Raw genomic sequence first — 81,711 nt, 5'->3', positions numbered from 1 at the left:
CTTCGACGCTCCCCCACCCCCCTCACGGGTGACCGAGATATCCACAATCACGGTGCTGTACACAGATCCAGCTCGCACCCTTCCGCCCCAACCAGCCAGCGCCGTAACGTAATTGAGGCGAGGCACCGCTCGTTCTCGCGACGGGTCGTGTCGGCGTGGATCGGGGGATTCAGATGTCGGGGGTAACCAATCCAGGACTGCGTCGCGGAGCCATCGGGTTACGTGAGGTCCTGTTCCAGAGCATTACGGCGATGGCGCCGGCCGCCGCGGTCGCGGCTTCCATTCCGGCGGGCACCGCGTTCGCGGGTGGCAGCCTGCCGCTGTCCGTTCTCATCGCGCTGGTGGCGTGCCTGTTCACGGCGTCCTGCGTCGCCGAACTGGCCCGGCAGTTGCCGGCCGCGGGCTCGATGGCCACCTATACGGCGCAGGGGCTGCACCCTGCGGTCGGGTTCCTGGTCGGCTGGGGATACGTCTTCGTGGAAGCGCTGGTGCCCGCCCTGCTGCTGCTTCAGCTGGGTTTCACCACGGCGGGCACGCTGCACCACGAGTGGTCCTCCTATCCGGCGGACCTGTGGTGGCCCTGGTCCCTCGCGGGGGCGGCGATCATTGGGATCGCCGGGTATCTGGGCGTGCGTGCGTCGGCCCGGTTCGGCACGGTCCTCGGAGCCTTCGAGGTGCTGGTGTTCCTGGCCTTCGCGGTGCTATTGATCGCCCAGGCGGGCAGCGACAACACCTTGTCGGTGTTCGGCACTTCGCACACGGCCGAGGGATACGAGGGACTCAGCGGGGTGTTCGCCGGCTCCGTCTACACGGTGCTCGCCTTCGCCGGCTTCGAGGCCGCGGCGCCCCTGGCCGAGGAGACCAAGGATCCACGGCGCACGATGCACCGCGCGGTGCTCGGTGCCGCGCTCACCATCGGCCTCGTCTACGTGATCACGACGTACGCGATGTCCGTGTACTTCGGCCCGGACCGCTTCACGGAGTTCGGGGCGTCCGGCGCGGCGTCCTGGGAGGGCGTGGCACGTGCCTCGTTCGGTCTGTTCTGGGTGCTCGTCTTCCTGGCCGTCGTCAACTCCACGATCGCCAACGCCAATGCCTGCGCGAACGTGTCGACGCGTACGGCGTTCGCGTTCGGCCGCATCGGGGTCTTCCCACGCGCCTTCGCGCGGATTCACCCCACGCACCGCTCCCCCGTCGCCGGGGTGGCCGCGCAGTTCGCGATCGCGGTCGCGGCGGTGCTCGGGCTCGGCTTCGCCTATGACCCGGTGACCGCGTTCCTCCTGCTCGCCACGGTGATCGTCACCGTCATCATCGGCGTCTACATCCTGGCGAACCTCGCCTGTGCCGGGTATTTCCTGCGGCGAAGGCGTGAATTGTTCCGTCCGGTGCGGCATCTGCTCTTCCCGCTGCTCGGCATCGTCGCCTTCGTGCCCGCGCTGCTGACGGCGGTCGGCCTGCCGGTCTTCGACTTCGTGTCCGAGCTGACCGCGCCGGTCTCGTACGCGGGGCCCGTCGTCGGCGTCTGGATGCTCATAGGAGTCGTCGTCCTCGCCGTGCTCCTGCGACGGCATCCGGAGCGCATAGCCGAGACGGCACGGGTCCATCTCGACGACGACACCACACCCGATCCCTCACAGAGCGGAGCAGCCCTGCGATGAGCGAGCCTCGGATCCTGACCGTGCGGCCCCAACCGGGCGAGTACGCCTGGACGTTCGGCGGTGCTCCACCCGTGGCGCGGATCGCTCCGGGTACGGTCCTCGACCTGTTCACGGAGGACTGCTTCGCGGGGAAGGTCCGCTCCGAGAAGGACCTGGTCTCCGAGGTCTGCGAGTTCCCGTTCCTGAACCCGCAGACCGGCCCCTTCCACGTGGAGGGCGCGGAGCCCGGTGACACCGTCGCCGTGCACTTCGTGTCCATCGAGCCTGCCCGCGACTGGGCGGCGTCCACGACGGTGCCGCTCTTCGGGGCGCTCACCTCCACCCACACGACGGCCTCGCTGCAGCCGCCGCTGCCCGAGACCGTATGGATCTGGCAGCTGGACCGGGACCGTCGTACGGCGCACTTCAGCGCGCGTGACGGCGACTTCGAGATCGCGCTGCCGATGGATCCGATGCACGGCACGGTCGGCGTCGCGCCCGCCAACCTCGAGGTGCGATCGGCGCTCGTGCCCGACGCGCACGGCGGCAACATGGACACTCCCGAGATGCGGGCCGGGGTCACCTGCTACCTCGGGGTGAATGTCGAGGGCGCGCTGCTGAGCCTGGGCGACGGGCATGCCCGTCAGGGCGAGGGAGAGACCTGTGGTGTCGCCGTCGAGTGCGCCATGAACACCGTCGTGATCGTCGAACTCCTGAAGGGGATCACGACACCCTGGCCGCGCCTGGAGTCCGACACCCACATCGTCTCGACCGGCTCGGCACGACCGCTCGAGGACGCCTTCCGAATATCCCAACTCGACCTGGTGCAGTGGCTGGTGCGCGACTACGGCTTCAGCGAGCTCGACGCCTACCAGTTCGCGACGCAGACCGTCGAATCACCACTCGCCAACGTCTGCGACACCAACTACACGTGCGTGGCCAAGATCCGCAAGGAGTGGCTGCCCGCACGCGAGACTCACCGGGGGCTGCACGCGCGGCTGCGTGAGAGGGCCGCGTCGCTGCCCCGCTGATGAGTCCAGAGAGTCCAGCTGTTCCCCCACCGAGAGGTAGGTCAGCAATGGATCGAGCAAGACGCCTTCCCAGCCGGCGCCGACTGCTGCAGGGCGCGGCCCTCGCCGCCGTCCCCTCCGCGCTCCTCCCCGCCACCCGAGCGACAGCCCGCCCCCGCGCGGTCGACTACCCCCTCGCCGAATGGGTCCCGGCCAGTACCTCCAACTACACGGCGGCCAACCGCCCGAGCACGTACCCGGTGGACTTCGTGATCGTCCACGTCACTCAGGAGACCTACGCCGACACGCTGGCCATCTTCCAGAACCCGGCAAAGAAGGTGTCCGCTCACTATGTGGTGCGCTCCGAGGACGGCCACATCGCCCAGTGCGTGCGCGAACGCAATGTCGCCTGGCACGCCGGCAACTGGAACTACAACACCCGCAGCATCGGCATCGAACACGAAGGGTGGGTGGACCAGCCCGAGTACTTCACCGACGCGATGTACGAGCAGTCCGCGCTGCTGACCTCGGACATCTGCGACACGTACGGCATTCCCAAGGACCGCGACCACATCATCGGGCACGTCGAGGTGCCCGGCACCGACCACACCGATCCGGGCCCGTACTGGGACTGGCCGCGCTATATGGACCTGGTGAACTCCGCCTGACGCACGTCGGCTCATGTTCCGGTGCTTGTCGGCGCGGGCTCGTGGAGCGACGATGGCTGCACCGCATCGCCGTCCCGGGAGGCCGACTTGACCGATCCATGGGTGGCTCTGGAGGCCGGCGCCGATCCCGCGGAGAGGGTGCGGGTGCTGCGCCGCGCCCATGAGAGGTTCACCGAGGCGGGGACCGTCGCACGGCCGGTCCGTTCCGTGGTGGCCGACTCGTGGCGGCGTTCGGCGCGGGCGCGGGTCAGCCCGGAGGGCACGGGCGCGGCGGTGGAACTCACCGACGGGGACCTCGGCTCATATCGGGCGGAACATCCGCTGGCCGGTGTGATGCCGCTGTTCCGCGAGCTGATGGGCACCTTCGCGATGGACGGTGAGCATCTGCTCGCCGTGTGCGACGCGCACGGCAGGCTGCTCTGGGTCGAGGGGCACTCCGCGACCCGGCAGAAGGCCGGGCGGATGAACTTCGTGCCCGGTGCGCGGTGGGCCGAGTCGGCCATGGGGACGAACGCGCCGGGTACGGCGGTGGCCGTGGACCGGCCGGTGCAGGTGTTCGCCGCCGAGCACTTCATCCGGCGGGTCCAGCCGTGGACGTGCGCGGCGGCTCCGGTGCACGATCCGCGCACCGGGCGGCTGCTCGGGGCGGTCGACATCACCGGGGGTGACGGCCTCGCGCATCCGCACAGCCTCGCCTTCGTCCAGGCCGTCGCGCGCGCCGCGGAATCCCAACTGGCGCTGCTCGCACCGCCGCTGGGGACGAACGACTCCGTGGGGCTCACCGCGCTCGGCCGCGATGAGGCCCTGCTCCTGACCGAGGGCCGCAAGGTGCGGCTGAGCCGCAGGCACAGCGAGATCCTCGTCCTGCTCGCCCGCCATCCGGAGGGTCTCACCGGTGACGAGCTGCTGTGCGGGCTGTACGAGGACGAGTCGGTTACGCCGGTGACGCTGCGGGCCGAACTGGCCCGGCTGCGCCGGCTCCTCGGGCCGGATCTGCTGAGGTCCCGCCCGTACCGGCTCGCGGTGCCGGTCGAGTCCGACGTCGATGCGGTCGAGCGTCGGCTCGGCACGGGGGCGGTCACCGCGGCCGCCGCAGCGTACGCGGGGCCGCTGTTGCCCGGCTCGCAGGCGCCTGCCGTGGCCAGGCTTCGGCGCAGGCTCGCCGACCAGCTGCGGGCGGCGCTCATCGCGCGCCGCGACCCCGACCTGCTGTCCGACTGGGCGCACGCACCGTGGGGCGAGGACGACCTGGCGGTGTGGCGCGCGCTGGCGCAGGTGCGGGCGACCCCGCCGGTGCTCGCCCGTCTCGACGAACTGAACGCGGAACTGACGGCCGCCGGGACGTAGCCGAGGCCAGCGGTACGCAACAGAGATACGCGCCAGGGGTACGCAACGTAGATGCAACGTCCGCGCTCCTAGCCTGCGGGCGAGAGCTGCCCAACGGCGGGCAGCCTTCCCCGGGAGGCCAGCCAAGATGACCCGTTACGCAGCGCCCGGCACCGAGGGCGCAGTCGTCTCCTACCAGGCGCGCTACGACCACTTCATCGGCGGTGAGTACGTACCGCCCGCCCGCGGCCAGTATTTCGAGAACCCGAGCCCGGTCAACGGAAAGACCTTCACCGAGGTCGCCCGCGGTACGGCCGAGGACGTGGAACGCGCCCTGGACGCGGCACACGCCGCCGCCCCCGCCTGGGGCCGCGTCTCCGCGACCGAACGCGCGGACGTCCTGCGGAGGATCGCCGACCGCATGGAAGCCAACCTCGAGCGGCTCGCGGTGGCCGAGAGCTGGGAGAACGGCAAGCCGATCCGCGAGACCCTGGCCGCCGACATCCCGCTCGCCATCGACCACTTCCGCTACTTCGCCGGCGTCCTGCGCGCGCAGGAGGGGTCGCTGAGCGAGATCGACGACGACACCGTCGCGTACCACTTCCACGAGCCGCTCGGCGTCGTCGCGCAGATCATCCCGTGGAACTTCCCCATCCTGATGGCGACATGGAAGCTCGCTCCCGCACTCGCCGCGGGCAACGCGGTCGTGCTCAAGCCCGCCGAGCAGACCCCCGCCTCCATCCACTACTGGCTGAGCCTGGTCGCCGACCTGCTCCCGCCGGGCGTCGTCAACATCGTCAACGGCTTCGGCGTCGAGGCGGGCAAGCCCCTGGCGTCCAGCCCGCGCGTCGCGAAGGTCGCCTTCACCGGTGAGACCACGACGGGCCGGCTGATCATGCAGTACGCCTCGGAGAACATCAAGCCGGTGACGCTGGAGCTCGGCGGGAAGTCGCCGAACATCTTCTTCGACGACGTATGGGCGGCCAACGACGAGTTCCGCGACAAGGCGCTCGAGGGCTTCACGATGTTCGCCCTCAACAACGGAGAGGTCTGCACCTGCCCGTCACGCGCGCTCGTCCAGCGCGGTCACTACAGCGAGTTCATGGAAGCCGCGATCGCCCGCACGGAACAGATCGTGGCGGGCCACCCGCTGGACACCGACACGATGATCGGCGCCCAGGCCTCCAACGACCAGCTGGAGAAGATCCTCTCCTACCTGGACATCGGCCAGCAGGAAGGCGCCAAGGTCCTGACGGGCGGTCAGCGCATCACGTACGACGGCGAGTTGGCCGGTGGCTACTACGTCCAGCCGACCATCTTCGAGGGCGACAACCGGATGCGGATCTTCCAGGAGGAGATCTTCGGCCCTGTCGTCTCGGTCGCGTCGTTCAACGACTTCGACGACGCGATCAAGACCGCCAACGACACGCTGTACGGCCTTGGCGCGGGCGTGTGGACCCGCGACATGAACACCGCCTACCGCGCGGGCCGCGCGATCCAGGCCGGCCGGGTCTGGACGAACTGCTACCACGCGTATCCCGCACACGCGGCGTTCGGCGGCTACAAGCAGTCCGGGATCGGGCGCGAGACGCACAAGATGATGCTGGAGCACTATCAGCAGACGAAGAACCTCCTGGTGTCGTACTCGCCGAAGAAGCTCGGCTTCTTCTAAGGGCATGAAAAAAGGCGCCTGACCTGGTCTTTTGCCCGTCAGGCGCCTTCCGCTCGGTCCGCTCGGCGCCGGGACCGGTTTACGCGGTAACTCCTGCCTCCCCACAGCGCATCGGCGCCGAAGTCGTGCTTGTCGTAGTGGAACTGGAGCTGCCAGTAGTCCGTCAGCCGCTTCCACCACAGCCGCTCGACCGCATCCGTCAGGTCCGCGTCGGCCAGGTCGCGCTGCGACCGGTACCCGGTGACGAAGGCGGACACGACAGCGCCCTGGCGCCACAGCACGTTCAAGGGCTGGAAGTCGCCGTGGGTCCAGCCCCACCGCCCGCGGGGAGCCTCGTCCACCGGGCCCTGGTCGGCGTTCTCGGCGATGAGCTTCTTGCGCTGGTGCAATGCGGGCTCCGTCGCCTGGTCGAACGCATCAGGCGCTTCCCATTGCGCGATGCCCCCGAGAAAACGGTCGGCCTCGGCGAGCGCGGCCTTGGGCGCCGTGACCTTGGCCCTGGGCCGTTCGCCCACCGGCCCGAGCGGGACGGCAGGGTTGCCTTCTACCAACGGAAGCAGGCAGTAACTGCGGTCTCCGACGGTCACCAGTGGTTCGGACGCTGGGCTCAGGTGTGGTGCGCACACCGGGAGACCGGCAGCTTCCAGCGCAGAGAGCACCGTGAGACTGCGGAGCAGTTTGTCCACCGGGGTGTTGACGACTTCCTTGAGGGCGAAGGTGCCCTGGTCGGTGGTGATCTTCCAGTTCCGGTTCAGCAAGCCCTCGGCGAGATACCGCACCGAGGGGACCTCGCCGAGCGCGTAGGCGTCCGCCACGGCCGGCAGATTTGTCCGTCGGGGGCAGCTCGCTTCCTTCAACAGTCACGCCACGTGGCTACCGGCCCATCAGAGCCACCGCGGGTTCTTCCGGCGAGGCGGCCTGGGCGCCCACCTTGATCCGCTTCGCCGTCATCGTGCCGTTGTCCGGGACGGTCCAAATCCCGGTCCAAATCCTCGTCCGCCACTCCCGTATCAAGCTCGGCGTTTCGGCCACCAGCGGGTCAAGGGCGGCCGCCGTAACGCAGGGATACGTGCACTCGGCACGCCGCACGCACCGGGTTCTCGGCCCGTCTGAAACACGTGTGTTCGAAAACGGCGCCGGGGTCGTTACTCCGACATCGACAGCCTGTTCGCCAACTCAGCCTAGGAGACATGCAGTTGAACTCTTCTGACGCCGCATGCGAGCACACGGCTCCCCCTTCATCTCGACTCACTGCCAGAGCTGACGCGCCCAAGGAACGGGCCGTGAGCAACTCCGCAGCAGCCGCCCTGATCCAGCGCGAGGACGGCCCGTATGGAGGAGAGAGCCCGCGTGCGTGCTGCGCGCGGGAGGGGCTTGCGGAAGTCGGAGTTCCCGTCCAGGTCAGCCGGCTCCTCGCCGTGCAGTGGCTGCCCGGCCCACTGGACGGGCTCGGCTGCCACCTGTATGTGTTCGCCGGGCGCATCGAGCCCGCTGCGTATGACCACATCACGGTGCCCGCGGGCGAACTGCTCGGGTGGGACTGGTGGCAGCCGACATCAGCCCTCGCCGTCATGGACGAGACGAATGCAGGGTTGCTCACGGCGGCCGTGCGCGCCGCCGCCGATCCCGCGCGAGGGCCGGGCCACCTCGAAGGTACGGAGGAGGTCGGCCGATGAGCCACGACACGAAGGAGACAGCAACGCCACCGCCTCCACCCCCAGCAGAGATCCACTACAGCGGCGAGTACTCCATCAACCCGCTCGGCGACGTGTCCTTCCAGCACATGTGCGCCCGCCTGCCGTCCGTGCTCCGACGCATCTGGCACATGGCATGGAAACTCGACCGCCAGGCCGTTCTCCTCCTCATGGCCTGCCAGGTGATCACAGGTGCGGCTGCCGCGGTCGGGCTCACCGCGACCGCCCGCGCCATGCAGCCGATCCTCTCCGGCGACACCGCATCCGACCGCCTCCACCAGGCCCTGCCCGCCCTCCTCGTCGTTGCCGGGATGGCGGCCCTGGGCCGCCTGTCCAGCGCCCTCTCCTCCTACGCAGACCGCCGGTTGACTCCGCCGCTGACCACGTACGCCGACACCGGGCTCGTCGAGGCCGTGTGCCGGGTCGAAGCCACCGCCTACGCGCAGGACGGGTTCACCGACCGGCAAGAGGCCGCCGAGATGGGCGTCATCCGCACCCACGTGATGGTCAACGACGCCCAGAGGTTCATGTCCGCACTGATCAGGATGATCGCGGCCAGCGGTGTGCTGTCCGCCCTTCACTGGTCGATGCTGCCTCTGCTGTTGCTCGCCGTACTGCCCGCCGGCATCGGTGCGGTCCTGTCCGCGCGCGTGGACTACGAGATGCACTACGCGAATATCTCCGACCGTAACGTGCGCCACATGATGCGCTGGTGGGCCACTACCCCCAAGCACGGCGACGAAGTCCGCGCCAACGGCATGACCGACTATCTCCTGTTCTGGTACCAGTACCTGTCCGATCGCATCGACCGCCGACTCCTCTCTGTCGCACCGCGCACCCTGCGCATTGCCCTCGGCTCCTCCCTCGCCGGCGGCGTCTTCCTCGTCCTGACGTGGGCCGCACTCGCCTGGCTGGCCATCACCGGCCGAGTCGCCGAAGCGGTCGCGGCTACTGCCGTCGTCGCCGTGCAGACCACGCTCGCCGCGCTCGCCCAGGTCGTCGTCAACGGCGCCGCCCTCTTCCACACGAGCCTGTACCTCACCGACATGCAGACCTTCCTCGACGAAGCCGCCAAACGCGCCCCGAACCGTGGCGAGTCGACCATCCAGGCACCAGTGGAGGAGATCCGCCTCGACGACGTCGTCTACCAGTACCCCGGCAAGGATGCGCCCGCCGTCAACGGGGTCTCCCTCACCCTGCGCCGCGGCGAGATCCTCGCCATCGTGGGTGAGAACGGTAGCGGCAAGTCGACACTGCTCCGCCTGATCACCGGCATCTACCTGTCAGACAAGGGAAGCGTCGCGTGGAACGGCACCGACCTGGCCGGCCTCGACCAGAACACCGTCTGGCAGCGGACCGGACTCGTGCCCCAACTCTTCGCTCAGTGGCCCCTACGCATCCGCGAGAACGTGACGCTCGGCCAGCCCCGCACCTTCGACGACGGCCCCGTATGGGACGCGATCGATTCCGTCGGCATGCGCGAAGCAGTGGAGGAACTTCCCGACGGCCTCGACACCCTGCTGGCACGCGAGGTCTTCGGCGGCGCCGAACTGTCCGGCGGCCAGTGGCAGAGGCTGGCCTGCTCCCGCGCGATCTATCGCCGGCCGGACTTGTTGATCCTGGACGAGCCGACCTCGCAGATGGACGCGCGCGGTGAGCACCAGATCTTCGAGGAGATCAAGAGGGTTGCCGGCGATCGGATCACGATCGTCGTCACTCACCAGCTGGAGAACACCAAGATCGCCGACCGGGTGGTGGTGATGGAGCGCGGACGCGTCACTGAGCAGGGTTCGTACGACCAACTAGGCAACGCCGGCGGTCTGTTCGCGGAACTCCTCTCCTTGGCCAAGGACCGGTGAGGCTGCATCGCCGACTTCTGTTGCCCTTCCAAAGCCGCCGCCGGGCAGCGCGTAGGCGCGTTGGAGGTGTACTGCACGGGGCGCAGGGTCCCGGCTGGCACGCCCCGTGCCATGCCAGTTCAGAAAGGTAGGTGTCCCTCGTGTTCAGCACGCAGGACGAATGGAACACCGGCTACGCCGACGGCCGCCGGTACCGCCAACTCGCCGACGATGAGCGGTCACTGCTTGCCCAGCGCCTGCCGGCCCCGGCTCAAGGCCGGGCCCTCGACGTCGGATGCGGCGTCGGGGACCTCGCCGCATACCTGTCCTCGCTCGGCTACTCCGTCGACGCCGTCGACTGGTCCGACAACGCCCTGGCCGAAGCAGCCGCCACCCATACGACAGCCGCCGCCCGATGGATGCACCTGGACATCGAGAACGACGACTGGGCCTCTCTCCACGCCGACGGATACGACGTCATCACTCTCCGGTTCGTATATCCGTTCCTGACCCACCGCGACCGCACCCTGCACGCCCTCGGCCGCCGTCTGCGCCCCGGCGGCGCGCTCGTGGTCATCGCGCCACTCGCCGCGGACACCCCCGCGGAGCGGCGTGACATCGCGCTCGACGAAGACGACCTCACCCACCTGCAGACAGCCTGGCCTACCACCGAGCGCCACGACAGCGAGGGCCTCGCCTTCGTGATCCTGCGCGGCCCGGACACGGCGAGCAGTCTTCCAGCACAGCACTCCACGCACTCCGCACCGCCGCCATCGGCCCGCACGCCCGGCCCGGCGGTGAAGGGCGGGGCTCGAGAGCACCACATGCATCTGCTGCCTCGCCACTACGGCCAAGTGGAGGCAGGTCGAAAGACGATCGAGGTGCGCGTGAGCACCCCCGCGAAGCGGTCAGTCGAAGAGGGCGACACGATCGTCTTCCACGACCGAGACAGCGGCCGGTACCTCGATGTCATCGCACGGCGGATCACGGCGTACACGTCCTTCGACGAGCTGCTCGACGCGCACGATCCCCGCCGCATCGACCCCGACGCCTCACGCGAGGAACTACGCGAAGCTCTCCGCACCGTCTACCCTCCGGCCAAAGAGCAACTGAGCGTTCTGGCCTTTGAGTTCGATCACCGTCACGGACGTGCGGGCCATCCGCTGCCCATGACACCGGCCGCGTACGTGAAGACGGTGCCCCACCACACGGTGTACGGCTGCTTGTACGTCCGCGACGAAGACGATCGGCCCGTTCAGCTGCGCTCGGTGTACGGCAACCGGCTCTGGCAGTTTCCCGGCGGCAACGCCGACGCCGGCGAAGACCCCCTGGAGACGGCGCGTCGAGAGGCGGCCGAGGAGACCGGACTCGAACTCGGCCAGGGCACGCCCCGCCTGCTGCTGACGCACTACCTCCACCCGGGACCCCGCTGGCCGTTGGGCAAGATCGGCTTCATCTTCGACGGCGGGAACATCACCACCGAGCAACTCCGTCAGATCCGCCTCGACCCTGCCGAGCATGACCTGTGGGCCATCCACGATCTCGACGAGTGGCGGCGCCTGATGGGCGACGTACCCTTCGCCCGCCTTGAAGCCGTCGAGCGTGCCCGCACCGGTCACGGTCCGCAGTACCTCGTCACCGGCCCCGCGGCTCAGCGGGTCCGGTAGCGCGCGTAGATCAGTCCGCTGTCGAAGGCACGCTCCTCGACCAGCGCGAGATCGAGGCGCACGCCGTCGGGGAAGAACCGCTTGCCGCCGCCGACCACGCTCGTGGCGTCGTGATCAGCCTCGGCCTTGAGCTTGCGCACCGTGGTGCGCGGTCTCCCAGTAGACCATCAAGATGACCGTGCCCCTGCCATGCCCGGTCGACCGGAAGCTGACGGGGAACCACGGTGGTTGACGGACAACGCACATGAGAACGGCCTCCGATCGATTCACCTGGTCAGGGGCCGTTCATCTGCTGTGGGTGCGGGATTTGAACCCACGGAGACATCGCTGCCACGACGGTTTTCAAGATCGTCGTGCCGTAAGCCTCCGCCGGGGCCGGAGCCCTGCGGCTCTAGTTGGCCAGCCAGTCCGTGAGGGTCACGGGACGGTCGGTGAGCACGCGGAGGTTCCCTCCGTCGGCGGCATCGACGACGTAGGCGCCGCTTGTGCCGGCGGAGTCGTCGACGGCGGTGAAGGCGATCCGGCTGCCGTCGGGGGAGAAGACCGGATTCTGGATGCTGGAGAGGGGCGACGGCCACTGCGGCTCGGTGGCGGCGGCGGTCGCCACGTCCGTGATGCGCAGGCCGTGCCCGGCGGAGTGGACGACGCGCTGCCCGTCGGGGGACCGATCAGCGGCCGTCGACCACGCCTGGTGATCGGTTGTGACGGCGCGGACCTCGCGGGTGGCCAGGTCCAGGGTGTAGACGTCGGAGCCGTACTCCACGCCGTCAGGCGTGTCGTACGAGGTGGCCTTCAGGAAGGCGATGCTCCGGCCGTCCGGCGAGAACGTGCCGCGGCTGCCGGAGGTGAGCACCTCGGCACCGGTGCCGTCCGTGGCGATCCACTCCAGGCCGCGTGGGCTGTCGTAGACGATCCGCTTACCGCTCGGAGACCAGTCAGGGTGTCCGACGTACGGCGCGGTGGCGTCTTCGGGCTGGACGCCCTCGGCCAGGACGCGCCGGTCGCTGCCGTCGGCGTCGGCGATCACCAGGTCGCGGGCGTACATGCACCCTTCGGTCTGCGGTATGCACGTATCCCGGCGTTGGATGTACGCCACCCGGGGGCCCTTGGCCGCGAGGACCCCGTCTTCCGCGGCCTGGGCGAACGTGGTGGTGACGGAGCCGGTCGCCGGGTCCAGCGCGACGGTGGCGGGGGACCCCGCGGAGTAGTCCGTGGCGGTGATCCGGCCCGCCCCTACCGTTCCCTCCGCGCCGGCGGTCCCCGCCAGCGACAGGCTCGTCGTAACCGCGAGCCCGACTGTCAACGCAGCGTGTGTGAAGCGCACATGCGCTCCTTCCCTGCATCTGCGGACCGGCCATACCGGCCCTGCTGAACACAGCGCATGTCGATCAAGAAACGTCACCCCACAGATATCGACGCTGTACCGCAGACAACCGGGCGCTTCACACACCATCCGGACCACGTCTCGACAGGTAACGCACCATCTGAGGCACGGTGTTCACAGAGCGAACAAGGTCAGGATCTGACGCCGATGTTCCTCGCCCCCCGAGCAGGATTACCGGGATCGGACCGGCCCGTATGCGCCGGACGACCAGCCTGCGTGCCCGCAGGAGGCATTCTGAGTGATCACGTCGGCAGCTGCTGGGCCGCGTGGTGGTCGTGCGTCGGGATGATCGCGACTCGGTCCTTGACGGCGTACAGGCGGTGCAGCGTCCGGAAGGTCTCGTCGCGGTCTTCGTCGGCGAGCTCACCGGGGTAGCCGGCCTTTTGACGGATGAGGTCGATTTGGTCGGTGTGCCAGGCGGCGTCGCCGGCGAGCAGCACCCAGCCCGTTGCCGTGTGCGCCAGAACTCCGACGCTGCCAGGGGTGTGTCCGGCGAGGTCGACGAGCACGACGGAGCCATCGCCGAAGAGGTCATGGCTGGCGGCAAACGTGAGGATCGGCGGGCCGTCCAGTTCGTACTGGACGATGCCGCGGCCGCGCAGGGCCTCGCGGACGCCACCCACGGGTGCGACAGGGCCTGGCATGACCCAGTTGTGTTCGCGGCGGTGCAGATGTACCGGCAGTTCGGGGAGATCGAGCAGCCCGCTCACGTGGTCCCAGTGCGCGTGCGTCGGCAGCGCGAAATCCAGGTCGGAGCTCGGCCGCTCACGCAGCGCGGTAACGGTGGCGACGGTGTCGGCCGGGGGACGCACCGCGACCCGCAGGAATGCCGGCAGCTCGGCAATGGCGCGGCTGCGGGCATCCAGGCAGACACTCGGATCCACGATGAACGTCGCTTCCGGGTGGGTGATCACGAACGACAGCAGCGCATTCATGATGCGCCGTGGCTGCCGCCGCCCCTCCACGACCATCGCGGTGGGCACCGGCCGTGGCACCTGTCGCAGTGCGGACACGGTGACCGATACCGCCGTGTCCGGCAACCCCGCGTCGGTCAAGCCGCGTAGAAACCGCTGGTCGGGGCGTCGGGGACGGACAAGACCCGTTGCCAGGCTTGCGACCGCGCCGCAGCACGCGGCCAGCGTCGGTGATCTCACAGCTTCAGACATGGCGATGTTGCCCCTCTCTCGATCGGCTGGCGCCTTCGATGACCGGACGGTATAACTTCAGGCCGACCTGAAGTAAAGGAGTGTGATGTCCGCACCGGAAATGAAGATCGGCGATGCGGCCGCCCTGCTCGGGGTGGCCACCCATGTCCTCCGGCACTGGGAAGACATCGGACTGCTCAGCCCGCGCCGGCTGCCCTCCGGGCATCGCGTCTACGACGACCAGATCATCGGCCAGGCCCGGCTCATCCAAATCGGCCGGCGGGCCGGGCTGTCACTTGCCGAAATCGGCGAACTTGCCACGGGGGAACGGGGCGACCGCATCGGCCTGGTCAACGCGAAGCGCACCCGGATCGCCGAACACATCGCGAACCTCGAACTGGCTGACCGGTTCCTGGCCCACCTGGTGCGCTGCGTGCACCCGGTCATCTCCGACTGTCCGGAGTGCTCCTCCCTTGCGGAGCGGGGCGCGCGGTCAGCGGAGCGGGGCGCGCGGTCAGCGGTCACCCGGTGATTCAGCGTGAGAACGTGTGCAGCTCGGCCGTGATGAACGCGTGCTTCTTCGCGTCCGCCGCGTTGTCTCCTGGACGTGCGCCGTGGTGTTCCACGCCTCCATGACGACCGCAGAACCCTGTGCGTATCCAGCCCTCCACGGTGGTGCGTGTACGAGATCACAAGAGGTCAGGGATGGGTCCTCATCGCCGCCGAGTCCTGTCCGCACGGCTCTGTCTGACCCCCGCCTCGAGTAGCGGTCTAGCATGAAAGCAACGCTTTTCTCCGGGCCCGGGCCCGGGCCGCAGCGGCAGGGAGGCCGTTATGGCGTTCGACACGACTGGTTTCGAGCAGGCCGACAGCTCCCGCTACATACCGATCTCCGAGCACGGCCTGATCGGCGATCTTCGTACGACCGCCCTGGTCGGTACGGACGGGACCATCGACTGGTACTGCTGCCCGCGCTTCGACGCGCCCAGCGTGTTCGGGTCCATCCTCGACGCCGACCGGGGCGGGTCGTTCGAGCTGGCCGCCGAGGTCCCGACACGCACCAGGCAGTTCTACTTCCCCGACACGAACGTGCTGATCACGCGGTTCTTCGCCGCGGACGGGGTAGCGGAGATACAGGACTTCATGCCCGTGGTCGACGAGTCGCGGGAGGCGGCCCGGCACCGGCTGATCCGGCGGGTGATCTGCGTCCGCGGAACCCTCCCCTTCAAGGCGCGGGTCGCCCCGCGATTCGGCTACGGCGCCGAAGCGCACACCACGCACCTTGAAGGCCACACGGCGGTGTTCCGCTCACCGTCACTGACGCTCGCGCTGACCGCCACCGCACCCCTGGAAAGCGACGGCCTGGACGTGTGGTCGCACTTCAAGCTCCTCGAGGGCGAGTCCAACGTGTTCGCCCTCGACCAGATCGGCGACGACGTCCCGGCCCGGTCGTGCCCGCGCGCCGAGGCGCAGGAGCAGGCCGAGGCGACCGTCCGGTTCTGGCGCCACTGGCTGGCCGGTTCGCGCTACCACGGGAGGTGGCGGGAGATGGTGAACCGCTCCGCGCTGGTGCTGAAGCTGCTCACCTACGCGCCGACCGGTGCGATCGTCGCCGCACCGACCACCAGCCTGCCCGAGCAGATCGGCGGCGAGCGCAACTGGGACTACCGCTATGTCTGGGTCCGCGACGCCGCCTTCTGCGTCTACGCGATGCTGCGCCTGGGGTTCACCTCGGAGGCCGAGGCGTTCATGGGGTTCATCTCCGAGCGGGGCATCCTGCGGGGCACGGGGGAGAGCGGTCCGTTGCAGATCATGTACGGCATCGACGGGCGCAGCGAGCTGCCCGAGTACGAGCTGCCGCACCTGGAGGGCTACCGCGGCTCCGCACCGGTCCGGGTGGGCAACGCCGCCACCGGCCAGCTCCAGCTGGACATCTACGGTGCGCTGATCGACTCGATCTACCTCTACGACAAGTGGGGGCAGCCGATCAGCAGTGACCGCTGGGACGAGGTCGGTGCCGTGGTGGACTGGCTGTGCGAGCACTGGGACCAGCCCGACGAGGGGGTGTGGGAGACGAGGGCGGGCCGGCGGAACTTCGTGTACTCGCGGCTGATGTGCTGGGTGGCGCTGGAGCGCGCGATGCGCATGGCGAACCACCGCGGTCTGCCGGCGGACCTGCCCCGCTGGCGGGAGTCCCGGGACGCGATCTACCGGCAAATCATGCGGCGCGGCTGGTCGGCCGAGCGAGGGGCGTTCGTCCAGGGGCTGGACGACAACGTGCTGGACGCCTCGCTGCTGATGATGCCGATGGCCAAGTTCGTCTCGCCCACCGACCCCAAGTGGCTCTCCACCCTGGACGCGCTCACCACGGACCTGGTCTCCGACTCGCTGGTGTACCGCTACGACCCGACCGCCAGCCCGGACGGCCTGCACGGCCCCGAGGGCACCTTCTCGATCTGCTCCTTCTGGTACGTGGAGGCGCTGGCCCGCGCAGGCCGGCTGGAGGAGGCCAGGCTCGCCTTCGAGAAGATGCTCACCTACGCCAACCACCTCGGTCTGTTCGCAGAGGAGATCGGCCCGACCGGAGAACAGCTGGGCAACTTCCCCCAGGCATTCACCCACCTCTCGCTGATCAGCGCCGCTTTCAACCTCGACCGCGCGCTGGGCTGACGCAGCATCACCGCCGGGACGGCGGTGTGATGGAGACCGCGCTCCGCGCGATCTCTGTCGAGCCCACCATCGCCTCGCAGCCCACGAGCATCGGCGGCCGTCGTCCGCTGCAGGCACAACGAGCCCTCGTCGTCCACCTTCACGGCGACCGTCTCAACCCCACCAGCATGCGCAACACCCCCGAGGAACTCGCCAGTTACGCCCCTGAGGCCGACCCGACCCCCGTGTCCCAACTCGCCTCCGACCTCCTCAAACAACGCGGAGCCACCTACGTGCAGGCCGCCAGGTCAGAGCACACATACGCACGCCCGGACCCAGCCTTCTGCAACAAGGGTTAGGACCCGGGTTCGGCGACGTCGCACGGGTCGGGGGTGACGTCGCAGGGGGCAGTGGCCAAGTCCATGTCCCGGACGTCGCAGGCGATCCGGCTGAGCAGGGTCCGGAACGCTTGGCGCTCATTCGAATCGAGCGTCTCAAGGAGCCGGTCTTCGGCTTCCCGTACCTGCCGCCGCAGGTCCTGGAGGGTGTTGACGCCCCGGGCGGTGGCGACGATCTTGCGCTGGCGCCGATCGGCGGGGTTGAGCCGGCGCTCGACCAAGCCGGCCGCGACGAGGTCGTCGATCAGGTACGTCATCACCGTGCGGTCGATCCCCAGGTAGGTGGCCAGGGCGACCTGATTTTGCTGGTCACCTCGGGTGACGACGGCGAGCGTCTGGTAGCCGCGGGCGCCCTGCGGAACGTCAGCGAGGGCCGACGCGACGACGGTCCGGTACGCGCGCGTCAGGACGAGGAGGGAGAAACCGAAGTCCCCCGCGCCGTCCACACCGTCGGCGACCGGCGTGATCGGTGTCTCGGCACTCATAACAGGAATGATACCCGCCTATTCATTGTTGGACAGATCATCTGCACGGCATGCGATCTATCAGGCAACGCACTTCAGCGACGAAGCGCCGCAGATGAGAAGGCAACCGTCATGCTCAAGATCGGAATCATCCTCGGCAGCACCCGCCCCAACCGCAACGGCGAACAGGTCGCCCGCTGGGTGCTCGACATCGCATCACGCCGCACCGACGCCGAGTTCGAACTCCTCGACCTCCGCGACCACCCGCTGCCGCACCTCGACGAGCCCATGCCGCCGTCGCTCGGCCAGTACCAGAACGAGCACACCCGGCAGTGGGCGGACAAGATCGCATCGTTCGACGGGTTCGTCATCGTGACACCCGAGTACAACCACGGCATCCCGGGCGTGCTGAAGAACGCCCTCGACTTCCTCTACGCCGAATGGAACAACAAGGCGGTCGGCTTCGTGTCCTACGGCGGGGTCGGCGGCGTCCGGGCCGTCGAGCACCTACGCGCCGTCGCCGCCGAGCTCCAGATGGCCGACGTACGCCAGCAGGTCGCACTGTCGATGATCACCGAATTCGAGAACTTCAGCGTCTTCAAGCCCGGCGAGTACAACCTGCCCGCCCTGGACACGATGCTCGACCAAGTCATCGCCTGGAGCGCCGCGCTCGCACCGCTGCGCATGGCCTCGGCCGCCGCAGCCTGAGCCGCCCGCCGGGCTCTGTTCACCCCTGTGCGACGTACGAGAAGTCCCGCCATGTCCTACTGAGCCGAGACGCCCCATGGCACCGAGAAGGCACCTGTCCGTGGAAGGGATCACAGTGGGGAAGGGATCACAGTGGCCCGCCTCCCGGCAGGAAGTCGCCGGCCGAAGCGAGATCCTCCGTCAGCACCGAACAGCGAGAGAGCCTCGAGGCAATCGTGCGGCAGTCGGCCTTCCCCGCCGCCAGCGGCGTCGATGAGCAGCGGCGTTCGCGTCACCGCCTGGCGCAAGGCAGAGCCCGCTCTTGTCCCTACAGCTCGTCCTCCCAGCGCATGACCCGGATCGTGAACGACAGGAGTTCGACATGAGCGAAGCAGTGGACCGGAACGCGAAGACCATCGCAGAGTTCCGAGCGAACGAGGGCAGGGTCGGCGGGGTCTTCGAGGGCGCTCCGCTGGTCCTCGTCCATCACCGCGGCCGCAAGAGCGGGCAGGAGCACGTCAGCCCGATGATGTACCTCCCGCACGACACCGCGCCGGACATCGTCTACGTCTTCGCAACCAAGGGCGGAGCACCCACCAACCCGGATTGGTACCGCAACCTGACCGCCGCCGGTGAGGGCACCATCGAACGCGGCACCGCGACCTACCAGGTGACCGTCCGCGAACTGACCGGCGCCGAACGCGACCGCATCTACGCCGAGCAAGCGCGGCGTTACCCCGGCTTCGCCGAGTACGAGCGCAAGACTGCCGGGATCCGCATCATTCCCGTGCTCGAACTCCGGCGGGCGTAGCCCACACCCCTGTCAGCTTCAGCGAGTCGAAGGAGAGACATCATGCCCAGGCGGTCAGGTACGCCGAGTTCGGCGGGATCGACCTGTTGCGGGTCGACGAGGTGGAACGCCCGGTGCCCGGGGACGGACAGGTCCTCGTACGCGTGAAAGCGGCCGGCATCAACCCCAGTGAGGCGGTCATCCGCACGGGGGCGTTGGCGGATATGTTCCCGTCGACGTTCCCGTCCGGGCAGGGCAGCGACCTCGCCGGGGTCATCGAGGAGGTCGGCACCGGGCTTGCCGGGTTCTCGCCCGGCGCCGAGGTGATCGGATTCACCCAGAAGCGGGCCTCCCAGGCCGAACTGGTCCTGGTCGAGGCCGGTGACCTCACACGCAAGCTGGAGAAGGTCTCATGGGAGGTGGCCGGCAGCCTGTACGTCGTCGGAGCAACCGCATGGGGGCGGTACACGCCGTCCAGCCCGAGGAGGGCGAGACCGTCGTCATCTCCGGAGCCGCGGGGGGCGTCGGCTCGCTCGCCGTCCAGCTCGCGCGCCGTACCGGGGCCACATGCTCGCACTCGCCGCCGAACGGACCTGGGGCGCAAACCTGTTGGGCATGCCGGTCGAACACACCCGCAACGCCAGAGCAGCTCGGACCCACCGCGCTGCTGGCCGTCACCCAGCTGTGCGTGCTGGGTCCGGACCGCTCGCACACCGCCGCGCCGGCTCGCACCACAGCAGCGGCTGCCCTGCCCAACCGCCGCGCTCTGCTGCGCGACCTGGGGTACGAGGACGTGGACTCGCTCGGCGCCCAGATCGTCGACGCGATCGTGGCCCACGGCACCGCCGAGGACATCGCCCACCGCGTCCATGAGCAGCTTGACGCCGGGGCCGACCACGTCAGCCTCCACCTCCTCACGACCACACCCCACACCCCGCCCACAGAGCAATGGCGTGAGCTCGCAGCACCCTTGCGTTCGACGAGCACAGGAACGAAATCGCGGACGGGCCGGTTACTGAAACCGGCATGAGCCGCGGCTACAGCGGCTTCGATCTCTTCAGACGTACGCGACGTGCCATAGGTGTGCGCGAGGCGTTCGACGACCCCCTGGATGGCCTCTTCCTCCCGCGTGTCGATCGCCACAATTCCCCCTGCCCTGGGTGAAGTTGCTTCATCCTTGGTGTGCATTCTCGCGCGGAAGCACCGCGCCGCGATGCTCGTTGCACCCCACCGGCAGCCCGTCGGCCGGAACTGGCCACGCGTGGTGAGCCAGGAGGGCCATACTCACCAAGGTCATGAGCAGACCAGTTGAAGGTCTCGACTGCGGTCCGGCTGGCGCCAGGCTCGCCTTGGGTGGAAATGGACGATCTCACCCCGGTCCGAGTAAAGAGCCCGACCGGTGCCGCATCGGGGCGGGGCCTCGGAAAGGTCCGGCCAACTCGCCCATTGCCATGTGCGCCTCGGCGCGGCGACCTCGCCCGGTGACATGCCGTGCAGGTAGTCCGCCTCGATCAGACTGACCCCGCCGAGCTCCCCCGCCTCAACCGCCCGCGTCGCCTTCAAACGGGTCCGAGGAACCAGCCCGCGCGCCCGGCGCGAAGATGGCGCGGCGACCACCAGCGCCCGTACGCCTCAAACCCCCGAGACCCCAAACCCCTGACACCTCAAGCCCCATCCCCCGCCACCGCCGTCCGCTCGTCGAACAGGACCCGCACCGCGACCTCGCGGTAGTGGCGTACGTGTCGCAGGGCACGGTCGGCGGCCAGGTCGATGTCCCGGGCCGCGATGGCTTCGTAGAGGGCCTGGTGTTCCTCCCACACCGTGGCCGGGTCGTCGACCTGCTGGAAGAGCCAGCGCATCCGGCCTTCCAGGGGTTGCAGGGTGTCGGCGAGGATGGCGTTGCCGGCGATCTCCACGATGTGGTGGTGGAAGGACGTGTTGGCGCGGGAGATGCGATCGGGCCTGCCGGTCCGGGTCGCCTTCTCGGCACTGTCCAACAAGCGCCGCAGGGCATCGAGTTGGGGCTTCTCCGCGCGTTCCGTGGCCCGGCGCACGGCCAGCACCTCCAGCGCTTCGCGGAGGTCGAAGAGGTCCAGTACGTCCTGGAACGAGAGCTGCTTGACCACGATCTTGCGGGGCGAGGCGGCCTCCAGGAAGCCCTCGCTGAGCAGGACGCGGATCGCCTCGCGGACCGGGATGCGCGAGACGTTGAACTCCTCGGCGACATCCCGTTCCAACAGCCGGTCACCCGGGCGTAGTTGCCCGGAGATGATCCGGTCGCGGATGCCCTCGCAGACCTGGTCACGGAGCCAGCCGCCCGTCTCTCCGGAGCCTGTCTGTGCCATGTTCCCTCCCCGTCAATTCCACTTACGGTATACCAACGCCTTGACGCGAGGCAGCCGCATCCGCATTCTTTGGTATGCCATAGCGCCGAACGCGCAGGCCACTCGCTTGTCCATCTGTCCGCCGGGCCGCCACCGCGGCCTTGCGCAGCATGCCCTTCCGCAGCTCGTCCCCCTGCCGAACAAAGGGTCTGACATGTCGCCGACCAACCCGGCCAGCGTCTCCGACGCGGCCACCGATCCCCCCAGAACCACCGAGGCCGCTCCCACCCGCACCCGCTGGAAGGTGTTCCTGCTCCTGCTCGGCGTGGTCGCGCTCAACTACATCGACCGCGGCTCCGTCTCCGTCGCGCTGCCGCTGATCACCGAGGATCTGAACCTGTCCAAGGAGGTCACCGGCTTTGTCCTCAGCGCGTTCTTCTGGACGTACGCGCTGATGCAGATCCCCAGCGGGTGGCTCATCGACCGGTTCGGGCCGCGCCGGATGGCCGGCGGCGCCTGTATCGGCTGGGGCGTCGCGACCGGACTCACCGCGGGAGCCACGGGTGTCGGTTCGCTGCTCGCGGCGCGGCTCGCGCTCGGCACGGTCGAGGCGCCGGTGATGCCGGCCGGTGGCAAGCTCAACGCGAACTGGCTGCCGGCGAAGGAACGGGGGCGCGGCGCGGTCCTGATGGACGGCGGTGCCCCGCTCGGCTCGGCGCTCGGCGGCGTCGCCATCTCCGGGCTCATCGCCTGGACCGGGAGCTGGCGGATCAGCTTCATCGTGGCCGGTGCGGTGACCGTTGCCGTCGGCGTCTTCGCCCTGCGGTTCCTGCGTGACACACCGCGCGAGCACCCGGGTGTCAATGACGCGGAGGCCACGCACATCGAGCAGGCGCACGCGGCCGAGGATGCCGAGGTGCCCGGCGGGGACCGGCCCGCCAAGCTCCGCTCGTACCTCCGGTACCGCTCGTTCTGGGGCATGTGCCTGGGCTGGATGGGCTTCAACGGTGTCTTCTACGGCCTGCTCACCTGGGGCCCGTTGTACCTCTCGGAGACCAAGGGCTTCGACATCAAGTCGATCGGCTGGTCCACGCTCGTCATCTTCGGTGCCGGGTTCGTCGGTGAGCTGATCGGCGGCTGGCTCGCCGACCACTGGCGGGCCCGGGGCGCCGGTGCCAACAAGGTGCTGCGAACCATGATGGGGATCGCGGGTGCGGCCGTGATGGCGGGTCTGCTGGGTGTGGTCCTGGTGCCGGACGCGATGACCGCGGTCGCCCTGCTCTCCGGCGTCCTGTTCTTCCTGCGGTGGGCGGGCCTGTTCTGGGCGTTGCCGTCCACGCTCGGCGGCCGGGCCAACGCCGGCGTCGTCGGCGCCGCCATGAACCTGTCCGGGAACATCGCCGGGATCGTCACGCCCATCGCGGTCGGATTCATCGTCGGCGGCACCGGTTCGTACACCTGGGCGCTGCTCTACTTCGTCGGCGCGGGTGCCCTGTTCACCGTTTCGTCCCTGGTCATCGACTATTCGAGGAGGCTCGTCGTCCGATGAGCGATCACCGTCCGCTGAGCGATCACCGACCGCTGCGCGTGGGGATGCTCACGCCGTCGTCCAACACCTGTCTGGAGCCCGTCACGTACGGGTTGCTCCGGGGCGCGGCCGGATCGGTCACCGCGCATTTCGCTCGGGTGCCGGTCACCCGGATCGGCCTGGACGCGGGCAGCGACGCCCAGTTCGACCGGGAGCCGATGCTGGCGGCGGCCCGGCAGCTCGCCGACGCCAAGGTCGACGTACTCGTCTGGAACGGCACCTCGGGCTCCTGGCTCGGCGTGGAGCGTGACCGGGAGCTGGCCGCGGCGCTGACCGAGGCGACCGGCATCCCGGCGACGACGTCCACGCTCGCGCTGCTCGACGCCTGCGCCGCGTACGGGGTGCGACGGCTCGGGCTCGCGCTGCCGTACACCCGCGATGTCGGCGAGGCGATCGTGGCGACGTACGCGAAGGAAGGTCTGGAGTGTGTGCTCGCCGAGCCGTTCGGCGAGGACGACAACGAGGCGTTCGCGCGGATCCCGGCCGCGGACGTGGCCCGCCAGATCGAGGCTGCCGCGACGGACGGGGCACAGGCCGTCGCCGTCGTATGCACCAATGTGTACGGTGCGTTCGAGGCCGAGCGGCTCGAACAGGCCCTGGACATCCCGGTGTTCGACTCCGTGACGGCCACGCTGTGGCGGGCGCTCGATCTGTCGGGTGCCGCTCCCTCGCGGGACAGGTACGGCACGCTGTTGCGTGACGGCAGCCTGCGCGCGCACATCCAGTCCGTGCTCGCCGATGTGCTCGAGGCGACCGGCGCGGACCGTACGACGTTCCGCGTCGACCTGCCCGCGCACGGCCTGCACGTCGATCTGACCGCGGGCGAGGCGCTGCGCGAGGGCGTGCGGTCGATCCGCAGGGACGCCTCGCTCGACCAGCGCCGCCTGAACACCGTCGAGTGGCTGGAGGCAGAGCGCCGGCCCCTGGTCCAGCCCCACTTCCACGCCGCCCCGCACCCGCCGCAGGCGCTGATGGACGTGTACGGCGTGCAGGCCCAGATGCTGTCGCCCGTGGTGACAGGCGGCGCGCTCACGGGGTGGATCTCGGTGCACAGCATGCGGGAGCGCGAGTGGACGGCCGCGGACCAGTGGGCGCTGTCCGTCGCGACGGCAGACCTCACGGCCCGCATCTCGCGGCCCTAGACCTAGATCCCCCTAGAGCCCTCTCGAGCCCCCCTTTCAACTCCCGTCCCTCCTCTTCTTTCTTCAAGGAGCACTTCACTCATGCCCAAAGACATTCAGATAGCACTCGGTGTCGATGTGGACGCGGTCGCCGGCTGGCTCGGCAGTTACGGCGGAGAGGACTCCCCCAACGACATCCAGCGCGGTGTCTTCGCGGGCGAGATCGGCACCCCGCGCCTGCTCAAGCTGTTCGAGCGGTACGGGATCCGTACGAGCTGGTTCATTCCCGGCCACTCCATCGAGACGTTCCCCGAGCAGACCAGCATGGTCGTCGAGGCGGGCCACGAGGTCGGCGCGCACGGCTACTCGCACGAGAACCCGATCGCGATGACGCCGCAGCAGGAGGAGGACGTACTCGCCAAGTCGGTAGAGCTGATCGAGGAGTTCACCGGCCGCAAGCCCAAGGGGTACGTCGCCCCGTGGTGGGAGATGTCGGAGTCGACGGCGGCACTGCTGCACAAGTACGGCTTCTCCTACGACCACTCGCAGAACTACCGGGACTTCACCCCGTTCTACGCCCGCGTCGGCGACTCCTGGACAAAGATCGACTACTCGGCCGAAGCCAAGGACTGGATGAAGCCGCTGATCCACGGCAACGAAGTGGACCTGGTGGAGTTCTGCGGCAACTGGTACGTCGACGACCTGCCGCCCATGATGTTCAACAAGCACAGCCACAACAGCCACGGCTATGTCTCGCCGCGCGCCCTCGAACAGGACTGGAAGGACCAATTCGACTGGGTGCACAGGGAGTTGGACTACGCCGTCATCCCGGTGACGCTGCACCCGGACGTGTCGGGGCGCCCCCAGGTGCTGCTGATGCTGGAGCGCTTCATCGAGTACGTCTCCGGGCACGAGGGCGTATCGTTCGTAACCCTGGAGGACGCGGCCGACGACTTCCGTCGACGCTTCCCCTTCGATGGCCCCGAGCGCCCTGCCGATATGCGGTGACCCAGGCCGGCCGGCGCGCCGCATGAAGGAGATGGCGTGATCACCCGCGGGCGATCACGCCATCGCTTTGCGGGCGCGGGTATTCAGCGAGGGCCTCAGCGGGCCGGGTGTCGCGCTCGTCTTCGGCGTACAGGGTGGAGCCGAAGTTGTCGTCGATCTCGATGGACGCGGCGGCAGGCGGGCGTCCACGCGTTCGAGCGGTTGATCGGCGAGCTCACCGGCGACGAGGTCGAGGCGCTGGTGGCGGCCCTTCCGGCGCTGAAGCATCTGGCAGAGATCGAAAGCCAGGACCGCGAAGGGCCGAAGCAGTGACCGGGCAGCCGGTCGGCGGGGTCGCGGTGAAGGCGTTCCCGGTGGCGCGTCCCGAGGCGCGGCTGCTGGTCCCCGCCCTGATGTTCATCGCTCTGGTCGTGGCGGCGGTCGCCAGCCTCGGGACGCCGCTCATCACCAGCGTGGCGACCTCGTTCCACGTCTCGCTCGGCAGCGCGCAGTGGACGCTGACCGTCGCGCTGCTCAGCGGCGCCGTCGCCACGCCGGTCCTGGGCCGGCTCGGAGCCGGCCCGCACCGGCGGGCCACGATCCTCGCCACGCTGGCGGTCGTCGTCGCCGGCAGCGCGCTCACCGTGCTGCCGCTGCCGTTCGCGTGGCTGCTGGCCGGCAGGGCGGCCCAGGGCGTCGGGCTCGGGCTGACGGCGCTGATGATGGGCGTGGCCCGGGACCACCTCCCCGAGGAGCGCGGCGCGGCCGTGATCGCCCTGATCTCGGTGGTCTCGATCATCGGGGCCGGCGTCGGCTACCCGCTGGCCGCACTGCTCGCCGAGCTCGGCGGGGTACGGGCCGCCTACGGCCTCGGCCTGGTCGTCACCGCCGCCGCCCTCCTGACCGCGTGGCGCTCCATGCCCGAAGCCCCCGAAGGCCGCTCCGCCCACGTGGACGTGGCAGGCGCGGTCGTCCTGGCCGCTGCGCTGCTCCTGGTGCTGTTCCTCGCCGGCGAACGGAATCTGTGGAGCCGGCACCTCGCCGTGGCGGCGGGCCTCGCCGTCGTCGCGGTGGTGCTGCTCTGCGTCTGGGCCGTCATCGAGCTGCGCGGCACGACGCCCCTGGTCGATGTGCGGGCGGTGCGGCACCCGGCGGTCGCCGGGGCGAACCTCGCCATGTTCGTCGGCGGGATCGGCATGTACCTCCTGCTCACGCTCATCACCCGGTACGCGCAGACGCCGCACGGCGCCGGCTACGGCTTCGGGCTGACGACCTTCGTCGCCGGGCTGGTCCTCATCCCGTTCTCGGTGCTGGGGTTCGTCGCCGGCAAGCTCACGCCGCGGGTCCGGACGCGGATCGCCGACCCCCTGCTCCTGGCCGGCAGCGCCGTCGTGGTCGGCGGCGGGTTCGCCCTGTTCGCGGCGGCCCGGTCGGACCTGGCCGAACTGTTCGCGGCGATGGGCGTGCTCGGCTTCGGCGTCGGCGGCTTCTCGGCCGCGATGCCCGGCGTCATCCTGGCCGTCACCCCCAAGAGCGAGACGTCGAGCGCCATGAGCTTCAACTACGTCGTCCGCAGCGTCGGATACTCCCTGGGCAGCGCCATCGGCGGCCTGATCCTCGCCGCGGGCACCGGCCCCGGCCACCTCTTCCCCGACGACAGCGCCTACACCACCGCGGCGCTGGTCGGCATCGGCGCCATGGCGATCACGACGCTGACGAGCCTCGCTCTCGCCCGCCGACGCTCGTCCGAGACCAACCCGTACGTCAGATGCACTCATCCCAACACTGGAGATTCCATGCCCAAGGGCTACTGGGTCAGCGTCTACCGCACCATTTCAGACCCCGAGAAGCTGGCTGCTTACAACAAGCTGGCCGCTCCGGCCGTCCAGGCCGGGGGCGGTCGAACCTTCGTCCGTGGCGGTCGGGTCGTGGCGCATGACGCCGGAATCGCCGAGCGCACCGTCCTGGTCGAGTTCGACAGCTTCGAGCAGGCCGTCGCGGCGCACGAGAGTGCGGCCTACCAGGAGGCGCTGGTCGCCCTCTCCGACGGCGTCGAGCGCGACTTCCGCATCGTCGAAGGCATCGACTGACCGAGGTCCAGTCGGATCTTCACCGAAGATCCACCAGCTTGGTTTTCGCTGGTGCGGCTGCTGGTGTGGCGGGGTTCGTGGGTGCGCGTGCTGGTCGTGGGCGGCTGTCTTCGGTCTTGATCGTCTGTCAGCGGTCGAGTTCGAGGTTCGTCAGGACGAGCAGGGTGCGGAGCAGGTCGGTGGCGCGGGCGGGGCTCGTGCGGAGTTTGGTGAGGATGCGCCAGGTCTTCAGGTGCGCGAAGCCGTGCTCGACGGGGGCGCGGCCGGCGGCGATGATCCGGGTGGCGGTCTTCTGGCCGGTGGTGAGCTTGCGGGCGCGGGTGGCCTTGTAGCCGGTGGCGACGACTTGGTTGTCGCAGTCCTTGTCGAGGCCGAGGAAGCCCAGGTCGGCCAGGGCGCCGAGGCCGGCGGCTTTCAGGTGCTCGACGATGTGGTCGTGGCGGGCGGCTGTGATGTCGTGGGTGCGCCCGGGCCTCGGTCCGGGCATCGAGGTGCCGGTGCTGATCGGGCTCGTCCATGTCGCCCTTGCCGCACGCCGCTTCTTCTCTCAAACCGCCCCGGTGACCGGCCAGTCGGCTGCCCTCGAAGAAGGAACCGCTCGTGTGTGAAACCGTCTCCGGCAAGCCGTCCGTGCTGTTCGTGTGCGTGCACAACGCCGGACGCTCCCAGATGGCCGCCGCCTTCCTCACGCACCTGTCCGCCGGCCGGGTGGAGGTCCGTTCGGCCGGGTCCGCCCCGGCCGAGACCGTGAACCCGGCGGTCATCAAGGCGATGGCCGAGGCCGGGATCGATCTGTCCGCCGAGGTGCCCAAGGTGCTGACCATCGAGGCGGTCCAGGCGTCCGACGTGGTGATCACGATGGGGTGCGGGGATGCCTGCCCGGTCTTCCCGGGCAAGCAGTATCGGGACTGGAAGCTCGACGACCCGGCTGGTCAGGGCGTCCAGGCGGTCCGCTCGATCCGGGACGAGATCGAGGCGCGCGTCCGCACTCTGCTCGCCGATCTCCTTCCCGTGCAGTGACGCCTCGCCGGTACGTCAGCTGCAGGAGCCGATGCTCTGGCCGCCGCGGGGAACAGCAGCGAGGCGGGCCCCAGTTGGCGTGCCGCTAGCGGCCTGAGGACTGCGCTGCCGGATGATCTCTTCGTGCTGGGACGGCGATGCGGGACAGCGCGAGGATCTCGAACTCGCTCAGTTTCTCGATCGCCTCGCTCTGACGAGCCGCACGTTCCCGCAGGGCGTCGATCTCGGCTTTCAGACGGGCGATCTGGGCATCCCGGGGGTCCGGGATGATGCCCGCCTCGTGCAGTGCCGTCAGGCGGCGTACGAAGTCCTCGGCAAGATGCCGGTACGGGCCCTCCCGCACAGTGCCGTTGGGGTTCTTCTTCGAGTAGAACCCGGTGCGGTTGATCCCGGCCTCCGCGGCCAGCGTCTTGAGGTCGCAGCGTCCGCCGGGCGGAAGCGCGCCGCGCAGGAGGCGGTCCATGGCGGCCCGGATCGCTTCCTCGTTGCGCCGGCGTTCGCTGCTACTGATCTGTCCCCTGCATCTCTCCGTGGTCCGCGGCGTCGATCCCGGCGACGATGCGTTCGGCGCGCTCGGCCTCGACGACCAGCCGGCCTCGCTCGGTCTTCTGGCCGCGTCCGATCTTGCTGATGAAGGCCCGGCTGGTGGCTGCCGAGCTCGCCCATACCTCGCGGTGGCAGGAGTGATGGGTGGCCTGCGGGCAGCGGGCCGAGTCGCACATCCCGGCCAGCGGCCGGTCTCGCTCGGCGCCGCGGGCGAGGGTGAGACACAGGGCCTTGCCCGGGTCGAGGAACCAGACCCCTGATCTCCTGGAACATCCAGGGGTAGATCATTTCGCCGGTGAGGAGGAGAGGGTCCGCGTCCTCGGCGAACTCGGGAAAGCCGGCGAGCGAGCGGGACGCCGCCCAGGCGCTCGGGGAGGCCCCTTGCCCGTACAGCGACTCCTGCATGACGGCGAACAGCGGGTTGTCGGCGAAGCCGGTCAGGGCCTCGACCTGGTGGAGGAAGGTGTCCGTCAACTCGCCGTCCGCGTCCAGGGATTCGTCGAGCAGCCAGTGGATCCGCTCGAACCCGTCGCCCATGCCGAGCGCGAGGCCGAGGGCACGCAGACGGCCGATCGTGAGGCGGTCCCCGCCGGGCAGCCGGATGTCGTCGGCCGCGAGGAGGTCGGCGATCTCGCGGAGGCGTGGGGCGTCGTGCGGGTAGCGGGCGTAGAAGTCGAGGACCCGCTCCCGCACCCGCGGGTAGGTGCGGGCGTACAAGTCGTCGGCGGTCGCGGTGAGACCGGGCAGGCCGCCGGTGACGTAGCAGGCCCGCAGGCCCTCCGGGGCGTGCGAGAGGTAGGTCAGGGTGATGAAGCCGCCATAGCTCTGGCCGAGCGTCTCCCAGGGTTCCCCGCCGCACAGTTGACGGCGTATCAGTTCCGCGTCGGCCACGATCGCGTCGGCGCGGAAGTGGGTGAGATGCTCGGCCAGTTGGGCGGCGGAGGCGAACCGGGCGGCCGTGCGCGCGGTGACCGGCGTGGAGCGGCCGGTGCCGCGCTGGTCGAGGAGCAACACCCGGTGTGTCTTGAGCGCCTGGGGCAGCCAGCCCGGTGAACCGGCCGAAGGGCGTGGCGCCTTGCCGCCGGGACCGCCCTGCAGATAGAGCAGCCAGGGCAGTTGTTCACCGCCGCGGGCCGGGTCGACGACCTCGCGCGCAAACACCTCGATGGTCGGGCCGTGCGGGACCGAGTGGTCCAGTGGGACGGTGAAGCGGTGGTCGGTGGTGGCGTACGCCGGGTTCATCGGTCCCTTTCACAGCGGGGCACGTAATGGTGTGTGACATTGCATACGCCAGCGTGGCTGGGCCACCCTCTTCCGGGGAGCCCCCACCTGGGCATAGCACCAAGTAATGGGGGGTCCGTCCCCCTTCAGGGCCTCAGGGCCTCAGGCGGAACGCTTCCGGGTGCGCCCCGCCGCCGAGTTGGCCTCAGCCGAGGAGGAACTGGCGCTGCTGGCCCACAGGGAGCGGACATGGCCCAGGTGCTTGGACATGCACTTCTCCGCCGCCTTCGCGTCGCCCGCGAGCATCAGGTCGAGGAGCTCCAGGTGCTCCTCGGCCGAGGGGATCAGCTCGCCGCTCTCGTCCAGGGTGGAGAGCCCGTACAGGCGGGAGCGCTTGCGCAGGTCGCCGACCGTCTCGACCAGGCGGTCGTTGCCCGAGAGGGCGAGGAGCGAGAGGTGGAACTGCCGGTCGGCGTCCAGGTAACCGATGAGGTCGTGGTCCCGCGCCGCCCGGACGATTTCCTCGGCGACCGGGCGCAGCGCCTCCAGCTCCTCGCGCGCGGCACTGCGGGTGATCCGGCCGATCATGGGGACCTCGATCAAGGCACGGATCTCCGTGTACTGGTCGAGGTCACGCTCATTGACCTCGGTGACCCGAAATCCCTTGTTGCGGACGGGCTCGACCAGTCCCTCGCGGGCCAGGTCGAGCATCGCCTCGCGTACGGGCGTCGCCGAGATGCCGAAGTCCTCTGCGAGCGTGGGCGCCGAGTACACCACGCCCGGACGCAGCTCACCGGAGATCAGAGCGGCCCGCAGCGCGTGGGCCACCTGGTCACGCAGCCGCTCCCGGGTGGCGTTGAGGTCGTGGTGCTTCAGGTGCCTCATGCGGCGACGGTCCCTTCGATCTGGTACAGACCACCACCATACAATGTCACGTTGCTCCCGCCGGCGACAGGGTGTAGGTCCGGCTCGAGGTGTAGAACTCCAGCGCGGCCCGGCCCTGTTCGCGCGGCCCGTGGCTGGACGCCTTGGCTCCGCCGAACGGCAAGTGGAAGTCGACACCGGTGGATGGGGCGTTGACCCGGATCATTCCGGTGTCGAGCCGATCGAGTCCGCTCAGTGCCGTGTTCAGGTCGGCGGTGTGGACAGAGGTGACCAGTCCGTACGGCACGAAGTTGGTGATCCGCACCGCGTGGGCCAGGTCGTCGGCGGGCAGCAGGGCCGCGATGGGGCCGAAGACCTCTTCGCGCAGCAGCCGGTGGCCCGCCGGGACCTTCTCGACCAGGGTCGGGGCCGCGTACCAGCCGGGTCTGTCGGGCACGGTGCCGCCCGCCAGCGCGCACAGGCCGTGCCCGGCGTCGCCCACCTGGCCTCGGGCGTGCTCGTTGATGAGCGGCCCGCACACGGTCGCCGCGTCGGTCGGGTCGCCCACCGTAACGGCCCGCAGCGCTTCGGCGAGTGCTTCACGCAGCGGCTCAAGGGCCGCGCCGACCGCGATGACGCGGCTGGTGGCGGTGCACTTCTGGCCCGCGTACCCGGCGATGGAGGCGGCGATGTGGGCCGCGGCCTGCCCGATGTCGGCGTCCGCGAGGACGATCGCCGCGTTCAGGCCGCCCATCTCGGCCTGGACCGGCACGCCGCGGGCCGTTGCGGCGCGGGCGACGGCCTGGCCGACGGTGGTCGAGCCCGTGAAGGAGACCACGTCGGCGGCGGAGACGAGCGCGTTGCCCTCCGTCGCCCCGCCCGGCAGGACGGTGAACACCCCTGCGGGGATGGCCTGTTGGACGATCTCGGCCAGGCGCTGCGCACACGCCGTGGCCTCGGGTGCGGGCTTGAGGACGACCGTGTTGCCCGCCGCGAGCGCCGGGGCGGCCTTCCAGCTCGGAATGGCGAAGGGGAAGTTCCAGGGCGTGATCAGACCGGCCACGCCGTGCGGGCGGCGGCGGGAGAACAGCAGTCCGGGTCCCGCGGCGGTCTCGTGGACCGCACCGACGGGTTCGTACGGGGCCTGGGCGTAGTACCGCCAGATCGCGGCGGTGCGCGCGACTTCGGCGCGGGCTTCGGTGAGCGGCTTGCCCACCTCGCGGACGGCGAGAGCGGCCAGCTCGGTGCGTGCGGCGTCGATGCCATCGGCGACCGCGCCGAGAGCGGCCGAGCGGGCTGCGGCCCCGCCGAGCAGCCAGCCCGGCTGAGCGGCGCGGGCCCGCTCCACGGTGTCGACCGTCTCGAAGGCGCCGGGCGCCGGGATCCGCAGAAGTACGTCGGACGGATCGGCCGGGTTGTGTGAGGTGATGACAGGTCCGACGGCGGTCACAGGAGAAATCCTCCGGGGAAGGGGTCGTCCGGGTCCAGGAAGTACTGGGCGGTGCCGGTGATCCAGGCACGTCCGGTGACGGTCGGCACGACGGCGGGCACGCCGCGGTCCACGGTGGTCTCGTCGGTCAGCCGGCCGATGAAGCGGGTGCCGATGAAGGACTCGTTGACGAAGTCCTGGTTCAGGGGCAGTTGGCCGCGGGCGTGCAGCTGCGCCATCCGGGCCGAGGTGCCCGTGCCGCACGGGGAGCGGTCGAACCAGCCGGGGTGGACCACCATCGCGTGGCGTGAGCGGTTCGCGTCGGAGCCGGGGGCGGCCAGGTAGACGTGCTTGACTCCGGCGATCTCAGAACGCTCGGGGTGTACGGGCCGCTGCGTCGAGGCGTTGATCGCGTCCATGACGGCAAGCCCGGCGGCCCGCAGGTCGTCCTTGCGCTCGCGGTCGAACGGCAGCCCCAGGGCGTCGAGTTCGACGAAGGCGATGAAGTTCCCGCCGAACGCGAGGTCGTAGGTGACCGTGCCGTACCCGGGCACCGCGATCTTGCTGTCCAGGGCGGCACAGAACGCCGGTACGTTGGTGAACGTGACCGCCGTGGCCGCGCCGTCCGACACCTGGACCTCGACGGTCACGAGTCCGGCCGGGGTGTCGAGCCGGACCGTGGTGACCGGTTCCGTGACAGGCACCATGCCCGTCTCGACCAGGACGGTGGCGACCCCGATGGTGCCGTGCCCGCACATCGGGAGCAGTCCGGAGACCTCGATGTAGAGGACTCCGTAGTCGGCGTCGGGACGAGTGGGCGGTTGGAGGATCGCGCCGCTCATCGCGGCGTGGCCGCGCGGCTCGTACATCAGGAGCGTCCGGAGGCCGTCCATGTGCTCGATGAAGTGCAGCCGCCGCTCGGCCATGGTGGCACCGGGGATGACCCCGACACCACCGGTGATCACGCGCGTGGGCATGCCCTCGGTGTGCGAGTCGACTGCGTGGAAGACGTGGCGGGTACGCACGGGCTTCCTTTCGGTCAGTGGGTGGTGTGGTCGGTGGGCGTGTGGTCAGCGGGCGTGTGGTCAGTGGGCGTGTGGTCAGCGGTGGCCGTCGGCGACGGCCTTCTCGGTGGCGGCGCGCACCCCCTCTTCGATCTCCCCGGTGAGCGGGAAGCGCGGCGGCCGTGTGGGGCCGCCCCGCCGCCCGACGATGTCCATGGACAGCTTGATCGACTGCACGAACTCCGTCTTGGAGTCCCAGCGCAGCAAGGAGTGCAGGGACTTGTAGAGCGGGACGGCCGTGGCCAGGTCTCCGGAGACGGCGCAGTGGTACAGCTCCGCGCAGCTGGCGGGGAACGCGTTGGGGTAGCCGGCGATCCAGCCGACTGCACCGGCGACGGCCAGTTCGAGCAGGACATCGTCGGCGCCGATCAACAGGTCGAGCTCCGGGGCGAGTTCGGCGAGCTCGTACGCCCTGCGGACGTCACCGGTGAACTCCTTCACCGCCACGACGCTGCCGTCCTGGTGCAGCCGGGCAAGGAGGTCCGGCGTGAGGTCCACCTTGGTGTCAATGGGGTTGTTGTACGCGACGACCGGCACCCCGGCGCGGGCGACCTCGGCGTAGTGGGCGCGTACGGCCGGCTCGTCGGCGCGGTAGGCGTTCGGGGGCAACAGGAGCACCGAGCCGCAGCCCGCCTCGCCCGCGTGTTCCGCCCAGCGCCGGGCCTCGCCGCTGCCGTAGGCGGCGACGCCGGGCATGACCCGCGCCCCGTCGCCCGCGGCCTCGACGGCGGTCCGCACCACGCGGGCCCGTTCCTCGTCGGTGAGGGTCTGATACTCGCCGAGCGAGCCGTTCGGCACGACACCGTCGCAGCCGTTGTCGAGCAGCCAGCGGACGTGCTCGGCATAGGCGTCGTGGTCGACGGACAGGTCGTCGCGCAGGGGCAGCGTGGTGGCGACCATGATGCCGCGCCAAGGACGGGTGCTGTTCCAGGTGTTGGTGGTCATGTCAGAGAGACCTCTCTTGAGAATGTGACATTTCACTTACGTTGTGGGGGGGGGCCGGGGACCTAGCCGACTTAGACGAGACCTAGGCGACCTAAGCGACCTAAGCGACCTAAGAAAGGTCCCGTGGCTCGTCCACGACAGGGGCGTCGAGCGCGGCGAGTGCCGCCAGCGGGACAGGCGTGGCGAACGGGCGGCGCTCCAGCGGGGGTTCGGCGGTCCCGCCGCGGGACGCCAGGCACGCCACTGCCGCACCGCACATCCTCCCCTGGCACCAGCCCATACCGGCGCGGGTGAGCAGTTTGACGGTGCGGGCGTCCCGAGCCCCGAGGTCCTCGACCGCTTCGTGGATCCGGCCGGCGGTGACCTCCTCGCAGCGGCACACGTCGGTGTCGTCCGTGAGCCACTGTGGCCAGCCGGAACCGGGCGCGTGAACGGTGGCCATCGCGTCGGCGAAGGCGCGCATCCGCCCCCTGCGGCGCTTCAGTTCCCGCACCCGGCCGCCGTGGACGGGGCGGCCGAGGACCTGGGCGGCGATTGCGATGCCAGCCAACTCACCTTCCGTACGGGCTAGTTGAGCTCCCCCCACTCCCCCGGTCTCGCCCGCCGCCCACAGACCGGGCACCGAAGTCCCCTGAAGGCCGTCGAGAGCCAGGGTTCTGGTGCCGTCGGGCAGGGGGCGGGTGGCGCAGCCGAGCGTCGTCGCCAGTTCGATCTGGGGGACGAGGCCGTGTCCGACGGCCAGCGCGTCGCACTCGATCCGGCGCCCCGTCCCCCGTACGGGGCGCCAGTCGCGGTCGAGGCGGGTGACGGTGACGGCCTCCACGCGGTCGGTGCCGTGCACCTCGGTGACGGCACTGCGCAGCCTCACCGGAACCCGGCGCCGCAGCAGCGCGGCGCCGTGGGTCAGGGCCTCAACTGCCTTGTGCGGGTTGGTGAACAGCGCCCGGGGGTGCCTGGCGTACCGCAGATAGCCAGACGCCTCGACGACGGCGGGCACCTTCGCGCCCGCGGCCAGCGAGGAGGCGACCGCGAGCAGCAGGGGGCCGCTGCCCGCCACGACGACCTGCCGTCCGGGCAGCACCAGGCCGGACTTGAGCATGGCCTGCGCTCCCCCGGCACCGACGACGCCGGGCAACGTCCACCCTGGGAAGGGGAGTTGACGCTCATAAGCGCCGGTCGCCAGGAGGACGGCTCGGGCCCGTACACGTACGGGACGCTCGCCGTCGCCGTCAGCCCCGGTGACAGCATGCGCCGCCCAGACACCGCCCGCCCCTTCGTCCTTGGTCACGCCCCACACGTGATGTCCGGGAAGGTGCCTCACCTCGCTCTCCGCAAGCCGTCGGCGCAGATCGGTGTAGGCGGACCAGTCGTGGTGCAGGGCCTCGGGGCGGACGGCACCCACCGTCGGTGCCGGATGCCGGTAGAACTGCCCGCCGGTGTGCGTGGAGGTGTCCAACAGAGATACCGACAGGCCGAGTTCAGCGGCAGCAACGGCTCCGGCGAGACCGGCAGAGCCCGCGCCGATCACCGCGAGGTCGTACGGTTCAAACGCTTCGTACGACTCGTACGACTCGTACGATTCAGACGGCGTTACCGGCACGGCCGTGTCCTTCCTGAGTGGTGATGGCGTCCCCCGGCCGGGCCGGAACGAGGCAGGCCCGCCGGTTGGGCTCTCCATTGATGGTGGCGAGGCAGTCGTAGCACTGCCCGATCCCGCAGAACGCGCCCCGCGGGCGCCCGCCGTTCCGCGTGGTGCGCCAGGCCAGGATTCCGGCCCCCCACAACGCGGCGGCGACGGACTGACCAGGCAGGGCGGTCACGGCACGGCCGTCGAAGGTGATGGGGAGCGGTGGTTCGGGCGATGCGCCGACCAGGTCGGCGGGGGTACGGGCCATGGGCCCCTCTCCTCTCATGGCGGGTGGACTCTCGTCGCGGGTGGACTGTCGTCGCCGGTGGACTGTCGTCGCGGGTGGACTCAGGCGGTCGACGCGAAGCGTTCCGGCCTGAACGGGGTGATGTCGAGCGGCGGTTCGCCGCCGGCCAGGGACCGTGCGACGGCAAGGCCGGTGGCAGGAGCGAGCCCGATCCCCGCGCCCTCGTGGCCGCAGGCGTGCAGCAGGCCGGGGACGCGCGGGTCGGGGCCGATGGCGGGCAGGTGGTCCGGCAGGTACGGACGGAAGCCTGCGTACGTGCGCATCGCCCGCACCCCGGAAAGGACCGGGAACAGGGTGGTGGCCTGGGCCGCCAGACGACGCAGCACCTCGACCGAGAGCGTCCGGTCGAAGCCGACCCGTTCCCGGCTGGCGCCGATGAGGACGGGACCCGCCCCAGTGCCCTCCACCACGGCCGAACTCTGCAGCGCGGCGGAGCCGCTGGCCACATCGGCGACGTAGTCGGCCGCGTACACCTTGCGGCGCACCACGCGCGGCAGCGGCTCGGTGACCAGGACAAAGCCCCGCCGTGGCCGCACCGGCAGTTCCACCCCCGCAAGGCGGGCGACCTCGCCGCCCCAGGTCCCGGCGGCGTTGACCACGTACGGAGCGTGGTGTTCCGCGGCCGCCGTCCGCACTCCCCTGATCTCACCGGCCGCCCCCGTGAGCAGGCCGGTGACCTCCTCGCCCAGGCGCAGACGGATCCGGTCGCCACCCGCGCGCAGCAGATGCGCGGCGGCGAGCGCGGGCATGACCTGCGCGTCCTGGGGGTAGTGGAAGCCGCCCGCCAGGCCGTCGGCGAGGTGAGGCTCCAGGTCGTGCAGGTGGTCGGCCCCGACCTCGTCCGCCGTCACGCCCGCCTTCCGCTGCCGGGCCGCGAAGTCCCGCAGCGCGCCCATCCCCACCTCGTCGGAGGCGACGACAAGGCCGCCCTTGGACTCGTACTCGATCTCCGGCGGGAGCTCGTCGGCGAGCTCCCGCCACAACTGGGCGGAGAGCAAGGCCAGTTCGAGCTCGGGTCCCGGCTCCTTGTCGGAGAGCAGGAGGTTGCCCTCGCCGGCCCCCGTCGTACCGCCCGCCACGGGGCCGCGGTCGAGCACGGTGACGCGGAGGCCGGACCGGGCGGCGTAATAGGCGCAGGCCGCGCCCATCACGCCCGCCCCGACGACGATGACGTCTGCGGTGTTCCTTGTCAGCACGTCAGTAATATTTCACATTGCACTGTATCTGCCAAGGGTGGCGATCAACGAGCCCCATCGATCCCGCAGTTGAAGGATCAAACGCAGCAGCCCACTTGGGAACGGGTGGGTAACGAAGTAGCTCACACCTTGTCAGTGCAATTTCACATTACTATGTTACGGGTCACATTCCAGCCAGCTCTCCAACTCTGGCTGCTCGACTCCTCCGGAGTGACCACTCATGGACAAGCGCACCTGTACCGCCCTCGCCGTCACACTGGCGGCGGCCCTCATCCTCGGCACGGCCGGCTGCTCCGGCGGAGAGAAGACGGGCGGCGCCCGCGGCAAGAACCTCGCAACGGCCAACAACGGCAAGGTGATCGGGGGGACTCCGCAGAAGGGCGGCACCCTCACCGTCCTGTCGAACACGGACTTCACGCACCTCGACCCGGCCCGCAACTGGGTCATGAGCGACATGAACTTCGGGACCCGGCTGCTCTACCGCACCCTGGTGTCGTACAAGGCAGCCCCCGGAACCGCGGGCGGCGAGCTCACCCCCGACCTCGCGACCGACCTCGGCACCTCCTCCAACGGCGCCAAGACCTGGACCTTCCACCTCAAGGCAGGGGTCAAGTACGAGGACGGAACGCCGATCACCGCGCAGGACGTCAAGTACAACGTCGAGCGGTCCTTCTCCCCCGACCTGCCCGGCGGCGCCGACTACGCCGCCCGCTACCTCAAGGGCGCCAAGGGCTACCAGGGCCCCGCCGACGGCAAGCACCTGGACTCCATCAGGACGCCGGACGACAGGACGATCGTCTTCGAACTGCGCAAGCCCTTCGCCGAGTTCCCCAACGTGACGGTGATGCCCACCTTCGCTCCGGTACCGAAGGCGAAGGACAACGGGCCTCGCTACGACAACCGCCCTTTCTCCTCGGGCCCGTACAAGATCCAGACGTATCAGCGCAACAAGAAGATCGTCCTGGTCCGCAACCCGCACTGGGACCCCAAGACCGACCCGATACGCAAGGCGTACCCGGACAAGCTGGTCATGGTGATGGGGCTGCGTCCCAATCAGATCGACGACCGGATGATCGCCAGCCAGGGCGCGGACGCCTCCACCGTCCCGTGGTACGCGCTGCGGCCGGAGAGCGGGGTGAAGGTGCTGCCCAAGGCCGATGTCCGCAAGCGGCTGCTCGCCGAGTCGACCAACTGCACCGACATGGTGCAGATGCACACCGGACGGGCACCGTTCACCGACGTGAAGGTCCGTCAGGCCGTTCAGTACGCCCTCGACAGGGACGCCGTGACCACCTCATCCGGCGGCCCCGCCTTCAATGCCCCCTCCACCGCCTACATGCCCGCCGCCCTCTTCGACGGCAAGCAGCCCGACACCCTGAAGATCCCCGTCAGCGGCAATGTGGACAAGGCGAAGCAGCTGCTCAAGGAGGCCGGAAAGCCTGATGGCTTCAGCACCAAGATGACGGTCTCCAACGGCGACAAGGGACGGGCGGAGGCGATCCAGCAGTCGCTCGCCAAGGCCGGCATCAAGGTCACCATCGAGACGGTCGACCCGTCCGCGTTCTACGCCACCATCGGCGACACCAAGAACCGCACGGACCTCGTCTACACCGGCTGGTGCCCCGACTACCCGTCCGGCTCCACCTTCCTGCCCTTCGTCTTCGACGGCCGCTTCATCAAGGAGAAGGGGAACACCGGCAACCACTCCCTCTTCCGCGACAAGGCGACCATGAAGCGGATGGACGAGATCGCCGCCATGACCGATTCCAGGAAGACCGTCAAGGCCTGGCAGGCGCTGGACGGCGAGATCCTCGCCAAGGCTCCGACCGTGCCCGTACTGGTCCGGCGCTGGCCGCTGGTGGTGGGGACCAACATCGCGGGCGCGTACGGGCAGACCTCCTTCGGCGGTCAGCTCGACTACGCCTCGGTCGGTCTCAAGGACCCCGCCAAGAGCGAAGGTTGAGGAACGCCGCCCCCATGACCACTACCTCCGCATCCGCCGCATCCGCACCGGCCGCCGAGGCCGCTTCGGCGGGCAGCGGCCCCTGGCGGATCGCCCGCCGGGAGCTCGGCCGCCGTGTCTCCGTGCGCGTCTCCCTCGTCGTGATTGCGCTCTTCGCGATCATGGCGGTGGCCGCACCACTGCTCAGCGAGCTGGCCGGCTGGTCCCCCGAGGAGTTCGACAAGGACGCCGTCGACCCCTATCTCGGCGGGCAGCCGATCGGCTCGCTCGGCGGCATCTCCGCCGAGCACTGGCTCGGCGTCGAACCCGTCACAGGGCGCGACCTGTTCGCCCGGGTCGTGCACGGCGGCCAGGTGTCCCTGCTCATCGCCGTCACTGCCACCGCCATCGTCGTGGTCGCCGGCACGGCGGCCGGGATCGCCGCCGGCTACTTCGGCGGGCGCACCGACACGGTGCTCTCCCGCCTGATGGACCTGACGATGTCCTTCCCCTCCCTCATCTTCATGATCGCGATGATGTCCGTGGCCCGGGATGTGAACCGGGTCGTGCTGATGATCACCGTCATCGGGGTCTTCGGCTGGCCCGGCATCGCCCGTGTGGTGCGCGGTCAGACGCTCTCGCTCAAGCACCGCGAGTACGTCGACGCCGCCCGCGTCGGCGGTTCAGGATCCTGGCGCATCCTCACCCGTGACATCCTCCCGGGCGTCGCCGGGCCGGTCATCGCGTACACCACCCTCATCATCCCCGGCATGATCGCCACCGAGGCGGCCCTGAGCTATCTGGGCGTCGGCGTCCGCCCGCCCACCCCCTCCTGGGGCCAGATGATCGCCGAGAGCGTCGCCTTCTACGACACCGACCCCATGTACTTCGTCATCCCCAGCATCTGTCTCTTCCTCACCGTGCTCGCCTTCACGCTGCTCGGCGACGCGCTGCGGGACGTGCTCGACCCGAGGGGGAGCCGCACATGACCGTCTACATCGGGCGACGACTGCTCGCGGTGATCGGTGTGCTGATCGCCGTCGCCGCCGTCACCTTCACGATCTTCTACGTCCTGCCGTCCGACCCGGCGGCCGCCGCCTGCGGCAAGTCGTGCAGCACCGAACGCCTGGCGGCGATCCGCGAGCACATGGGCCTTGACCAGCCCCTGTGGCGGCAGTTCGCGGACTTCGTCACCGGCATCTTCACGGGCCGCACCATGGGCACAGGACAGTACGCACTGCACTGCGACTTCCCGTGCCTGGGCTACTCGTACGAGAACAGCGAAGGTGTGTGGGACCTGCTGATGGACCGGCTTCCGGTCTCCGCATCACTCGCGCTCGGCGCCGCAGTGCTGTGGCTGTGCATCGGGCTGACCGCGGGCGTCACCGCCGCCCTGCACAAGGACACCCTCACCGACCGCGCCCTGATGGTCGGCGCGGTCGCCGCCGCGTCCCTGCCCGTCTACTTCACCTCGATGATGCTCATCTACGGGCTGATCCGCACGGCCGGGCTCCTGCCCTACCCGAAGTACGTGGAGCTGACCTCCGACCCGCTCCACTGGGCCTCGAACCTACTGCTCCCCTGGCTGGCCCTGGCCATCCTGTACGCGGCCATGTACGCGCGCCAGAGCCGCAGTTCGATGATCGAGACGATGGCGGAGCCGTACATCCGCACCGCCCGCGCCAAGGGTCTTCCGCGCCGCAAGGTCGTGGTCAAGCACGGGCTGAGGGCCGGGATGACGCCCATCCTCACCCTCTTCGGGATGGACCTGGGCGGGCTACTCGCGGGCGCGGTGATCACCGAGTCCATCTTCGGGCTTCCCGGCATCGGGCGGCTCTTCTACGGTGCGCTGTCCAGCGGCGACCAGCCGGTCATCCTCGGCGTCACCCTGCTCGCCGCCACCTTCATCGTCGTCGCCAACCTGGCGGTCGATCTGCTGTACGCCGTCGTCGATCCGCGAGTGAGGTACTGATGAGCGCTTCCCGAGCCGCGCCTTCCGCGTCGGACCAACCCATGCTCTCCGTACGGGACTTGACGGTCACCTTCCGCACCCCGCGCGGTGTGGTTCGGGCCGTGGACAGCCTCGGTTTCGAGGTGCGGCGAGGCGAGACCCTCGGCATCGTCGGCGAGTCGGGATCGGGCAAGTCCGTCACTTCCATGGCGGTGATGGGCCTGCACACCGGCGCCGAAGTCACCGGCTCGGTCGCACTCGACGGCCAGGAGCTGGTCGGCCGGTCCGAGCGCGAACTGAACCGGCTGCGCGGCCGGCGGATGGCCATGGTCTTCCAGGACCCGCTCTCCAGCCTGCACCCCTTCTACACGGTGGGCGAGCAGATCGCCGAACACCACCGGGTGCACTTCGGCAGTCGGCGAAAGACCGCACGGGAGCGGGCCGTTGACGCCCTGGCCGAGGTCGGCATCCCCGAGCCGCGCCGCCGCGCGGGCGAGTACCCGCACCAGTTCTCCGGCGGCATGCGGCAGCGCGTGATGATCGCCATGGCGCTGGTCTGCGAGCCGGAGCTGCTCATCGCCGACGAGCCGACCACAGCCCTCGACGTCACGGTCCAGGCCCAGATCCTGGAGCTGATCGCCCGGCTGCAGCAGGAACGGGGGCTCGCGGTCGTCTTGATCACGCACGATCTCGGCGTGGTGGCCCGGGTCGCCCACGAGGTCCTGGTGATGTATGGCGGCCGGGCCGTCGAACAGGCCGACGCGGACACCCTGTTCGCGACACCGGCCCACCCCTACACCCGCGGACTGCTCGACTCCCTGCCCCGCCTCGACGACAGCGACGAAGCGCCGCTGCGGACGATTCCCGGCAGCCCGCCGTCCCTGCTCACCCCGGCCGTCGGATGCGCGTTCGCGCCCCGCTGCCCCCAGCTCGTCGGCGTCCCCGCCGGGGCGCGCTCCCGCTGCGAGACGCAACTCCCGCTCCTCGAAGGACCGGCCGGACATCCGGCCGCCTGCCATTTCCCCGCGGACGAAGGCGTCGCCTCATGAGCCTCATGGAATCCACCGAACCTCTCCTTTCCGTACGGGACTTGACGATGACGTTCCCCGGGAGGCGGCGCTCCGCCCCGGTCCGGGCCGTCGACGGCATCACCTTCGATGTGGCGGCAGGCGAGACGCTGGGCCTCGTCGGAGAGTCCGGCTGTGGCAAGTCCACCACCGGCCGTATGATCGTCCGGCTCCTGGAACCCACCGCGGGCTCCCTCACGTACGACGGGCGCGACATCAGCCACCTGTCACAGCGCGAGCTGAAGCCGCTCCGCACAGACCTCCAGATGGTCTTCCAGGACCCGCACTCCTCCCTCAACCCCCGCCAGACGGTGGCCCGGATCATCTCCGATCCGCTGCTCGTTCAGGGCAGTTCGGCGGCGGACGCCCGCAGGCGCGCAGTGGAGTTGATGGAGTTGGTGGGGCTCATCCCCGAGCACATCGACCGCTATCCGCACGAATTCTCCGGTGGCCAGGCCCAGCGCATCGGCATCGCCCGCGCCCTGGCCACCGGGCCCCGGCTCGTCATCGCCGACGAGCCGGTCTCCGCCCTCGACGTCTCCGTCCAGGCCCAGATCGTCAACCTGATGGAACGGCTGCAGCGCGAACTCGGCCTCGCCTATCTCTTCATCGCCCACGACCTGTCCGTGGTCAAGCGGGTCTGCGACCGGGTCGCCGTGATGTACCTGGGCCGCATCGTCGAGATCGGCGAGAAGGAACGGGTGTACGCGGCTCCCGCCCACCCGTACACCCGGGCCCTGCTGTCCGCCGTCCCGCTGCCGGACCCGGCGGCCGAGCGGGCCCGCGAGCGGATCACCCTGCTCGGTGATCCCCCGAGCCCGGCCGCTCCCCCGCCCGGCTGCACCTTCCACCCACGGTGCGCCAAGGCGCAGGAGATCTGCCGCACCGAGGCGCCGACACTGCGGACCACGGCACCGGGCACGGCGCGGCAGGTGGCGTGCCACTTTCCCGAGGCGGCCTGAACACGGCAGCGGCTGAACACGGCTGTGCCCCGGCTCCTCGGCGGCGGATTCCAGGAGCCGGGGCACAACTGCGTCCGGGACGCTACGACTTGGCGATCACGACTTGGTGATCCGCACGGTCTCGCCGTACCCGTCGGCGCTCAGCACCTCGATCCGGACGCCCGCGGCGGAGTCGGTGAACGACTCACCGGCCCAGTACGGGGCGTCGTCCAACGGTCGGTGCCGCCCCTCCCTGGCCTTCTCGGACCAGCCGCGTACCAAACGGTGTCCTGGAGGGGGAGGTCAGCCCGCGGATTTCACCGGTTCCAGCTGAATGCTGAAATGGCGCAGGATCGGTGACTGCCCCACGATGCGATAGCCGTGTACCGAGCTGGGATCCTTGGCTATGTCTGCCAGGGTCTGGGCGACGTGGTCGTAGTGGCTGCGGGTGTAGACGCGGCGCGGGAGTGCCAGCCTCACCAGTTCGTAAGGCGCGCTCTTGACGGGGTTTCCCTGGTCGTCCTCCTCGCCGAGGTAGAGGGATCCCAGCTCTGCGGAGCGGATGCCCCCACGCAGATAGAGCTCGCAGACCAGTGCGGTGCCGGGGTACTGATGAGGCGGTATGTGGGGCAGGAGGCGCCCGGCGTTGAGGTAGAGGGCATGCAGGCCCGCGGGTTCGACGATGTCGACGCCGACGGCGCGGATGCGCTCGGCGAGGTAGTTGGCTGCCTCGGCGCGCTCCGCCAGATAGGTCGGCTCGGTGACCTCGAGGAGGCCCTGGGCCATCATGTCGAGGTCACGGCCGGCCAGACCGCCGTAGGTGGAGAAGCCTTCGGTGGCGATGAGCAGCCCATTGCACTTCTCGGCGAGTTCGGGGTCCTTGAGACCGATGAAGCCGCCGATGTGGACGATGCCGTCCTTTTTGGCGCTCATGATGCATCCGTCCGCCAGCCCGAAGGCCTCTTCGGAGACCTGGCGGGGGGTGCGGTCCTGGTATCCGGGTTCGCGGCGGGTCACCAGCCAGGCGTTCTCCGCGAAGCGCGCGGCGTCCAGAATCATGGGGACGTTGTGGCGGCGGCACAGTTCTGCCGTTTGGCGCAGGTTCTCCATGGAGACCGGCTGCCCGCCACCACCGTTGTTGGTGATGGTCATCACCACGGCCGAGACGGGGGACTCCTGTGCGCTCTCGAGCGCCTGCTGAAGAGCGGACAGGTCGATGTTGCCCTTGAAGGGATAATCGCTGTCGAGGTCCGCGGCCTCGGCGCAGGGCAGGTCACGTGCCTGGCAGCCGGTCAGTTCCACGTTGGCGCGAGTGGTGTCGAAGTGAGTGTTCGACAGGACGGTGCTGCCGGGTTCGAGGAGCGCGGCGAACAGAATGCGTTCCGCCGCCCTTCCTTGATGGGTCGGCAGGATGTGCGGATATCCGGTGAGTTCGCTGACGACGGCGTGCCAGCGGTAGAACGAGCGGGATCCGGCGTAGGACTCGTCAGCGTTCATACCGGCGGCCAGTTGGGCTGCGGAGAGCGCGCCTGTTCCCGAGTCACTCAGCAGATCGATGGTGACCTCGTCGGCACGCAGGTCGAAGGGGTTGTAGGCGACCCGCTTGAGGGCCTCCTCGCGCTGCGCGCGAGTCGTGATGGCGAGGGGCTCGACAACCTTGATGCGGTAGGGCTCCACTGGCGTTCTTCCTTTTGCTCTACGTGTGCTTGGTACGTGGCTTGTGATGCCGCGCCCCTGCTCAGGGGGCGCTTGTTTCCCGCTGAGGCAGGGACGGCGGCGGGCGGACCGCGTACGCCTCGGAGGAGAGGTAGACGGTGACGCGGGGCTGCTGGTGCTGCTGATGCGCGAGGGCCAGGTAGGCGATCAGCCCGACGCCGTCGGTGAGTTCCCGGGGGGTGAGGGCGGCCAGGGCTCGACGGAGGGCCGATGCGTCCATGCCGAAGTGGCTCAGCAGGGCCGTAGCCCGGGTGAGGGCCTCCTCGTCGTCGCGGACGTAGTCCCGGACGGGGATGTGCAGCGTGAAGCCGCTCGGTGAGGCGGTCTCTCTGTCCGTGAAGGCATGGCAGGTGAGCGCGGGCCGCCGCAGTAGCCGCGGGCTCTCTCCGGCCTTCCGGCCGGGCAGCGGGGCCGATCCCGTGGCCAGCCGGAAGAAGGATCTGACCTGGTCTTCCGCCAGGCCGGGCGCGGTACGGCTCACCGTGACGGCATCGTCTGCGGACATGCGGGGATGCTTGACGTACACCCTGGCGCGAGGCGTCGCCCAACTGCCCAGATCGAGGGCGATGAAGGGGTAGCCCGCCGCGTCGGGAAGCGCTGCGAACGCGTCGGGGTGGCCGAGTCGCTGCAGCGCTTCCCGCACTGTACGGGCGGCGTTCTCGGGGCCGTCGGCAGAGGGGTTCAGATAGACCTTGACCCCGGGTACTCCTCCGGGACGCAGATCCAGCGCGTACCAGAGAGCCATCGGCCCCTCCGCGGCGTCCGGGAAGAAAAGGTCTTCCACGGCGTCGAGTTGAGCGGTGGAGAAATTCCACCGGTCGGCCATCTCACGGATGACCTTCAGGCCGGCACGACCGCTCTCGGCCATGTCACCGGAAGCGCAACCGGGTTCCACCAGCATGCGCAGAGTCGGAGCGGCATCCGGGGTTAAGGCGAGGGAGAACTCGACCGGGGTGTGGTCATCGGAGATGTAGCTGAGCGAGGCCGGCGGCAGAGTCAACGGCCGGTGCGCGGTGTCCGTCAGGGAGTCCATGAGGACCTGGCCGTACGTGCGCGTGTCCGCGTCCGCCAGCCCGGCGATGGGGGCCAGGCGCAGCAGTTGGCCCAGGACGTGTTCGCCGAGCGTTGTTCTGTTGGATCCGGCGGCGGGTGCCGACGCGGCGTCGGGCATCACGAGCGCACTCACCGTGCCCCCAGCAGCGCTCGGCGCCGGGATCCGTCGCACGTCGGCATCACCCCCGCAGGCCGCCCGCCGGTGCGCGAGGAGGCAAAAAGATACCCGCCCGGAGAGGCGGGTATCCGACCGTGTTCTCCATCGAGCTCAGCGCCCATGGGCGCGGCTTTTCGTCTGAAGGGCGAATGCCTCCGGGGTGGTCGAGCCGCAGATGGATGAGCGGTTATGCCGTGGGGCTCCACTGTCTCTCCTTCATCGTGTGACAACCCAGACAGTCCGCGTGGTCCTACCCCGGCGATTCAGCCTTCATGCAACTAGCAATTACCTCATGTGTCTCCTGTGTCACATCACGTTGCCAGGCTTCACCCCTGCAGCCAGGTGAGGAAGGCGCTCCACCGCCCGGGGCGCTTGGCGTTGCCCTGTTCGGTGCTCGGCACCGAGTGCTGGGGCGCCTGGGGCCGTTGGGGTGTCTCCGGCTGCTGTGTCTGTGGCTGTGCGGAAGCGTGTGGTTTAACGGGGCCGAACCGGACGGGAAGCTGCGCCAATGCCCGGTTGAACGGGCCGGGCCGCCAGGCCAGGCTTTCCTCCGGAACCGCGAGTTCGACGTCGGGCAGCTCGTTGAGCAGATACTCGATGGCCGTCAGGGTGATGAGCCGGGCGGGCTCCTTGGAGGGGCACGCGTGAGGGCCGGCACTCCAGGCGAGGTGAGCACGATTGCTGCCGGCCTGGTCCGCCAGAGAGGCGTTGGCGGCTGCGAAGCTCACCATCACCAGCTCTCCGGCGCGGACCTTGTGACCGGCCACATCCGTGTCCACGGCCGGATAGTGGGGCGCGTAGTTGGCCATGGGCGGATTGCGCCACAGGGTGTCGTCGAGAGCTTCGTCCAGCAGTCCGCTGCGCGCGAAACGTTCGTTGGTGAACACCTGGTGCAGGGTGTTGCCGAGGAGGCCGCGCAGCGGCTCGGCACCGGCGCCGAGAAGCAGCACCAGCTGGTGAACCATTTCCATGTCGTTCAGCTGCGCGGGATGCTCCATCAGCCAGGAGGTGACGTCCTCGCCCGGCTGCTCCCGCTTCAGGGCGACCAGTTCGCCGACGGCCTGGACGAGCACCTGGTTGGCCTGTTCCGCGTTGACGCCGTCGAACATGCCGGCGATGCCGAACATGACCCGGTCACCGATCTCCGGCGGGCAGCCGAAGAGTTCGTTGAACACGAACAGAGGCAACGGCTTGGCGTAGTCGTTGAGCAGGTCGGCCGAACCGCGGGCGCTGAACTGGGCGATGAGATACTCGGCGACCCGCTCGACGTTCCGGCTCAGCTGAATGTCGCTGATCCGGGCCAGACTGTCGGTGACGGCCTGGCGCAGCCGCAAGTGCGGGGCGCCGTCGGTGAACATGCAGTTGGGCCGCGGGGCGAGCAGCGGAAGGACCGGGCTGTCGGCGGGTATCCGTCCTTCGCTGAGGGCTTGCCATCGGTAGGGGTCCTTGCGGAAGACCGCCGGATTCTGCAGCAGATCGAGCGCCGCGCCGTAGTCCGTCACCAGGGTCGCTTCCACTCCGGGAGCGAGCTCGACGGGCGTAGCGGGTCCGTGATGGCGCATGTACGCGTAGAAGGCATGCGGGTCGGCGGCGAACTGTGCCGTGTGGAGGGGGATCGGCCGACCGCTGTCGTGCGCGGGGCAGCCGGGTGGCGGGACGGGGGCGGTGGTCATGCGTGCTCCAGGGCGGCGCGTTGCTGTAGGTGGCGAACTAGCGTGATCAGTGCGTCTGTCGACGATCTCTGGTCCCGCGCGTCCATGACGACGACCGGGGTGTCGGGGAGCAGGTCGAGCGCTTCGCGCACTGCCGCCTCCGTACGCGCCGGAGAACCGTCGAAATGGTTGATGGCGATGGCGTAGTCGAGGCCGTGTTCCTCGATCAGGTCCATGACGGCGAACGAGTCCGACAGCCGCTCGGGGTCGACCAGGACCAGGGCTCCCAGAGCGCCGCGGGCCATGTCTTCCCAGAGGTTGACGAACCGCTGTTGTCCCGGGGTTCCGAACAGATAGAGCACCACGCGGTCGCTGAGCGTCAGCCGTCCGAAGTCCAGGGCGACCGTGGTGGTGGTCTTGCCCCGCACCCCCTTGAGATCGTCCACGGTCTCGGAGACGCGCGTCATGCTCTCCTCGGTGGACAGCGGGGTGATCTCGGAGAGCGTGCTGATGAGTGTGGTCTTGCCGACGGCGAAGTGTCCGACGACCAGGATCTTCACAGCGGTCTGCTCCGCGCCGCGCCGTACGTAGGCGTCATCATCCAAGACGGGCCTTGAGACCATCCAGCACCTCCTGCAAGAGTTCTTTGTCGACCAGGCGAGCCTGCGGCACCGGCGCGCGGGTGAGCAGGTAGCCGCCCTCTGCGAGGGAGCTGAGAAGGACCTTGAGCACGCCCAAGGGGAGGTGGGTGTGCCCGGCGATCTCGGCGACGGACAGGTAACCGCCCGCGCACATCTCCAGGAGTTGCTGCTCTTCGGGAGAGAGCCGAGCGGGACGCTGCCGCTGGTCGACGGCCGTCGTGACGAGAGTGATGAGCGCGAACTGGTTCTCGCCGGGAAGATCCCGCCCGCCGGTGATGACATAGGGCCGGACTAAATGGCCCGATTCGAGTTCGGGCTCGGGGAGGTCTTGGTCGGTCATGGGCGATGACCGATGTCTTCGCGGGGTGGTGTCGACAGTTCCTTGCCCAGCTGGCCGACGAGCTGCTGCATGCGGAAGGTGATGTCGGCCATGTCGACCTCGAGGTTCGCCGCGACCGCGAGGTAGGCGCCCGTCCCCGCGGAGACGAGGAAGACCCAGCCGCCGTCGAACTCGACCAGGGTCTGACGCCACTGCAGGCTGTCGTCGTCACAGAAGAACCCGAGGGAGCGGCTGAGAGAATGCACTCCGCTCATCGCGGCGGCGACTTTGTCGGCCGAGTCGCGACCGAGCCCCGAAGTACGGGACATCGGCAGCCCGTCGGCGGAGACCAGAACCGCATGCAGGGCCCCGGGAATCTCCAGGGCGCTCTCGAGCATCCAGGACAGATCAGTACTCACGGGGCGTCAGGTCCTTTGCGTGCGTCGGCGTGGCCCGGCTGGTCCTCGAGGTCCGGCAGCGTGGTCCTGCCGTGCTCGGTGCCGCGCTGGAAGGCACCGAGGATCGATGCCGTCTCTCTGCTCGAACGAGCGGGCTGGCGGGCGGGGGGCTCGCCGCTCGGCACCACACTCATGGTCCGCTTGCGCCTGCGTTTGGGCAGCCCGTCGGCCGTGGTGGTCGCGGGCGCCTCCGGCTCGCTCCCGCTCGAGACCGGGTCCGGCAGGGCAGTGGTGGGCTTCGGCTCCGGCATGCTGGTGAGCAGGTCCTTCGGGAGGAGAAGCACCGCGCGGACGCCACCGTAGGGAGAGGCGGTGTCGACCGTCACGTTGAAGTCGTAGCGAGCGCACAAGGCGCCGATGACCGCGAAGCCGAACTGCGGCGGGTTGCCGAGATCGCTGACGCTGGCCGCACGTGCACCCGACAGGAGCGACGAGGCGTGGGTCTTCTCCTCCTCGTTCATCCCGACACCCGCGTCGTCGATCACGATGCAGATGCCGCTCGGCACCGTCCGCACGTTGATCTCGACCACGGTTTCGGGTGCCGAATAGCTCGTGGCATTGTCGAGCAGTTCGGCGACCGCGAGCGCGACCGGCTCGACCGCCCTGCTGGTCACGGCGAAATTGATCTGCGAAAGAATCTCGACCCGCGGGAAGTGTCGGATCCTTCCCTGAGCGCTGCGGATCACGTCGTAGACCGACGCCGGATCCCGCTGTCTGCCGAGCCAACCCTGGCACAGCACGGCGATGGACTGTGCGCGTCTGCCGAATTGGCTGTTCATGTGGTCGATGTCCAGCATGTCCCGCAGAACGGCCGAGTCGCCGTACTTCTGCTGCAACTGGGAGATGGCCTTCTGCTGCTCCGCGGCGAGACCCTGGAGTGTCCGCATCGCGGACTTCAGTACGGTCTTCGTCGCGTTCTCCGCCTCCTCCTTGGCCTGCCGGACAACCTCGTCGTAACTGCTGCGCAGTTCGACGAGATGGGCTTCAAGGGCGGCGTACTGGCTTCGCAGGTCGGCGTTGGACGCCTCGGACCTCTGTCTCTCCTGGCGTAAAGCTCTGATCGCCCTACGCTGGCGCACCACGAGAGTGGCCGCAGCAGGGACGCCGGCAGTCAACGCCCAGACCGCCGGATCCTGCAAGTAGTTCGTCATATGACTCTCTTCAACTGACTGGAGTCCAGTTACTGGAACCTGCCCGTGAGACCCTCGACAGCGGTGCATGCGCCGCCCGGGTCGCCCTTGCCGCGGGCATTTCATGGGGGGGGAACATCCGCTCGGCAAGCGCCATGATCATAGCACTCAGGCATATTGACGGATCGTCATATCGGTACGCCGATGCCGGGCCCTGGCCGGCAGTTGCCGGTGGTTCCCGGACATCTGTCGTGAAAGCGGAACGCGCCGCGACGACGCCTAGAGGTCCCGTGGCCGCACCGTCATCCAGATCCCGTCCCGTCCCCACAGCACGAACCGTTCCACCGGCGTCACTTCGTGCCCCGGCGCGGGCCGGAAGCGCAGGCGCTTGAGGAGGACGGCCAGGACAAGCTGGGCCTCGACCGTGGCCAAAGCGGCGCCCTCGCAGCTGCGTGGGCCGATCCCGAAGGGGACGTACGCGAGCCGCGGCCGCTTGGCCACCTCCTGCGGCGTGAAGCGCTCGGGGTCGAACCGCTCCGGCTCGGGCCAGTGCTCAGGGTTCAGGTGCACCGCCCAGAACGGATAGAACACCGTCGTCCCGGACGGGATCTCGTACGGCCCCAGAGTCAGGTCCTCGGTCGTCTCGCGTGCGCCGTACGGACCGGGCGGGAACAGCCGCATCGACTCCTTGAGCACCATGTCCAGATACGTGAGCCTCCGCAGATCGCCGTAGTCGGGCGCGGCGCGCTCGCCCAACACCTGGTCCAGTTCGGCGGCGACGCGATCGGCCGCCTCGGGATGGCGACCCAGCAGGTGCAGCGTCCACGAGACGGCGACGCCCGTGGTGTGGTGGGCGGCGAGCAGCGTCACCATCACGGTGTCCCGGATCCGCGCCGGGCTCTGACCGGCCTCGACGAGCGCCCCGATCAGGTCGCTGCGGTCGGTGCGGCCGCCCGGACGATGCGCCGCCACCACGCGGTCGACCGTCGCGCGCAGATACACGAGGGCCTCCTCGGCCCGCTCCGCCGAGCGCGGGTCGGCCCGCGGCACCTGGTAGAGCCGCCCGAGATGTTCGGTGAGCACCTCCTCGAACGCGGCGACGACACGGTCCGTGTCGGTTTCCGCGCCGCCGAGCGCGAACCCGCAGATCATACGGAGCGACAGCGCGGTCAACTCCTTTTGCAGCTCTACGGGTTCGCCGTCTGCCTGCCCGGCCCAGCGGTCCGCGAGTTCCCGCGCCAGCTCGTCGAAGCGCGCGAAGTGCCGCTCGTGAGCCGGCCGTCCGGCGAGCACCGAGAGCAGTACTCGGCGCCAGGGTGTGTGCTCGTCGGCGGTCAGCACTTGCAGGTTGCCCGCCTCGCACAGCGGGTCCAGGAACGCGAACAGCTCCTCGGGCCGCTTGTCGATGTGTGCCGTGGCCTCCAGAAGCACGGGGTCGGCGACCGACACGGCCGTGCCCGCGCCCGGCAGTTGGAAGCGCACGACGGGCCCGTACGCCTCGTGCAGGCTCAACTGATGCCGGTGCAGCCCGCCTGCGGCCGCGATGGCGCCCAGCCCGCCGTCCTCCTGGTGCTCGGGTCCGGGGATGCGCACAACGGTGCCTCCTGTGGTAAGTCTTCCCCCCAGGTCTGCCCGAGGGGCCCTCGACTGCTCTCAACTCGCCCTCGTCTCAGGCAGTTTCCCCCACCACCGTTCCCTTCCCCACGGCGGGTCCCGCGCCCCCGACATCGTTGTCGAAGGCGCGGCCCGCACGGATCTCGGTCCTACGGGATGCGGCACGTTCCGAGGGAGCGCCGCGCACTGGGGCGTGCGGTCGCCTTACGGCGTGTAGACGGCGTCACTGCCGTACAACTCCCTGGTGAACGCGGAGACATCGGCGCTGCGGTCGGAGCCGTCGAGGTTGTACGTCAGATAGACGCCGTACCCCTCACCGACGGTGCGGCGGGCGAGGTCGGCGGCCGTGCTCTGCGAGGTCCCGCCGATCTCGACGGCCGCCGGCGACAGCTTCGACTTGGGCAGTGCGATGCCGGGGACCTGCCAGGTGCCGTAGTACGGGTTCCAGGCGTAGTCGAACTTGGACGAGACGTCGACACCGCCGTACGAGAGGCGCGAGGCGGCCGGGCCGATGTTGTAGAGGCTGATGATCTTGTCCGGCATGTTCGCGCGCAGCGCCGTCACCAGGTGCACGAACGAGCTGTCGTTGGGCTGGCCGGTGCCGTTGTTGCCGTACTCGGCGTACTCGTCGTCGAAGTCGAGGCCGTACTTGGTCACGGTGTCCGACATTTGCTTCGCGAACGCCGAAGCAGCTTGCTGGGACGGGAAGTTGGCGAAGCCCGCACCCTGGTGGTTGCCGAGCACCGAGAGGACGACCTTGATGCCTTTGTCCTGCAACGGCCTGATCTCCGTGGCGGCGTTGTCGAGGACGCGCTGTACGTTCTCGTTGAAGTGCAGATACGCCTCCTTCTTGCCCGTGTCGTAGTTGATGTTCGCCGCGAAGATCACGGCGACGTCGAAGACGTTGTCGCCGCCGTCGGCGAGGGTGTACTTGCCGACGTTCAGCATGCTGTTGTTGTTCACCTCGACGTACGCCACCGAGGTCGGCCCCTGTTTCGCGGGAGCGGGAGCGGGAGCAGGGGCCGCTGCCGCGCCGGTCGTGGCGGTCGTGCCGAAGGTGAGGGCGGCGACGGCCGAGAGCGCGAGCGCGGCCGTCCGCAGTCTGCTCCGTACCAGAGTGAACATCGTTGATCGGTCTCCCATCGCATGGGTCGGCGCCCGACGTGTTCGAAAGCGCCGAGTGAGCCCTCCGAGTTTTCCTCTCCCGTGACCGAATCCCAAGAATCATGCGCAAACTCTTTTCGACTCCTAGGCCCTCAAGTCGGTGGCCTGAAGGGGGCTCTGCCCCTCCAGCCACCCTTAGGGTTGTCGCACGAGGTGGGTCGGACACGACGAGGGGGCTCGCGTTGGATCGCCTGGCCGGAGCGGACCTGGAAGTCGGCCGACCGCCGTCGTCGCGACACGCGGGGCTCTGGCCGGTCGCGGCCCTCGCCGCGCTGGTGGTCGTCGTGCTCGCGGTCTTGTACGCCGGCCACAGCGAGCCCGGCAGGGTGGACAGGTGGATCATCGAGCCGACGGCGGACAGCGTGCGGCCGCCGTGGCGGCGCGTCGCTCTGGCCACGGACTTCTTGGGAGAGCCCGCCGGAGCGGCGACGCTGATCGTCGCCGCCGTGGCGGGCTGCCTGCTGCTCCGGCGTCCTCGGGCGGCGGTGCTCGTCGTTGCCGGTGCCGGCCTGACCGTGGCGACGGCGACGCTGCTCAAGCACCTGGTGGGACGCACCATCCACGGCGACGGCAACCTGTCCTATCCGAGCGGGCACACCGCCTTCTTCACCGCGCTCGCCCTCGTGGTGGCGCTGCTCGCGGCCGGTGAGCTCGGCCTCGGCAGGACGGCCGGCACGTTGCTCGTGCTCGCCGCGGCGCTGGTTGCCGGCGCCGCCATGGGCTGGGCGCAGGTCGCCCTGAGCGCGCACTACGCGACCGACGTCCTCGGCGGCTGGTGCACCGCGCTCGCGGTGGTCCCGGCGGCCGCGTGGCTGGTCGACCGGATCGCCGACAACAGTCGGTGGCAGCGGCACTGACGTCACGTCACGTCATGTCATGTCATGTCATGTCATGCCAGGCGGCGGAATACGGGCTTCACCGGTCGTCCCGCCAGCCAGGGCGTGGGGTCGGCGGCGTCCAATGCCTTCCGGTACACCGCACATGCCTGGGCCACCACGTCGACGGTGTGGTCGATATCGGCGTCGTCGAGCGCGCTGCTCACCACGAACGACGGGGCGAGCACCCCGCCCGCGAGGAGTCGGCGCAGGAACAGGGTGCGGTACTGCTGCGACGGCTGCCCGTTCTCGTCGAGGGTGGCGAAGACCAGGTTGCCGGCCCGGCCCCGGACGACGATGTGGTCGCCGACGCCCATGCCGGCCGCGGCGTCGCGGACCCCGGCGGCCAACCGCTCGCCGATGGCGTGCAGTTGAGCGGTGATGCCCTCCTCGACGTAGGTGGTCTGCACGGCCATCGCGGCTGCCAGCGAGTGTGTTTCCGCGCCGTGCGTGGTGGAGAGAAGGAACACTCGCTCGCCGGAGTGGCGAAGGCCGCCCCGCTCCATCAGCTCGCGGCGCCCGGCAAGCGCGGAGACGGCGAACCCGTTGCCCAGCGCCTTCCCGAACGTGGAGAGGTCGGGGACGACGCCGTACAGGCCCTGGGCGCCCGCCTCGGACCAGCGGAAGCCGGTGATCATCTCGTCGAAGATCAGTACGCAGCCGTGCCGGTCGGCCAACTCGCGCAGGCCTGCGAGATATCCGGGCGGCGGCTCGGTGTGGGTCGTGGCAGGTTCGAGGATCAGGCAGGCCACCTCGTCCTGGTACCGGGTCAGCAGCTCCTCCGTCGCGGCCAAGTCCCCGTAAGGGAAGGACACGGTCAGGTCGGTGGTCGCCGCCGGAATGCCGGCGGACATCGGCGTTGTAGCGATGAACCAGTCGTCGACGGAGAAGAACGGATGGTCGCCGCAGATGGCCACCCGCGGGCGCCCGGTGACGGCGCGGGCGAGGCGCACCGCGGCGGTGGTGACGTCGGAGCCGTTCTTCGCGAACTTCACCATCTCGGCGGTCGGCACCGTGGCCAGGAAGCGTTCCGCGGCCTCGACCTCCACGATGGACGGCCGGACGAAGTTGCTGCCGCGGTCGAGTTCCCGCCGCACCGCTTCGAGCACGCGTGGGTGGGCGTGGCCGAGGCTGACCGACCGCAGCCCTGACCCGTACTCGATGTAGCGGTTGCCGTCGATGTCCCACACATGGGCACCGCGGCCGTGGCTGATGACCGGTGCCAGGTTCTCGGGGTACTGGTCGTCGCCCTTGGCGTATGTGTGCGCGCCCCCGGGGATCAGGGCGTGCAGCCGCTCGTTCGCCTGCCGCGACCGGGGCAGGCGGAACTCCTCAGTGTCCACGCTGACTTCAGCTCTCTTTCTGCTTCAGGACCTCGGCCAGGCTCGGAGCCTTCCGGTCCCGCTCGGACATCGAGGTGACCGGCAGCGGCCAGTCAATGGCGAGCTCCGGGTCGTCGAAGGCGATCGTCACGTCTTCGGCCGGATCGTGCGGGCGGTCGATCCGGTACGAGGTGTCGGAGGCCTCGGTCAGCGCCTGGAAGCCGTGCGCGCAGCCTGCCGGGATGTACAGGGTCTTCTGCGTCTCGTCGGAGAGTTCGAAGAAGGCCCGGTTGCGGTACGTCGGTGAGTCCTTCCGCAGGTCCACGACGACGTCGAAGATCCTCCCGTACGAGCACCGCACCAGCTTGGCCTCGCCGGCGCCGGAGCGCAGGTGCAGGCCTCGCAGCACGCCCCGGACCGAGCGGGACACGCTGTCCTGGATGAAGGCGTCCGGGTCGAGGCCCACCGAGCGGACCACGTCGGCGTCGAAGGTGCGGCAGAAGAAGCCGCGTTCGTCGGCGTACGGCGTCGGCTCGAAGAGGTACGCGCCGGCGATCTCTGGGACTTCGGTCGCTTTCATGGGGCCTCCCGTAGGGCGTGGGCCGGGAACAGGACCGCGGTCAACTCGGCGAACTGGTCCTTGAGTTGCCGGGCGGCGACCGCGTTGCGTTCGGCAAGGGTCTGCCGCAGCTCGGCCGACCGCTTCTCCAGCGCCCGGAACTGCTCGAGCAGCCGGTCGGCGTCGACCTCGCGGGCCGGGTGGCAGAACGCGGCAAGGCCCATCCGGTCCATGAGCGCGTCGCTCTTCGCCGCATAGCTGAGGGCGAGCGTCGGTGTGCCGACCTTCAGCGCGCAGATCAGGTTGTGGTAGCGGGTCGCCACGACGGTGTCGGCCGCCGCCGTCTCCTTCATCAGGCCGGCGAGCGAGGCCGTCTCGGCGGCGGTGACCAGCGGCGAGTCCACCGCGTCGAGGATCGCGGCGACCACCGGCGCGTCGCACGCGTCGCCGGTGAGCAGCCGGACCGGCCTGCCTTCCTCAACCAAGGCGCGCACAAAGCGAGTTGTCCCGTCGAGGTAGCGCCGGTGGATCTCCTCGGCCCGGGCGCGGTCGTCGTTGCCGCCGTGGAAGTCCATGACGCCGACGCAGACCGGGCCCCCCGGCGGGCCTGAGGGCACGCTCGTCGGGGGCGTCGGCAGGGCGAACGCGAGGTCCGGGTAGACCTCGTCGCGCGCGGTGTCCACGCCCATCCCCCGCATCGCGTCGCGGGACAGGGCGTCCCTGTACGAGCGGTACGCGGCAAGCCGCGCCGACCAGCGCACCAGGGCCCGGGTCGGCCGGTTGCCGATCGGGGCGGCGCCGACGCCGACCAGCGCGACCCGGGTGCGAAGCAGCCGGCCACTCGCGCAGAGCAGGAACAGCGAGTACGGGAAGCCCCACGGCCGCAGCGGCAGCGTGGCCTCCAGGACGCCCATGCCCGGCACGATCACCACGTCGTGCCGACGCACCCAGGCGGCGGTGCGGACGGCGTCGACGAGTTTGCCCAGGCCCTTGCCCGCGATCGCGCCCACGCGTGACGCGGTCCGGTACTCCCCTCGGTACCAGTGCAGCCGCGTCGCGGGGATCCCGTACCGGGACGTGACGACCTCGGGCCCGCCGCACAGCGCGTCCACGGCTGCCTCCGGATGCTCGGCGCGCAGGTACCCGAGCACGGCCTCGAGCGATCCGTCGTTGCCGAGGTTGCCGGAGCCGAGGAGGCCGAACACCCCCACCCGTGTAGGGGACTTCATGCCTGCCGCCCTTCACGACCTTCACGACCTTCACGACCTTCACGTCCGTCACGACCTTCACGTCCTGCGACGAGGGCGTCGACGGAGACAGTGAGCTTGGCCGGGTTGACCGGGGCACGGTCCTCGACCCGCTCACCGGCGCCCGGCCGGGCCCGGCTGGTCATCCAGGCGGCCAGGTGGCGGTAGCACGCGCGCCGGTCGGCCGCGGACAACGGCGCCCGCCGGATCGCCGCGACGAAGCCCCAGACGTACTCGGCGAGCAGCCGCGGCGTCGGGTGCAGCGGGCCCGCCCGGCGCGGGTCGAGGTTGACGCACCGGGATCGCTTCGACGGGTTCGCCCGCTCGGCGCGGGTGGGGTGGTCGCGGCGGAAGTACAGCAGCTCCGGCACCTGGTGGAAGGGTCCGTGCAGGCCGATCTCGGCGACGAACGTGCGGTCCGCGTGGTGGTAGCTGTCGTGCGGCTTCACCCGGCGCAGCACGTCGGCCCGGATCACCCCGTAGAAGTCGTCGCCGCCGGGCTCGAACAGCATGCTGCGGAAGCGCTCGGGCGCGCGCGGCGAGTCGGTGGCGAGCGTGTACTCGTACGGAACCTTCACCTTCCCGTCCTCGTCGATGACCGCCTGGTCGGCGTGCGCGAGGATCACGTCCGGCCGCTCGTCCAGGGCCTCGACGCAGCGCCGCAGCAGGTCCCGGGCGTACAGGTCGTCGTGCGAGGCCCACTTGAACAGTTCGCCGTGGCACTCGGTGAACACGTAGTTGTGGTTCGGCGCGGCGCCGATGTTCCGGGTCAGCCGGATGTAGCGGATACGCGAGTCCCGCTCGGCGTACTTGCGGCAGATGTCCTGGGTTCCGTCGGTCGAGGCGTTGTCGGAGATGACCAGCTCGAAGTCCTCGTAGGTCTGGCCGAGCAGGGCGTCGAGCGACTCCGCGAGGTACTCCTCGCCGTTGTACACGGGCAGACCGATGCTCAGCCTGGGTTGCGCGGTCATGAGGTCCTCACTTCGGGGATGGGGTTCTGGTGGCTGCACCCGCGCTCGCGCAGGGCGGTCCGCAGCTGCAGCCACCACACGGCCGAGCCGCAGACGGTCGCGGCGGCGACGCCCCAGGCCGAGCCGACCGTGCCGGCCACGGCCGCCCCGCCGAGCCCGCCGGTGACGTAGCAGACGGAAGCGATCAGTTGGCTGCGCAGGCTGCGCCGGGCCGCGCCGAGCGCGCGAAGGCCGGACGCCGCTCCGGTGCCGAGTCCCGCGCCCGCGACGCCGAGCGTGACCGGCACGATGAGCTCCGATGCGGAGCTCCAGACGCCGCCGAGCACGAACTCGCCGCCCGCGTCCGGCACAAGGAGCAGCGCCCCGCCCCAGAGCAGCGCGGCGACGGCCTGCCCGCCGCCGAGGAGGAGGCAGAACGCGCCGAGGCGGTGCGGGGCCCGCCTCAGCACCCGTGCCGCCTCCGCGACGGTGACCAGGGAAAGACCCATCAGCACCGCCATGAACGGGCCGAGCAGGAGCTCGGCGCCCCGGATCACACCCACCGCGCCGAGCCCGACGATCGCGCCGAGTCCGTACGCCCGCAACTGGCTCGCGCCGCTGTTGCTGACGTTCTCGACCAGGTACCGGTAGCCGAGGTCCCGGTGCTCGCGAAGCCACTCGCGCGCGCCGGTCAACTGCGGCCGGATGCCGGACTGGAAGCAGCCGTACACCGCGGCCACGGCGGCGGAGGCGCCCCAGGCGAGCACGAAGGCCTCCACGCTGCCGACGCGGGCCGCCACCACCAGGGCCGGGACGAGCGCGACGCCCCACACGAGGTCGTTGACGAACGCCTTCCGCCCGGTACCGGCGGCGAAGAACGCGAACCGCCAGGAGTCCTGAAGCAGCAGCCCCGGCAGTACGGCACCGAGGCAGGCGAACGCGGGCCCCACACTGCCGCCGAGTAGAAGCCCGACCACCAGGGACGCGGCGCCGAGGGCGGTACCGGCGCCGAGCGCGGTACCCGACGACCGGGCCACCGCCGCGCGCCAGGACGCGTCCGGCACGCCGCTGAAGCGCACCACGAGCGGGTCGGTGGCAAGGCCGCGGGAGACGTTGAGCACCACGCCGTAGGTCACCCAGGCGAGGCTGAACACGCCGAACGCTGTCACCCCCAGCGAGCGGGCCACGTAGATGCCCACCACGAAGTTGCTCATGCTGGAGGCCGCCTGGTCGGCGAGGCCCCAGGACAGCCGGCCGACGAGCGCCCGCTTGGCGGATCCGGCCGCTGCCGCCGTTGTCCTGGGATTCTCCCTCTCGGTGGCCATCCGCATCAGGCCTTGATCAGCCCGGCGGCGGCCAGCGCTCCGGCCGCGTCGGCGACGGTGTCGAACGGCAGCCCGGACCGCTCGGCGACGTCAAGCAGACCGTGCTCGCCGTCGGAGAGGTTGAGCACCCAGAGCATGGCCATCTGCGCCTGCTTGGTGTCGCTGCGGCCGCCGAGCGCGTCGTACAGCCCACGGCGGCCCAACTGCGGTTCCCCGTAAGGGCTGAGGTTGACGTACCGCCGGTTGCGGTCGAGGACGGCGAACGCCTCGCGGCAGACGGAGAGGGTGTCGGCCATCGCCTCCGGGGAGACGAAGTCCAGGTCGTCCGCCGAGGTGTGGTACTCGGGGTAGCCCGCGTACGGGGTCCTGGTGAGCGAGCCCACGCCCAGGTTGAACCCGGGCGAGCAGAACTGTCGCTCGTCGTAGCCGTACGGCGTGAACTCGGTGACGCGGTGCGGGCGTTCGGAGGCGGCAAGGACGTGCCGCATCACCCGGTCGATCTCCGCGTCGCCGCGTCTGCTCTGCTTGTACGTCAGTGAGCCGGAGTCGCCCGCGCAGGCCAGCACGACGCCGTGCTTGACGCGCTCCACCCGCTCGGCGTTGCGGGCCAGCCAGGTGATCGCCCCGATCGTGCCGGGCGCGAAGATGAACCGGTAGGTGTAGTACGGCGTTTGCTCCGCCAGCGCCCGCGCCAGGAACGTCGCCACCGCGATGCCCGCGAGGTTGTCGTTGGCCAGCGACGGGTGGCAGACGTGGCAGGAGACGATCACCTCGTCGGGGACCTGTCCGGGGACCACGTGCTCGGCGTAGGTGAGGTGGCCGTCCGCGAGGGTGGAGTCGATGCGCACCTCGTACTCGCCGTCCGGCAGCGCGTCCAAGGTCTCCTGGGCCAGGCAGAATCCCCATTCCGGCTTGTAGTAACTGGTGCGGTACGGCACCCAGTTGGGGTGATCCGGCAGGGTGTGCAGGTGTTCGCGCAGCTCGGCGAGCGGCATGGTCTGCGACACCGGCACGCTGTAGCCGAGCACGTGCAGGCTGGACTCGGCGAAGTCGACGACCCGGTTGCCGGTGCTGTCGGCGACGTACGCGTCCCGGATGTTCCACTCCTGCGGCACCGTCCAGTCGAGCACCTGGGTCCCGGTCGGCACCTCGTGCACCTGGAGCGGGATGTACTCGCCGACGATGTCCAGGGTGGCGCGCACGCCGTCCCCCGTGATGCTCCGGCAGAGCGGGTACAGCCGCTCCACCAGTGCGTACATCTCCGCGCCGGCCGCTGTCATCCGCGCCACCGCAGGGTGTCGTCGACGGCACCGGCTTCGGACGCCGCACGCAGCACGGCGAGGCGGGTGAAGCGTCGCTCGAAGTCCTCCCGGGTCAGTCCGAACTTCCGGTAGGCGTCGGTGAGTTCGAGCGCGCCCCGCTGCACGGTCCACTCGCAGTCGAAGCCGGGTATCGCGGCGCGGAACCGGGAGAAGTCCACCCGGTAGGACCGCGGATCGGCACCGGTCTCCCCCGTGATCACCACCTTCGAGCCGGACACCGCATCGGCGACCTGCTCGGCGATCTCGGCGACCGTGACGTTGTTGACCTCACTGCCGATGTTGAACGCCCGGTCGTGCACCGCTTCGCGCGGCGCGGTCAGCGCGGCCGCGAAGGCCCGTGCGATGTCGGCGGCGTGCACCAGCGGGCGCCAGGGGGTGCCGTCGGAGAGCACCAACACCTCGCCGGACAGGAGCGCGTGGCCCACCAGGTTGTTGAGGACGATGTCGGCGCGCAGCCGGGGCGAGTAGCCGAAGGCGGTGGCGTTGCGCATGAACACCGGGCTGAAGTCGCCGTCGGCCAGGGCGTGCAGGTCGTCCTCCACCCGCACCTTGGACTCCGCGTACGGCGTCACCGGGCGCAGCGGGGCGTCCTCGGCGACCAGGTCGTCGCCGCCCGCGGCGCCGTAGACCGAGCAGGTCGACGCGTACAGGAAGCGCCGTGCTCCCGCGTCGCGGGCCAGTCGGGCGAGGCGTACGGACGCGTGGTGGTTGATGTCGTACGTGAGTTCCGGGGCGAGGGATCCCAGCGGGTCGTTGGAGAGTGCGGCCAGGTGGATCACGGCGTCCACCCCCGCCATGTGGTCGGGCGTGACGTCGCGCAGGTCCACCCGGTGCCCCGGCGGGTCGGCGGGCGGCGGGCCGAGGACGCAGTCGGCGAACAGGCCGGCGTCGAGACCGACGACTTCATGTCCGGCGGCCGTGAGGACCGGGGCCATCACGGTGCCCAGGTATCCCTGGTGTCCGGTGAGCAGTACGCGCAAGGTTCATTCCCCCTGATGGGAAGTGCCCGGATGGGAAGTGCCCTGATGGGAAGTGCCCAGGTCGAGCGTGAGTTTGGTGACGGCGAACGCCTCGGCGTAGCGCGCGTGGCATTCGATGCCGCGGATCCGTGCGAGGCCGAGGAAGGCCTCGCGGTCGTACCAGGGGCGGTGCCGCTGCGAGGGGTAGTGCTCCTGCAGCAGCCGCACCTTCTCTTCGGCGGTCTCCAGGGACAGCGGCTGGTACGCCGACGGACGGCCGAGATCGCCGTCCCACTTGACGATCTCGTAGCCGAGAACGAGGTGGTCGCGGAATGCGGTGGGTATCAGCCGCGCCAGGCCGCGGTGGTCCTGGTGCGCGTCGTCGGTACGCGGGGCCAGGATCAGATCCGGGTCGGTCTGCCCGCGCAGTTCCTCGACCGCCGCCTTGGCCTCGTCCCAGTGGACGGGCATCCGGCCGTCCGGCAGCTTGAGCACGGTGAGGCGCAGATCGGCGCCCGGGCAGAAGGCGGCGAGCGCGGCCCGCTCCTCCTGCTCGCGCTCGCTGCCACCGCCGGAGAGCACCAGGGCGTCGACGCGCATTCCCGGCCGCGCGAGGCACAGGCTGAGGAGCGTGCCGCCTGCGCCGATGGCGATGTCGTCGCAGTGCGCGCCCACCGCGACGATCCGGTCCAGGCGCCCTGCACCGAGCCGGATCACGCGCTCACCCCCGCGCCGTCCCGTTCCCACACGGCCCACGGGCGGTCGCCCCGGGTGTAGGCGGCGTCGAGCGCGGCCCGCTCCTTCACTGTGTCGGTCGGCTTCCAGAAGCCGCGGTGCTGGTGCGCCACCAACCGCCCCTGCTTGGCCAGTTGGGCGCATCCGTCGGCGACCAGGTCCCCGTTCTCCGGTATGTGCTCGAAGACCTCCTGGCGGAGCACGAAGTAGCCGCCGTTCTCCCACAGCGGCAGTTCGCTCACCGCGGTGATGCCGCCCACCAGACCGTCCTCGCCGAGGTCCACGCAGTGGAACGAGGACTGCGGAGGCACCACCATCATCGACGCACCGGCGTCGCGCAACGCGAACTTCTCGATCATCTCGTCGAGAGGGGCATCGGTGAGCACGTCGGCGTAGTTGGCGAGGAACATCTCCTCGCCGTCCAGGTGGTGCCGCACCCGGCGAAGGCGTTCCCCGATCGGTGACTCGATGCCGGTCTGCGCGAACGTGATGGTCCAGTCGGCGATGTCGGTGGAGAGCAGCTCGGTCTGGCCGCCCCGCAGCACGAAGTCGTTGGACACCGTCTCCTCGTAGTTGAGGAAGAAGTTCTTGATGTGATGCGCCCCGTATCCGAGGCACAGGATGAACTCCTTGTGCCCGAAGTACGCGTAGTAGCGCATGACATGCCAGATCAGTGGTCGCGGGCCGACCATCGCCATCGGCTTGGGCATGTCGTCGGCGGCACCGTCGCGCATCCGCATCCCGTAACCGCCGCAGAACAGAACGACCTTCATGCCTTGACCTCGACAATGCTCAGTTCCGGGATGGGAAAGACCAGACGGCCGCCCCAGTCGTGCACGAAGGACAGCTGCTCGACCAGCTCGGCCCGCAGGTTCCACGGCAGGACGAGGACGTAGTCCGGTCGGTCGGTGGCTATCTGCTCGGGCGGCAGGATCGGGATGCGGGTGCCCGGGGTGAACCTGCCGTGCTTGTAGGGGTTGCGGTCGACCGTGTACGGGAGCAGGTCGGGCCGGATGCCGCAGTGGTTGAGCAGGGTGTTGCCCTTGCCCGGGGCGCCGTAGCCGACGACCGTCTCGCCGCGCTCGGCCGCCTCGACGAGGAACCGCAGGAGGTCCCTGCGCACCTTGGCGACGCGGGCGGAGAACTCGGCGTACCCGGTCAACTCCTGTAGCCCGGCGGCCTTTTCGCGGGCCAGCACGTCAGCCACCTGTTGCGTCGGCTCGCCGGCCATCTCGACCGGCCGGGCCCACAGCCGGATGGAGCCGCCGTGCGTGGGCAGCAACTCGACGTCCACGAGGGCGAGTCCGCCACTCGCGAGAGCCCGGGTCGCGGACGCGACCGTGTAGTACTGGAAGTGCTCGTGGTAGATCGTGTCGTACTGGTTCTCCTCGATCAGGGTCAGCAGGTGCTGCACCTCGATGGAGACCCAGCCGTCGTCGGCGACCAGGGCGCGCAGCCCCTGGGTGAACCCGACGACGTCGGGGATGTGCGCGTACACGTTGTTGGCCACGACCAGGTCCGCCGGGCCGTGCTGGGCTCGGACGGCCGAGCCGATGGCCGGGTCCAGGAACTCCGTGAGCGTGGGCACACCCGCGTCGCGCGCCGCGGCGCCGACGTTCACCGACGGCTCGATGCCGAGGCAGCGGATCCCCCGGTCCACCACGTGCTTCAGCAAGTACCCGTCGTTGCTCGCCACCTCGACCACGAAGGCGTCGGAGCCGTCGGTGTCGAGTCGGGTGTCGAGTCCCACCCGCTGTACGGCGTCGGCGACGAACGTGCGCGCGTGCTCCACCCAGGAGGTCGAGTACGACGAGAAGTACGCGTACTCCTTGAACGTCTCCTCCGGCGTGATCAGCGGCGGGATCTGCGCGAGCCAGCAGTCGGTGCAGACCCGCAGGTGCAGCGGGAACGCGGGCTCCGGCAGGTCCAGTTGGTCCGCGGCGAGAAAGCTCTCGCACGGCGGCGTCGCCCCGAGATCGACCACGCTCGCCAGCGTCGCCGAGCCGCAGAGTCGGCATCGTGTCATCTAGTGCCCCCCATTGATTCCGTCCCCCATTGATTCCGTCCGACCCGCGATCACGGTGCGGTACTCCTCCTCCAGGCGCTCGAGCCCGACGGCCGGGCTGAAACGCAGCTCGTAACGGCGCCGGGCCGCCTCGCCCATCTCCCGGTTGCGGTCCTGCTCGGCCGTGATCCGGCGCAGGCAGGACGTGAGCGAGGAGGACTCGCCCGGCCGGTGCAGGAGACCGGTCACCCCGTCCTCGACGAGTTCGACGAACGCGCCGTGACCGGCGGCGACGGCCGGTACCCCCGCCGCCATCGCCTCCGCGACCACCAGGCCGAACGTCTCCAGGGCCATCGAGGGAGCCACCACGGCGACCGATCGCGCGACGGCCCGCCGGCACTGATCCGGGTCGAGCAGACCGACGTAGCGCACGTCGTCCCGGTCCGCCGCCCAGGCGGTCACCTCTCGTTCCAGTGGCCCCGCCCCGGCGAGCACGAGCGGTACGCCCACACCGCCGGCCGCGGCGATCTCGTCCCACGCGGCCATGAGCAGCCGCACGCCTTTGGCCTCCGCGAGCCGACCGAGGAAGAGCACATGCTCGCCGACGCCCGTTCGGCGGGCGCCCGGATCGGGTACGAAGTTGTGCTTCACCGCGAGGAGTTCGGCCGGCATGCCGGACCGCACCAGGACGTCGCGCTGCGCCGCGGAGATGCAGAAGAACCGCTCCACGCCGGACCACCACCGCCGCCGGTTGAGCGTCAGGCTGACCGCGAGCGGTACCGTCGCGAGGCGGGAGTCGCGGTAGCAGCCGTGCCGGACCGCGGGCAGCGACGCCTTCGACCCGACGCACTCGGTGCACGCCCTGCCGTCCCTGTGCAGGGTGCCGGGCGGGCAGACCTGGGTGTAGTTGTGCAGCGTGGCGACGGCGGGTACTCCGGCGTCGGCGCAGGCGGCGAGGACCGCGGGCGACAGGAGCGGGAAGACGTTGTGGATGTGCACCACGTCCGGCCGCTCGGCGCGCAGTCGGGCGGCGAGCTCCTTGCGGACCGCCGGGTTCCACGGCACAAGGAGCGGCACCGCGGCCTTGGCGGCGAGTGACCGTCCCGCGATGTCGTCGCTGCGGCGCTCGAACAGCCCGACCCGGTGGCCGGCCGCGCGCAGCAGCCCCACTTCCTGGTCGACGACGACGTTCTCCCCGCTCGGCTGAGCCGAGGAGTAGCGGTTGTGCACCACGAGAACGTGCATGCTCAGGTCATCTCCGATCTGCGGGCCCATCGCGGGACACGTCGTTGAGTGACCGCGCGCCTCGTGAGGGGCGTCGCCGTCGCGAGGGGCGTGGCCGCGGCAGGTGTCGCGAGGAGCGAGGCGGCCAGGGCCAGATGCAGCAGATACGGCGAGGCGTCGCCGAGTCCTGCCTCGGTGTACGACGAGATCGCGACGTAGCTGATCAGGAAGACCGCGCAGGCCCTCTGCAGTGACGGCGGTCGCAGCAGCGCGACACCGGCGAGGACGACGATGATCGCCGCGACAAGGATGACGCCGATCAGACCCTGCTCGCTGTAGACGGCCAGCCAGCTGTTGTCGATCGGCAGGCCGCCGAACGACTTGTCGCCAAGGCCCATGCCGAACACCTGCTCCGCGGTGGTCCGGGGCGCTGTGAGCAGGGCGTCCCAGACCTTGGCCCGACCGGTGAGGCTGGTGAAGTACTCCTTGCTCTGACCGCGCAGGAACCACGCCTCCAGCGCGGAGGCGAACCCCACCGCGGCCACCACGGACACCACCACCGCCCAGACGAACAACCGGCGGGCGGCCGCGCTGGTCAGGACGAGCGAGCCGATGGCAAGCACAAGCCCGATGAGCAGGCCGACCGTGGCCGTCCGGGTATGGGTCAACGCGAGCAGGGCGAGTGACGGCACGATGACCAGGGCCGCGCTGCCCCTGGTGGTCCGGTGACCCAGTACGAGCAGCACGGTGAGCCCGATGATCACTGCGGCGTACTGTCCGATCTGCGGCGGGGTGAGCGGCCACAACGCGCCGACAAGGCGACCGCCGTAGGTCTCGGGCATGGCCGCGCCCGGTGAGATGACCAGGCCGGCTGCCGCCGTCCCGAGCGCCACGAAGTACATCCGGATGTGGTGCCGGACGAACGTCAGGCTGCCGTCCCACCATCGGCTGAGCAGCCACAGCGTGCCGACGAAGAGAGCGAGGCGGGCGCAGCGGAACAGCGCGCCGAACCCGACCTCCAGGTTCGCGCTGGAGATCACGCTCGGCACAAGCAGCAGGGTGAGCAGGAACAAGAAGGCGCTCGCCCGGATGCGCAGCCGGAGATTGAGCGCGAGCGCCAGCGCGAACGCGGCGACCAGCGCGCCCATGGTGACCATCTGGATGACGGAGCGGGGCAGCGGGAGGATGGTCTTCGCCCCGGCGGAGCCGAGCGTGTTGAGGGCGAGCAGCGCCCAGACGATCCCGACGGCCTTGGGCGTGCCCCCCTTCAGATCCCCGTCCATCTCAACCACCGGACCGTGGCGCGTAAGTGCTGCCGGTGTCCTGCCGGTACGGCGTGTCCTGCCACTGCCCGGAGTCGAGCTTCTGGTCCGTGTTCTCCGCGACGAAGCTCCACGGGCCGCGGTAGGTGTTGTCGTGCCAGCGGTTGTGCTGCTTGTGGGTGATCGCGTCGGACACCCGCTTGCCCTTGTACGGCGACCACTTCGGATAGGTGCCGTAGTTGGAGAGGACCGCCATGCGGCCGCACTCGGTCTTGCACTTGACGACCGACGGGTCGAGGAGGAAGCGGTTGTCGTGGATGTCCACCCGCTGGGTCTTCCACCGGCAGTCGGCGTAGAGCGGGGCCTTGGTGATCGCCGGTTTCGCACAGCGCTTGGTGTCCTTCACCAGCAACGTGCAGTATCCGGTCGAGGTGTTGGCCGGGCTGTTGCAGAACCGGTCGGCGTTCTCCCACAGGGTGATGCCGTTCCAGTTGTCCTCCAGCACGTTCCGGTAGATCTCGATCTTGTCCGTGCGGGCCTTGATCCGTGGTTCGCCGCCGGACTCGGACACATAGACGGTCGCGTACGGGAAGGGGTCGCCGCGTTCGGACCTGCGGCCCTCGACCCAGTTGTTCCGCCGGATCGTGTTGTCGCGGATGACCGCGTTGTAGCTGGTCTCGTACATCAGCGCGGCACCGTCGTTGGCCTCGAGCAGGTTGCCCTCGATCCGGAAGTCGTTGTTGTTGTTGTCCGCCCACAGCCCGGCGCCGCGGTTGTCGTGCACCCAATTGCCGCGTATCTCGGCGCCGTTGACGGCCCAGAACTTGATGCCTCCGGTGCAGCCGCAGCCCGGCCGCTTCCGCTCCCAGTCGCCGGTGTTGTTGCCCACGATCTCGTTGCCCTCGACCACCAGGCCGCGGATCGAGTCGCCGGTCTTGTACGCGTTCATTCCGTACTGCCCGTTGTCGCGCAGACAGCTGGCGCGGACCTTCTGGCGGGCACCGGCCATCAGCCCGGCACCGGAGTTGTACTGGATCTTCGCGTGCTCGATCACCCATCCGTCGGCCATGTCGTGGTTGACCACGCCCTCGTCGGGCGGCGCGACGAAACGCTGCACGGTCAGGTGGCGGATGGTGACGTCGCGGGCGGTGCCGCTGAACGCGTAGTTGTTCTTCTTCCCGCCGTCGAGCACCGCGCCCGGCGCGCCGATGTAGCGGTTCCCCTTCTTGGCGATGACCTGGGCGTAGCGGTCCGGCTCGAGCCGGTGCTTGCCCGGCCGAAGCCAGAACGTGGTGCCCGGAGGGCTGCTCTTGGTCTTCTCGGCCAGGTCACCGACCACCCCGGGGTCGACCGTCACCGCGCCCTTCGGTGCCTTCGCGGGACCGGCCGCGGGCTTGTCGCACACCCGCGCCACGGACGTGGTGGGCGCCTTGGACGCGGAAGACGCGTCGGTCGGCTCCGCCCGCGCGTCGTCCGGCGTGCTCGTACAGCCGGTCGCCGCCAGCAGGACCAGCGCCAGCGGTGCCGCGGGCAACGCCAAGTTCCGCCACTTCATCCCCACACGTCCTCCCTAGCCGCGGAACCTGAGCACGGTGGTGAACTCCCCCGACAACGCAGCGCCGTCGGCGCATCCCGTACCGACCAGCGTGGTGGCGGGCTCCTTGCGCCCGAAGCCGGCGGAGTACCAGCCCAGCGGCGGGTCGGTCTCGCCGCGATGCGCCTGCCAGTTCAGCTGCCTGGGCAGGTCGAGCACCGCGGAGCGGCCCTCGCCGTCCCGCATCCAGGTGAGCGCGGCCCGGTTCCCCACCAGGTCCGCGGCGATCGCCGGGCCGAGGTGGAACGCCAGGCGTACGTCCCGGCGCGGGCCGCGCACCTCGTCGACCACCCGCAACTCCTGTTTGGCGGCCGTCAGTTCCACCCGGCGGCGGTGCACGGAGGGCTGGTAGCCGTCGTGTTCGGCACACCAGCGGGCCGTCCCGCCGTCGGAGGCGTCGGATGTGTCCACGGCCAGGACGCGGGTGCGGGCCTGCCGGGTCCACAGGAACGGGCCGCCCGAGACGGACTGGTCGCCGCCGTCCAATTGCAGGGTGTTGTGGCCGAGGGTCGACCGGAAGTACTGCCGCCACAGGGGCTGCCCGTGGTAGCAGTACGTTCCCGGGTCGGCGAGTACGTCGACCCCGTCGTGCCGCACCTCCACGGACAGCGCGTCCGCGTGGGCGTGCGCGGCGATGGACAGGAAGCCGTGCGGACCACCGTCGCAGCGGCACCAGATCTCCGCCGGGCCGCGCAGGATGGTGAGCCCCGCGTCGGCGAAGTGGGCCGGTCGGCTCGCCGGGCGGGGCACGGCCGGTGCCGTGCCATTTTTCGAGTACGGCTTGATGAGCGCGGCGAGGAGCGGGGTGCGCACATCGGTGCCGGTCACTGCCGGCCACCAGGCGAGCCGGCCGAACACGGCGTCCCCGGTGGCGAGGAGCGAGGCCCAGCGGTCGGTGCCCGTGCCGTCCACGACCAGGCCGTGCCCGTCGTCCGCGTCCCCCTGGCGCGGCGGCCGTAACCGGTTGTCCACGACGGCCGCGAGCGCGTCGGTCATCCGCAGCAGCACGGGGCGGATCGACGCGGGGACCGGCACGCCTGCGGCATCCGCCTCGGCCACCGCGGCCAGGCCGAGCTCGAGGACAAGGCCGTGGTACTCGGTGGCCAGCTCGCGGTTGAGGCCGGAGTCGAAGGTATTGCCGCGCAGGTGCCGCTCGAGGGACCGGAGCGCGCCGGCCCGCCAGCGTGCCGATGAGGGGAACCACGCGAACGCGCAGGCCGCCGCGAAGTGCCCGGCCGCCTCGGCGATGACGTGGTTGTTCGCCGAGGAGCCCCGGCTGGGAAAGGCGGCAAGCCAGCGCTGGTGGTGCCAGATCTGGTTCAGCGCCACCGGGTTGCCCTCGAAGAGACCGGCCGCGCCCGGCCAGCCGTCGAGCAGCCGTCGGATCCACACCCAGGAAAGGAGTCGGATGCCCAGCTCGATGCCGCTGATCCAGTGCACTCCGCGCAGCGGCGCGTTGGCCGCCCACCACGACCGCAGATGCTCGGCCACGCGCTCGGCGTACCGCTCGTTCCCGGTGATCGCGTAGGCGGCGGCGAGCACGGTGAGGTACTGATGCCGGGACAGCTCCCAGATCTGCTTGATGTCCCCGACCGCGTCCTCGTTCCGGTACGGCACGTCGAAGGCGTAGCCCCACGGAGCCCGGCGCCCGGTCTTCGGGTCGTACCACCAGTCCGGGCGGACCAGGTCGTCGCGGACCACCCCGAAATACTCGGCGTGCCCGTACATCAGCCGGTCCGCCTCGGCGATGAGACGTTTCGCGGCGTCCGGAGCTATGGCGGCGATCGTCCCGGCGGGCAGGACCGCGGTGAACCGGGCGCCGGTCACGCTCGGGCAGTGCGGCCGCGCCGACCGCCACCGCCGTCTGCGTACCGCGTCGCCCACCCGGCCGCCGACCTCCCGCGGCCCCATCCGGGAAAGGCGTCGCAGGTACCAGTCCACGCTCATGGTCATCGCGCCCTCGCCAACGTCACCGGCGCACTGCCCGCCAGGCCGGCCCGCACGGCGAGGGTGGCCGCCGTGGTGGCGACAAGGGACTCCAGCGGCACCGGCATCGGCCCGCCGGTCCGTACGGCCTTGACGAACGCGGCCAGCTCGGCGTTCTGGCCCTTGTCCCGGGCCTTGGGCAGCCGCGAACTGACCCACTTCTTACGGCCGACCGTGCCGTCGAAATACAGCGATGCGCGCACGAAGTCGTCGAACCGCAGCACCTTGCCGTCCGCTACAAGGTCGAGCGTCTCCTTGGGGAAACCGGGCGCTCCGGTGGTGACGTAGCTGATGCTGGCGGTGGACCCGTCCGGGTAGCGCAGCACGACCTGCACATCCTCGTTGCCGGACGTGGCGACCGCGTACACCGAGACCGGATCGGCGTCGAGCAGCCAGCTCGCCGTGTCGATGAAGTGCCCGCCCTCACCGGCGAACCGCGAGCCCTCGGTGCCCTGTTGGAGGTACCAGCTGCCCTGCTGCAGCCGGCCCGCGTTGACCAGGTAGCGCAGGTTCGCAGGACCGGTCCGGGCGCCGAACCGCTGCCTGGCCTCCTGAAGGAGTGGTGCGAACCGGCGGTTGAATCCCACCTGCAGCCGGTCGTTGCCGGACTCCTCCACCGCCGCGAGCACGCCCGCCAGCTCGTCCTCGGTGAGGGCCAGGGGTTTCTCCACGAACACCGCCTTGCCCGCGAGGAGTGCTCTGCGGGTCAGTTCGGCGTGTGAGCTGTGCCGGGTGACCACGAACACCGCGTCGATGGACTTGTCGCCGAGCACGGCGTCGAGGTCGGTGGTCGCATCGGCGAAGCCGAACTTCCGTTTCGCGTTGGCCGCGGACAGCGCCGTCGTGGTGACGACGGTCGAAAGATCGACGCCGTCGCGCCCGGCCAGGTGCGGCAGCAGCATCGACGTCGCGTAGTTTCCCGCTCCGACGAACGCGAGGCGCACCGGCGTCTTCGCGGCCCGTACCGGATGCGGCTTCACCTTCACCGCGGGCACGTCCACCGCCGGAGCCTCGGCCTCCACGGCCTGTTCGCGGTACCGGAACAGCACGGCCACGGCCTTCAACTCGCCGTCCTTCAGGCTCTGGTACGTCTCGACGGCGTCGTCGAAGTCGGCGACGTGGGAGACCAGGGGCGCCACGTCGACGCGGCCACGGGCGACGAGGTCGAGGAAGCACGCCAGGTTGCGGCGCTCGGTCCAGCGCACGTAGCCGATCGGGTAGTCGCGCCCCTCCAGCTCGTACTCCGGGTCATAGCGTCCGGGGCCGTAACTGCGCGAGAACCGGACGTCGAGCTCCTTCTCGTAGTACGCGTTCCACGGCAGGTCAAGGCGGCACTTGCCGATGTCGACGACCCGGCCGCGGTCCCGGCACAGCCGGGCGGCCAGCTCGACGGGCTGGTTGGTGCCGCCGCCGGCGGCCAGATACACCTGGTCCACGCCGTGACCGCCGGTGAGTTCGGCGACGGCGGCTTCCACGGCCGCGGACGCGGGATCGCCGCAGGCCGCGGCGCCCAGGCGCTCGGCGAGCTCGCAGCGCGCCGGGTCGGGGTCGGCCCCGACGACGCGGACTCCCGAGGCGGTGAGGAGCTGCACCACCAACTGCCCGATCAGGCCGAGGCCGATGACCAGCGCCACTTCGCCGAGCCGTGACTCGCCTTGGCGGACGCCCTGCAGCGCGATCGACCCGACGGTGCCGAAGGCGGCGTGCCGCGGCGCGAGGCCGTCCGGCACCGGGGTGTAGAGATTCTTCGGCACCCAGTTCAGCTCGGCGTGCAGCGCGTGCTCATTGCCGGCGCAGGCCACGAGGTCGCCGACCTTCACGTCGTCGATCCCGGCGCCGACCTGCTCGACCACCCCGCACAGCGAGTAGCCGAGCGGCGTGTAGGAGTCCAGCTTGCCCATCACCTTGCGATAGGTGGCCGGAACCCCGTTGGTGGCCATGCTCTGCACGACCTTGGCGACCTGGTCGGGACGGGAGCGGGCCTTGCCGAGCATCGACATGCCGGCCTCGGACACCTTCATGAGCTCGGTCCCGGTCGAGATCAGCGAGTAGGCGCTGCGGACAAGGACCCCGCCCGGCTTGCACCCCGGCACCGGCACGTCGAGCACCGCCAACTCGCCGCTCTTGTAGTTCTGTACAACCTGCTTCACCCGAACTCCTCTGATTCCTTAAGCCGTTAACCGAGTGCTCTGCCCGGACCCAGAGGTCGCGTCGCGATACCAGTACTCGAGGGTCAGCACATGCCACAGATGCTTGGAGAAGTCCCGCTGTCCGGCGGCGTCCTCGGCGACCATCCGGGCCAGCGCGTCGCGGCGCAGGAAACCGGAGTTGACGAGTACGCCGTCGTTGACCACCTCGCGCACCAGCGGTGCCAGATCCCGGCTCATCCAGGCGCGCAGTGGGGCGCTGAACAGGCCCTTGGGCCGGTAGACGATCTCCCGGGGCAGGATCGAGGAGGCCGCCTCCTTGAGGACGGCCTTGCCCTGCCGTCCGACGATCTTGCGGTCGCCGGGCACGGCGAACGCCGCCTTGACCACCTCGACGTCCACGTACGGCACCCGCACCTCGGTCGACGCGGCCATGCTGGAGCGGTCCGTGTACGCGAGGTTCAGGCCCGGCAGGAACATCCGGGCGTCGCCCAGGCACATACGGTTGACGAAGTCGTCGAGGTCGTTGTCCTGGTAGACGTCCGCGTGCTCGGTCAGCACGTCGTCGACCGTCCCGGCCAAGTCCGGATTGACCAGGGCGAGCAGCTCCCCCTCGTCGTACATGGTGTAGCTGCGCCGGAACGCGGTCTCCTCCGGCAGATCGGCGAAGGAGAGGAACCGCTTCGCGAAGCGCACCGACCGGTAGCCGCGGCGGGCCGTGGCGACCGGCAGCCGGTCAACTGCCGCTGACAGTCCGCGCCGCAGGGGCCGCGGGACGCGCTGGTAGCGCAGCGCGAGCAGGTTGGCCAGGTGCTTGCGGTACCCGGCGAACAGCTCGTCGGCGCCCATCCCCGAGAGCATCACCTTGACCCCGGCCTCCCGTGCGGCCTGGCAGATCAGGTACGTGTTGATCGCTGCGGGGTCGCCGATCGGCTCGTCCAGGTGGTACGTCATCTGCGGCAGCAGGTCGAGTACGTCCGGAGCGATCTCGATCTCGTGCAGGTCGACGCCGAACCGCTCGGCCACCTGCCGGGCATAGCGCAGGTCGTCCGGCATCGCCTCGAACCTGGCGTCCTCGGCGCGGAATCCGATCGTGTACGCGGAGATCCCGGGCCGGTCGCGGGCCGAGAGGGCGGTCAGGTAGCTGGAGTCGAGACCGCCGGAGAGGAAGGTCGCCACGGGTACGTCGGAGAGCAGGTGCTGGCGGGTCGACTCCTCGACGATGGCGGCCAGGTCCGGCAGCTCGCCGCTTTCGGCCCGCTCCCGGCCCTCGGCCGCAATGTCGCGGAGGTTCCAGAACCGGCCGCGCTCCACCCGGCCGTCGGGCCGGAACTTCATCCAGCTCCCCGGCGGCAGCTTCTCCGCCTCACGGAACGCGCACCGTGAGTCCGGCACCCAGTAGTAGAGCAGTGACGCCACCAGCGCCGCGTGGTCCACCTCCAGCGTCCCGCCGGTCGCGGTGGCGAGCGCCTTGAGTTCGGAGGCGAACACCAGGCCGCCGCCGCGCCGGAGCAGGAACAGCGGCTTGATGCCCAACTGGTCGCGGACAAGGACCAGTTCACCGGTGCGCTCGTCGAAGATGCCGAACGCGAACATGCCGCGCAGCCGGGGCAGGCAGTCCGTGCCCCAGCGCCGCCAGGCCTCGAGCAGCACCTCGGTGTCGGAGGTGCCACGGAAGCGCACCCCGGCGGCTGCCAGCTCGGCCCGCAGCTCGGGCGCGTTGTACAGCTCGCCGTTGTACGTCAGGGCGAGGCCGTCCGAGACCATCGGCTGGGCGCCGGTCTCGGACAGGTCGATGATCGCCAACCGGCGGTGCCCGAGCTGCACTTCGCCGTCACCGACGAGGTGGCCGTACCGGCCCGCCCCGTCCGGGCCGCGGTGGGCGAGGGTGTCGGTGAGCCGGTCGGTCACGGCCTTCCCGTCCGGCCATCGGTAAGTACCCGCGATGCCACACATGTCCTACCGCGCCTCCTGGTCGTTGTCCGGGCCCGGTGCGGCCCATACCGGCAGCCGCTCCGTCCGCCGTTGGCCCGTCCCGTTCTGCCGGGCCGGTATCTCGCTCCGGCCGCGCAGCGCGGTGTGCAGCCCGTCCCACAGCGTGCCGTCGGTCCTGTCCCGCGGATCGGGGTCGACAAGCACCACACCGATCACCTCGATGCGCTGGTCCGCGAGCTGCCGCGCCACGGTGTGCAGCCATGCGGCGCTGCCGTGCCCGGCGCGCACGACGAGCACGGTCCGGGTGCCGAGGTACTGGAGGTCGGTCCACGCCGTACCGGGCGCCACCGAGCCGACGCCGATCCTGCCCTCCTGACGCGACACGGTCCCGGCACGCTCGCCGCCGATCACGGCCGGGCCTCCCGGCCGCTGCCGGTTGGCGAGTTGGGGGCCGGGCAGACCGTCGATGACGGTCACCGGACCGTCCGCCGCCAGCGCCGCCGCGACGTCCAGAGCGAGCACGCTCGTCCTGCGCGCGCAGCCCAGTTCGAGCAGCGAGAGCGGTTCCGCTTCCGCGGAGCCGAGCACGGCACGGACGAGGGTCCCGGTGAGTCGTTCGCGTGCCACCCGGGTCCGTCGGCGCTGCCACAACTTGCCCGACCGGTGGGGCAGTTCCGCGATGACCGAGGCGCCCAGGTTCGCCGCGATGTCCCGGCGCAGCACGGGGCGGTCCGCCACCACCGTGCGGACCGCGGCGATCGCGAGCCCGAGGACGAGCCCGAGGACGAGGCCGATCGCCGCGTTGGTGGCCGCGGCCTTGGGCAGCGAGTTCCGCACCGGGCGCGCGGCGTCCACGATCTGCGTGCCGGCGATGACCTTGGGTGTGCCGGTGCGCGCCTCCGCGGCGCGCTGGTCGAAGTCGGCGATCCGCGAGTTGAGTTCCGCCCGGCGGGCGAAGAGCGACTCGACGCTCGCCGACTCCTTCGGGTCGCTCTCCGTCTCCGGCGACCGGTCGCCGATCTCCTTGTTGACCTCGGCGAGTTCGCCCCGCATGCGGTCACGCTGGTCGAGGAGCGCCTTGGCCTCGGCCTTCGCGGTTTCCCGCATCCGCCGCACATGGTTCGCGACGAACGCGTCGGCCAGCGCCTCGGCCCGGGCCACGGCGTCCGCCTCGCTGTCACCTGTCACATCGATCTGCAGCAGGTTGTTGGTCAGGCCGGTGCCCCGGTACTCCTGCATGAAGTCCTCCGGGGCCTCCGAGGACTTGAGCGACCGCAGGGCCTTGTCGGCGATCCGCGTGGTCTCCAGTACGGCGACGTCGGTGCGGATCAGCGTTCCCATGTCGTTCGGCTGGTCCTCGGCATGCGCGACAAGGACCTTGGTCGTCGCGCTCGGCGGTGGCGGCAGCAGGACCGCCACCGCCGCGCCGACCAGCAGGCCCAGGAGCGCCAGGGAGCTCCAGAGGCGACGGCGCCGGCGCACCGACACCACCAGCGCCTGCAGGTCGAAGAGCGGAGTGGCCGCCGACTGCTCAGAAGTCGTACTCGTCACGCCGGACCTCCCGTCGCGTTGCCGCGCCCCGCGAGCGCCGGAGTGGCGTGGTCCGCAGGATGGCCGGCCGACCGGGTCGGACGCGCCCGCACCGGGTCGGCGACGACGACACCGACGACCTCATGCCTGCCGTCCGCACACGCCTCGGCGATGCCGGCGACCTCCTCCGTGGTCCAGCGGCCCGCGCTGAGGACGACCAGGGCACCGGACTCCGTGCCGCGGTCCGGCACCGTCGGCCGGTCGACCGAGACCTCCACCACCCGCAGCATGGGGTAACCCCTGCTCGAAGAGCTTGCGGCAGGATCGCTCCCGGCCTCGGCGACGAGTTGCCCGGCGGCCCGCAGGGCGATCGCGTCGCCGTTCGGTACGACGACCAACAGCCGCCGGGAACCCGGCAGTTGGTTCCGGAGGCGGGCGCACACCCGCCGGTAGCGGATCCGTCTGCCGGCCTCGTCGCCGGACCTCTGCGGGGTCGGCAGGTCCCACCGGGTGTCGAGGCCGAGGAGTCGGCGGATCCGGGCCCGTGGGCCACGGTCCTCCGGCCGGCGCACGGACGGTTCATCAGGTACGTCGACGGTGCCCAGGAACGCCGAACCCAGCGCCGCGGCGATCTCCGGCTCGGTGCGCAGCCGGCGATTCGTCCGTGCGGCGGTGAGATGGCCGATGACCGCGACCAGGAAGAACAGCAGCGCCCCGCCGACCATGAGCTGCATCCGCGTCGGCGGCGCCTCGCCGGACGGCCGGGCCGCCGGTCCCATGACGACCATGCCGGCCTTGTCGTTCGCCGGGTCGGCCTGTTCCAGCTTCGTCATGGCCTCCTCCAGCGAGGTGCGCAGCTTCTCGAGCGCGGTGCGGGCCTGCACGCCCTCCACGGTCTGTCCCGGATCGGCCGCTTCGGCCAGGTCGGTGATGCGGCGGTTGGTCTCCTGGACCTTCTTCCGCAGCGCCTCGGGCCCCGTGGCGGCTCCGGGGTCGGTGCCGCCGCCGGTGAGCCGCGCGGCGAACGTGACGAATTCCTTGGCCACTTGGTCGGAGAGCCGCTGCGCGCGCTCCGGGGTTTCGGCCGTACCCGAGATCTTGATGATGTTCCCGTCGGCGGCCTTGGCGGTCACTCTGCCCCGCAGCTCGCCGCCGCTGAGGCCGCTCCAGCGGAGCTTGGCGGCCGTGCGGTCGGCCACCGACGAACTGGTCGCGATGTCCACCTGGGTCAGCAGCTCGCGCTCTTCCCACTGTCCCGGCAGCAGTACGGATGCCGACGCCGTGTAGCGCGGCGGGAACAGCAGCACCGAGGCGCCCTGTCCGACGAGCGCGCCGACCACGGTGAGGACGGCGAGAAGCCGCCAGCGCCGGCGGAGAATCCGCCCGATGGTGACCAGGCGGATCGTGTCATCGTTCAACGCCGCTGCCTCTTCCCTGTTCGGACCGTCCTGCCTACCGGCCCACCGCAGGCAGCGGCGTACGCGGCGAGCAGCGACGCCTGCGAGTTCCGCCACGAGAGCGGCCCGCCGATCCGCTCCTGGCCGATCTTGCCCATCCGGGCCCGCTGCTCCGGATCGTCGAGGAGCACCGCGATGAGCTCGGCGAATGCGGCCTCGTCGTTGGCGGGCGCGTAGAGGGCGGCGTCACCGGCGGAGACGCGCGCCTCCCGGAGGTCGAACGAGACGATCGGACGGCCCATCGCCATGTATTCGAGGACCTTGTTCATGGTCGACACGTCGTTGAGCGGATTGCGCGGGTCGGGGGACAAGCACACGTCCGCGGTGGAGAGGTAGCGCACCAGGTCGGCGTCCGGGATGCGCCCGGTGAACTGCACCTGGTCGCCGAGCCCGAGCCGCCGGGACAGCTCCACCATCGCGTCGAAGGCGTCGCCGGAGCCGACGAACACCGCGTGCCAGTCGGTCCGTCCGAACTCGTCGCGCAGCTTCGCGAGGGCCCGCAAGGCGTAGTCGACGCCGTCCTGAGGGCCCATGACGCCGAGATAGCACAGCAGATGAGGCTTCCCGCGCTTCAACTCCGGCTCGGGCGGCACCGGTTGGAACCGCTCGATCTGCGGTGCGCTGCGCACCACGAAGACGTCCTCCGGCCACTGCCCGCCACGGCGTATCGCGACGTCGCGGTAGCTCTCGTTCGTGGCGAGGACGACGTCCGCGGCCCGGTAGGTCCGCCGTTCCAGCGCGCACACGGCGCGGTAGAGCAGATCCTCGCCGCGGTCGAACCGGGAGAGGTACAGCTCGGGCACCAGGTCATGCTGGTCGAAGACGAACCGCGCGCCGCGCCGCTTCAGCCACAGCGCCGGAAGGAACAGCAGGTCGGGCGGGTTGCAGGCGTGGACCACATCGACCGAGCCGACCTTGCGGGCCAGGCGGGCCGTGTGCCACAACGCCGATCCGTACTCGCGCAGATAGCCGGCCGGCCCTCCGGTGGCCGCGCGCAACGGGTAGCGGTGGATCCGCACCCCGTCGATCTCCGCCTCCGGCTCGGTGTCCCTCTTCTCCCCCCGGGGGCAGATGACGTGCACCTCCCACCCGGCGTCGCGCAGTGTCGTGCACTCCTGCCACACCCGCCGGTCGAAGGGCACCGACAGGTTCTCCACCAGGATCAGCGCGCGCCGGCCTCGCCGGTCGCCGCCGGCCGTGTCATCGAACGATGTGTCACCAAGCAAGGCCCACGTACCCCGGTTCGGCCCGACGCGCATCGGCGTCGGGAAGGTGGATGAGGTCGACGATCACCGGGCCGTCCCCATGAGGCAGCGCCGCAAGCACGGCGGGATCCCTGGTCCCGACCAGGCACACCTCGGCGTGCTCGAGCACCTCGTCGACGGAGTCCGCCAGCAGGTGCGCGAGGTGCGGAAGGCGGGTCTCGATGTACTCGCGGTTCGCGCCGATCAGCCGGGAGAGGCTCACGTTGGCGTCGTAGATCTTGAGGTCGTACCCCTTGCCGAAGAGTCTCTCCGCCAGCTCGACGAGCGGGCTCTCGCGGAGGTCGTCGGTGCCGGGTTTGAAGGACAGGCCGAACATTCCCACCCGGCGCTTTCCGGTGCGCTCGACCAGCTCCACAGCGCGTTGCAGGTGCGCGGAGTTGGAGGGCAGCACATGGGCGAGGATGGGCACCGAGACGTCGGCCCGCTGCGCCGCGTGGACCAGGCTGCGCAGGTCCTTGGGCAGGCAGGAGCCGCCGAAGGCGAAGCCGGGCCGCAGGTAGGCGGGGCTGACGTTCAGCTTGCGGTCGGCCAGGAACACGTCCATCACCTGGTGCGAGTCGACGCCGAGCGCCTGGCACACCGCGCCCAGCTCGTTCGCGAAGCCGATCTTGAGGCCGTGGAACGCGTTGTCCGCGTACTTGATCGCCTCGGCCGTCGGGACCGGCACCCGGAACACCTCGCCGGGCAAACCGTCGTACAGCGCCGTCACCGCGTCGCCGCTCGCCGGGTCGAGCTCGCCGATGACGGTCTTGGGCGGGTCGAAGAAGTCCCGCACGCTCGTGCCCTCGCGCAGGAACTCCGGGTTGACCGCGACCCCCACGTCAGCCCAGCCCACCCCGGCCGTGCCGCCGACGTACTTCTCCAGGATCGGCACAAGCAGGTTCAGGCAGGTGCCCGGGAGCATGGTGCTGCGGAACACGACGGTGTGCCGCCCGCCCCGCTCGGCCAGCGCGGAGCCGATCTCCTCGGTGACCCGCTCCAAGTAGGTGGTGCACAGGCTGCCGTTGGGCTCCGAAGGCGTACCCACGCAGATCAGCGACACCTCGCTGCCCATGATCGCCTCGCGGACGTCACGGGTGGCGCGTAACGCTCCGGTCCGCACGACTTCCGCGGTGAGTTCGCCGATCCGCTCCTCGACCACCGGGGCCTTGCCGGCGTTGACCAGGTCGACCTTCACCTGGTTCACATCCACCCCGATGACCTCGTGCCCCATGCTGGCCAGGCACGCGGCCGACACGCAGCCCACGTAGCCGAGCCCGAAAACGCTGACTCTCATGACGCGTTCCTCCCCCAAGGCAGGCCCTTTCGGCCTGCGGTCCGCGCACCGACCGGACGACGGTCCCCGCGCATCAGTACGCCCCCTGGCCATGGAGCACCGCACGCAGCGTCTTCCACAAGATCACTGAGTCCAGGGCGAGCGACCAGTCCTCCACGTACCGCAGGTCGAGACGGACCGCCTCCTCCCACGGCAGGTCGCTGCGTCCGCTGATCTGCCACAGGCCGGTGAGCCCTGGCTTGACCAGGAGACGGCGCCGGATGTCCGGGCCGTACGCCGCGGACTCCTCCGGCAGCGGTGGCCGCGGACCGACGAGCGACATCGATCCGGTGAGTACGTTGAACAGCTGCGGGAGCTCGTCGATCGAGTACCGGCGCAGCACTGCTCCCAGCCGGGTCACCCGCGGATCCCGGCGGAGCTTGAACAGCAGCCCCGCGCCCTCGTTGCGGTCCGCCAGCTCGGCGCGTGACCGGTGAGCCCCGGCGACCATGGTGCGGAACTTGAGAATGGTGAACTCGCGGCCGTCCTTGCCGACCCTGCGCTGGCGGTAGAACACCCCGCCCCTGCTGTCCACGAGGACGAGCAGGCCGACGAGCACCATCAGCGGCGTGAACAGCATCAGCAGGATCGCCGCGCCCATCCGGTCGACGACCCCTTTGACCGCCCGGCGTCCCCCGGTGAAGGTCGGCATGCTGACCCGCAGCAGCGGGATCCCGAGGACGGCGTCGACGTGCAGCCGCGGTCCCGCCACTTCCATGAGGACGGGGGCCACGACCATCTCGGCATCGCTGCCTTCGAGGTTCCAGGCAAGGCGCTGCAGCCGGTCCGGTGACCAGTGCGGGTCCGGTGTGACGGCGACGACGCGGTAGCCGTCGCGGCGGACGTGAGTGGCCACGTCCGCAAGGCGGCCGACGACCGGCACTCCGTCCAGTTGGTCACCCTCGAGCCCGAGACCGTCCGTCGTGCACACCCCGTCCACCCGCCAGCCGAGGTGCGGCAACTTACGGGTCCGGGAGATCAGGTCGCGCACGGTGGCCGGGCTCCCGGCGGCGAGCACCGGTCTCAGGCACCGCCCTTCCTTCCGCTGCTTGTGCAGCCAGAGGCGGAGCAGATACCGCGCGGTCATGGTGACGAGTGCGATCGCGGGGATCGCGACGAAGATCCAGAGCTTGATGTTGCGTGAGGTGAGGGCGATTCCGCCGAGCGCGAGGACGACGGTCGCCGTGAACAGTGAGCGTCCGAGCCGGCGGAATTCCTCGGCTCCCTGGCCGAGGACGACCGGAGTCCACGACCGGCTCACCGCAAGCGCTCCCAGCACGAGCAGTTCGGTGCCGAAGGCGAGGATTCCCCACTTCTCGTGCCAGTTGGCCGCGTCCCGGACCCCGAAGAAGTTGCCGATCGCCGCCACCACCAAGGCGGTGGCCACGGTGTCGCTCGTGATCACGGTACGGCGGTACCGCTGCTCCCAGTCGGTCGCGGGCCTGCTGATCGCCCCATTCGTCAGGCTCCCCCGCGCCGACGAAAAAGGGCCGACTAATCCCCCCTGCCGCACAGAACCCCCCCGGTCCCCAGT

At 70.0% G+C, this 81,711-nt stretch carries 70 protein-coding genes and 6 pseudogenes; 28 read left to right on the top strand and 48 right to left on the bottom strand.

Annotated features, from left to right (window positions below; genetic code table 11):
* Positions 1–173 precede the first annotated feature (173 nt).
* The 5 genes from E2651_RS03105 (at position 174) to E2651_RS03085 (ending at position 6,313) form a co-directional block, all read left to right on the top strand.
* Entirely contained in the window at positions 174–1,658 is a 1,485-nt protein-coding gene (locus E2651_RS03105; protein ID WP_135329393.1) for an APC family permease, read from the top strand.
* Positions 1,655–2,668, top strand: a complete 1,014-nt coding sequence (locus E2651_RS03100; RefSeq protein ID WP_135329392.1) for an acetamidase/formamidase family protein — start codon at positions 1,655–1,657, stop codon at positions 2,666–2,668. Before E2651_RS03105 ends, E2651_RS03100 begins: the two co-directional genes overlap by 4 nt.
* A gap of 47 nt (positions 2,669–2,715) precedes the next feature.
* Positions 2,716–3,315 carry a peptidoglycan recognition family protein gene (locus E2651_RS03095; RefSeq protein WP_135329391.1) on the top strand — a complete coding sequence of 200 codons (600 nt, stop codon included), beginning with the start codon at positions 2,716–2,718 and terminating at the stop codon, positions 3,313–3,315.
* An 87-nt stretch (positions 3,316–3,402) separates the two neighbouring features.
* Positions 3,403–4,662: a GAF domain-containing protein gene (locus tag E2651_RS03090; protein ID WP_135329390.1), complete on the top strand. Its 1,260-nt coding sequence runs from the start codon at positions 3,403–3,405 to the stop codon at positions 4,660–4,662.
* A 127-nt stretch (positions 4,663–4,789) separates the two neighbouring features.
* Positions 4,790–6,313 (top strand): aldehyde dehydrogenase family protein, encoded by a 1,524-nt coding sequence (locus tag E2651_RS03085; protein WP_135329389.1) that lies wholly within the window; start codon positions 4,790–4,792, stop codon positions 6,311–6,313.
* A gap of 38 nt (positions 6,314–6,351) precedes the next feature.
* On the opposite strand, the gene E2651_RS03080 is transcribed toward E2651_RS03085, so the two are convergent.
* Positions 6,352–7,128, bottom strand: coding sequence for a phosphotransferase (locus tag E2651_RS03080; RefSeq protein WP_167828674.1), 777 nt, complete (start codon positions 7,126–7,128; stop codon positions 6,352–6,354).
* A 468-nt stretch (positions 7,129–7,596) separates the two neighbouring features.
* Here E2651_RS03080 and E2651_RS03075 point away from each other — a divergent pair, with 468 nt between their 5' ends.
* The 3 genes from E2651_RS03075 to E2651_RS45025 all read left to right on the top strand — a co-directional run bounded on the left by E2651_RS03075 (position 7,597) and on the right by E2651_RS45025 (position 11,512).
* Entirely contained in the window at positions 7,597–7,989 is a 393-nt protein-coding gene (locus E2651_RS03075) for an NUDIX hydrolase (RefSeq protein ID WP_135329387.1), read from the top strand.
* On the top strand, positions 7,986–9,866 hold the full coding sequence (locus E2651_RS03070) for an ATP-binding cassette domain-containing protein (RefSeq protein WP_135329386.1): 1,881 nt from the start codon (positions 7,986–7,988) through the stop codon (positions 9,864–9,866). The genes E2651_RS03075 and E2651_RS03070 overlap by 4 nt, the downstream gene beginning before the upstream one ends.
* Before the next feature lie 140 nt (positions 9,867–10,006).
* A complete protein-coding gene (locus E2651_RS45025) occupies positions 10,007–11,512 on the top strand; it encodes a methyltransferase domain-containing protein (RefSeq protein WP_245238531.1) in 1,506 nt (501 codons plus the stop codon).
* Here E2651_RS45025 and E2651_RS43665 read toward each other — a convergent pair.
* From E2651_RS43665 to E2651_RS03050, 3 genes and pseudogenes are all read right to left on the bottom strand, one after another.
* Positions 11,497–11,616: pseudogene (locus E2651_RS43665) on the bottom strand (deaminase); the annotation flags it as partial. The gene E2651_RS45025 and the pseudogene E2651_RS43665 overlap by 16 nt on opposite strands.
* Positions 11,617–11,903: 287 nt before the next feature.
* The gene (locus E2651_RS03055) at positions 11,904–12,836 is read right to left on the bottom strand and encodes a PD40 domain-containing protein (protein WP_167828673.1); all 933 of its coding nucleotides are present in this window, start codon (positions 12,834–12,836) and stop codon (positions 11,904–11,906) included.
* 302 nt (positions 12,837–13,138) lie between these two features.
* Positions 13,139–13,951, bottom strand: a complete 813-nt coding sequence (locus E2651_RS03050; RefSeq protein WP_209446050.1) for an MBL fold metallo-hydrolase — start codon at positions 13,949–13,951, stop codon at positions 13,139–13,141.
* 196 nt (positions 13,952–14,147) lie between these two features.
* Here E2651_RS03050 and E2651_RS03045 point away from each other — a divergent pair, with 196 nt between their 5' ends.
* The 3 genes from E2651_RS03045 to E2651_RS03035 all read left to right on the top strand — a co-directional run bounded on the left by E2651_RS03045 (position 14,148) and on the right by E2651_RS03035 (position 17,049).
* Positions 14,148–14,573, top strand: coding sequence for a MerR family transcriptional regulator (locus E2651_RS03045; RefSeq protein WP_135329383.1), 426 nt, complete (start codon positions 14,148–14,150; stop codon positions 14,571–14,573).
* A gap of 302 nt (positions 14,574–14,875) precedes the next feature.
* On the top strand, positions 14,876–16,711 hold the full coding sequence (locus tag E2651_RS03040; protein ID WP_135329382.1) for a glycoside hydrolase family 15 protein: 1,836 nt from the start codon (positions 14,876–14,878) through the stop codon (positions 16,709–16,711).
* A gap of 29 nt (positions 16,712–16,740) precedes the next feature.
* The gene (locus tag E2651_RS03035) at positions 16,741–17,049 is read left to right on the top strand and encodes a hypothetical protein (protein ID WP_135329381.1); all 309 of its coding nucleotides are present in this window, start codon (positions 16,741–16,743) and stop codon (positions 17,047–17,049) included.
* Here E2651_RS03035 and E2651_RS03030 read toward each other — a convergent pair.
* On the bottom strand, positions 17,046–17,573 hold the full coding sequence (locus E2651_RS03030) for a MarR family winged helix-turn-helix transcriptional regulator (protein ID WP_135329380.1): 528 nt from the start codon (positions 17,571–17,573) through the stop codon (positions 17,046–17,048). The two genes, E2651_RS03035 and E2651_RS03030, sit on opposite strands and share 4 nt — an antisense overlap.
* 111 nt (positions 17,574–17,684) lie before the next feature.
* On the opposite strand from E2651_RS03030, the gene E2651_RS03025 reads away from it, so the two are divergent.
* The 4 genes and pseudogenes from E2651_RS03025 to E2651_RS45015 all read left to right on the top strand — a co-directional run bounded on the left by E2651_RS03025 (position 17,685) and on the right by E2651_RS45015 (position 20,059).
* The gene (locus tag E2651_RS03025) at positions 17,685–18,260 is read left to right on the top strand and encodes an NAD(P)H-dependent oxidoreductase (protein ID WP_135329379.1); all 576 of its coding nucleotides are present in this window, start codon (positions 17,685–17,687) and stop codon (positions 18,258–18,260) included.
* Between the two features lie 361 nt (positions 18,261–18,621).
* Positions 18,622–19,050, top strand: coding sequence for a nitroreductase family deazaflavin-dependent oxidoreductase (locus E2651_RS03020; protein WP_135329378.1), 429 nt, complete (start codon positions 18,622–18,624; stop codon positions 19,048–19,050).
* A gap of 101 nt (positions 19,051–19,151) precedes the next feature.
* Positions 19,152–19,397: pseudogene (locus E2651_RS45020) on the top strand (alcohol dehydrogenase catalytic domain-containing protein); the annotation flags it as partial.
* 86 nt (positions 19,398–19,483) lie between these two features.
* Positions 19,484–20,059 (top strand): hypothetical protein, encoded by a 576-nt coding sequence (locus E2651_RS45015; protein ID WP_245238534.1) that lies wholly within the window; start codon positions 19,484–19,486, stop codon positions 20,057–20,059.
* 141 nt (positions 20,060–20,200) lie between these two features.
* Here E2651_RS45015 and E2651_RS45010 read toward each other — a convergent pair.
* A pseudogene (locus E2651_RS45010) lies at positions 20,201–20,517 on the bottom strand (luciferase family protein).
* A 176-nt stretch (positions 20,518–20,693) separates the two neighbouring features.
* A complete protein-coding gene (locus tag E2651_RS03005; protein WP_135329377.1) occupies positions 20,694–21,374 on the bottom strand; it encodes a GntR family transcriptional regulator in 681 nt (226 codons plus the stop codon).
* A gap of 193 nt (positions 21,375–21,567) precedes the next feature.
* Between E2651_RS03005 and E2651_RS03000 the strand changes: the two genes are divergently transcribed.
* The 5 genes and pseudogenes from E2651_RS03000 (at position 21,568) to E2651_RS02975 (ending at position 27,139) form a co-directional block, all read left to right on the top strand.
* A complete protein-coding gene (locus E2651_RS03000) occupies positions 21,568–22,902 on the top strand; it encodes an MFS transporter (protein ID WP_135329376.1) in 1,335 nt (444 codons plus the stop codon).
* Positions 22,899–24,083, top strand: coding sequence for a GAF domain-containing protein (locus tag E2651_RS02995; RefSeq protein WP_135329375.1), 1,185 nt, complete (start codon positions 22,899–22,901; stop codon positions 24,081–24,083). The genes E2651_RS03000 and E2651_RS02995 overlap by 4 nt, the downstream gene beginning before the upstream one ends.
* 81 nt (positions 24,084–24,164) lie before the next feature.
* Positions 24,165–25,070, top strand: coding sequence for a polysaccharide deacetylase (locus tag E2651_RS02990; protein ID WP_135329374.1), 906 nt, complete (start codon positions 24,165–24,167; stop codon positions 25,068–25,070).
* A gap of 165 nt (positions 25,071–25,235) precedes the next feature.
* A pseudogene (locus E2651_RS46085) lies at positions 25,236–25,382 on the top strand (MarR family transcriptional regulator); the annotation flags it as partial.
* Entirely contained in the window at positions 25,379–27,139 is a 1,761-nt protein-coding gene (locus E2651_RS02975) for an MFS transporter (protein WP_135329373.1), read from the top strand. The pseudogene E2651_RS46085 and the gene E2651_RS02975, both read left to right, overlap by 4 nt.
* 127 nt (positions 27,140–27,266) lie before the next feature.
* Here E2651_RS02975 and E2651_RS02970 read toward each other — a convergent pair whose 3' ends face one another.
* Positions 27,267–27,626, bottom strand: a complete 360-nt coding sequence (locus tag E2651_RS02970; protein WP_209446049.1) for a transposase family protein — start codon at positions 27,624–27,626, stop codon at positions 27,267–27,269.
* Here E2651_RS02970 and E2651_RS45005 point away from each other — a divergent pair.
* Together E2651_RS45005 and E2651_RS02960 are read left to right on the top strand one after the other, a co-directional pair.
* A pseudogene (locus tag E2651_RS45005) lies at positions 27,616–27,747 on the top strand (arsenical-resistance protein); the annotation flags it as partial. The gene E2651_RS02970 and the pseudogene E2651_RS45005 overlap by 11 nt on opposite strands.
* The gene (locus E2651_RS02960; RefSeq protein WP_280922756.1) at positions 27,740–28,159 is read left to right on the top strand and encodes an arsenate reductase ArsC; all 420 of its coding nucleotides are present in this window, start codon (positions 27,740–27,742) and stop codon (positions 28,157–28,159) included. The pseudogene E2651_RS45005 and the gene E2651_RS02960, both read left to right, overlap by 8 nt.
* 85 nt (positions 28,160–28,244) lie before the next feature.
* Here E2651_RS02960 and E2651_RS02955 read toward each other — a convergent pair whose 3' ends face one another.
* The 10 genes and pseudogenes from E2651_RS02955 to E2651_RS02915 form a co-directional block, all read right to left on the bottom strand.
* Positions 28,245–28,622 carry a hypothetical protein gene (locus tag E2651_RS02955; RefSeq protein ID WP_245238533.1) on the bottom strand — a complete coding sequence of 126 codons (378 nt, stop codon included), beginning with the start codon at positions 28,620–28,622 and terminating at the stop codon, positions 28,245–28,247.
* Between the two features lie 40 nt (positions 28,623–28,662).
* Complete coding sequence (locus tag E2651_RS43650) at positions 28,663–28,881, bottom strand: hypothetical protein (protein WP_167828671.1); 219 nt, start codon at positions 28,879–28,881, stop codon at positions 28,663–28,665.
* Positions 28,882–28,954: 73 nt separating this feature from the next.
* Positions 28,955–29,947, bottom strand: a pseudogene (locus E2651_RS02950) (alpha/beta fold hydrolase); the annotation flags it as partial.
* A gap of 141 nt (positions 29,948–30,088) precedes the next feature.
* Complete coding sequence (locus tag E2651_RS02945) at positions 30,089–30,811, bottom strand: GntR family transcriptional regulator (RefSeq protein ID WP_135329372.1); 723 nt, start codon at positions 30,809–30,811, stop codon at positions 30,089–30,091.
* Positions 30,812–30,857: 46 nt separating this feature from the next.
* Positions 30,858–32,240 carry an aldehyde dehydrogenase family protein gene (locus tag E2651_RS02940; RefSeq protein WP_135329371.1) on the bottom strand — a complete coding sequence of 461 codons (1,383 nt, stop codon included), beginning with the start codon at positions 32,238–32,240 and terminating at the stop codon, positions 30,858–30,860.
* On the bottom strand, positions 32,237–33,244 hold the full coding sequence (locus E2651_RS02935; RefSeq protein WP_135329370.1) for a proline racemase family protein: 1,008 nt from the start codon (positions 33,242–33,244) through the stop codon (positions 32,237–32,239). The genes E2651_RS02940 and E2651_RS02935 overlap by 4 nt, the downstream gene beginning before the upstream one ends.
* A 75-nt stretch (positions 33,245–33,319) precedes the next feature.
* Positions 33,320–34,228, bottom strand: coding sequence for a dihydrodipicolinate synthase family protein (locus tag E2651_RS02930; RefSeq protein ID WP_135329369.1), 909 nt, complete (start codon positions 34,226–34,228; stop codon positions 33,320–33,322).
* A 109-nt stretch (positions 34,229–34,337) separates the two neighbouring features.
* A complete protein-coding gene (locus tag E2651_RS02925; protein ID WP_245238530.1) occupies positions 34,338–35,828 on the bottom strand; it encodes an NAD(P)/FAD-dependent oxidoreductase in 1,491 nt (496 codons plus the stop codon).
* Complete coding sequence (locus E2651_RS02920) at positions 35,809–36,123, bottom strand: (2Fe-2S)-binding protein (protein WP_135329367.1); 315 nt, start codon at positions 36,121–36,123, stop codon at positions 35,809–35,811. The genes E2651_RS02925 and E2651_RS02920 overlap by 20 nt, the downstream gene beginning before the upstream one ends.
* Positions 36,124–36,203: 80 nt before the next feature.
* Positions 36,204–37,358 (bottom strand): FAD-binding oxidoreductase, encoded by a 1,155-nt coding sequence (locus E2651_RS02915; protein WP_135329366.1) that lies wholly within the window; start codon positions 37,356–37,358, stop codon positions 36,204–36,206.
* Positions 37,359–37,578: 220 nt separating this feature from the next.
* Here E2651_RS02915 and E2651_RS02910 point away from each other — a divergent pair, with 220 nt between their 5' ends.
* From E2651_RS02910 to E2651_RS02890, 5 genes are read left to right on the top strand one after another with little or no spacing between them, the layout of a single operon-like run.
* Complete coding sequence (locus tag E2651_RS02910) at positions 37,579–39,321, top strand: ABC transporter substrate-binding protein (protein WP_135329365.1); 1,743 nt, start codon at positions 37,579–37,581, stop codon at positions 39,319–39,321.
* Between the two features lie 14 nt (positions 39,322–39,335).
* Positions 39,336–40,289, top strand: coding sequence for an ABC transporter permease (locus E2651_RS02905; RefSeq protein WP_135329364.1), 954 nt, complete (start codon positions 39,336–39,338; stop codon positions 40,287–40,289).
* The gene (locus E2651_RS02900; RefSeq protein ID WP_135329363.1) at positions 40,286–41,272 is read left to right on the top strand and encodes an ABC transporter permease; all 987 of its coding nucleotides are present in this window, start codon (positions 40,286–40,288) and stop codon (positions 41,270–41,272) included. Before E2651_RS02905 ends, E2651_RS02900 begins: the two co-directional genes overlap by 4 nt.
* Positions 41,272–42,300, top strand: a complete 1,029-nt coding sequence (locus tag E2651_RS02895; RefSeq protein ID WP_135329362.1) for an ABC transporter ATP-binding protein — start codon at positions 41,272–41,274, stop codon at positions 42,298–42,300. Before E2651_RS02900 ends, E2651_RS02895 begins: the two co-directional genes overlap by 1 nt.
* Positions 42,297–43,280 carry an oligopeptide/dipeptide ABC transporter ATP-binding protein gene (locus tag E2651_RS02890; RefSeq protein WP_135329361.1) on the top strand — a complete coding sequence of 328 codons (984 nt, stop codon included), beginning with the start codon at positions 42,297–42,299 and terminating at the stop codon, positions 43,278–43,280. The genes E2651_RS02895 and E2651_RS02890 overlap by 4 nt, the downstream gene beginning before the upstream one ends.
* A gap of 282 nt (positions 43,281–43,562) precedes the next feature.
* On the opposite strand, the gene E2651_RS02880 is transcribed toward E2651_RS02890, so the two are convergent.
* From E2651_RS02880 to E2651_RS02840, 9 genes are all read right to left on the bottom strand, one after another.
* Positions 43,563–44,936, bottom strand: a complete 1,374-nt coding sequence (locus tag E2651_RS02880) for a tryptophanase (protein WP_135329360.1) — start codon at positions 44,934–44,936, stop codon at positions 43,563–43,565.
* A gap of 61 nt (positions 44,937–44,997) precedes the next feature.
* A complete protein-coding gene (locus E2651_RS02875) occupies positions 44,998–46,161 on the bottom strand; it encodes a tryptophan dimethylallyltransferase family protein (RefSeq protein ID WP_245238529.1) in 1,164 nt (387 codons plus the stop codon).
* A 350-nt stretch (positions 46,162–46,511) separates the two neighbouring features.
* Complete coding sequence (locus E2651_RS02870) at positions 46,512–47,858, bottom strand: cytochrome P450 (protein WP_135329359.1); 1,347 nt, start codon at positions 47,856–47,858, stop codon at positions 46,512–46,514.
* On the bottom strand, positions 47,855–48,460 hold the full coding sequence (locus E2651_RS02865) for an ATP/GTP-binding protein (RefSeq protein ID WP_135329358.1): 606 nt from the start codon (positions 48,458–48,460) through the stop codon (positions 47,855–47,857). Before E2651_RS02865 ends, E2651_RS02870 begins: the two co-directional genes overlap by 4 nt.
* On the bottom strand, positions 48,435–48,818 hold the full coding sequence (locus tag E2651_RS02860; protein WP_135329357.1) for a DUF742 domain-containing protein: 384 nt from the start codon (positions 48,816–48,818) through the stop codon (positions 48,435–48,437). Before E2651_RS02860 ends, E2651_RS02865 begins: the two co-directional genes overlap by 26 nt.
* Positions 48,815–49,216, bottom strand: a complete 402-nt coding sequence (locus tag E2651_RS02855) for a roadblock/LC7 domain-containing protein (RefSeq protein WP_135329356.1) — start codon at positions 49,214–49,216, stop codon at positions 48,815–48,817. The genes E2651_RS02860 and E2651_RS02855 overlap by 4 nt, the downstream gene beginning before the upstream one ends.
* Positions 49,213–50,406, bottom strand: coding sequence for an ATP-binding protein (locus E2651_RS02850; protein ID WP_135329355.1), 1,194 nt, complete (start codon positions 50,404–50,406; stop codon positions 49,213–49,215). The genes E2651_RS02855 and E2651_RS02850 overlap by 4 nt, the downstream gene beginning before the upstream one ends.
* Positions 50,407–50,664: 258 nt before the next feature.
* Complete coding sequence (locus E2651_RS02845) at positions 50,665–51,978, bottom strand: cytochrome P450 (protein WP_135329354.1); 1,314 nt, start codon at positions 51,976–51,978, stop codon at positions 50,665–50,667.
* A 225-nt stretch (positions 51,979–52,203) separates the two neighbouring features.
* Positions 52,204–53,124: an endo-beta-N-acetylglucosaminidase H gene (locus E2651_RS02840; RefSeq protein ID WP_135329353.1), complete on the bottom strand. Its 921-nt coding sequence runs from the start codon at positions 53,122–53,124 to the stop codon at positions 52,204–52,206.
* A 245-nt stretch (positions 53,125–53,369) separates the two neighbouring features.
* On the opposite strand from E2651_RS02840, the gene E2651_RS02835 reads away from it, so the two are divergent.
* On the top strand, positions 53,370–54,020 hold the full coding sequence (locus tag E2651_RS02835) for a phosphatase PAP2 family protein (RefSeq protein ID WP_135329394.1): 651 nt from the start codon (positions 53,370–53,372) through the stop codon (positions 54,018–54,020).
* 32 nt (positions 54,021–54,052) lie between these two features.
* On the opposite strand, the gene E2651_RS02830 is transcribed toward E2651_RS02835, so the two are convergent.
* The 21 genes from E2651_RS02830 to E2651_RS02730 all read right to left on the bottom strand — a co-directional run bounded on the left by E2651_RS02830 (position 54,053) and on the right by E2651_RS02730 (position 81,690).
* Entirely contained in the window at positions 54,053–55,381 is a 1,329-nt protein-coding gene (locus E2651_RS02830; RefSeq protein ID WP_135329352.1) for a glutamate-1-semialdehyde 2,1-aminomutase, read from the bottom strand.
* Between the two features lie 7 nt (positions 55,382–55,388).
* Complete coding sequence (rfbC, locus tag E2651_RS02825; protein ID WP_135329351.1) at positions 55,389–55,940, bottom strand: dTDP-4-dehydrorhamnose 3,5-epimerase; 552 nt, start codon at positions 55,938–55,940, stop codon at positions 55,389–55,391.
* Positions 55,937–57,148: a polysaccharide pyruvyl transferase family protein gene (locus E2651_RS02820; protein WP_135329350.1), complete on the bottom strand. Its 1,212-nt coding sequence runs from the start codon at positions 57,146–57,148 to the stop codon at positions 55,937–55,939. Before E2651_RS02820 ends, rfbC begins: the two co-directional genes overlap by 4 nt.
* The gene (locus E2651_RS02815) at positions 57,145–58,137 is read right to left on the bottom strand and encodes a glycosyltransferase family 2 protein (RefSeq protein ID WP_135329349.1); all 993 of its coding nucleotides are present in this window, start codon (positions 58,135–58,137) and stop codon (positions 57,145–57,147) included. Before E2651_RS02815 ends, E2651_RS02820 begins: the two co-directional genes overlap by 4 nt.
* A complete protein-coding gene (locus E2651_RS02810; RefSeq protein WP_135329348.1) occupies positions 58,134–59,441 on the bottom strand; it encodes a hypothetical protein in 1,308 nt (435 codons plus the stop codon). The genes E2651_RS02815 and E2651_RS02810 overlap by 4 nt, the downstream gene beginning before the upstream one ends.
* A gap of 5 nt (positions 59,442–59,446) precedes the next feature.
* On the bottom strand, positions 59,447–60,730 hold the full coding sequence (locus E2651_RS02805) for a DUF4910 domain-containing protein (protein ID WP_135329347.1): 1,284 nt from the start codon (positions 60,728–60,730) through the stop codon (positions 59,447–59,449).
* Entirely contained in the window at positions 60,718–61,743 is a 1,026-nt protein-coding gene (locus tag E2651_RS02800) for an SDR family oxidoreductase (protein ID WP_135329346.1), read from the bottom strand. The genes E2651_RS02805 and E2651_RS02800 overlap by 13 nt, the downstream gene beginning before the upstream one ends.
* Positions 61,744–61,746: 3 nt before the next feature.
* Complete coding sequence (locus E2651_RS02795; RefSeq protein ID WP_135329345.1) at positions 61,747–62,439, bottom strand: PIG-L deacetylase family protein; 693 nt, start codon at positions 62,437–62,439, stop codon at positions 61,747–61,749.
* Positions 62,436–63,230, bottom strand: coding sequence for a glucose-1-phosphate cytidylyltransferase (locus tag E2651_RS02790; RefSeq protein WP_135329344.1), 795 nt, complete (start codon positions 63,228–63,230; stop codon positions 62,436–62,438). Before E2651_RS02790 ends, E2651_RS02795 begins: the two co-directional genes overlap by 4 nt.
* The gene (locus tag E2651_RS02785) at positions 63,227–64,483 is read right to left on the bottom strand and encodes a class I SAM-dependent methyltransferase (RefSeq protein WP_135329343.1); all 1,257 of its coding nucleotides are present in this window, start codon (positions 64,481–64,483) and stop codon (positions 63,227–63,229) included. Before E2651_RS02785 ends, E2651_RS02790 begins: the two co-directional genes overlap by 4 nt.
* Positions 64,484–65,707: a glycosyltransferase gene (locus E2651_RS02780; RefSeq protein WP_135329342.1), complete on the bottom strand. Its 1,224-nt coding sequence runs from the start codon at positions 65,705–65,707 to the stop codon at positions 64,484–64,486.
* A 2-nt stretch (positions 65,708–65,709) separates the two neighbouring features.
* Complete coding sequence (locus tag E2651_RS02775; RefSeq protein ID WP_135329341.1) at positions 65,710–66,969, bottom strand: O-antigen ligase domain-containing protein; 1,260 nt, start codon at positions 66,967–66,969, stop codon at positions 65,710–65,712.
* A 1-nt stretch (position 66,970) separates the two neighbouring features.
* A complete protein-coding gene (locus E2651_RS02770; RefSeq protein WP_135329340.1) occupies positions 66,971–68,509 on the bottom strand; it encodes a right-handed parallel beta-helix repeat-containing protein in 1,539 nt (512 codons plus the stop codon).
* 9 nt (positions 68,510–68,518) lie between these two features.
* Entirely contained in the window at positions 68,519–70,495 is a 1,977-nt protein-coding gene (locus E2651_RS02765) for an alginate lyase family protein (RefSeq protein WP_135329339.1), read from the bottom strand.
* The gene (locus E2651_RS02760) at positions 70,492–72,678 is read right to left on the bottom strand and encodes a bi-domain-containing oxidoreductase (RefSeq protein WP_135329338.1); all 2,187 of its coding nucleotides are present in this window, start codon (positions 72,676–72,678) and stop codon (positions 70,492–70,494) included. Before E2651_RS02760 ends, E2651_RS02765 begins: the two co-directional genes overlap by 4 nt.
* An 18-nt stretch (positions 72,679–72,696) precedes the next feature.
* Positions 72,697–74,631 carry an asparagine synthase (glutamine-hydrolyzing) gene (gene asnB, locus E2651_RS02755; RefSeq protein WP_135329337.1) on the bottom strand — a complete coding sequence of 645 codons (1,935 nt, stop codon included), beginning with the start codon at positions 74,629–74,631 and terminating at the stop codon, positions 72,697–72,699.
* Between the two features lie 3 nt (positions 74,632–74,634).
* Positions 74,635–76,161: a Wzz/FepE/Etk N-terminal domain-containing protein gene (locus E2651_RS02750; RefSeq protein WP_135329336.1), complete on the bottom strand. Its 1,527-nt coding sequence runs from the start codon at positions 76,159–76,161 to the stop codon at positions 74,635–74,637.
* Positions 76,158–77,558: a Wzz/FepE/Etk N-terminal domain-containing protein gene (locus E2651_RS02745; protein WP_135329335.1), complete on the bottom strand. Its 1,401-nt coding sequence runs from the start codon at positions 77,556–77,558 to the stop codon at positions 76,158–76,160. Before E2651_RS02745 ends, E2651_RS02750 begins: the two co-directional genes overlap by 4 nt.
* Positions 77,555–78,823 (bottom strand): glycosyltransferase family 4 protein, encoded by a 1,269-nt coding sequence (locus tag E2651_RS02740; protein WP_135329334.1) that lies wholly within the window; start codon positions 78,821–78,823, stop codon positions 77,555–77,557. Before E2651_RS02740 ends, E2651_RS02745 begins: the two co-directional genes overlap by 4 nt.
* Complete coding sequence (locus E2651_RS02735; protein WP_135329333.1) at positions 78,813–80,138, bottom strand: nucleotide sugar dehydrogenase; 1,326 nt, start codon at positions 80,136–80,138, stop codon at positions 78,813–78,815. The genes E2651_RS02740 and E2651_RS02735 overlap by 11 nt, the downstream gene beginning before the upstream one ends.
* Before the next feature lie 73 nt (positions 80,139–80,211).
* Complete coding sequence (locus tag E2651_RS02730) at positions 80,212–81,690, bottom strand: sugar transferase (protein ID WP_135329332.1); 1,479 nt, start codon at positions 81,688–81,690, stop codon at positions 80,212–80,214.
* Positions 81,691–81,711 lie beyond the last annotated feature (21 nt).

It is taken from the genome of Streptomyces sp. MZ04 (assembly GCF_004684775.1).
Classification (GTDB): Bacteria; Actinomycetota; Actinomycetes; order Streptomycetales; family Streptomycetaceae; genus Streptomyces.
This window is presented reverse-complemented; position numbering and strand designations above follow the sequence as displayed.

Bases quoted from the DNA above. Each gene is read 5' to 3' on its own strand.
- E2651_RS03105 (WP_135329393.1), top strand. From the start codon at position 174: ATGTCGGGGGTAACCAATCCAGGACTGCGTCGCGGAGCCATCGGGTTA.
- E2651_RS03100 (WP_135329392.1), top strand. From the start codon at position 1,655: ATGAGCGAGCCTCGGATCCTGACCGTGCGGCCCCAACCGGGCGAGTAC.
- E2651_RS03095 (WP_135329391.1), top strand. From the start codon at position 2,716: ATGGATCGAGCAAGACGCCTTCCCAGCCGGCGCCGACTGCTGCAGGGC.
- E2651_RS03085 (WP_135329389.1), top strand. From the start codon at position 4,790: ATGACCCGTTACGCAGCGCCCGGCACCGAGGGCGCAGTCGTCTCCTAC.
- E2651_RS03070 (WP_135329386.1), top strand. From the start codon at position 7,986: ATGAGCCACGACACGAAGGAGACAGCAACGCCACCGCCTCCACCCCCA.
- E2651_RS03045 (WP_135329383.1), top strand. From the start codon at position 14,148: ATGTCCGCACCGGAAATGAAGATCGGCGATGCGGCCGCCCTGCTCGGG.
- E2651_RS03040 (WP_135329382.1), top strand. From the start codon at position 14,876: ATGGCGTTCGACACGACTGGTTTCGAGCAGGCCGACAGCTCCCGCTAC.
- E2651_RS03035 (WP_135329381.1), top strand. From the start codon at position 16,741: ATGGAGACCGCGCTCCGCGCGATCTCTGTCGAGCCCACCATCGCCTCG.
- E2651_RS03030 (WP_135329380.1), bottom strand. From the start codon at position 17,573: ATGAGTGCCGAGACACCGATCACGCCGGTCGCCGACGGTGTGGACGGC.
- E2651_RS03025 (WP_135329379.1), top strand. From the start codon at position 17,685: ATGCTCAAGATCGGAATCATCCTCGGCAGCACCCGCCCCAACCGCAAC.
- E2651_RS03020 (WP_135329378.1), top strand. From the start codon at position 18,622: ATGAGCGAAGCAGTGGACCGGAACGCGAAGACCATCGCAGAGTTCCGA.
- E2651_RS45015 (WP_245238534.1), top strand. From the start codon at position 19,484: ATGGGGGCGGTACACGCCGTCCAGCCCGAGGAGGGCGAGACCGTCGTC.
- E2651_RS03005 (WP_135329377.1), bottom strand. From the start codon at position 21,374: ATGGCACAGACAGGCTCCGGAGAGACGGGCGGCTGGCTCCGTGACCAG.
- E2651_RS03000 (WP_135329376.1), top strand. From the start codon at position 21,568: ATGTCGCCGACCAACCCGGCCAGCGTCTCCGACGCGGCCACCGATCCC.
- E2651_RS02995 (WP_135329375.1), top strand. From the start codon at position 22,899: ATGAGCGATCACCGTCCGCTGAGCGATCACCGACCGCTGCGCGTGGGG.
- E2651_RS02990 (WP_135329374.1), top strand. From the start codon at position 24,165: ATGCCCAAAGACATTCAGATAGCACTCGGTGTCGATGTGGACGCGGTC.
- E2651_RS02970 (WP_209446049.1), bottom strand. From the start codon at position 27,626: ATGCCCGGACCGAGGCCCGGGCGCACCCACGACATCACAGCCGCCCGC.
- E2651_RS02955 (WP_245238533.1), bottom strand. From the start codon at position 28,622: ATGGACCGCCTCCTGCGCGGCGCGCTTCCGCCCGGCGGACGCTGCGAC.
- E2651_RS43650 (WP_167828671.1), bottom strand. From the start codon at position 28,881: ATGTGCGACTCGGCCCGCTGCCCGCAGGCCACCCATCACTCCTGCCAC.
- E2651_RS02945 (WP_135329372.1), bottom strand. From the start codon at position 30,811: ATGAGGCACCTGAAGCACCACGACCTCAACGCCACCCGGGAGCGGCTG.
- E2651_RS02930 (WP_135329369.1), bottom strand. From the start codon at position 34,228: ATGACCACCAACACCTGGAACAGCACCCGTCCTTGGCGCGGCATCATG.
- E2651_RS02920 (WP_135329367.1), bottom strand. From the start codon at position 36,123: ATGGCCCGTACCCCCGCCGACCTGGTCGGCGCATCGCCCGAACCACCG.
- E2651_RS02910 (WP_135329365.1), top strand. From the start codon at position 37,579: ATGGACAAGCGCACCTGTACCGCCCTCGCCGTCACACTGGCGGCGGCC.
- E2651_RS02905 (WP_135329364.1), top strand. From the start codon at position 39,336: ATGACCACTACCTCCGCATCCGCCGCATCCGCACCGGCCGCCGAGGCC.
- E2651_RS02900 (WP_135329363.1), top strand. From the start codon at position 40,286: ATGACCGTCTACATCGGGCGACGACTGCTCGCGGTGATCGGTGTGCTG.
- E2651_RS02895 (WP_135329362.1), top strand. From the start codon at position 41,272: ATGAGCGCTTCCCGAGCCGCGCCTTCCGCGTCGGACCAACCCATGCTC.
- E2651_RS02890 (WP_135329361.1), top strand. From the start codon at position 42,297: ATGAGCCTCATGGAATCCACCGAACCTCTCCTTTCCGTACGGGACTTG.
- E2651_RS02870 (WP_135329359.1), bottom strand. From the start codon at position 47,858: ATGACCACCGCCCCCGTCCCGCCACCCGGCTGCCCCGCGCACGACAGC.
- E2651_RS02865 (WP_135329358.1), bottom strand. From the start codon at position 48,460: ATGGTCTCAAGGCCCGTCTTGGATGATGACGCCTACGTACGGCGCGGC.
- E2651_RS02860 (WP_135329357.1), bottom strand. From the start codon at position 48,818: ATGACCGACCAAGACCTCCCCGAGCCCGAACTCGAATCGGGCCATTTA.
- E2651_RS02850 (WP_135329355.1), bottom strand. From the start codon at position 50,406: ATGACGAACTACTTGCAGGATCCGGCGGTCTGGGCGTTGACTGCCGGC.
- E2651_RS02840 (WP_135329353.1), bottom strand. From the start codon at position 53,124: ATGTTCACTCTGGTACGGAGCAGACTGCGGACGGCCGCGCTCGCGCTC.
- rfbC (WP_135329351.1), bottom strand. From the start codon at position 55,940: ATGAAAGCGACCGAAGTCCCAGAGATCGCCGGCGCGTACCTCTTCGAG.
- E2651_RS02820 (WP_135329350.1), bottom strand. From the start codon at position 57,148: ATGAAGTCCCCTACACGGGTGGGGGTGTTCGGCCTCCTCGGCTCCGGC.
- E2651_RS02815 (WP_135329349.1), bottom strand. From the start codon at position 58,137: ATGACCGCGCAACCCAGGCTGAGCATCGGTCTGCCCGTGTACAACGGC.
- E2651_RS02810 (WP_135329348.1), bottom strand. From the start codon at position 59,441: ATGGCCACCGAGAGGGAGAATCCCAGGACAACGGCGGCAGCGGCCGGA.
- E2651_RS02790 (WP_135329344.1), bottom strand. From the start codon at position 63,230: ATGAAGGTCGTTCTGTTCTGCGGCGGTTACGGGATGCGGATGCGCGAC.
- E2651_RS02785 (WP_135329343.1), bottom strand. From the start codon at position 64,483: ATGACACGATGCCGACTCTGCGGCTCGGCGACGCTGGCGAGCGTGGTC.
- E2651_RS02780 (WP_135329342.1), bottom strand. From the start codon at position 65,707: ATGCACGTTCTCGTGGTGCACAACCGCTACTCCTCGGCTCAGCCGAGC.
- E2651_RS02775 (WP_135329341.1), bottom strand. From the start codon at position 66,969: ATGGACGGGGATCTGAAGGGGGGCACGCCCAAGGCCGTCGGGATCGTC.
- E2651_RS02765 (WP_135329339.1), bottom strand. From the start codon at position 70,495: ATGACCATGAGCGTGGACTGGTACCTGCGACGCCTTTCCCGGATGGGG.
- asnB (WP_135329337.1), bottom strand. From the start codon at position 74,631: ATGTGTGGCATCGCGGGTACTTACCGATGGCCGGACGGGAAGGCCGTG.
- E2651_RS02735 (WP_135329333.1), bottom strand. From the start codon at position 80,138: ATGAGAGTCAGCGTTTTCGGGCTCGGCTACGTGGGCTGCGTGTCGGCC.